The following is a 112,630-nucleotide window of genomic DNA, read 5'->3' as shown; positions in this document are numbered from 1 at the left end:
TCAGTTGAGTCTGCTTGTTTCGCTTTACGTGCTTTGGCACGTGCAATCGCGGCAGCCACGGCGGCTTTTTTCGGATCGTCGGTTTGCTCGGCTGGTGCTTCAGCTTCTTCCGCTTCAGTTGAGTCTGCTTGTTTCGCTTTACGTGCTTTGGCACGTGCAATCGCGGCAGCCACGGCGGCTTTTTTCGGATCTTCGGTTTGCTCGGCAGGTGCTTCGGCTTCTTCCGCTTCAATTGAGTCTGCTTGCTTCGCTTTTCGTGCTTTGGCACGTGCAATCGCAGCAGCCACGGCGGCTTTTTTCGGATCTTCGGTTTGCTCGGCAGGTGCGTCAGCTTCTTCCGCTTCGGTTGAGTCTGCTTGCTTCGCTTTGCGCGCTTTGGCTCGAGCAATTGCAGCGGCAACTGCGGCTTTTTTCGGATCGTCGGTTTGCTCAGCAGGTGCGTCAGCTTCTTCCGCTTCAGTTGAGTCTGCTTGCTTCGCTTTACGTGCTTTGGCACGTGCAATGGCAGCAGCAACCGCGGCTTTTTTCGGATCGCCGTCTTGCTGCGCAGACGTTTCCGATTCTACAGATTCAGTTGAATCTTCTTGTTGTGCTTTTTTCGCTTTAGCTCGGGCGATGGCGGCCGCAACTGCCGATTTTTTATCATCAGCGTTATTGTCTGGCGTTTCGCCTTGTTCTTTTTGCGCTTTACGTTCGCGAGCAAGACGTTTGCGTTCTTCGCGCAGTTTTGCCATTTCTGAGTTATCAGGTTCACTAGAGCCTGCTTTAGCTGCTGCCGCTTGTTTAGCCTTCGCTTTGGCAATGGCTGCCGCTACGGCTGGTTTTACTGCTGGCTCTGCTTTTTCAGTGGTTTCTGTCTTTTGAGCTTTCACTCGTGCGATCGCTGCTGCTATCGCATCATCGCTACCAGAAGACTTCATCTCTTTTCGGCGTTGATCGGCAGCTTTCTTGAAGCGATTTTCACGTTCTGCTTTTTCGCGTTCCATACGCGCTTTTTTCTCTTCAAAACGCAGTTTTGCTCGCTCTGCAGCTTCCGCTTCTTGTGTTCTAGTTCTAATTTCTGCTTTCGCTTGGCGGTAGTACTGTACAAGCGGAATTTCACTTGGACATACAAACGCACAAGCGCCGCACTCGATACAATCCTTTAAGTTTAATTCTTCGAGTTTGTCATACTCTTCAGCTTTCGCATGCCATTGCAGTTGTTGAGGCAGCAGCGAAGCAGGGCATGCTTCGGCACATTGGCTACAGCGAATACATTCCATCTCATACTGGTGCGGAGAGATCTCACGACGAGTCGGAGCAAGGATACAGTTTGCTGTCTTGGTAATCGGCACTTGGGAGTGAGGAAGGGTAAAGCCCATCATTGGCCCACCCATAATTAAACGCTGTAACTTCTTATCTGCTTTATAGCCAAACTCATCCAACAGTGCTTGTACTGGTGTCCCTAATAATGCCCAAACGTTGCGTGGTTGTTTGAAGGTTTTACCAGTGAGAGTCACGATGCGTTTTATCATCGGCTCACCGTCGATGACTGCGCGTTTTATAGCGTAAAGAGAACCAACATTCTGGACCAAAATACCAATATCGGCTGGAATCGCGCCACTTGGCACTTCTTTATTGGTTAAAATTTTGATCAGCTGTTTTTCACCGCCAGAAGGGTATTTAGTTGGGATAACGCGAATAACGATATCTTTGTTTATAGCCGCAGCTTCTAGCGCTTTGATTGCTTCTGGTTTGTTGTCTTCAATGCCAATAATCGTGAGCTTTGGTGTCAGGATATGTTCGACAATTTCGATACCTTGAATAAGCTCTTCGGCATGTTCTTGCATGAGCTTGTCATCAGACGTGATGTATGGCTCGCACTCTGCTGCATTAACGATAAGAATCTCGGTACGAGCAAAACCTGATTGGATTTTTTTTGCAGTAGGGAAGCCTGCGCCACCCATACCAGAAATACCAGCGAGACGAATAACATCAATCAGTGCGTCAGAGGTTTCTTGTTGGTAATCTGCGACGGGGTTTCTTTCACACCATGCATCGTTACCATCAGGCGTGATGACAGCGCACAATTCACTTAACCCAGAAGGGTGCGCGACAGTTCGTGGCTCAATCGCGGTGAGCGTACCTGATGTTGGAGCATGCACTGGAACCGTAAAGCCGGTCTCCGATTGCGTTAATGGCTGACCTTTTAATACGTAGTCACCTTCGGAAACCAGTAGGTTACCCGCTTTACCAATGTGCTGTTTTAGCGGCAATACAATTTCTGACGGGATAGCCGCATGAGCGAGTTCAGTTTTGTTGGACTGCTTTTTATTTTCTGCCGGATGCACACCACCTGGGAAATCCCAAAGCGCGCCTGTACGAATTTGTTCAATCAAAGACAACATGTGAAACCTTACTTAATTGAATCTTTCACGTTCGCTGCATTGTCGGCAGCATCCGTAATGTTAAGTACCGGAATGGAGTGAAGTTGCCACTTCCAGCTTTCTGTGGTCGTTGCCACAGGAATCATTTCAATACAATCAGTCGGACATGGGGCAACACACAAGTCACAGCCCGTACATTCGTCTTTGATTACGGTATGGACCGCCTTTGTTCCGCCTACAATTGCATCCACCGGACACGCCTGAATACACTTAGTGCAGCCAATACACATGTCTTCATGAATAAACGCAACGGTTGGAATTTTGCTGTCGAGATCGTGCGCAGATTCTTCTGGCTCAACACCCATTAAGTCGGCGAGCTTTTCGATTGTTGCCTGACCACCAGGGGGACATTTGTTTATGTGGTCGCCATTTGCAATTGCTTCAGCATAAGGGCGGCAACCAGGGTAGCCACATTGACCGCATTGAGTTTGCGGTAAAATGGCGTCGATTTGATCCACAATAGGGTCCGCTTCAACTTTAAAGCGAATAGAAGCAAAACCAAGTATCGCGCCGAAAATCGCAGCCAGAACCGCTAACGCGATAATCGCAATTAAAATCGTACTCATCGCTTACTTCACCAAACCTGTAAAGCCCATAAAGGCGAGTGACATTAAACCTGCTGTAATCATTGCTATTGATGCACCTTTAAAAGGTACAGGAACGTCGGCGGCGGCTATGCGCTCTCGCATGGATGCAAAAAGTATCAACACCAATGAGAAACCAACAGCGGCGCCGAAGCCGTAGATGATCGATTCAATAAAGTTATGGTTTTCATTAATGTTAAGAAGTGCCACGCCCAATACTGCGCAGTTTGTTGTGATCAGCGGTAAGAAAATGCCAAGCAAGCGATAAAGCGTCGGGCTGGTTTTGTGCACAACCATTTCGGTGAACTGCACCACAACGGCTATCACCAAAATAAAACTCATGGTTCGAAGGTACTCAATACCTAGTGGACGAAGGATGTAGCTTTCCACTAAATACGCACACACTGACGCGAGCGTTAGCACAAAAGTTGTCGCTAAGCCCATACCTATTGCTGTTTCCAGTTTTTTGGACACACCCATGAAAGGACATAGGCCCAAAAACTTCACCAGTACAAAGTTGTTCACCAGCACAGTGCCGACCAACAACAAAACATATTCGGTCATAGTTATTACGTTCTTAAAATCCGATCTTGATATTATCGTGTTTTGTGACACCAATAACAACCAGTGAACGATGTGGTTTTACATACACGATGGAAAAATAGTCGTCTATTTGATCTATTTTGATGAATCAATAAGAAATTGAATCGTTTGCTGAATGTATTGTTAGCGAGAGGATACTACCTATTAATTTTCATCTAATGTGTGATTTTAAAAAAAGCCCGCCTCTCCCAGGTAGAAAAGAGAGGCAGGCAATGCATATTTACAAGCTAATTATTTAAATCTTCTGAGTGCTTGATGGACTATGTTTATATCTTACTTGTGAAAGTACGAGTGATGACGTCTTGCTGTTGCTCTGTCGTTAGAGAGTTAAAACGTACCGCATAACCAGACACTCGAATCGTCAACTGAGGGTATTTCTCTGGATGTTCAACCGCATCCAATAACATCTCTCGGTCTAGAACGTTGACGTTAAGGTGTTGACCACCTTCAATCGCAATGCCCTCGTTGCTTGCTTCGTGATGGAAGTAACCATCCATTAGCGCAGCTAGGTTCTTCTTCTGACTCAAGTCATCTTTACCCAATGCGCTCGGCACAATTGAGAAAGTGTAAGAAATACCATCTTTAGCGTAAGCAAACGGTAATTTAGAAACCGATGCCAGAGACGCAACCGCCCCTTTTTCATCACGACCGTGCATTGGGTTTGCACCCGGTCCAAAAGGCATACCTGCGCGACGGCCATCAGGTGTATTACCCGTTTTTTTACCGTAAACCACGTTAGATGTGATTGTTAAAATCGATTGAGTTGGCACTGCTTCGCGGTAGGTGTGCATCTTCTGAATTTTCTTCATGAAGCGCTCAACTAGATCACAAGCGATGTCATCAACACGGGCATCGTTGTTACCAAATTTTGGATAATCACCTTCGATTTTAAAATCAACGGCGATGCCATCTTCATCACGAACGGGTTTCACGGTTGCGTATTTAATTGCTGCTAAAGAGTCTGCAACAACAGACAGACCTGCAATACCACACGCCATCGTGCGGTGCACGTCGCGATCCATCAATGCCATCAGTGACGCTTCGTAGCTGTAACGGTCATGTGAGTAATGGATGATGTTCAACGCTGTGACGTATTGCGTTGCTAACCATTCCAACATGTTGTCGAAACGAGGCATCAAAGCGTCAAAGTCGAGAATTTCATCTTGAACTTTGTCCACTACCGGACCCACTTGCGCTTTCGATTTTTCATCGATACCACCATTGATGGTGTAAAGCAGCGCTTTTGCAAGGTTGGCACGTGCACCAAAGAATTGCATGTGCTGACCAACAATTTGCGGGCTCACACAACATGCAATCGCGTAGTCGTCATTGTTGAAATCAGGACGCATTAGATCGTCGTTTTCGTATTGAACCGAAGAGGTATCAATCGACACTTTTGCAGCGTATTGCTTGAACGCTTCAGGTAATTGCTCTGACCAAAGAATCGTCATGTTTGGCTCAGGAGCAGGGCCCATAGTATGTAGTGTATGTAAGTACCGGAATGTCGTTTTAGATACTAGCGTACGGCCATCAACGCCCATACCAGCCATGGCTTCGGTTGCCCAGATTGGGTCGCCAGAGAACAATGAATCGTATTCTGGTGTGCGTAGGAAGCGAACCATGCGTAGCTTCATGATGAAGTGGTCAATCATTTCTTGCGCTTGTGACTCATCAATCAAACCGTTTGCGATATCGCGTTCTAGATAGACGTCTAGGAAAGTCGAAGTACGGCCCAGTGACATTGCTGCGCCGTTTTGCGATTTAACCGCCGCTAGGTAGCCAAAGTAGGTAAATTGGATCGCTTCTTGTGCTGTTTTTGCAGGTAGCGACATATCAATGCCGTATTTCAGACCCATTTGACGAATGTCTTCAAGTGCTTGAACTTGATCGGCTATTTCTTCGCGAAGACGAAGTGTTTTCTCAAGATCGTTGCCTTGTTCTAAGAACGTTTGTGTTGAATTGTATTGTTCTTTTTTGTCTGCTTTTAAGAAGTCGATACCGTATAGGGCGAGACGGCGATAGTCACCAATGATACGACCACGGCCATAGGCATCAGGAAGACCCGTAATGATGCCGGATTTACGACACGCTAGGATTTCTTTGGTGTAAAGGTCGAAACACGCTTTGTTGTGAGTTTTACGGTATTCAGTGAAGATTTTTTCAACCGTTGGATCCAGCTCGCGGCCATAAACTTCGCAAGAGTTTTTGACCATGCGAATCCCGCCATTGGCGATGATTGCACGTTTTAGCGGTTGATCAGTTTGTAAGCCAACGATCTTTTCCAGATCTTTGTTGATGTAGCCTGCATCGTGGGAAGTGATTGTTGAGGGCAAGTCTGTGTCAAAATCAATAGGGGCGTGTGTGCGGCTTTCTTGTTTTATGCCTTCAAGCACTTGGTTCCATAATGCTGAAGTGGATTTGCTAACCTCGGCTAAGAAAGACTCGTCTCCCTCATAGGGTGTATAGTTTTTTTGGATGAAGTCACGAGTGTTGACAGAGTTTTGCCATTCACCAGCAGTAAATCCAGCCCATGCATCTAGCATGTCAGTTGTCGGAATAGTCATAAGTAAATCCCTAAGTTATTGATAATTAGAATGGAGGCGACGAGTAGGACGGAACCATTCTTAACCCTTTTAATCGTATGGGTTTATTTGGTATGAGTAAAATGAATGCTTTTCATTTTTTCAATGATTAAATTGCATTAATAATAGATTCAATTGGTTATGATTGTTTTTTGCTAGAAAAGAGACAGAATTAAATGTGTGGTGCTGTGAGAACACTATCTATGACAATGTTATGAGTTCTGTAATTTGAACTTATTTCGGTGTGATTTTATGACGCCTAGATTGGCTTAGATTTCATGGCGATTAAGATACAAAAAAAGCCGTGTCTTGCGACACGGCTTTTCTATAATCTGGCTCCTCCTGCTGGGCTCGAACCAGCGACCTGCGGATTAACAGTCCGTCGCTCTACCAACTGAGCTAAGGAGGAATTGCTTTGCTTGAAAGCGGGAAGAATCTTACCGAGCACTCAAACTACTGTCAACAGTAAAAAAATACATTTTTAGCAAAAAATATTGAGTTAAGGGCTTTACTTTTCTGTATGGCTTGCCAGTAAAGGCTCGAGGTTAGTTATCCACTAAATTTGTGGATAAGTATGTTGATGAGATCTGGGTAAAGAAAATTGATATGCAACTAAGTTTTTATTTAATGAATTTTTAGTCGGAGTTATGCGCAAAATAAGCAAATAAAACAGAGATTTATCGATCTTAATCAAAAGGTATTCAAAGTGGATAAAAATCAATCTTTTGGGGATAAGAAAGTTTTAAGCTAATTTTTGGGGAAAAGTTGTGGAAATTATAATGTGAAGAATGTGTGTAGCTCTTCAACTAGGGCGAAGTACTATATCAGAGTCACTTTTGTATGGCTATAGCATTCTAGACAAACAAGAAAATTTATTAACAATGATGGTTAAATTCTCGATAGACGTAGATTTCATTAGCTAAGGTGTATATATATACAGCCAAAGCGCAGTAAAATTGAGGAAGGGTATGAGTAAAGTCTATGAATTGGTCTCCGATTATCAGCCGTCGGGCGATCAACCAGGAGCGATCAATCAGTTGCTTGAGGGGCTCGATGCTGGGCTAGCACATCAAACATTGTTGGGGGTCACAGGCTCAGGTAAAACCTTCACACTAGCGAATGTGATTGCTCAAGCCCAACGACCTGCAATATTACTTGCGCCAAACAAAACGCTTGCTGCTCAGTTATATGGTGAGATGAAGTCATTCTTTCCTAATAATGCGGTTGAGTATTTTGTTTCTTACTATGATTACTACCAACCTGAAGCATATGTTCCCACAACAGATACTTTCATTGAAAAGGACGCTTCGGTTAACGCCCACATTGAGCAAATGCGACTGTCTGCCACTAAAGCTTTATTGGAACGGAAAGACGCTATTATCGTTGCTTCGGTTTCAGCTATCTATGGTTTGGGTGATCCGGAATCCTACTTACAAATGATGCTTCATTTGCGACGTGGAGATGTGATTGATCAGCGTGATATGCTTCGTCGCCTAGCGGAGCTCCAATACTCACGCAATGATGTTGCTTTTGAGCGAGGACAGTTCCGTGTCCGTGGCGAGGTGATTGATATATTCCCTGCTGAATCAGACCAAGACGCTGTGCGCGTTGAGATGTTTGACGATGAGGTGGATTGCATCAGTGTGTTCGATCCATTGACAGGCGTGGTGAAACAACGAGACTTGCCGCGCTATACCATCTATCCCAAGACGCACTATGTGACGCCAAGAGATCGCATTCTTGAAGCGATTGAAAATATTAAAGTCGAACTAGAAGTGCGCAAAAAGCAGCTTCTAGATAACAACAAGCTACTGGAAGAGCAGCGAATTAGCCAGCGCACTCAATTCGATATCGAAATGATGAATGAGTTGGGCTTTTGCTCCGGTATCGAAAACTATTCTCGTTATCTCAGTGGACGCTCGGAAGGTGAGCCGCCACCAACCCTGTTTGACTACTTACCTCATGATGGCTTGTTGATCATCGATGAATCTCACGTGACAGTACCGCAGATAGGTGCCATGTATAAAGGCGACCGTTCGCGTAAAGAAACGCTGGTGGAGTTTGGTTTCCGGTTACCTTCAGCTTTGGATAATCGTCCACTGAAGTTTGAGGAGTTTGAAGCACTAGCGCCACAAACGATTTTCGTCTCTGCTACTCCTGGAAATTACGAACTAGAAAAATCGGCGGGTGATGTAGCGGATCAAGTCGTTCGTCCTACAGGCTTGCTTGACCCTGAGTTGGAAGTTCGCCCAGTAGCGACCCAAGTCGACGACCTATTGTCTGAGATTCGTATTCGCGCTGCTAAAGATGAGCGAGTTCTGGTTACAACACTGACCAAACGAATGGCTGAAGATCTCACCGAATACCTTCACGAACATGATGTTAAGGTACGTTATTTACACTCAGACATTGATACTGTTGAGCGTGTGGAAATTATCCGTGACCTTCGCCTTGGAGAATTTGACGTGCTGGTGGGAATCAACTTATTGAGAGAGGGCCTGGATATGCCAGAGGTCTCGTTAGTTGCAATTTTGGATGCGGATAAAGAGGGCTTCTTGCGGTCTGAACGCTCACTCATTCAGACCATTGGTCGTGCTGCACGAAACATCGAAGGTAAGGCGATTTTATACGCTGACCGAATCACCAACTCAATGAAAAAGGCGATGGATGAAACTAACCGTCGTCGCGAGAAGCAGGAAGCGTACAACGAAGAAATGGGTATTTCGCCACAAGCGCTCAAACGAAATATCAAAGACATCATGGAACTTGGCGATATCACTAAGTCTAAACGCCAGCGTAACACTAAACAGGTACCATTATCGAAAGTGGCGGAGCCTTCGCAAACTTACGAGGCACTGTCTCCTCAGCAGCTAGAAAAAGAAATCAGTCGACTGGAGGCAGCGATGTATCAGCATGCGCAAGATTTAGAATTTGAGTTAGCGGCACAAAAGCGTGACGAGATTGAAAAACTACGAGCGCAGTTCATCGCAAATAGTTGAACAAACTTACCGATTTAACTATCCAAGCATTTTAGGTCGCTTGTAAAAAAAGAAGCCAATAGGCAGTCGGGTCTATTGGCTTGTTTTGTGAACATATCGTTCACTAACAACGTCAGTTGGCTAGGTGACCCGAGGGGTCACTATCGTTACAGCATGGTTTGTGCCACTTTTTAAATAATTGATATTATTTTTGAATTTTTTCCTTTGCCCATAATTTAGCTAATGTTATTTGCAAAATGCAAAGCGTAATGCGATTATTGTTTAAAACACAACAAAATAATAGCTAGGTTATGCAACAAAAACCCGAAGGCCCAAAGTCTCGTTACCTTTTAATGGTCGAGGACACCGCATCTGTTGCGGCTCTGTACCGCTCATACCTGACACCGCTTGGCATAGATATCAATATTGTCGGCACAGGTAGGGATGCCATTGAGAGCCTAAATCATCGAATTCCAGATCTTATTTTACTCGATCTCCGTCTGCCAGATATGACGGGGATGGACGTTTTACATGCCGTTAAAAAGAGTCATCCCGACGTACCTATAATTTTTATGACCGCTCACGGTTCTATCGATACCGCTGTCGAGGCCATGCGTCATGGCTCACAAGACTTTCTAATTAAACCGTGTGAAGCAGACCGTTTACGTGTCACGGTTAACAATGCCATTCGTAAAGCGACCAAGCTAAAAAATGAAGCCGATAATCCAGGCAATCAGAGCTATCAGGGGTTTATCGGCAGTAGCCAAACCATGCAGCAGGTTTACCGTACGATAGATTCAGCGGCGAGCAGTAAAGCGAGTATTTTTATCACAGGTGAAAGTGGAACTGGTAAAGAGGTATGTGCCGAGGCTATTCACGCAGCAAGTAAACGTGGTGACAAACCTTTTATTGCAATTAACTGTGCTGCAATTCCAAAAGATTTGATTGAGAGTGAACTGTTTGGTCACGTAAAAGGGGCCTTTACTGGCGCTGCGAATGATCGTCAAGGGGCAGCTGAGTTAGCGGATGGCGGCACACTTTTTCTAGATGAGCTTTGTGAGATGGACTTGGATTTACAAACCAAGTTGCTACGATTTATTCAAACGGGCACATTCCAAAAAGTGGGTTCCTCAAAAATGAAGAGCGTGGATGTGCGCTTTGTTTGTGCCACTAACCGTGATCCCTGGAAAGAGGTACAAGAAGGTCGATTCCGTGAAGATTTGTACTATCGTTTGTATGTCATTCCTTTGCATTTACCGCCTTTACGCGAACGAGGCGAAGATGTTATTGAAATTGCATACTCACTGCTAGGTTACATGTCACACGAAGAAGGAAAAAGCTTCATACGTTTTGCGCCTGATGTCATCGAGCGATTCAACAGCTATGAGTGGCCGGGTAACGTTCGTCAGTTACAAAACGTGCTACGCAATATCGTTGTTCTAAACAACGGTAAAGAGATTACGTTGGACATGTTACCGCCACCGTTGAATCAACCGCTTGACCGTCCGTCGTCTGTGGCTAAATTAATTGAGCCGAAAGCGATGACCGCATCTGAGATTATGCCATTATGGATGACGGAAAAAATGGCAATCGAGCAAGCGATTGAAGCATGTGATGGCAATATTCCTCGAGCGGCGGGATACCTTGATGTCAGTCCGTCGACGATTTACCGCAAGTTACAGGCATGGAACGGCAAGGAAGAGCGGCAAAAAGTATGAGTGTAAATGTATTAAATCAGCAAAAAATAGATGAACTGTCGATGGAAATTGGCAGTGACAACGTACCTGTACTGTTCGATATCTTCCTAGGAGAAATGGATACCTATATCGAGAACTTATCCAAACTGCAGGGGGCAGAGCGATTAGCTTACTCAAAAGAAATCAGCCACGCGTTGAAAAGTAGTGCTGCGAGCTTTGGGGCAGATCGCCTTTGTGAACTGGCGATGTCCATAGACAAAAAAGCGAAAGCCGGTGAGTTGACTGCGGAGTCTGAGGAGTTAGAGGCTATGTTCGATCTTTTGCACGAAACTCGAGATGCTTATCGCTCTTGGCGACAGTAGCTATTTTTTCTATTAACCATTTTTTCTTAGTAAACATCTGTTTTTACTGGATGCCTGAACTAAAACCCTTCGATGACAGAAGGGTTTTCATTATCAATAAACACCTTAAAAGAGGGCGCTAGCCAGGTAACGTGCTCTTAAATAGAAAGTTGTAGCTGATTTTCAATCGCTAGTTTGAGCTTGTTTCTATCGTGACGCCAGTCTCGGTTAGAGGAGGCGAGTGACTCCGTCACTACATTCCATTGACTTAAGATGTCTTGCTCGGTTTTCTCTGCTAGAACCACGTCTATTTTTCTTCCTTGACAGGCACGTTCACACCATTCTAATTTTTGAGCCATCGTCATTCGTCCCGCTGGGCCGTATTCTGGACTCAGGTTAGCAACAAAAATGACTTTTGCTTTTGTGTTTGCTGCAATCGCTTTGCCGAGTTCAGGCAGCAATAAAGGAGGCATGATACTAGTTAAAAAACTGCCAGGGCCAAGAATAATCGCGTCCGCTTCCGCCAAAGCTGTGATGGCTTCTTTGGTAGCAGGTACTTCTGGTGAAAGATCCAAACGTCGCAAGTCTGCTTTCATTTCGTCGACATTTGTTTCTCCCGTAACCCACTTCCCATCTACGGATAACGCGGAAAGATCCGAAGGGTGTTCGGACATAGGAAGGATGTTAACGTCGACTTTTAACATATTGCGAATCAGATTAATGGCATCTAAAGGCCTGACCGATAAGTTATCGAGTGCAGTAAGCATCAAATTACCAAGATTATGACCATCAAGTTCGCCAGTGCCTTTGAAGCGATATTCAAACATCATCGAACTGATTGAAGGCTCTGTAATGAGCTGATTAATACAGTTACGTGTGTCTCCCCAAGCGATTCCTCCTTGGCAGTGACGAATTCTTCCTGTTGAACCACCATTGTCAGTCGTGGCAACAATCCCAGTTGCATTGCTGCCAAAATCTCGTAATGCGGCCAGCATTCGACCTAAGCCATGACCACCGCCAACAGCGACCACTTTTTTATCTGTGTAGATATTCATTATGTTCTTCTAATAATCTAATAAAAAACGGCTACAATTTATCTTAAGGAGTGTCTTAAAGGTACTCACTTAGCGGTAAATTGTGTCTCTAGAGAGTTTTTTATCACTCAAGTCTGGATTCCATTACAAATATTAAGTATTTTACACCGCAAAGCTATCAGAGATTTCATATCTCTGGTTGCCATAACTCCGAGCTCACTATTGCTAAGTCCTTGGATAGGCGTTTTGAGCCAGTGGCATACTGTCACAAGGGCATGATTGGAAATGGCCATGCCTCCCGTGTTTGGAAAGGTGTTCCGTGGCGCAACAATTCGAAGACAAATTTCATCGTAAGTTTTATTACTTGCGTCTGTCTGTGACCGACGTATGTAATTTCAAATGTACCTATTGCCTTCCTGATGGCTATAAGCCTTCGGGCAATAAAAACTCGTCTTTTTTATCTCTCCCTGAAATCAAACGGGTCGTAAAAGCATTCGCTGATTGTGGCACGTCAAAAGTGCGCATCACTGGTGGTGAGCCTAGCTTACGCAAAGATTTTACCGACATTATCCATTCAGTAGCGGCGACGCCTGGCATTCAAAAAGTTGCAACGACAACCAATGGCTATCGCATGGCAAAACAAGTCGCAGATTGGCGTGAATCGGGTTTAACCCACATTAATGTCAGTGTGGATAGCCTTGACCCGCGTATGTTTCATCAAATCACAGGTGAAAATAAGTTTACTGAAGTCATGAATGGTATCGAACGTGCGTTCGAGGTCGGTTATGAGCAAGTAAAAGTTAATGTGGTGTTGATGAAAGATCTGAACCATCACGAGCTGCCAGCGTTTCTTAACTGGATAAAAGATCGTCCAATCCAACTGCGTTTCATTGAGTTGATGCAAACGGGTGAGATGGATGAGCTATTTAATAAGCACCATGTATCCGGAGTGGCAATTCGTAACCAGCTAATTGCAAATGGTTGGTTGCTGAAAGTGCGCTCGCATAATGATGGTCCTGCGCAAGTATTTGTTCATCCTGATTACAAGGGTGAAATAGGTCTTATCATGCCTTATGAAAAAGACTTTTGTGAAAGCTGCAACCGACTGCGCGTTTCTGCGATGGGGAAGCTGCACCTATGTCTGTTTGGAGACCACGGTGTAGAATTGCGTGATCTTTTGGAACGTGATGAGCAAGAGAGTGAGCTTATTGAACGTATCCAGGCGCAGTTACAAACCAAGTCGGTAAGCCATTTCTTGCATGATGGCAATACTGGTATGACGCCACACCTCGCGTCTATCGGCGGCTAACTTCATTCAATTTTTAGAGCGAGTTCACTGATAAGCTGGCTCTAACTTTTTCCGAATCGATACCAAGCGTATCAAAGCTAATTAAGAGAATAGGTGAACAAATGGGTCACGCTGAAAGCAAATTCCAACCTGCAAATATTGCCGTTCTAACGGTATCTGACACTCGTACTGAAGAAAACGATACCTCTGGTCGTTACCTTGCTGAACATGCTCAAGAAGCGGGTCACAACGTAGTAGACAAGCAAATTGTTATTGATGATATGTACAAGATCCGCGCGATTGTTTCTCAATGGATTGCTGATGAAAGCGTACAAGCGATCATGATTACTGGCGGTACAGGTTTCACCTCACGTGATAGCACGCCAGAAGCACTTAAGCCTCTATTTGATAAAGAAGTTGAAGGTTTTGGTGAGTTGTTCCGTATGGTGTCGTACGAAGAGATCGGTACGTCTACGATTCAGTCTCGTGCGATTGCAGGTTTTGCTAACCACACCGTGATCTTCGCAATGCCAGGTTCAACTGGTGCGTGCCGCACAGGCTGGACAAAAATTATTAAACAGCAGTTGGATGCAAGTCATCGCCCTTGTAACTTCATGCCACACCTATCTGTATAACCTTTCCTAAAAGCGAAGGAAAAACAATGACCCAATTTACACATATCAATGCTTCTGGCGAAGCAAACATGGTTGACGTGTCAGCAAAAACGGAGACGGTTCGTGAAGCTCGTGCTGAAGCATTTGTTCACATGGCCCCAGAAACACTTCAACTGATTGTCTCTGGCCAGCACCACAAAGGTGATGTATTTGCGACGGCTCGTATTGCTGGTATTCAAGCTGCGAAGAAAACCTGGGATTTGATTCCACTTTGTCATCCGCTACTACTCTCTAAAGTTGAAGTTCAACTGGAAGCTATCGAAGCAGAAAACAAAGTTCGCATCGAATCAGTATGTAAACTTGCGGGTAAAACTGGTGTGGAAATGGAAGCGCTCACGGCAGCTTCCGTTGCTGCTCTAACGATTTACGATATGTGTAAAGCAGTACAAAAAGACATGGTCATTGGTCAAGTTCGTCTACTAGAGAAAACGGGTGGTAAATCTGGTCACTTTAAGGTGGAATCATGATTAAAGTACTTTTCTTTGCTCAAACTCGCGAGCTGATTGGCATCGACAGTGTCGAGTTAGACGGGCCGTTTGAAACGGTTGAATCAATTCGTGCACATCTAGTGGAAGAAGGCACTAAGAAAGATGGCAAGTGGGATTTAGCGCTCGAGCCAGGAAAGCTACTTGCTGCAGTGAACCAATCCATCGTCCCTCTGGATACACAAGTAAAAGCAGGTGACGAAGTTGCGTTTTTCCCGCCGGTAACTGGGGGTTAAGATGGATTCTCGTGTTTCTGTACAAATTGAAGACTTTTCGGTTGAGCAAGAATATCAACGTCTATCTGAAGGGACGGCTGCCGGCGCTGTCGTTACATTCGTTGGTAAAGTTCGAGATATGAACCTTGGGGATAATGTCATTGGTTTACATCTAGAGCACTATCCGGGGATGACAGAGAAGAGCTTGAGCGACATTTGCGATCAAGCTGAGTCTCGCTGGCCACTATTAGGTGTACGCGTGATTCATCGTGTCGGAGACATGGATAGCGGTGATCAAATTGTATTTGTGGGCGTTTCCAGTGCGCACCGCGGCGCGGCATTTGATGCGTGCGAGTTCATCATGGATTATCTGAAAACCCAAGCACCATTTTGGAAAAAAGAGCGTACGACGAATGAAGATCGTTGGATTGAGTCGCGCGACACCGATCATCAAGCTGCACAGCGTTGGGAAAAATAGAACTAACCCGCATTCTAGTGAAAAAAGCTAAGTGCTAATGGTACTTAGCTTTTTTTGTATTTATCTTCATTGTATTGCTCACTTTGTTTCAATATTTCCTATCTTTTGTCTGGTGATATTCTTCACAATAAAAGTTTTTTGCCCAATATATAAACAATTATTTGTTAGACTTGATTTGTCATAAATGTTAAATGATGTGTAAATATCTAGCATAAGATGCTAGTAAATGGTTTAAACTCAGATTAATCGAAAGTTTCGCCTGTTAAATGTCGCTTCTGGTCTTTATTTGGCTGGTGAATGCTTTGGGGTTAGAGTTTACTGCTAGATATGTGTGGTTTAGTCAGCATTATTGGTTTTTTTGCTACATTTTTATGGCAAATTACTTCAATGATTGCTAATGTGTGCCGCAGTCTTTGTAAGGTTTTAGACTTTTGTGCTCAGAAAGTGCACTAAAAAAATCTAAAACTCTGACCGTTCCAGGCCCTTACAAAGAAGTCATGGATGCTAACGAAAAAATTTGGAGTTTTACGCATGTATAAGAATAAAATCACGCGCGCTTTATTTATTGGTGCTGGTCTTTCTCTCGCTCTAGCCGGTTGTGGTGAAAAGCCTGCGGAGAAACAAGCTGCTGAGCCTGCTCCGGCTCCAGCCCCTGAAGCTAAATCTGATTCTAAAGAGCCAAAACTTGCTGCTGTTCAAGAATTGGTGCGTGGTAACGGTACAGAAGTTGCGACAATAGACCCTCATAAATCTCAAGGTGTTCCAGAATCCCACGTGATTCGCGATCTTCTTGAAGGCCTTGTAAACCAAGATGCGGACGGTAACACTATCCCTGGTGTTGCAGAATCTTGGGAAACTGAAGACAACAAAACATACACTTTCCACTTACGTGAAGACGCAAAATGGTCAAACGGTGATCCTGTCACTGCAGGTGATTTCGTTTACAGCTTCCAACGTGCAGTCGATCCAGCAACCGCCTCTCCATATGCTTGGTACATGGAATACACCAAGATGAAGAACGCAAAAGACATTGTTGCGGGTAAAAAAGATAAGAGCGAGTTAGGTGTTAAAGCGGTTGACGATCACACGTTAGTGGTTGAGTTAGATACTGCAGTACCATATTTTGTAATGATGATGGGCCACACGACAGTGAAACCTGTTCATCAAGCAACTGTTGAAAAGTTCGGCGATCAATGGACGAAGCCAGAGAACTTTGTAGGTAACGGTGCTTATGTTGTTGACAACTGGGTTGTAAACGAGCGTTTGGTTCTAAAACGTAACGAACAGTACTGGGACAACGAAAACACGACGCTTGACCAAGTTACTTTCCTACCAATCGAGAACCAAGTAGCGGAAATGAACCGCTTCCTAGCGGGTGAAATCGACTTCACGAACGAGCTGCCTACAGAGCACTTCAAGCGTCTGAAGAAAGAGCACCCACAAGAAGTGTCTGTAACCGGTAACTTATGTACTTACTACTACATCTTCAATACGAAGAAAAAGCCGTTTGATGATGTTCGCGTGCGTAAAGCGATTTCTTATGCGATTGACCGTAACATTGTGACTGATGCGATTTTAGGTCAAGGTCAAAAGCCAGCTTACTTCCTAACACCTGAAATTACGGCAGGTTTCAACCCAGAAATCCCTGCATACGGCAAAATGACGCAAGAAGAGCGTAACGCAGAAGCTGCGCGTCTATTGGAAGAAGCGGGTTACGGCGCAGACAACCCTCTTGAATTTAACCTTCTATACAATACATCAGAGAACCACAAGAAACTTGCGGTTGCACTGGGTTCAATGTGGAAGAAGACGCTTGGTCTAGACGTTACGCTAGAAAACCAAGAGTGGAAAACTTACCTATCTACCAAAGATTCTGGCAACTTTGAGGTTGCTCGTGCAGGTTGGTGTGGCGACTACAACGAAGCTTCATCTTTCCTAACGCTGATGATGAGTAATAACACTACTGGTGGTATTCACTACGACAGCAAAGAGTACGATACGATCATGAACAAAGCATTTGCTTCAACTTCTGACGAAGAGCGCCAAGCACTTTACCTAGAAGCAGAGAAGTTGATGGCAAAAGATATGCCAATCGCACCTATCTACCAGTACGTGAAATCACGTCTACTATCACCGAAAGTTGGTGGCTTCCCAGTAAATAACGCGGAAGACAAGATTTACTCTAAAGATCTCTACATCACAGAGTAATTCGTAACTCGATAGAACTATAAAAATGAGGCCCTACATGTGAGAAATTGCATGTAGCGCCTATCTTTAGTCCAAAAGAATTGGACGACTTCTTTAATTTAACTGTCACAGACTGAAAGAGTGAGTTTATGCTTAAATTCATCGCAAAAAGGATATTTGAGGCGATCCCAACAATGTTGGTTTTGATCACCGTATCTTTCTTTCTTATGCGCTTTGCACCGGGAAACCCTTTCTCGACAGAGCGTCCATTGCCACCCGAAGTAATGGCAAATATCGAAGCTAAATATGGCTTGGATAAACCTGTATTTGAACAATACACCACGTATTTGACCAATGTTATCCAAGGTGATTTCGGACCGTCATTTAAATACCTTGATTACTCAGTAAACGAGCTGATCGCGGTTGCCTTACCTGTTTCGGCTAAAGTGGGCTTCATCGCCTTTATCTTTACTTTGATAATGGGGGTTACCGTCGGTACCATTGCTGCGCTCAAGCAAAATACTTGGATTGATTACACCATTATGTCGACTGCGATGCTTGGTGTCGTAATGCCATCCTTTGTATTAGCGCCTGCGCTTATCTACATATTCTCGCTTCACTGGAATATCTTCCCTGCGGGCGGTTGGCAAGATGGTAGCTGGCAGTATTTAGTGCTTCCTGTTATTGGTATGTCGCTACTGTATGTTGCTACCTTTGCTCGTATCACGCGTGGTTCGATGATCGAAACCCTAAACAGTAACTTTATTCGTACGGCACGTGCTAAAGGTCTAAGTTACCGTTACATCATTATCAAACACGCTCTGAAGCCGGCACTTCTCCCTGTTGTTTCTTACATGGGGCCAGCTTTCGTAGGTATCATCACCGGCTCCGTTGTTATCGAAACCATTTTTGGTCTGCCTGGTATTGGTAAACTATTCGTTAACGCTGCATTTAACCGTGACTACTCGCTAGTAATGGGGGTAACCATTCTGATTGGTTTCCTATTCATTCTATTCAACGCGATTGTAGATATTTTACTTGCAATGATTGACCCGAAAATTCGCTACTAACAGGGACGTTTGGTTATGTTAACGAAAAAAGAAAACCTAGAAGCGATTGAGAAATTCTCCGAAAACTTGGAGATTGAAGGTCGTAGTCTTTGGCAAGATGCTCGTATCCGTTTCATGCGCAATAAAGCGGCGATGGTGAGCTTATTCCTTCTTGTTCTAATGACGTTGGCGGTTATTATCCTGCCAATGATCGCACCGTACACATTTGATGATACTGACTGGTACGCGATGCACGTTGCACCGAATGCTGACCATTGGTTTGGTACTGACAGCTTAGGCCGTGATTTATACGTGCGTACGCTAATTGGAGGTCGTATTTCGTTGATGGTGGGTGTTATGGGTGCATTTGTAGCGGTACTGATTGGTACGCTCTACGGCGCAGCATCTGGTTTCATCGGCGGTAAAGTTGACCGCGTAATGATGCGTATTCTAGAAATTTTATACGCGGTACCGTTTATGTTCCTGGTGATTGTACTGGTAACATTCTTCGGTCGTAACATCATGCTGATCTTCGTTGCGATTGGTGCTATCGCATGGCTAGATATGGCGCGTATCGTACGTGGTCAGACTCTTAGTCTACGTAGCAAGGAGTTTATCGAAGCGGCACATGTGTGTGGTGTAAGCAACTGGAAAATCATTACTCGTCATATCGTACCGAACGTACTGGGTATTGTAGCGGTATACTCTACGCTGCTTATCCCAAGTATGATTCTAACGGAATCATTCCTATCATTCCTTGGTCTTGGTGTTCAGGAACCAATGACAAGTTGGGGCGCTCTTCTACAAGAAGGTGCACAGACAATGGAAGTAGCAATCTGGCAGCTGGCATTCCCAGCAGTGTTCATGGTTGTGACGCTATTCTGCTTCAACTACGTTGGTGACGGCCTGCGCGATGCGCTGGATCCAAAAGACAGATAATTAAAAGATAAGATTAAGGAAGCAATGATGAGCTTATTAGATGTCAAAGATCTGCGCGTCGAATTCACCACGCAAGATGGTATCGTAACCGCAGTAAACGATTTGAACTTTTCTCTCAACCAAGGCGAAACCTTAGGTATCGTTGGAGAGTCGGGATCAGGTAAATCTCAAACCGTATTCGCAATCATGGGCCTTTTGGCTAAGAACGGTATTATTTCTGGTAGCGCAAAGTTTGAAGGCAAAGAAATCCTAAACTTACCAGAAAAAGAACTGAACAAAGTGCGTGCGGAACAGATCGCAATGATCTTCCAAGACCCAATGACATCACTGAACCCTTACATGAAAGTGAGTGATCAGTTGATGGAAGTGCTTATGCTGCACAAAGGCATGGGCAAAGCGGAAGCATTTGAAGAATCAGTACGCATGCTGGAAGCGGTAAAAATCCCTGAAGCGCGTAAGCGTATCACGATGTACCCGCATGAGTTTTCAGGCGGTATGCGTCAGCGTGTAATGATCGCGATGGCGTTGTTATGTCGTCCTAAACTGCTTATTGCCGATGAGCCAACAACAGCACTTGATGTGACGGTACAAGCACAGATCATGGACTTGTTGAATGAGCTGAAATCTGAGTTCAACACAGCGATCATCATGATCACGCACGACCTTGGTGTGGTTGCAGGTTCGTGTGACAAGGTGCTGGTGATGTATGCAGGCCGTACTATGGAGTACGGTAACGTAAACGAAATTTTCTACAATCCAAGCCATCCTTATGCGGAGGGGCTGCTGAAGGCGATTCCTCGCCTCGATACTGAAGGTGAAATTCTGCCGACCATTCCTGGTAATCCACCAAACTTGCTTCGTCTACCGCCGGGCTGCCCTTATCAAGAGCGCTGTCACCGTGTGATGGATCGTTGTAAGCGCGAGGCGCCAATTCTGACACCATTTGGTGATGGTCGTCAGCGTGCATGTTTTTCTGAATGGGAGGCTTGGAACAAATGAACGCAGTAGACAAAAAACTAATTCTGGACATTTCTGAGCTGAAAGTTCACTTCAGCATTGCCTCAAAGTCGGCATGGCCGTGGTCAAAGCCTTCGAGCCTGAAAGCGGTAGATGGCGTGAACGTTCGACTATACGAAGGGGAAACGCTTGGTGTAGTAGGTGAATCAGGTTGTGGTAAATCGACGTTTGCTCGTGCCATCATTGGTCTGGTTGAAGCTACTGACGGCCAAGTAGTGTGGTTGGGTCAAGACCTTACTAAAATGAAAAGCGTTCAGCGCCGTGAGACGCGTAAAGAAATTCAGATGATTTTCCAAGACCCATTGGCATCGCTGAATCCGCGTATGACTGTTGGTGATATCATTGCTGAACCTCTTGAGACATTCTATCCAGAACTGTCTAAGCAGGAAGTGAAAGATCGCGTTAAAGAGATGATGGCGAAAGTTGGCCTATTACCTAACGTGATTAACCGTTACCCACACGAGTTTTCGGGTGGTCAGTGTCAGCGTATCGGGATAGCGCGTGCGCTTATCCTTAAGCCTAAGATGATCATTTGTGACGAGCCAGTATCGGCGCTTGATGTATCTATTCAAGCTCAGGTTGTTAACCTGCTTAAAGAGATTCAAAAAGAGTTAGGGCTTTCTCTGGTATTCATTGCGCATGACTTGTCTGTCGTTAAACACATTTCAGATCGCGTTTTAGTTATGTATTTAGGTAATGCCGTGGAACTTGGCGAGGCCGAGGCTCTGTTTGCTGATCCTAAGCACCCATATACGCGTGCGCTGATGTCTGCGGTTCCGATCCCGGACCCGGATATTGAGCGCAATAAGAAAATCCAAATGCTAGAGGGTGATCTTCCTTCACCTATCAACCCACCGTCGGGTTGTGTATTCCGCACTCGTTGCCCACAAGCAACCGAAGAGTGTGCGAAGACGAAGCCAACCATTTTAGGTAATGACATTCACGCGGTATCTTGTTTACACGTTAGTGTATAAATTCAGCCTGTGACGGGCTTAAGCGCGACACCTTCATCGGGTCGCGCTTTTTTTATGTGTCTGATTTATACATTCGAATTTCTTGAACATGATGTCCTAAGTTCGATGATTCTCTGTTTGATAGGAAACGCTAATATAGACACAAACAGAACGAGAGGAGAGCAATCATGGGTAAGTTGGTTGAAGGTGTTTGGCAAGATGTCTGGTATGACACAAAATCAAATGGTGGCAAATTTGTGCGCGAAGATGCCGGATTCCGTAACTGGGTTAAAAACGACCCTGATGCGGAGTTTACGCCAGAGTCCGGTCGATACCATTTGTATGTCTCTCTTGCTTGTCCTTGGGCACATCGAACCCTCATTTTCCGCAAGCTGAAAGGTTTAGAACCACATATTGATGTCACGGTCGTTTGCCCTGATATGCTCAGCCAAGGTTGGCAAATGGGGCTTCCTGAGCCATTGTTTGGTCACACGCGCATGTATCAAATTTACACGCAGGCCAAACCCGATTACACGGGCCGCGTAACCGTGCCTGTACTTTGGGATAAAAAGACCAATACTATTGTGTCGAACGAGTCGTCAGAGATCATTCGTATGTTTAACTCGGAGTTCAATGCGTTAACAGGGAATCACGACGACTACTATCCAGAACATCTAAAACACGTTATTGATGAGTGGAACGATTTTGTTTATCCGAATGTCAACAACGGAGTGTATCGTTGTGGCTTCGCGACTACGCAAGAGGCGTATGAAGAAGCGTTTGATTCTTTGTTTAATGCGTTAGATAAAATCGATGCTCACCTAGCGACGCATCGTTACTTAGCAGGGAACACAATTACTGAGGCGGATTGGCGTTTGTTTACGACTCTTATTCGTTTTGATGCGGTGTATGTGGGGCATTTCAAGTGTAACAAGCAGCGCATCGCAGACTACGAAAATATACAAGGCTACTTAAAAGAGTTGTATCAAGTTGAAGGCGTCGAAGACACGACGGATTTCTATCACATTAAACGCCACTACTACTTCAGCCACACAGGGATTAATCCGACGCAAGTTGTACCAAAAGGGCCTGATTTAGACCTAAATACTCCTCATGGAAGAGAAAGGATTGGCTAGTTTGCTGCTTCCATCGCAAATGAAAAAGTACTTAACGGTTAGCAATGCCGTTAAGTACTTTTGTGTCATCTAAATACCGGGAGTAGGAAGTTTACTTTTTCATTCATCGTCACCTTACTTAGCGCGTACGATGTCCATCACTAGCTTTCCGTCCACTTTTACAGGACCGTCCTCTTTAGCGCCGAGCGTATACTCAAACACACCAGTCTTCATGCCACCTTTCTCTCCGTGGACCATTAACATCAGCATATCGCCTGATTCTACTGGTTCCATCAAAATTGCATTTACGTTTTCATTCTTTCCCATTTTTAACGGAGCGTAGCCGATAACAGGACCAGGCTTCATTGATTCGTCTGTTCGGTGGACAACCATCCACCCATTGTCATCAGCATGAGCCATTTCAGCGGTCACCGTTCCTCCGGACATATCTTGATCGACGCCTTTAATACTCGAGGCGGAAAAGCTGAATGAAGAAAAACTAATCAGAAACGCAGCTAAACCAAACTTTATCAGTGATGTATTGATGAAATCCTTCATATATATTCCTTAGCAGTCAATGAGTTTGTGCATTGCAGTAGCTTTTACGTATTTCCTAGCAAAAAAGTTTAGCTAAAACGTAAATAATGCCGATAAATTGAACAGGGGCCGTGCTGCCTTGGAGCCAATGTATTTTGGGGAATGGGTCAATCGGTGTAAGAACAAGCGCGAGCATTGTCGATTAGGTGTGGTGGGGCGATAGGGAGAAAAGCTTTGCGCACCAGTAATTATAGGTTGTGCAGTGATTGGTATAAAAAACAAATAAGTGTTCTGGCCAGCAATAGAAAAAGCCCTCGATGAATCGAGGGCTTTGTATCTATATCCAACTAGATGTCAGAAGCGATTATTTAGCTTCTTGGTCTGCTTGGATAGCTGTTAGAGCGATGGTGTACACGATGTCGTCTACTAGCGCGCCACGAGACAAGTCGTTTACAGGCTTACGCATACCTTGCAGCATTGGACCGATAGATACTAGGTCAGCTGAACGTTGTACCGCTTTATAAGTTGTGTTACCCGTGTTTAGGTCTGGGAATACAAATACTGTCGCTTTACCTGCAACTGGAGAGTTTGGTGCTTTAGAAGCAGCAACGTTTTCCATAATAGCAGCGTCGTACTGTAGAGGACCGTCAATGATAAGATCAGGACGTTTCTCTTGAGCCAGTTTTGTTGCTTCACGTACTTTATCAACGTCTGCACCCTTACCAGATTCACCAGTAGAGTAAGAGATCATTGCAACGCGTGGTTCGATACCAAATGCTGCTGCAGAGTCAGCAGATTGGATAGCGATTTCAGCAAGCTGTTCAGCAGTTGGATCTGGGTTGATTGCACAGTCACCGTAAACCAGTACTTGATCAGGCAGAAGCATGAAGAATACTGAAGATACGATAGACGCATTTGGTGCCGTCTTGATGATTTGGAACGGAGGAACGATAGTGTTCGCCGTAGTGTGAACAGCACCAGAAACTAGGCCGTCAACTTCGTCGTTCTCAAGCATCATTGTGCCTAGGAATACTGAATCTTGTAGCTTCTCACGAGCCACAACTTCAGTCATGCCTTTAGCACCGCGCAACTCAACTAGGCGAGCAACGTAGTTTTCACGAACAGCATCTGCATCAATGATGGTTACACCAGTACCTAGCTCAACGCCTTGTTGAGCCGCTACGCGACGGATTTCATCTGGGTTACCTAGAAGTACACAGTCTGCAATGCCGCGTTCAGCACAGATTGCCGCTGCTTTAACTGTGCGTGGTTCGTCACCTTCTGGAAGAACGATACGCTTACCTGCTTTACGAGCAAGTTCAGTTAGCTGGTAACGGAACGCTGGTGGGCTTAGACGACGAGACTTCTGAGTGCCTTCAGTCATAGACTCGATCCAGTTACCGTCGATGTGGCCAGCAACGTGTTCGTTGATGAACTCGATACGCTCTTTATCGTCTGCAGGTACTTCGATGCTGAAGCTCTGTAGGTTTAGAGACGTTTGCCAAGTGTTACCTTGTGCTTTGAAGATAGGTAGACCAGTGTCGAATGCTGGTTTACATAGGCCTTCGATTTCGCTAGGGATATCGTAACCGCCAGTTAGCAGTACTGCACCAATATCCACACCGTTCATTGCAGCAAGAGAAGCAGCAACGATAACATCAGGACGGTCTGCAGAAGTAACAAGTAGAGAGCCCGGTTTGAAGTGCTCAATCATGTTTGGCAGAGAACGTGCACAGAAAGTGATGCTCTTGATGCGACGAGTGTTGATGTCACCTTCGTTGATGATATCTGCTTTCAGGTGCTTAGCCATGTCGATTGCACGAGTCGCAATCAGATCAATGCTCCATGGCACACAACCTAGTACACGAATTGGAGAAGTGTTAAAAATTTCCATCACTTTCAATTCGTTTTGTTTCGCGCTGTCTGCATCGTCAAAGATTTCAGATAGGTCAGGGCGAGTACGGCCAGCTTCGTCAACAGGAGCGTTTAGCTTGTTGATGATAACACCAGAGATGTTTTTGTTTTTAGTGCCGCCGAAGTTAGAACATGCTACTTCGATACGCTCTTTCAGTTGCGCAGGGTTATCAGTACCTGGAGTCGCAACTAGCACGATTTCTGCACCAAGTGTTGCCGCGATTTCCGCGTTTACTTGGTTTGCAAATGGGTGCTTACGAGTAGGTACAAGACCTTCGATTAGCGTAACGTCTGCGTCTTTGTTGATTTGGTTGTAACGTTCAACAACGGTTTCTAGCAGCTCGTCCATGTTGTCGTTACCGATTAGGCTTTCAGCAACAGACATCGCCATTGGTTCACCGATCTTCATATCGCTGTTACGACCAACGATAGTTGAAGTCAGATCTGGCTGATCACCACCTGAACGTGGCTGACAGATTGGCTTGTAGAAAGAAACTTTAACGCCTTTACGCTCCATAGCGCGAAGAACACCCATGCTAACGCTTGTTAGGCCAACGCCTGCGCTAGTAGGGATAAGCATAATAGTACGAGACATTCGTAGAGTACCTTTAGCTATTTGGGGGATAAAAGCTCAACTCTTATTCCATGAAGCTCGAAGAATAGGAGTTGAGCCCCTAAGAAATTCGTTTGAATGAAAATCTGGCTAGCCGAGTGGCTAGCCAGGAATTCAATTAAAGACCTGTCAGGCGAGCAGTGTCTTCAGCGATGACTAGCTCTTCGTTAGTAGAGATAACCATTGCAGGGATACGGCTGTTTTCAGTCGTGATAACGCCTTCGCCGCCGAAGCGAGCTTTAAGGTTAGCTTCGCTATCTACTTCGATACCGAAGATGCCAAGACGGTTTAGAACCATTTCACGGATAGGGCCAGAGTTCTCGCCGATACCGCCAGTGAAAGTGATTGCGTCTAGACGGCCTTCCATTGAAGCAGTGTAGCCAGCAACGTATTTAGCTAGACGGTGGCAGAACACGTCCATTGCGCGTGTTGCTTCTTCTTTTTGACCGTAGTTGTCTTCAACGAAACGACAGTCAGAAGTCACTTCAGTTAGACCTTGAAGACCAGACTCTTTAGTTAGCATCGTGTTGATTTGATCAACAGAGTAACCTAGAGCGTCGTGTAGGTGGAAGACGATAGCAGGGTCGATGTCGCCACAGCGAGTACCCATTACCAGACCTTCAAGTGGAGTAAGACCCATAGAAGTGTCTACAGATTGACCGTTCTTGATCGCACATACAGATGCGCCGTTACCTAGGTGACAGTTGATGATGTTTACTTCTTCAACTGGTTTGTTTAGTAGGCCTGCAACTTCACGAGTGATGAACAAGTGAGAAGTACCGTGCATGCCGTAACGACGGATACCGTGTTCTTTGTATAGGTTGTATGGAAGAGCGTATAGGTAAGACTCTTCAGGCATAGTTTGGTGGAACGCAGTGTCAAATACAGCAACGTTTTTCAGCTCTGGGAAGTTTTTCTTAGCCGCTTCGATACCGATGATGTGAGCAGGGTTATGAAGAGGTGCAAATGTTGCAGCGTCTTGAATACCTTTTAGAACTTCATCAGTAATTAGTGCAGATTGAGTGAACTGCTCGCCGCCGTGAACGATACGGTGACCGATTGCGCCTAGGTTAGCTTTAAGCTCTGGCTTAGAAGCAAGAATAGTTTCTACCATAAACGCTAGTGCTTCTTCGTGAGCTGCACCATTGCCTAGTTGAGCTTCGTGCTTGCCATCAAGTTTCCACTTGATGCGAGCTTCAGGAAGGTGAAGACACTCAGCAAGACCTGACAAGTGCTCGTCGCCGTTCTCGGCATCAACAACGGCAAATTTAAGAGAAGAACTACCGCAGTTTAAAACTAAAACTAGCTTAGACATGTATGACTACCTGTTATTCGTCTGATAAAAAAATCAGTTAAAGAATGAAAAATTAATCACAAGAATAGCCGATACCCAGAAGGCTGCGTACTAATCCTGGTCAAAAATTGTTCTAATTCCATATAAAGAAATAGTGATGAACCCTTCCATCACTATGATGCGATCCGTGCAGATAGATATCTCGGAGTTGCTTAAATTGTAAATAACAGCAACAATGAGATTGAGGGTCTGCAAAGGATAGCGATAATAAGCAATGATAACAAAAAAAATTTGAAAGAATATTAACTTTCATCAATTTTTTGTACCTTCAGTTGAAATGTTCAACTATTTTTTAGTGAGAGAGCGGTATGAGTAATAAAGTCGGATTGATCCATAGCCTGAAAGATGGCCAGAATTACATGGAGATCTGGCCAGTTCGTAAAGAGCTAAGCGCCATATTTCCGGAACAGCGTATCATTAAGGCGACTCGCTTTGGCATTAAAGTCATGCCGGCCGTTGCTGCGATCAGCGTACTCACTCAAATGGCATTCAACAATTACCACGCGTTACCTCAATCCATTGTTGTTGCCTTGTTTGCGATTAGCTTGCCACTTCAAGGCATTTGGTGGCTTGGTGCTCGATCCAACACGAAATTGCCGCCTTCTTTGGCCTCTTGGTATCGGGAGTTGCATCAAAAAATTGTGGAAACAGGTTTTGCATTAGAGCCTGTCAAAGCTCGCCCTCGTTACAAAGAGCTTGCGATAATACTGAACCGAGCGTTTCGCCAGCTCGATAAATCGTCATTAGAGCGTTGGTTCTAATTTAAATTGTTTGAAATGGAGTGTGCACTGGCCGCTCCATTTTTGATCCTGCCTCTATTACCTACTTTGACGGTCGTTGATGAAGCGAGCGAAGCTTTGTTTACCAAAGATTCTTTCCGGATGAAGAAGTCCCCCCGATCACAAATGTTGCTTTAGTGTTAAATCTTTCTTTTCTTTACTAAGACTTAGTAGTAATAATAAAAACAAGATGCGCAAGAAGTGCACAGTTATATGAACACAACAATACCGCCTTCAAACATTTGAATTCACGAGTCGATACACATATTGAAAGCTCGTGAAACAAGGACGAAGTCACATCAAGGAGTTATGATGAAAACGAAACGTTTATTAGCCACTGCCGTTCTATCAGCTACTGCTATTTTCTCTTCTACCAATGTACTAGCCGCCACTGCAACTGTCGCAGTTTCACAGATTGTCGAACACCCGGCGTTAGACGCGACGCGCCAAGGGTTACTTGATGGTTTGAAAGCGAAAGGCTACGAAGAAGGCAAAAATCTAGAATTTGATTATAAGACCGCACAGGGTAATCCAGCGATTGCGGTGCAAATTGCCCGTCAGTACGTCGGCGAAAATCCTGATGTGTTAGTTGGCATCGCGACACCTTCGGCACAAGCTTTGGTGTCGGCTACTCGCTCTATTCCTGTTGTCTTTACTGCGGTAACAGATCCGGTTGGTGCGAAATTGGTTAAGTCGATGGAACAACCAGGTAAAAACGTAACTGGCCTGTCTGATCTTTCCCCCGTTGCTCAGCATGTCGATCTCATCCAAGAAATTCTTCCTCAGGTGAAAAGCATCGGGGTTGTATTTAATCCCGGTGAAGCTAATGCCGTGACTTTAGTTGAATTACTAAAAGAAAGCGCAAAAGCAAAAGGCATACAAGTGGTTGAAGCGACCGCACTAAAAAGTGCTGATGTTCAGTCTGCGACTCAAGCGATTGCAGCGAAATCAGACATTCTTTACGCCCCAACAGACAATACAGTTGCAAGTGCGATTGAAGGGATGATTGTGGCAGCGAATCAAGCGAAGAAACCTGTATTTGGTGGCGCGACGTCGTATGTCGAAAAGGGTGCTATTGCAGGCTTAGGTTTTGACTACTACCAGGTTGGTGTACAAACCGCGGATTACGTGGCGGCGATTCTTGATGGTCAAGAACCAGGCAAGCTGGATGTAAAAGTCGCGACGGGCTCTGACCTTGTAATTAATGAAAGCGCAGCATCTAAGCTCGGTATCAAGCTGCCAAGTTCTGTGGTTGAACGTGCGACAAGCATGCAATAAGTAACGCTTTTTGGGGTTAAGCCTGTCACGTTGGTTGGTAGAGGCTTGCCCCAAAATTGATACTCGCCGGATTTCTCGTGTAGAGCATTCTGCTAGAGAAGAAGGGGGAGTATACGTTAGAAGTCTTACGTTCAGGTTGGTATTAGCCAGCCTGAGCATGCAGAAAGGAGCAGTTATGTCTGCATTTGCTTTTTTTGGCGCACTCGAAATTGGCTTGATTTATGGCCTAGTCGCTCTGGGTGTGTATCTTACGTTCCGTGTTCTCGATTTCCCCGATTTGAGTGTGGATGGCAGCTTTCCAATGGGAGCTGCGGTTGCTGCAACGGCGATTGTCGCAGGTATTAATCCTTGGCTTGCGACAATAATGGCGATGATAGCTGGTAGTATGACGGGGTGGGTAACCGCTTTTCTGGCTGTTCGGTGTGGTATTTTACACCTGTTAGCTTCCATTCTTACCATGATAGCTGCATTTTCAATTAATATTCGTATTATGGGCAAACCTAATATGGCGTTGCTTGGAGAGGATACGATTCTCACTCCGTTTGAAGCATTGGGCGATGCGATGTTTATTCGCCCTCTGGTTGTTGGGGTCTTAGTTCTTCTGTCCGCTTTCTTTGTCATTCGCCTGCTGAACAGCGACTTTGGTCTTGGTTTACGAGCCACGGGTGTGAATGCGCGTATGGTTTCTGCGCAAGGGGCTAGCACTGGCTTTTATACCTACTTTGGCTTGGCTTTATCCAACGGGTTTGTGGGATTCGCAGGCGCGTTGTTTGCACAAACGAACAGCTTTGCGGATGTGACCTCTGGCGTGGGCACCATTGTCGTTGGTTTGGCAGCTGTGATTTTGGGGCAGACCCTTATTCCCGGGCGCAAGATTTGGGTTGCGGTATTTGCGGTCATCATCGGTTCGGTACTTTATCGCCTTGCAGTGGCTTTCGCTTTGAGCTCAGGCATGTTTGGTTTACAAGCTTCAGACCTCAACCTTGTTACCGCAGTATTGGTGGCTGTGGCGCTTATTGCTCCAAAGCTAAAACAGAGCATGAGAGCGAAACAACGCGTTACTGATGCTAAACAAGCGGCATCAAAAAATGGTTCTGGGGAGGCATTATGATCGAACTAAATAATATTCAGGTCACGTTCAACCCTGGGACGATTTTGGAAAATCGTGCATTGAAAGGCGTCTCTTTAGAGGTTCCAGAGCATCAATTTCTTACCGTGATTGGTTCTAATGGCGCAGGAAAATCGACGTTGCTTGGTGCGGTGACAGGTGAGACGCCGATGATAGGTGGTCAGGTTATCATTGACGGCAAAGACGTCACCAAGCAGACGGTAGCCCAACGTGCGACGCAATGTGCCCGAGTGTTTCAAGATCCATTGGCCGGGACTTGTGGTGAACTGACGATAGAAGAGAACATGGCTCTAGCGCACATGCGTGGTAAAAAACGCAGCTGGGGGTTGGCGCTCTCTACTAAACGTCGCAAGCTGTTCCAAGAGCGAATTAGCATCCTCGGTCTTGGTTTAGAAGACCGCTTGGGCGATAGCATTGGGTTGCTGTCTGGTGGACAACGACAAGCCGTTAGCCTTGTGATGGCGACGTTATCGGAGAGTAAGTTGTTATTGCTTGATGAACACACGGCTGCGCTTGATCCTCGTATGGCGGCGTTTGTTATCGACTTAACTAAACGTATTGTCGATGAGTTCGATTTAACAGTGATGATGGTGACGCATTCGATGAAAGACGCATTAGCATGTGGCGATAGGACCGTAATGCTTCACCAAGGTGAAATTGTGCTTGATGTGGCTGGAGAGCAGCGCGCTAACATGCAGGTACCAGACTTGTTGGATATGTTCTCCAAAGTGCGTGGAGAAGAGCTTGCAGATGACAGTCTCTTGTTGAACTAAGCGGTATCCGACAAGTCACTACGCCTACTAAGTGTGATCCTCCTTGGGAAAATTGGCTGATATGTCAACTCGCAGGGAGGATTTCTTGTCTCTAATTCTTCAATAACATAGTGGCATATCCGATGACGAGGAGTGCCCATAATGAACCTGCCATTTATTTTTCATAGTCAAACTATTGATGGTTTAGCTTTTAATGACGAGCAAGTTACAGTCAGACTGAAAACCGAGACATTGGATTTTGATTCCGTCTATGTGCGTATTGAGCCGGACAATGAAGAATATCTGGTCGACATGGCTCAAGTGGGAACGGCTGGTGAATTATTACTATGGGAGGCATCGTTTCGACCAAATCAAGATCGAGATGTCACACATTATGTGTTTAAGATCCTCAAAGACGGACAACAATACTGGCTCGATGCACGGGGTGTGCAAAAGCGTATTCCACCCAAAGAGTTCCACTTTAAGTTGAATGTAAACCATCAACCACCAAGCTGGGTCCAAGAGCAAGTTTTCTATCAAATCTTTCCTGACCGTTTTTCTGCTAGTAAAAGTGAGTCTGATATTCGCCACGCTTATGCTCAGTATGATTCTGCATCGATCGTCAAGCCGTGGGGAGACGCGGTAGGCTCTCACCAAAATACCGGGGCACGTGAATTCTTTGGCGGCGACCTCAAAGGTGTAGAGCAAAAGTTGGACTATCTTGAACAGCTCGGCGTTACTGCGCTTTATTTCAATCCGATCTTTTCTTCACCAAGTAATCATAAATACGACACCACTGATTACTTCAATGTTGACCCTATGTTCGGCACCAACGATCAGTTTGCTGAACTGTGTGAGAAAATCCGTGGTAAGAATATGAAGATTGTCTTAGACGCGGTGTTTAACCACACGTCAGTGCATCATCCTTGGTTTGATATCCAACAAAAAGGAGAAGGAGCATATGGCAATCCGCAGTCAAAGTTCCGTGATTACTACTTTTTCGAAGGCGAAACCAATCACTACATTGGTTGGAAAGGCATTGGTAACTTACCGGTTCTGAACTTCGAAAATGAACAGGTGCGCGACTACATCTACCAAAGTGAAGAGTCTGTCATCAAGTATTGGCTGAAGCCACCGTACTTGGTTGATGGCTGGCGGTTTGATGTAATCCATATGCTTGGCGAAGGAGACGGCGCGAAAAACAATGCTCATTATGTGGCAGCGTTTCGTAATGCGACAAAGTCAGTAAACCCGAATGCTTATGTGTTAGGTGAGCACTTTTTTGAAGCAACGCAGTGGTTGCAAGGTGATCAAGAGGATGGGGCGATGAACTACTACGGTTTTGCTCATCCAGTTCGAGCTTTTATCGCACGACAAGACATTATGTACGATCCAATCAACATTGATGGTTTGGAGTTTAAAGCATGGTTGGACGAAGCCAGAGCAAAAATCCCATTTTCGAATCAGCTATCGCAGCTGAATCAACTCGATAGTCACGATACTGCTCGGTTTATCACACTGGTTGATGGTGATAAGCGTAAAATGAACATCGCGCTAGCAATGCTTATGACTTACGTTGGCACGCCTTGTATTTACTACGGGAGTGAAGTCGGTCTAGAAGGAGGTCTAGACCCAGATAATCGTCACTGTTTTCCTTGGAATGAAATTGAAAGTTCACAATGGCTATCGCTTTACCAACAATGGATCAAGATACGTAAACAATGTAAGCCTTTACAGTCGGGCTGTATTCAATGGCTTCATTGCACTAACAACCTGTTGGCGTACGCACGTGTACTGGGTCGTGAAGCAGTCGTTGTAATGATTAATCTCAGTGGTAATGAATGTTCAATCGATTTACCTATGTGGCAACTGGGCTTGGAGGTTAGCCAAGTTGTATCGTTGTTAGATGACACAGAACAGGTTGATTATAAAGGTCATATCTCTGTCAATATGTCGGCACAGAGCTGCAAATTATGGCGACTAAAGTGACACCACACTCTATATTGATTAAACTCCTTTAATATATAAACGGTCTCAAACAGCGCGCACACATTTGTTTGGTCTCTTGTTATCTGGTGCTGCATTGCATGCGTCACCAGATAACGAGTATCAATTTAATAGCAGTCATAAGAGACTATTGACCTTTCATATGTATGGTACTCAATGGTAAACCAAAGGCGATTTAGCCTCTCATTTGTCATCTTTTTTCCTCTGGCGTTATTTGTAGTGGTTTTACTCGTGACAACGAAAAATTACTATGATGCGGTTAACCGCTATATCGATTCTGAGTATTCGCGTATCGAGCGTGCAATGTCTCGCGGTATTAAAGTACTCACGGCTTTAGATTACAGCTTCACCAACTATACCAATTACGCTAACCCACTGTTTGAAGAACATAATTCTTTAGTCAAAGAAGGGCTTTGTTATCTTTGGCCTATAGATGTGTTATTACTCGAAAGTGTTTATAGTGAAGGGTTACCTGCGGTTGACCTTGATTATATGATCGTAGGGGACGAAAGCTTATGTCAGCAAGGTTCAACGATTAACCAGTTAGCTGAACAAAAGGCGGGTTTTGCGCCGTCATTGTCATTTCTGCACGATATTGAATCGCACATTGTTGGAATCCATTACATTGACAAGCGCGGTTACGTTATCTCCTCCCCCGATATCTACGCAAAAAATTTCACAAGAGAGCTTTTGTCAACGCTAAAAGCCCGACCTTTTTGGCAAAAAACCGCGCAAGATAAAGTGAACATTACCTTGGCTGGACCAGGGCCTGTGTTGGACTCGATGGAAGGTCAAGTCATTAGTATGACGGTCCCCGTCTATGAGAAAGGAGAACACCAAGGTGTTTTGTCTATTGATTTTGACATCAATACGCTTATGGCTTCGTCGCTAGGTCTTGTAGGTCAGTTTCATTTGGTTTCCAATTTACAATCCATTCCTTCAAACAGTACACGAATCAAACCAGTCGAGTTAGATCGATTGAGTGCGAATCACAGCATGTACTACGAGTACAACCTTTGGGATGAAGCTAAGAACCTAGCGGTTTTTGAAAAATACAGCCTTATTGTCGCACTATTTATTTACGTGCTGAGTACCGTCGTCTTGTTCTATGTGAATATGCATAGCGAGCGACGTTACTTTAAAGAACTGGCAGCAAGAGACCCAATGACCAGCTTATTGAATCGTCGAGGTATGCAAACCGTGTGGCGTAATAAGATGACAAAAAAACAGGTTGCTTTGGCAGTGTTCGATATTGATAACTTCAAGAAGATCAACGACACCTATGGTCATGATGTCGGTGATTCTGCAATTCAGCTTGTTGCAAAATGTATACGTGAAAATATTCGCCATACCGATGTTGCCTCAAGGTTTGGTGGCGAAGAATTCGTTTTAGCGATTTATGACGAAGATTCAGAAGGCATTAAACTCATTTTAGACAGAGTAAAAAAAGCCATAGATGAGCGCTCGATACGCGTAACGAAAGAAGGCTTTACGATCTCTGGCGGTGTGGTGTTTAGTAAAGAGAGCCGAGTAGAAAACTTTGATGAATTGTTTAAAGCGGCGGATGAAAAGTTATATCAAGCCAAAAGTACCGGCAAAAATAAGATCTGTTACTAGGATTTAGGTACAAAAAAGGACGAGATATTCGTCCTTTTTGTGTTCGGGAATTATGCAACCTGAGAGTTTAAGTCATCGCGGTAGCGTTGAATATGCTCAACAATTGGTGCGGCTTTGTTGAACGTTCTGATTTCTCTAAATAGGTCTTTTGCTTCAGGATAAGCTTGACGTAAGTAAGAGAACCATTGTTTTACGCGGTTTGGGTAATACAAGCCTTTATCGCCTTTCATCTCAAACTTAGAGTAATAGATGAGCAACTCAACCACCTCGGGCCATGACATTGGCTGGTGGTTATGTTTTACCATATTGCCTAAGTTAGGGATATTGAAAGCGCCTCGGCACACCATCAAAGAGCTAACGCCAGTCGTTTCAATGCAACGTTGACCGTCTTCATAATTCCAAATTTCGCCATTCGCAATCAGTGGGATATCAAAACGTTCACGAATTTGGTTGATGTAATCCCATTTTATCTCAGAAGCTTTATAACCACCTTGTTTAGTACGTGCGTGTACGGTCAGTTCATTTGCGCCAGCAGACTGAATGGCATCGACAATTTCAAAGCAATCTTCAGGGTTCTCCCAGCCAAGACGAATTTTTGCAGTTACGGGAATGGCTTCTGGAACGGCTTCTCGACAAGCTTTAACCACACGGTGAATGAGCTCTGGATGTTGGAGTAGCGCTGCTCCACCTTTACTTTTGTTGACCATTTTGGCTGGGCAACCAAAGTTTATATCAATACCTCTGGCGCCAAGGTTTGCCGCTTTAATTGCGTTCTCAGCCATCCAGTTCGGTTCTTGTCCCAACAATTGCACATGTACTGGCACACCAGATGCAGTCTGAGAACCTTGCAACAGCTCTGGGCATAAACGGTGAAATACATGATCGGGTAATAGCTGGTCGATTACGCGAACAAACTCCGTAACACACAGGTCATAGTCGTTTATCTCGGTCAGGATTTGGCGCATCAAATGATCTAAAACGCCTTCCATTGGGCCTAGTACAACTCGCATAGCTTGCCTAATACAGTTTGGTGGTAAAAAGGAGGGCGATTGTAGCGATGTAAGTTAAGTTTGTCATTAAAAGAGTCGAAGCGCCCAGTGCAGTCAAACACACAACGTTAGGTTACGTGCTTTTGAGCTCTGAGGTATAATGCCGCCAAATTTATGGGAAACCAGATGTCATGCAATACACATTGATTGAAAAAGGTGAAGTTCACGTCGATGAATCTTGCCTATTTATCGAAGGCGCAGTGTTAGCTGCGAATCTGACGACAAAACCACTCGCTCCTGAAAAGTGGTTAGAGCCGCTATTAGGTGAGGGATTCAAAGCGATTCAACCAGCTGTGGAAGAGCAAATTCACAAGCAGCATAACCGAATTCAACGAAACGAATATTCCGTGCTAGAGCTAACAGGCAAAGAACCTGAACAACTTGCTGATTTTGCCGAAGGCTTTATGTCTGTTTGGCCAATGATTGAAGAACAGTGGCAGGACGTTGAGCTCAATGATGGATTACAGCGTATGCTGCAAGCATTACTGACCACTTTGATGCTGGCTATCGATGAGCCAGCAACGCAGCAACAGATGCGCGACGCAGGTATTGAAACGCCACCGGCCCTGACAGATTTAGTCGACCAGCTTGATTTAATGGTCGGTGAAGTCGCGCTGGGCGCGGATGAGTTGATGGTAGGAAATAAAGCTCAAAGCCTAAACCCATTCAAAGGTATCGGGCGCAATGATCCCTGTCCTTGTGAGAGCGGAAAAAAATTCAAGCAGTGCTGTGGTCAATCACGCGGCTAAAGCGAATCGCCGCGCTATCCACTTAACAAAAAGCCGACCAGATGGTCGGCTTTTTGTTAATTTTTACGCGTCAGTAGGATTAACGAATTGGATTAACGCGTTTTGCAGGGAAGAATTGTGCAATTACAATTAATGCCAAAGCGATTAAATTGCCTGCAAAAATTACTACTAACCATTGTGGCATTGATAAATCAAGGAGCTGCCACACAACCTTAGAGCAATCACCATATGCTTCAAACATCCAAGGAACCCACTGATTGAGCGGAGCCCAGCTAGGGAATGTGACGAATAAATCGCAAGTCGCGAATGGTGATGGATTAAACTGGTAGTCAACGTGCTGCATTGCAAGTAACAAACCCTTGTAAGCACTTAATCCCCAGCCTATCAAACCTAGCCAGCGGAAAATTGGGTTCTTGGGTGCCAATATACCAACCATTGCAGCGACGCCCACTCCCATCATCGCGACTCTTTCATAAATACACATGACACATGGTGCAAGCATCATGACGTGCTGAAAATAGAGGGCACATGCTTCAAAGAAAACGACGAATAGCAGAAGCAGTAGCCACGATAAACGTCCCTTTGAAAACTGGTTAAGTGAATTTAAAATAGTCACGTTTTTGTTCCTGTCTGAAATAGAAAAAGCTCTGAATACTCAGAGCTTTTTATCGTGGATAAGTTTCCTAATCAACTCAAATTTTAGTGACCACCGGATACTACGGGAGTCAGATCACCACTATGAGGTAAAATCCAACCAGCTTCGTAGAAAGAAGCTGTTGCAGGCTCTAGGAAGAACATGATTCCCATCAGACCGACAATCGCAAGAACGACGGTGTAAGGCAGCGCCATGATAACCATTCGACCGTAAGACAGACGAATTAATGGAGCGAGAGCCGATGTGAGTAAGAATAGGAATGCCGCTTGACCGTTTGGCGTTGCAACAGAAGGCAGGTTAGTACCAGTATTGATTGCCACCGCCAGTAAGTCGAACTGATCACGAGTAATGAGGCCCTCAATGAGTGCAGTTTTTACTTCATTGATGTAAACCGTACCAACGAACACGTTATCCGACACCATAGATAATAAGCCATTCGCCACATAGAACAGAGCTAGCTGAGTACCTTTATCTTCAACGGCAAGCACCGCATCGATGACTGGTTTAAACAGCTCTTGATCAATGATTACAGCAACGATCGAGAAAAATACAGCAAGCAGTGCAGTGAAGGGCAGGGCCTCTTCAAACGCTTTCCCCATGGAGTGCTCTTCAATGACACCAGTAAATGCGGTCGCTAAAATGATCACAGAAAGGCCAATTAAGCCGACAGCCGCTAAGTGCAAAGCGAGTGCAACGATCAACCAAACCGCAATAAGACCTTGAACCCAGAGTTTTGCGACATCTTGATTTGTTCGCGTTTTACGCTCTTCACGGTCAAAATCGACGAGGATCTGACGAACGTTATTAGGAAGCTTCGCGCCGTAGCCAAACACTTTAAGCTTTTCAACTAAAGCACAAGTGATGAGACCACAGAAAAATACAGGTAGTGTCACTGGAGACATACGGATTAGGAATTCACCAAATAACCAACCCGCTTGGTCTGCAATAATTAAGTTTTGAGGTTCACCAACCATCGTGGTTACGCCACCTAAGGCAGTACCTACACCAGCATGCATCAACAAAGAGCGCAAAAAGGCACGATAGTTTTCTAGGTCATCACGCGTTAGTTCAGTGATCGTGTCATCTTGTGTATGGTCATGGTCACCGATAGGGTTACCAGACGCTACTTTGTGATAGATAGAGTAAAAGCCGATCGCCACGCTGATAACAACGGCGATAACCGTCAAGGCATCCAAAAATGCAGACAAAAATGCCGCAGCAAAGCAGAACGCGAGTGATAGAAGGGTTTTAGAGCGAATGCCAAGTAAAATTTTGGTAAAAATGAACAGCAACAGCTGCTTCATGAAGTAGATGCCCGCAACCATAAATACCAGAAGTAGCAGTACTTCGATATTTGCTACTAATTCGTGCTTAACTTGCGCAGGGCTAGTCATGCCGATAGCAATGGCTTCAATAGCAAGTAAACCGCCAGGTTGTAATGGGTAGCATTTTAATGCCATTGCTAGCGTGAAAATAAATTCAGCGACCAACAACCATCCAGCTACAAATGGGTTTATTAGGAAGAATACAATCGGGTTAATTATTAAGAAGGCTATAATGGCAACTTTGTACCAATCAGGCGCTTTACCAAGGAAGTTCTTGATAAAAGCGTTTCCGAGCGATATCGGCATGATAATTCTCTTTATAACAAAATTATGAATAGACACTACAATAGTGCTTAAGTATCTGTTTGTTAGACTTATTAACTAGTCTTTAAAAACAATAACTTAGTAAAACAACAATCCTTTGTTTATTGTAGTCTTGCCAAGTTACTTCCCCTGAACTCAAGCACCGCTCACTTTCGACCGCAAACTCTACACTCAGGCATTTATTAGTCAATAACAAAACGTGATGCTACCGACTAAAATGACTTTTTAAATGTAATAACGCGATCAAAACGGCGTTACTATACCATGAAAGTATTAAAAAAATCCTCTTGGATTTTAAATGACGGTCAGTGACGAGAAAAGGCAAATTAAGAAAGAATATTAACTGTGATATACAAAGTAATTTTTCATATTTTGAATATAAAAATGTGACACGGTTGTCTTTATTTCTCCGAGATTTGTGAGCTGTTTAATTAAATGAAAATTCATATTTTACTGCTTTCGCTCGCATGTTAGAGCCTCTTAAATTGACACAACATATAGAGTATTAACTCTATGTTATGGAGTCGTTTTCACTATTGATCGTAAATTTTCTCAAACCGCTAAGTAGTGGTATGATGAGTAGTATCGACCCTCAGAAATCAATATTGGATAAAAAGTAGAATGGTCATAAAGGCGAAAAGCCCTGCGGGATTCGCAGAAAAATATATTATCGAGAGCATTTGGAACGGCCGTTTTCCTCCAGGCTCAATTTTACCTGCTGAGCGCGAGCTGTCCGAACTGATTGGTGTTACTCGAACGACTTTAAGAGAGGTTCTTCAACGACTAGCCCGTGATGGATGGCTGACTATCCAGCACGGCAAACCTACGAAAGTTAACCAATTTATGGAGACCTCTGGTCTGCATATTTTGGATACTTTAATGACGCTAGACGTTGATAATGCGACAAACATTGTAGAAGATCTGCTTGCGGCACGTACTAACATCAGTCCTATCTTTATGCGCTATGCATTTAAAGCGAACAAAGAGAGCTCTGAGCGTACAATTAAGAACGTAATCGAATCTTGTGAAGCTTTAATGAATGCGGCTTCCTGGGACGAATTCATCGCTTCCTCGCCGTATGCCGAAAAAGTTCTGCAGAATGTGAAAGAAGATAACGAGAAAGATGAAGCGAAGCGTCAAGAAATCTTGATTGCTAAAACGTTCAACTTTTACGATTATATGCTTTTCCAGCGCCTAGCATTCCATTCAGGAAATCAAATTTACGGTTTGATCTTTAATGGTTTGAAGAAGCTCTACGATCGTGTCGGTAGCTACTACTTCTCAAATCCAGCTTCTCGTGAGCTAGCTCTGAAGTTTTACCATCAATTGCTCGAAACTTGTGAAAGTGGCCAGCGTGAGCAACTACCAGTAGTGATTCGTCATTATGGTATGGAAAGTGCGTTGATCTGGAACGAAATGAAAAAGCAATTACCAACGAACTTCACGGAAGACGACAGCTAAGCGCTGACAAGTTGAATAAACGAAAACCGCAGTGCCTTAGGCCTGCGGTTTTTTTGTTTTATTTTATAAGTCGGCGACGGACCTAGCACCAATAATAAGGCATGGAACGTTTATCCTGCTAGCGAGAGTCTGGGTAACGGTAGATATAATGACTCTACGACATCTGAAAGGACATGGTCGTAAGTATTGAAGATGGTCAATGACAAGTCCGATGTGACGCCATAAAGCTCTGCTTCTGTTAAGTCGACATGACTCCCTGTCACGTATTCATTTAGCGTCTGTATTGAGCGCGTGGAAGCAGGAGAGGTAATGCTAAGTGGAGCGATAACCGCTAGTTGGTTTAGCTTACGCATCATGACCGATGCATAGTTTTTGAAACGCTCATTTCCGCCTTGTTCTCCTAAATCTTGAATGCTGATTCGTAACTGAGTCAGGGTCTCCAAGCTATCCATAATGTTTTGCCAGTTCATGTGATACTCATTATGCAAGTCATCTCTTTGCTCAACCGCTAGCCATGCGATGGTTACTTCATCCATCAAGAACAAGCAATGACGAATCAACTTACCATGCTCCATCTGGTTTCTTGCAACACTATGGTCATCCCATTGTTCAAGTAGTTTCCCTACTTTAATCTGTAATACGCGATACATGGGTTTGTTTTCAAACCGTGAGGTTTCGACTAAAAGATGAAGCTTGTTGGTGAGATCGTTATGAAGGACTTCTAATTCTTGTTCGTTATTTTGTTGAAATTGAAGTGAGTAGTGCGTCGCAGCTCGATGGCGTCTCAGCAGATGAACAACATCTCGCAATAATGTTAACAGCTGATATTTACGCGCGTGTTGCTGCTCTCGTTTAGAAGATAAGTGATATATTCCGGCTAAAATAGCGATAGATAATAATGTGGAAATCAAAACAAACATAACCAACTCCTTGTTAGTGTTTGGACCTAGCAAGGAAGAATGCAGTTTTGATGCCACTAATTAAATTCTATTAAAACAGTAATTTAGGATTGTGATGGGAGAGGTGCTGTACAAGTTTGGTGCACAAATTCCCCAAAAGTGTGAATTCAGTCAAAAAAGTCCCCGCTGAACTGGCGAGGACTTTTTAAATTTGATTGTAAAGCTACAACTTACATTACACGCATCCCTGGTTGAGCGCCTTCGTGTGGCTCAAGGATCCACAGGTCGCTACCACCAGGGCCTGCCGCTAGGATCATACCTTCAGACATACCAAACTTCATCTTACGAGGTTTTAGGTTTGCTACCATTACTGTTAGCTTGCCTTCTAGCTCTTCAGGTTTGTAAGCTGACTTGATGCCAGAGAATACCTGACGAGTTTCACCACCGATGTCCAATTGGAACTTAAGCAGTTTGTTGGCTTTTGGTACTTCTTCACAAGAGATGATGCGAGCGATACGCATATCTACTGCGGCAAAAGCATCGAACTCAATCTCTTCAGCGATTGGTTCTTTGTCTAGCTCGGTTTGGCTAGCCTTGTTCTTTTCCGCTTCAGCTTTCTCTTTCGCCGCCATTTCTGCCGCCGCATCTTCTTTAGACGCTTCGATCATCGCTTCAACATTCTTCGGATCGATACGGTTGAACAGTGCTTTGAACTTAGTGATCTCGTGGCCTGTTAGTGGAGCAGCGATGTTTTCCCAAGTTAGCTCTTGGTTTAGAAACGCTTCAGTACGCGCAGCTAGCGATGGCATTACTGGTTTCAGGTAAGTCATCAGTACGCGGAACAGGTTGATACCGACAGAACAGATGTCTTGTAGTTCCTGATCTTTGCCTTCTTCTTTTGCTACAACCCACGGTGCTTTTTCATCAACGTATTGGTTAGCTTTGTCTGCCAATGCCGTGATTTCACGGATTGCACGACCAAACTCACGCGTTTCGTAAAGCTCAGCGATACGGTCAGCAGCAGCAACAAATTCGTTGTAAAGTTCAGGCTCTGCAAAGTTGTCAGACAGTTTGCCTTCAAAACGTTTCGCGATGAAACCTGCGTTACGAGATGCCAGGTTAACGATCTTGTTAACAACGTCAGCGTTTACGCGCTGAGTGAAGTCTTCAAGGTTAAGATCTAGATCATCGATACGGCTGTTTAGCTTCGCAGCGTAGTAGTAACGTAGACACTCAGGGTCTAGGTGCTCTAGGTAAGTGCTTGCTTTTACGAACGTACCTTTAGACTTCGACATTTTCGCGCCGTTTACGGTTACGTAACCGTGTACGAATACGTTGTTAGGCTTGCGGAAGCCAGAACCTTCTAGCATTGCTGGCCAAAATAGGCTGTGGAAGTAAACGATGTCTTTACCGATGAAGTGGTACAGCTCTGCTGAGCTGTCTTTTTTCCAATACTCGTCGAAATCTAGGTCGTCGCGCTTGTCACATAGATTTTTGAAAGAGCCCATGTAGCCGATAGGCGCGTCTAGCCACACGTAGAAGAATTTGTTTTTCTCACCAGGGATCTCGAAGCCAAAGTATGGTGCGTCACGTGAGATATCCCATTGCTGCAAACCAGATTCGAACCATTCTTGCATTTTGTTCGCTGTTTCAGCTTGTAGCGAGCCAGAGCGAGTCCACTCTTTTAGCATGCTTTCAAACTGAGGCAGGTCGAAGAAGAAGTGCTCTGAATCTTTCATTACTGGCGTCGCACCAGAAACCGCAGATTTAGGATTGATCAGTTCTATTGGGCTGTAAGTCTCACCACAGTTGTCACAGTTGTCACCGTACTGGTCTTCAGACTTACATTTTGGACAGGTACCTTTTACGAAACGGTCCGGTAAGAACATCTCTTTTTCTGGATCGAACAGCTGAGAGATAGTGCGGCTAGAGATAAAGCCATTTTTCTTCAACTCAAGATAAATGTGTGACGCTAGCTCACGGTTCTCATCTGAGTGTGTGCTGTGGTAGTTATCAAAGCTGATATCAAATCCAGCGAAGTCTTTTTGGTGCTCTTCGCTAACTGCGGCAATCATTTCTTCAGGAGTAATACCCATCTGTTGCGCTTTAAGCATGATTGGCGTGCCGTGAGCATCGTCAGCACAGATGAAGTTTACAGTGTTGCCGCGTAGGCGTTGGTAACGAACCCAAATGTCCGCTTGGATATGCTCAAGCATATGACCAAGGTGGATCGAACCGTTAGCGTACGGAAGGGCACAAGTTACCAGCATTTTCCTTGACGGAAAGTTTTTTGGATCGTTTGCCATACTTAATATTCGCTTTTCTTGATAGGTATAAATAAATTTTGATGGATAATACTACCCCATGAACTGACTAACTCCAAGGTGTCAAACTGCGGAATGCCTTAGTTTTTTTGGGGTTCTGGTTGAGCCTGGACGGTGGTAGCATGACATCTAAAAGGAGGGCTTATGCATCAGTTCACTTCAAAACAAGATTTTTGTCACTGGTTTAACCAATTCCAACATCCACAGTTGGTGGAAAACTGGGCAGATATTCATAGCGCAATTTCGATTACGACACAGGGTTCGATTGATATAACGTTGCCATTCGCAAGTAATGAGCTTCAAACCGTACTGCATGACTGGATCAAACAGCAGCAAGCCTCGGGTAAAGTGGCTGAATTCCCATTTAATATTCGCCTTGGAGTTAAAGCTTTAGAAACTCAAGTGGCTAACTCGGTTAAGGGTGTTAAGAACATCGTTGCCGTCAGTTCTGCGAAAGGTGGCGTTGGTAAATCTACTACCGCAGTTAACTTAGCGTTGGCGATTGCTCAATCTGGGGCGAAAGTGGGATTGTTGGATGCAGATATCTATGGTCCGTCTGTACCTATGATGTTGGGGCAAGAAGATGCTAAACCAGAAGTTCGTGATGGCAAGTGGATGGAACCCATTTTTGCTCACGGCATCTATACTCATTCTATCGGTTATTTGGTGGATAAATCAGAAGCGGCGATATGGCGTGGTCCAATGGCTTCAAAAGCATTGTCGCAGTTATTAACTGAAACAGATTGGCCAGATTTGGATTATTTGGTGATTGATATGCCGCCAGGTACGGGGGATATTCAATTGACTCTGTCACAACAAATTCCGGTAACAGGTAGCGTGCTAGTCACAACACCGCAAGATTTAGCCCTTGCCGATGCAAGGAAGGGAGCGGCAATGTTTAACAAAGTCCATGTCCCGGTTATTGGTGTTGTGGAAAACATGAGTTATCACATTTGTAGTCAATGTGGCGCGAAAGAGCATATTTTTGGTATGGGCGGAGCTGAAAAAATGTCGCAAGAATTTGGCTTAGCATTGTTAGGACAAATTCCGCTTCATATCTCTATGCGAGAAGATATTGACGCTGGCGTGCCAACGGTAGCAAGACGCCCAGAAAGTGAGCATGCAGGGTATTATAAGCAACTTGCCGATCGCGTATGTAGCACGATGTTTTGGCAAGGCAAAGCAAAACCAGATGCGATTAGCTTTACAATGGTGAACTAAGTTTACTATGCCTGCTGGTTGATAATTGCACATTTTAACGTTTGCTCGGAGGTTAATCCTCTGAGCAGGCAGAAACTTATGACTAAACCCTAATTCCAACTAGTAACTATGGGGTGAACTCCCTATAATCAGGCAGTTTATCTTTTTATGTGACTAGAAATCATCATCGGGTGCAAACTAATGTCTGATAATAATCAATGCGTCATCGTAGGTATTGCTGGCGCTTCTGCTTCTGGAAAAAGTCTGATCGCGAGCACTATTTATAATGAGCTTCGCGCGAAAGTAGGCGATCATCAAATCGGTGTCATCACGGAAGATTGCTACTACAACGACCAAAGCCACCTAAGCATGGAAGAGCGAGTAAAGACGAACTACGATCACCCGAGTGCGTTGGACCACGACCTACTGTGTGAGCACCTAGAAAAATTGGTACGTGGTGAAGCAGTAGAAGTGCCTGAGTACAGCTACACTGAGCACACAAGAACAATTAACACCACCACAATGACACCTAAAAAGGTGATCATTCTAGAAGGTATCCTTCTTCTTACAGACCCTCGTCTTCGTGATTTGATGCATGCGACAGTATTTATGGACACACCGTTAGATATTTGCTTGCTTCGCCGTGTTAAGCGTGATGTGGAAGAACGAGGCCGAACTATGGAGTCTGTTCTTAAGCAATACCAACAAACAGTACGTCCGATGTTCATGCAGTTTATCGAACCTTCTAAGCAATATGCGGACATTATTGTTCCTCGCGGTGGTAAAAACCGTATCGCAATTGATGTATTAAAAGCTCACATTGCAAGACTTTTGAAAGCTTAAGCCTATAGACGGCTATATCGCTTTATTTTTAAGAGAAGAAGTGGCACCTTAAGTGCCACTTCTTTTTTTGTTTTTAAATTAGTCAGTTGCAGGTTAAAACCAGACACTTTTCACGCTTTTGTGGAACTGTCAGCGGTAAATGGAGTCTGCGCTTATAATTGTAAAAACACTCGAGCAAGGAAAAACAAATGAAGAAACTGCTCTTAATTCTAGCAATACCGATTGTGGTCATTTTGGTCGCAATTTTAGCGTTAACCATCTTCGTCAATCCGAATCAGTTTAAACCCCTTATTGTTGAGCAAGCGCAAAAGCAAACGGGATTAGAGTTGGTGATTGAAGGGGATATCAGTTGGCAATTTTTCCCATCGATTGGCTTTGAGTTGGGACATACAGAATTGCGAAACCCGCAAGGCTTTAGTAAACCCAATTTATTCAAAGTTGATACCGTTGGTGTAGACATCTCTGTTATGCCACTTTTTAGTCAACAGCTTGAAATTGGAAACGTCACGCTTGATGGTGCTGAGTTCTACATTGAAACCAAGAAAGATGGCAGCAAGAATATTGATGCATTGACGAAAGCCCAAACACAACAAGCAGAACAAGAGAGCAATGCTGCGCCTACGCAAAATGGTGAAACGCAAACTTCTGGTTCTGATTGGAGTATTAATCTTGCTGGCGTTACGGTTTCTAACGGTTCATTAGAAATGCAGGATAAGCAAGCCGGTAGTTACACCAAACTTTATGATATTTCATTAAACCTTTCCGAATTCGCTTTTGACAACTGGACAACGGCTGATTTTGGCGTGAAGGGCGAAATGAACGACCAAAAGTTCACCGCGAAAGGTCAGGCAGACTTTAAGCTAGAAAAAGGTTTGGCAAACTACGCGCTAAAGAACATCAACTTTGATGCGACATACTCTGACCCTGCCAATAAAATTGAATCGGCAACGATCGGTTTAGACACGTTTGAATTCGATAAAGTAAATAACCTGACTTATGCCATTAAGGGTGACGCTGGTGGTATGAAGTTAGATATGCAGGGTGCTGGTCAACTTAGCGTGGACAAGGCTATCAGCAAAGTACAGTTGGATAAGTTAACTCTTAAATCGACTTTTGAGGGTGATGCTTTACCTCAGTCCCCGATGAAAGTCGACATGGTGTCTGATCTGTCTTTCGACCTAACGAAAAACCATCTGAGTTTTGTTCTAGAGAAGTTAACAGCGAATGCTATCGCCCTAGATGGTAAGGCAGATGTGACACTCGGTGATATTCCTAAAGTACGCTTTGCTCTCCATAGCCCCAATATCGATCTTGATGAGTTCTTAGGGTTAGATAAGCAAGCTGCCGAAGGTAATAAGCCTGCTTCTGGTGGCGAGAGTGCTCCTGCCGGACCTGAGGTTGAGCCTGATTTGTCTGCGTTGAAAGCGTTAGATGTAAAGGGTGACATTACCATCGACAAATTCAAAGCGGCAAATGCGAAGATGGAAGCGGTAAAAACGAGCTTCACTGTAAATCGTGGCGTGTTTGAGCTTACATCATTTAGTTCGAAGTTGTACCAAGGCTCAATCTCAGCGACAGCGAAGTTAGATGCACGCCAATCACCAGCGACTTACAGTGTTAAAAAGTCAATCAAAGGCGTGAAAGTTCAACCGCTACTTATAGACGTTGCTGAGAACGACAAACTTGAAGGGACAGGTAACATTGATGTGAATGTTACAGGTAAGAGTCTAACGCCTACCGGTATCAAGAAGAATCTATCTGGTACGGTTGTTATCAATTTTGCTGACGGTGCGGTGAATGGCATCAACGTTGCTCAGTTGATTCGTGAAAACTATGCGAAATTTAAAGGGCAAAAAGTTGAAGGCACCAATGAAGCTAAGAAAACAGACTTCAGTGCGATGACGGCGACATTGAAACTCAACAAAGGTGTAGTATCAACGGATAATATGCAAGCTCAGTCTCCATTGTTACGTGTTCGTGGTAAAGGTATCGCAAACTACATCAATGAAACAGTCGACTTTACTATCAGCACGTCAGTTGTAGGCAGCCTAGAAGGCCAGGGCGGTAAAGATATAGATGAGCTGAAAGACATCACGATTCCAATCAATGTGTCTGGTAAGTGGGCAGAACCTAAATTCAAGCTCGTATTCGATGATGTTCTGAAGCAGAAAGCTCAAAAAGAAATCGATCGTGGCGTGGAGAAGCTAACGGACAAAATCAAAGACGAGAAAACCAAAGATGCGGTCGATGGTTTATTGAAGAATCTTTTCAACTAACCGTGTGTGAAAACCAAAAGGGTTGGCATTTTGCCAACCCTTTTTAAATTACTCTGCGAGTGTTACCAATCGACGCCTTTGAGGGCTTTTACGCCAGATTCAAATGCGTGCTTTACATTTTTCACTTCAGAAACGGTATCGGCCATTTCAATCAGGGTTCGATGTGCACCACGCCCAGTAATAATAACCGACTGCATTTTAGGTCGGTTGCTCAGCGCTTCGACCACTTCGTCTAAGTCGATGTAGCCGTAGCTCACCATATAAGTTAGCTCGTCAAACAAGATGACATCGATAGAGTCGTCTTGCAGCATGCGTTTACATTCTTGCCATACGCCTTGCGCTGCTTCGGTATCAGCGGCTTTGTTTTGAGTTTCCCATGTAAAGCCGGTCGCCATTACTTGGAATTCAACGCCGAGTTTCTCAAGTAGGTTGCGCTCACCGTTGTCCCAAGTACCTTTAATAAACTGCGCGACAGCACAATTCAAACCATGACCCACTGCGCGTGCGATCGTACCGAATCCTGATGTCGATTTACCTTTACCATTTCCGGTAATGATCAGTAGCAGACCTTTTTCCTCCTGAGCAGCAGCGATTTTTGCGTCTACCTGTTCTTTGACTTTTTGTTGGCGAGCTTTATGGCGTGCTTCTTTATTTTCTTCGATAGACATAATACTTCCTCAATTCTTTTTCGTGCTGTGCCCAAGCTAATTTGGGTTCATTGATTTATCTCGCTATGATAGATCAACATATCGTGAAGAAAAACCACCGATAATTCAGGGAATAAAATGAAGAAAATACTTGTTGTTTGTATGGGAAACATTTGTCGGTCACCAACTGGAGAGGCAGTGTTAAGAGCGAAAGCTCAAAAGCTAGGCGTTGAAGTAGAGGTTGAGTCGGCAGGTACAATAGGCTACCACGCAGGAAACCGACCGGATTCAAGAGCGATGGCAGCAGGAAAGCAGCGAGGTTATTCTTTTAAAGGAATGCAAGCGCGCCAAGTCACCATTGATGACTTTGAAAAGTTTGACCTTATATTGGCCGCAGATAAAGCAAATTTGGCCGATTTATTGGATATTTGTCCGTTGAAGTATCGACACAAAGTATCGTTATTTTTAAGTCATTCTGAGTCAGGTTACGACGAAGTCCCGGACCCATATTATGGTGGGGAAGATGGCTTTGAACTGGTGCTTGATTTAATCGAAGAGGCATCAGACGTAATTTTGAAGAAGCTATAATCGCCGTGCTTGAAGACAATAGAAAAAGGGATGAGCTCAGCTCATCCCTTTTTATTCGTGTTAACCCGCTAGTATGTCGGTTGCGACTTTGTAGCTTGGGTCTTCCTTCACGTTAATTTCAACCAAGCTGCCAGCTTTGTCCAAAAGTTTACGACAATCTGGGCTTAGGTGACGAAGGTGCAGCGTTTTACCTTGAGCATTGTAACGCTCAGCCAGTGTTTCAATGGCTTCAATTGCAGAGTGATCTGTCACGCGAGAGTCTGCAAAATCGACAATCACATCTTTTGGATCTTCAGGCGCGTTAAACAACTCCAGGAAGTTAGCCGCAGAGCCAAAGAAAATAGGGCCGTGAATATTGTACTCTTTTGAACCTTCCTCGTTTAAGCACGTGTCGGCATAGATGTGCTTAGCGTGTTGCCATGCAAACATTAATGCAGAAACGATAACACCAACCGCTACGGCAACAGCAAGGTCAGTAAGAACAGTAACAACGGTCACAAGAACAATAACGAAGAAGTCTTGCTTCGGTACGCGGCGTGCTAGCTTAAATGTTGCCCATTCGAATGTACCAATGACAACCATGAACATCACACCAACCAGAGCAGCGAGTGGGATCATTTCAATTAGCGAAGAAGCGAATAAGATAAACATCAATAGAGCGATAGCCGCAACGATACCAGATAGACGGCCGCGACCACCTGAGTTTACGTTGATCATCGACTGACCAATCATCGCACAACCACCCATTGCGCCAAACACAGAACACGTCATGTTTGCCATACCTTGACCGATACATTCGCGGTTAGATTGACCACGAGTATTCGTCATCTCATCTAAAACTGTCAGTGTTAGTAGAGATTCAATTAGACCAATGGCCGCGAGAATGATCGCGTATGGAAGAATGATTTGTAGTGTCTCTAGTGTAAATGGTACCGCAGGAATAGAGAAGGTTGGTAGTGAACCTGCGAGTGTTGCAGCTTCATCACCAGACATTGTACGCAGGAAGTCAACAACAGTTCGAGTTTCCAGATCCAAGCCAACCACTAAAGCCGTCACCGTTACGATCGCAACAAGTGAAGAGGGTACAGCTGTTGTGATTTTTGGTAGAAAGTGAATGATTGCCATAGTCAGCGCAACCAAACCAAGCATTAGCAGCATCTGGTCTTGTGGTAGCCAAGTAAGCATGCCGTTGATGTCTGGCGCTTTAAACTGACCCAACTGAGCTAGGAAGATAACAATAGCCAGACCGTTCACAAAACCGATCATCACAGGGTGAGGTACGATACGGATGAACTTACCCAATTTAAACATACCAGCGGCAATTTGAAGAATACCAGCGAGCATGATGGCTGCGAATAGGTACTGGACACCGTGAGTCGCGACAAGCGAAACCATTACGACTGCCATGGCACCTGTTGCACCAGAAATCATGCCAGGACGACCACCGAAAATGGAAGTAATAAGACCAACGATGAATGCAGCGTAAAGACCGACCATCGGATCTACGCCTGCGACGAACGCAAATGCGACAGCTTCAGGAACCAATGCTAGCGCAACGGTTAAGCCTGATAGCACATCATTTTTTACGGAGTGCTTAGAAAATTGGGGAAATTCGAACATGTTTGTTTTTAAGTTCTCTTTGCAATGAGTTAAACCCGACACATATTCGTATTTGCACAAGCCACTGGAAGGTTGATTTTTAATCAAACATTGCAGTGTAAACCGTAGTATTAAAAGAGCAGCATCAGAATGGTGTCGAAAACTTGAGTCGGCGCATGCTACCGAAAAGTGTGATTAAGTTCAAGAATGATGCGAATAATGGCGTACAAATGTGATCACGAATTGGTATTTATATGAACAATTTATTGGGCAAATATGAAGATAAAAAAGGCTACCAGATGGTAGCCTTTAATTTATTTATGCCGTTAAGCAGTTGAACGTAATGATTTAGCCTAGTTAAAGTTAGGCTTTGTCATCTCTGCCGATGCACGGTTTTTAGCCACTTGGCTACCTGCACCTTTAGCTTGGTAACGTTCGGTTTTGAACGGCGCTGCTGCAACCGTGATTTCGCGTAGCTCTTGAGGGCCAGGTGCTTTCGTCATCGGTGCGCTAGCGTTTAGCTTAGCCGCAACTTTAATGGCTTCGACTTTAGGCTCTGGTTTATCTACTGGCGCTTCGGCTGCAATCTCTTTTGCTGCTTCAACGATAGGCTCTTCAGCAGGTGCCGTTTCTACAATGACATCAACCGGTTCAGCATGTTCAGTTACAGGAGTTTCAACGATAGGCTCTACCGATGCTGTTTCTACTACTGCCGATTCAGCTTTTTCTGCGATTACTGTTTCAACAACAGGTGCTTCTACTACTGGAGCTTCCACTTTCGCTTCAACGGTTTCTTGAACCTTGTGTTCAACAACTGGCGCATCTGTTACGACAGGTTGCTCGCGACGAATAATCACTTTACCCATTGCCATTTCTGGACACGCAAAGCCACCTTGGATTGTAGGTACTGCTGCTACAGCTTCTTCCTTAACTCGCTCTTCCTTCTTAGGTGCTGGTTTCGGAATGTAACGTGGCATTACTTTACCCATAGCCATTTCAGGAGAAGCGACACCTCCCTTACGTAGGCGGAACGGGTTAGGGCGGCGATCACGGCCACGGCGACGACGCTGGCCGCTTGCACGCAGGTGACGTGGCGAACGACGATTACGACGTTGCTTAGACTCTGCTTGCTTGTTGTCTTGCTGTGCCTCTACCGCTGCTTCTGTTGGTTTTTCAACTTTAGCTTCAACCGTTTCTTGAGTCTTAACCGCTGTTTCTTCGGCTTTCTTCTCAATAGCTTCTTGGTCCTTAACGCGTACAGACTTGTTCAATTTGCGACGTTGGCGGCGCTCTTTCACTTTTTCTGCTTTCGCATTTTGCTGCTTCGGTTTGCTCTCTTCTGGTTTTGTTTCAGTACGAGCTTCCGCTGCTAGCTGCAGACCTTTTTCCGCTACTTTTGCGTTTGCTTTCTGCTCTTGGGCTTTATCTGCCTGTTGAGCTTTAGGTTTACGCTTTTGGTTACGGTTTTGCGGTTTATTTGTTTGTTGTTGAGCTTCGTTTTGCTCATTAGCCTGCTCATCACGAGGCTTACGACGACGTCGGTTATCGCGATTGTCGCGGTTATCACGATTATCGCGCTGGTTGCTATTGCGACGACGATCGTTACGATCACGTTTGTTACGTCGATTATCGCGATTTGGTTTTTTCTCTTCCTGAGGTTTCTGTTCTTCTTTTGTTTCTTCAGAACCACCGAATAGGAAGCTACCAAGTGCTTTAAACAGACGGCTGAACAATCCAGGTTTCTCTTCTTGTTCAACGTTTTGTTCTTTCTTCTTCGCCTCAGGAGCTGGTTTAGCTGCTGGTGCAGGTGCGGTTTGAGACGGAGCAGCAAAGCCTTTAAGAACTGGCTCTTCAATTCGTTTTGGTTTTACGTCAACTTCCGCTGGCTCTTTACCTTCTGCTTCTTTCATTGCTTCCAGTTTCTTAGGAAGTAAGTAAGAAATCAGATCGAACTCTTCGCCTTCACGAACACGGATAACTTCAAAGTGCGGTGTTTCCATATCAGAGTTAGGAACAACCGTAATTTTCACTTCTTGAATGCGTTCGATATGGTTTACTGAACGACGTTTTTCGTTCAATAAGTAAGAGGCGATTGGCACAGGTACGACTGCAAGTACTTGTGCTGTGTTGTCTTTTAGCGCTTCCTCTTCAATTAAACGAAGTACAGAAAGTGCTAGAGATTCGTTGTCGCGAACGACACCAGTTCCGCTACAGCGAGGACAGATGTGATGGCTTGCTTCTGCAAGAGAAGGGCTCAAGCGCTGGCGTGACATCTCCAACAAACCAAAGCGAGAAATACGACCGATTTGTACACGAGCGCGGTCAAGGCGAACGGCTTCACGTAGACGGTTTTCTACTTCTCGTTGGTGACGAACTGGGGTCATATCGATAAAGTCGATAACCACTAAGCCACCTAAGTCACGTAGACGCAATTGGCGAGCAATTTCGTCGGCTGCTTCTAGGTTCGTGTTTAGAGCTGTTTCTTCAATATCGCCGCCCTTGGTTGCACGAGCAGAGTTGATATCGATAGACGTTAGTGCTTCAGTCGGGTCAATAACAATAGAACCACCAGATGGCAGACGCACTTCACGTTGGAAAGCCGATTCAATTTGGCTTTCGATTTGGTAGTGGCTGAATAGTGGAACTTCGCCTTCATATTTCTTAACGCGGTTAAGGAAATCAGGGCGCACCAATTGAATGTGCTCTTTTGCACGTTCGTAGATGGTGTTGCTATCAATTAAGATTTCGCCAATATCACGACGCAAATAGTCACGGATTGCACGAACGATAACGTTACTTTCTTGGTGGATTAAGAATGGAGCAGGGTTAGAGTCCGCTGCACCTTTGATTGCACCCCAGTGGTTAAGTAGTACATTCAAATCCCACTCAAGCTCTTCAGCACTCTTGCCAACGCCAGCAGTACGTACGATTAGGCCCATGCCCTGAGGCAGTTCCAAAGTACTTAATGCGGCTTTCAGTTGAGTACGCTCGTCACCTTCGATTCGACGAGAAATACCGCCAGCACGAGGGTTGTTAGGCATCAGAACAAGGTAACTACCAGCAAGAGAAATGAAAGTAGTAAGAGCTGCGCCCTTGCTTCCACGTTCTTCTTTTTCCACTTGAACGATAACTTCTTGGCCTTCCGTTAGCACTTCTTTGATGCTTGGACGACCTTGGTAGGTGTAACCTTCAGGGAAATATTCGCGGGCAATTTCTTTGAGAGGGAGGAAACCGTGACGCTCGGCGCCGTAATCAACAAATGCGGCTTCTAAGCTTGGTTCGATACGTGTGATACGTCCTTTGTAGATATTCGCTTTTTTAGATTCATGACCTGGACTCTCGATATCAAGATCGAAAAGTCGCTGGCCATCAACCAGAGCGACACGCAACTCTTCTTTTTGAGTTGCGTTAATTAACATTCTTTTCATTGAAAATTCTCGTTGTCTTTTCTTTTATATCTTTCTTGTCGACTTGCCACTGTTTTTTCGCTCTTTCACGGTGCCTGATCCCATGGCTTGTATTTTGCAGCCTCCCGGCTGGAAGGGGATGCTCTCGGGCACTTCAGTCATCACAAGCCTCTTGTGGTTTCTGTTGGAAACGTAGACTTGTGACCCGCTATTTGGGCGGTAGGTACTCAACGTGAATATGCGAGGAGTAGGGTGGCAAGAGTGTTGAATTCGATGTGTCTCACGCCAATGCTGCACTCGACCTTCAACGATCTACTCACATTGCTTGAGGATAAATGATTGGTAATGAATAAAATGTAACCAAACCTTCCTTAGCAGCTGTGAACTATAGCAGTGCGCGTGGCTATCAGCAATCTGCTTTCACGCAAACGATAGAAAATTTGCCGCTAAACTCAAAATTTCTATTTTATAACTGGCTGTTTCATAAGCAATTGAGATGTGCAAACTGTTCAAGACAGAAAACAAATTGAGAACTTGATTGAGAGTTTTAATAATTTAAACAAAAGCTTGGCGAAATTTAGACCAGTATGTGCCACCGAGTGTTTCTTTTACGACAAGAATAATGTGAAGTCGCACGAAATTGAGTTTACAATACGGCTCATGAACGAAATAAGAACAAAAGTCCAGTTCGTCGACATTGACGAAGATATGGCGGGTCAGCGCATTGATAATTTTTTGCGCAACCAATTAAAAGACATTCCTAAAAGCATGATTTACCGAATTGTGCGTAAGGGCGAAGTGCGCGTAAATAAAAAGCGTATAAAAGCAGAGTACAAGTTAAAAGCAGGCGATCTCGTTCGTATTCCACCGGTGACCGTCGAGAAAAAAGATGACGATGTCGCACCAAGTACGAAACTTAACAAAGTCGCTGAGTTGGAAAGTATGATTATCTTCGAAGATGATCATATGTTGATTCTAAACAAACCATCTGGCACCGCTGTGCATGGTGGCAGTGGTTTAAAGTTTGGTGCGATTGAAGCGCTTAGGGCTCTGCGTCCTCAAGCTCGCTTTCTTGAACTTGTGCATCGTATTGACCGTGATACTTCAGGGATTTTGCTGGTTGCTAAGAAGCGTTCTGCACTTCGTCACTTGCAAGCCCAGTTTCGTGAAAAGACAGTAAAGAAGTTTTACTTAGCTCTTGTCATGGGGCAATGGAAAAGCAGTTGTAAGGTTGTGAACGCGCCACTGCTCAAAAACGAAGTGAACAGTATTGTTCGTGTTAACCCTAATGGTAAACCGTCAGAAACGCGTTTTAAGATTTTGGAAAAGTTTGAACAAGCTACATTGATTCAGGCGAGTCCGATTACTGGTCGAACTCACCAAATCCGAGTTCATACGCAATACACTGGTCACCCAATCGCTTGGGATGATCGCTACGGTGATCGTCGCTTTGATGCTTATACAGGTCAAGTTGGTTTAGATCGTTTGTTCCTACACGCGGCAAACATTAAGTTCCAACACCCATCAAATGATGAGTGGATGGAAATCAACGCACCGATGGAACCGAAACTAGAAAAAGTGTTGGCGGGTTTAAGAAACACGTAACCCTGTTTTCCTCGCGGATGCAAAAGGGAGCCTGTGGCTCCCTTTTATCGTATTTGGGTTAAAGGACATCGAGTCCTTGAACATGCAACATATCAATCAAATCAATCAATGGTAGTCCGACAAGTGTGTTCGGGTCTTTACCAACTAATTTCGTAAACAAACAAATTCCCATGCCTTCGCTTTTAAAGCTGCCTGCGCAGTAAAAAGGTTCTTCCCTGTCGACGTAGCGTTCGATTTGTTCAAGCGTTAAATCTCTAAAGTGCACCTCGAAAGAATCAAAGCCGACTTCTGTATGGTTTGTGACGGTGTTATGTACTGCAAGACCAGTATAGAAAGTGATGACTTTTCCACTTTGAGCCAAAAGTTGATTTATCGCGTTATCTCTATTTAAAGGCTTGCCAACGATTTCACCATTAATGACACAAACTTGGTCACTGCCGATAACTAAACTTGCTGTATCCGTCTGGCAAGATATTGCTTTCTCTTGGGCCAGTCTCTGCACAAGTTCAGTTGGCGTTTCTTGGTCAAAAGGTGTTTCATCGCAATCAGGTGATAAACAAACGAATGGTAGTGAGAGCTTTTCAAGCAGTTGTTTACGAAAAGGGGAAGTTGAGGCTAAAACCAGTTGGTAATTTTTCATTTTGAATTACAATTCGTGGGAGCATTTCCAATAGGATAATCGATCAAAAATGATTCTGGCTAATGCTCTGTATGTTAAGCGTAAAAAAGTACAACTTTTTTGCCTTTTTCTTTGACTAATTTTGATTTGGAAGATAATATTCGCGCCCTATGCAAAAGGTAAAAATACCGCGAACGGTTGACCCAGCTAAAGCTGCACAGAAACGATTGGATTACGATGGCATCATCCAAGCTAGTCTTTTCAAGCGCTTAGTGGAAACAACTGAAGGCGTAAAACGCGACGCAGAAGTCTCATTGTCATTTGGGATGGATGAACAGCGACTCGTTGTTATCTCTGGTAAAGCTAACATCGAAGTCGATTTAGAGTGTCAGCGTTGTAATGAGGTATTCGCACATGAGTGCGAAGTTGAATTCCTTTCTACTCCTTACTACGGTGAGAAAACAGAACAGGAAGCACCAGAAATTTATGATTTGGTAGATCTAAATGAATATGGTGAATTAGACCTCATACAACTTGTTGAAGACGAGTTCATCTTAGCATTACCTCAAATTGCGATGCACGATGAAGCGGATTGTAGCGTTGATTCAAATAACATGGTTTTTGGTGAGATTCCTGAAGAAATTGAGGAAGAAAAACCGAATCCATTCGACGTTTTGAAAAGTCTGAAAAAGTAATAGGTGTGGTAGCCGATTCTTCTTCAGGTTTTTAACCCAATAGTATAGGAGTAGGGTCAATGGCCGTACAGAAAAACCGTAAAACTCGTTCTAAGCGCGGTATGCGTCGTTCACACGATGCGCTAACTACAGCTGCTCTATCTGTAGACGCGACTTCTGGTGAAACTCACCTACGCCACAATGTAACTGCTGAAGGTTACTACCGTGGTCAAAAGGTTATCAACAAGTAAGGTTGAACCTTTGCAAAGTATTACCGTTGCACTTGATGCAATGGGCGGGGATTTCGGTCCACGCGTAACAGTGCCTGCCGCCGTGCAGGCACTGTCTCATTTCCCAGAGCTAAAAGTGATTCTTATTGGTGATCAATCTCTGATCACGTCTCAATTATCTCAACTCGGTACCTCGACCAGTTCCCGCTTGACTATTCTTCACAGCGAGAAAGTTATCTCGAACTCAGAAAAACCTTCATTGGCGTTACGTAATAGCCAAAATAGTTCTATGCGTATGGCTATCGATTTGGTTTCTGAGCAGAAAGCGGATGCTTGTGTTAGTGGTGGCAACACCGGTGCATTAATGGCACTATCGCGTTTCATTCTTAAGTTACTTCCTGGCATTGAACGTCCTGCTTTAGTTTCCGCTTTACCGACGATTACCGGAAAGCGCACTTGGATGCTAGATCTGGGAGCGAATGTATCGTGCGATGCTGATAGCTTGTTCCAATTTGCTGTAATGGGCAGTGCATTAGCTGAAGAACACTTGGGTCGTCCTCCTCGCGTTGCTGTACTCAATATTGGCGCAGAAGAGATTAAAGGTAACGATTTAGTCAAACGTTGCGCAGAAATGCTTTCTCAGACCGATGCGATTAACTTTGTCGGTTATATTGAAGGTAATCAAATTTTGCATGATGTTGCGGACGTCATTGTTTGTGATGGATTTGTCGGCAACGTATGCTTAAAAGCCAGTGAGGGAACAGCTCAACTTTTTATCGAAAAAATTAAAACCAGCATAATGGCATCAACGATAAAGGGTTGGATAGCTAGAAAGTTGTTTTCTAGGCTGTTTAATGAACTAAAAACACTGAACCCCGACCAGTATAACGGCGCAAGTTTGCTAGGATTGCGCGGCATTGTCATAAAAAGCCATGGAAGTGCGGATGTATCTGCGATTGTCAATGCACTTGGCGAGGCAGTACACGAGGTCAAACGACAAGTACCAAGCCGTATTAGCGATCGTTTGGAAGCGGTTTTACTCGAGAGGCATTATTAGTCTTCATGTATAGCAAAATTTTAGGTACTGGCAGCTACCTGCCATCTCAGGTGCGTACAAACGCAGATCTAGAGAAAATGGTAGATACAAGTGATGAGTGGATCGTTGCTCGCACGGGTATTAAAGAGCGTCGAATTGCTGCAGAAAACGAAACTGTAGCAGACATGGCATTCTACGCAGCTGAAAACGCTATCGATATGGCGGGTATTGATAAAAACGATATCGACCTGATTATCGTAGCCACAACGAGCAGTAGCCATACTTTCCCTTCATCTGCGTGTCAGGTGCAGGCAAAGCTTGGCATTAAAGGTTGTCCAGCTTTTGACTTAGCCGCTGCTTGTTCTGGTTTTGTGTACGCATTATCTGTTGCAGACCAACATATCAAATCTGGTATGTGCAAAAACGTACTTGTGATTGGTTCAGATACTTTGTCTAAAACGTGTGATCCGACAGACCGTTCAACCATTATCCTATTTGGTGATGGTGCGGGAGCCGTTGTCGTAGGCGCTAGCCAAGAGCCTGGCATTATCTCTACCCACATATACTCGGATGGTCAATTCGGAGAGCTTCTAAGCCTACCTGTACCTGTGCGGGGGCAAGATGCGGATAAATGGCTTCATATGGCTGGGAACGAAGTATTCAAAGTCGCTGTCACTCAGCTATCGAAACTAGTAAAAGATACGCTTGAAGCCAACAACATGCATAAGTCTGAACTAGACTGGCTAGTGCCGCACCAAGCGAACTACCGCATTATTTCAGCGACAGCGAAGAAACTTTCGATGTCACTAGACCAAGTCGTGATTACACTTGATAAACACGGCAACACATCAGCTGCGACGGTGCCAACAGCACTAGATGAAGCGGTACGTGATGGTCGTATTAAACGCGGTCAAACTCTGCTTCTTGAAGCGTTTGGCGGCGGATTCACTTGGGGCTCGGCCCTTGTGAAGTTCTAAGTTTCACAAGAATTCAAAATTTAAGGTGCACTTGGTGCATCTTATTTCTTTTTACTTTGCTTAAAGGAAAACAACATGAGCAAGTTTGCTATCGTATTTCCAGGTCAAGGTTCTCAAGCTGTAGGTATGCTTGCAGAACTAGGCGAACAATATGACGTAGTAAAACAAACATTTGCAGAAGCATCTGACGCACTAGGTTACGATCTATGGGCGCTTGTTCAAAATGGACCTGCAGAAGATTTAAACGAGACTTTCCGTACTCAACCAGCTTTGCTAGCTTCATCTGTTGCAATCTGGCGTGTATGGCAGGAACTTGGCTTAGAGCAACCAGCAAACCTAGCCGGTCACAGCCTAGGTGAGTACTCAGCACTTGTATGTGCGGGTGTTATTGACTTTAAAGAAGCCATCAAGCTGGTTGAATTACGTGGTCAACTTATGCAAGAAGCAGTACCAGCTGGTACTGGCGCAATGTACGCGATTATCGGTTTGGCTGATGATGCGATTGCAAAAGCGTGTGAAGACGCAGCGCAAGGCGAAGTGGTCTCTCCAGTAAACTTTAACTCGCCTGGTCAAGTCGTTATCGCTGGTAGCAAAGACGCAGTAGAGCGAGCTGGTGCGCTATGTAAAGAAGCTGGTGCGAAGCGTGCGCTTCCTCTTCCTGTTTCAGTACCTTCACACTGTGCACTTATGAAGCCAGCAGCGGAAAAACTTGCTGTAGCTCTTGAGTCTATCGAATTTAACTCACCACAGCTGCCAGTTATCAACAACGTTGATGTGATTGCTGAGACAGATCCTGCAAAAATCAAAGATGCGCTTGTTCGTCAGCTACATAGCCCAGTTCGTTGGACTGAAACAGTTGAACTGATGCACGAACAAGGCGTAGAAAATCTTCTTGAGCTTGGTCCTGGTAAAGTTTTAACAGGTCTAACAAAACGTATCGTGAAAACGCTAACTGCAGCAGCAGTGAATGATATCGCATCGCTAGACGCTGCGAAGTAATCCATCAAGCGATAAATTTGCGATAAGAAAAGGAAACACAACATGATGAATCTAGAAGGTAAGATCGCGCTAGTTACCGGCGCAAGCCGTGGTATTGGCCGCGCGATCGCGGAACTTCTTGTCGAGCGAGGTGCTACGGTTATCGGTACTGCTACTTCTGAAAGTGGTGCGGCTGCTATCAGCGAGTATCTTGGTGATAACGGTAAAGGCTTAGCGCTTAACGTGACTGATGTCGAGTCTATCGAAGCGACATTAAAAACGATCAACGAAGAATTTGGTGTGATCGATATTCTGGTGAATAACGCTGGTATTACTCGTGACAACCTATTGATGCGCATGAAAGATGATGAGTGGAACGACATCATCGATACCAACCTAACGCCTATCTACCGCATGTCTAAAGCGGTTTTACGCGGTATGATGAAAAAACGTGCGGGTCGTATCATCAACGTAGGCTCTGTTGTTGGTACCATGGGTAATGCTGGTCAAACTAACTACGCAGCAGCGAAAGCGGGCGTGATTGGTTTTACTAAATCAATGGCTCGTGAAGTTGCGTCTCGTGGTGTAACAGTGAACACTGTTGCTCCTGGTTTCATCGAAACTGACATGACTAAGGCGCTAAATGATGACCAACGTGCGGCAACTTTGTCGAACGTGCCAGCAGGTCGTTTAGGTGACCCACGTGAAATTGCATCAGCAGTAGTTTTCCTTGCTTCTCCTGAAGCAGCGTACATTACTGGTGAAACTTTGCATGTAAATGGTGGCATGTACATGGTTTAATGCGACAGTTTATGCAAAATAAGCTATTTTACATTGTGAAAAATAGCCTATAGTTGCAGTTAACTGTCATGAACTTGTCATGCTTATGCGCAAGATTTGTGCATGATTTAAGTCAAAAATGTATTGAAATTCGGTTAAATTCGCTAATTTTGTGGTTTGACCAGCAAGGACCCCCTTGCAACTTTCAATAGTTCGAATAAACTACGGAATCATCGCATTAGGCGAAATCTGTAAAGGAAAAGAAAAATGAGCAACATCGAAGAACGCGTAAAGAAAATCATTGTTGAACAGCTAGGTGTAGACGAAGCAGAAGTTAAAAACGAAGCTTCTTTCGTTGACGATCTAGGTGCTGATTCTCTAGACACTGTAGAACTAGTTATGGCTCTAGAAGAGGAATTCGACACTGAGATTCCTGACGAAGAAGCTGAGAAGATCACTACTGTTCAAGCTGCAATCGACTACGTAAACAGCGCTCAGTAATTAGCTCTCCCAGGCGGTCTCCTAGACCGCCTGTGTTCTTTCTAACTTCTTCTATCCTCTCATAGAAATATTCAATTCCCGGAGAATTATATCGTGTCCAAGCGTCGTGTAGTTGTCACTGGCATGGGTATGTTGTCACCGGTAGGCAACACAGTAGAATCATCTTGGAAAGCCCTGCTAGAAGGTCAAAGTGGTATCGTAAATATCGAGCACTTTGATACTACGAACTTCTCAACTCGTTTTGCAGGTCTTGTTAAAGATTTCGATTGCACAGAGTACATGTCTAAAAAAGATGCTCGTAAGATGGACCTTTTCATCCAGTACGGCATTGCAGCGGGTATTCAAGCTCTTGATAACTCTGGCTTACAAATTACCGAAGAAAATGCGGCTCGAGTTGGTGTTGCTATCGGCTCAGGCATTGGCGGTCTTGACCTTATCGAAACTGGCCATACTGCATTAGTAGACAAAGGCCCTCGCAAAGTTAGCCCATTTTTTGTTCCTTCGACCATTGTAAACATGGTTGCAGGTAACCTATCTATCATGCGTGGTCTTCGTGGTCCAAATATCGCGATTTCTACCGCATGTACTACTGGCCTGCATAATATCGGCCATGCAGCACGTATGATTGCCTACGGCGATGCAGATGCGATGGTTGCTGGTGGTGCAGAAAAAGCTTCTACGCCTCTTGGCATGGCTGGCTTCGGTGCAGCTAAAGCGCTATCTACTCGTAATGACGAGCCTCAAAAAGCGTCTCGCCCATGGGATAAAGGACGTGATGGTTTTGTTCTAGGTGATGGTGCTGGCATGATGGTGCTTGAAGAGTACGAACACGCAAAAGCACGTGGCGCGAAGATTTACGCAGAACTGGTTGGTTTTGGTATGTCTGGTGATGCTTACCACATGACATCTCCAAGCGAAGACGGCTCTGGTGGTGCACTTGCGATGGAAGCGGCGATGCGTGACGCTAACATCACAGGTACTCAAGTAGGTTATGTGAATGCTCACGGTACTTCTACTCCTGCTGGTGATGTTGCAGAAATCAAGGGCGTGAAACGTGCTCTTGGTGAAGAAGGTGCGAAGCAAGTTCTTGTGTCTTCAACTAAGTCGATGACGGGTCACCTATTAGGTGCTGCTGGCTCTGTTGAAGCAATTATCACGGTTATGTCTTTGGTTGACCAAATTGTTCCGCCAACCATTAACCTTGATGATCCAGAAGAAGGTCTAGACATCGACCTTGTGCCGCATACAGCGCGCAAAGTTGAAGGTATGGAGTACGCTATCTGTAACTCGTTTGGCTTTGGTGGTACAAACGGTTCTTTGATCTTCAAGAAGTTCGCTGAGTAACACTATCTAACCTAATTTAGATAAGCGAAACTTGTATTCTAACGGCTCGATGCTTAGCATTGAGCCGTTTTGTTTTATTTGTTGTCTGCTAATTTGAAGGTACGTGAATGTTTTGGGTAAATGGAGTTCCGCAAACGCATGTAGAGCTAGGTGATCGCTCATTCCAATACGGTGATGGAGGCTTTACCACCATCCTGACCCAAAATGGAGAGTTGGTTTACTGGCAGGAACATACTGAGCGCATGAGTGCTTGCCTTGACGCTTTGAAGATCTCTTCACCTGACTGGAAAGTTGTGCATGATTGGGCAAGCAAAGCGGTTTTATCTGACGCACGAGCGGGGGTGAAGATTCACGTTAGCCGCGGTATTGGCGGGCGAGGGTATAGCCCTAATGGGATTGAAAGCCCTATCGTGACGATTTCCAATTTTGCGTTTCCTTCTCATTATTCATCTTGGCAAGAACAAGGTGTGGACTTGGGCGTTTGTAATACTCGTCTAGGGATTCAACCTTTACTTGCGGGACATAAGCACAACAACCGTTTAGAGCAGATTCTCGCCAAGGCTGAAATCGACAATACAGAGTTTGCAGATGCAATAACGTTAAATGTGCAAAACCATGTCATTGAAACTACAATGGCCAACCTTTTTTGGGTTAAAGGTAATAAAGTATTTACGCCGGAGCTGACCTTATCAGGCGTTACGGGCGTAATGCGTCGTAAGGTGCTTGAGTTACTAAAAGTAAGTCATATTGAAGTCATCGAGGGGCGTTTTATACTTCCAGATTTGCTGAGTGCTGACGAGGCTTTCATGTGTAACTCAATATTAGGTGTCGCACCTATTCGCAGCATAGTGACATCGAACTCTAAGACTATATTTCCGATAGGAAAATTGACTCAACGACTGCAAGGGAATTTAACTACGTGATTAAAAAACTGTTGGCTTTTGTTGTGCTGATCGCAGTGATAGGCGCAGCAGCTGTTTTTTATATAATTTCACAGGCTAAACAATACGTTGAAAAGCCTATTCTATTGGAACAACCTCAGCTGTTTACTGTAGAAAGTGGTACAAGCTTTCATCATGTCATGCGCGCCTTAGTTGAAGATGAGGTGATTGAAACATCGGAGTACATCCGTTTAATTCCTCACTTATATCCAGAATTGTTGCAAGTGCGAGCGGGTACTTACCAACTTGAGCCTGGTATGTCACTTTCGCAAACATTGGAGCATCTGAATACTGGAAAAGAATACCAGTTTGCGATCACTTTTGTTGAAGGCAGCCGCTTTTCTGAATGGGTAGATCAACTAAAAAGTGCTCCTTATTTAAAGCATGATTTAACCGATCTTTCAGAAAAAGAAATGGCTGCGAAGCTCGGAATTGAGAGAGAAAAGCTAGAAGGGTTGTTTTTAGCAGAAACCTACCATTACACAGCGGGTGCGAGTGAAAGCCAGTTATTAAAACGAGCGCATCGAAAACTCAATAAAATACTGGACGCTAGCTGGGAAGCTCGTCAAGAAAAGCTGCCATTACAGGATAAATATGAAGCCTTGATTCTCGCGTCTATCATCGAGAAAGAGACGGCTATTGATTCTGAGCGTGAGCGCGTCGCTTCTGTGTTTATCAACCGATTGAACAAACGTATGCGGTTACAAACTGATCCGACAGTTATTTATGGTATGGGTGACGCCTACGATGGCAACATTCGTAAGAAAGATTTGCGTACGCCGACACCATATAACACCTATACCATCAATGGTTTGCCACCAACACCGATTGCGATGGCTGGTGAAGCTTCCATTGAAGCGGCTTTGAATCCAGAAAGCAGCAACTATTTATATTTTGTAGCAAGTGGAAAGGGCGGACATGTATTCTCGAAATCCCTTGCTGAGCACAACCGTGCTGTTCGTGCCTATTTAAGAGAACTAAGAAAGAACAAATGATGAAAGCAAACTTTATTGTCGTTGAAGGCCTAGAAGGCGCGGGTAAAAGCACTGCGATTAAAACCGTTTTAGATACGCTAAAAGCGGCCGGTATTGAGGATATCGTAAATACCCGTGAGCCAGGAGGCACACCGCTAGCAGAAAAAATGCGCGCTCTGGTGAAAGAAGAGCACGAAGGCGAAGAACTTAAGGACATGACGGAGTTGCTTCTTCTGTACGCTGCACGTGTTCAGTTGGTTGAGAACGTGATCAAACCAGCTTTGGAAAACGGTCAGTGGGTGGTTGGTGACCGACACGATATGTCGTCGCAAGCTTATCAAGGTGGTGGCCGTCAGATTGACGCATCGTTAATGAAAAATCTCCGGGATACAACGCTTGGTGATTTTAAACCTGCTCTCACTCTCTATATGGATATTGACCCTCGTGTTGGGCTTGAGCGTGCACGTGGGCGTGGTGAGTTAGATCGTATAGAGAAGATGGATATTAGTTTCTTCGAGCGTACACGTGAGCGTTATTTGGAGATTGCTCATGCCGATCCTTCCATCGTTATCATTAACGCAGAACAGACGATTGAAGGCGTGTCGCGTGATATTCGGGACGCTCTAAACGAGTGGCTAGCTCGTCAATAAGTGAAACGTAAATTTAGGTGACTCATGTTAAATGATTATCCATGGCTACAGCCAATATGGGATAACCTCAAAGTAGGGTTAGAGTCGGACAGAATACCAGGTGCGCTTTTATTACAAAGCGATCAGGGCTTAGGCATCGAAAAACTTATCGAGTTTTTTAGCCAAGCACTTCTTTGCCAAAATTACGCGAGTGAAGCATGCGGTTTTTGTCATAGCTGCCAGCTAAATCAATCTCAAAACCACCCTGATTTACACTGGATCAAGCCAGAGAAAGAAGGAAAGGCGATAACGGTGGACCAAATTCGCGCTTGTAACCGTCTTGCTCAGGAATCATCTCAGCTTAATGGTTACCGCCTATTTGTAATAGAACCGGCGGACTCTATGAACGAGTCGGCATCGAATGCGCTGTTAAAGACGCTAGAAGAGCCTGGGGCAAAGTGCTTGTTTTTGCTCGTTACCCACAATCAGGAGCGTCTGCTCCCAACGATTCGTAGCCGTTGCCAACACTGGGTTGTTGCGCCTCCGTCAGCGGAACAAGCGATGCAATGGATGCACGAACAAGGGGCGAAGCAAGTTCCTGCTTATGCCTTAAAACTGAATATGGGCTCTCCAATAAAAACATTGGATGCGTTAAATAATGGTGAGCTCGAAGCTTACTTGGCTTTTGAACGCAGTTTTATTAAGGCAATGTCTTCGCCTGTTTCAGACGTTTCTGAGTGTGCTTCTTTAATCGCTAAACACTCAGAGCAATCACTAGACTGGGCATGGTATTTACTGACAGATGCTCAGAAAGCGCAGTTTGGTGTATCAGAAGCTCAAATGCTTCCGGGCGCGACAAAGTTTCAACCGGACAACTATAACGGTTTGTACTCATCAGCGAAGGCGCTGATGAACCTGAAAGCTCAGGTGCAAGCCTTTCCTGGCCTGAACCTTGAGCTACTATCAATGAATTGGTTAATTGAATCACGAGAGGCATTATGTTCGTAGATTCTCATTGTCATTTAGACAAATTGAATTACGGCGATCTCCACATCAATGTGGAAGACGTTATTAACAAAGCTAAACAAGCAAACGTAACTGAGCTACTTTCTGTTGGAGTAACGCTGGATTCTTTCCCGAAAATGATGGAAATGATCGAGCCTTATGACAATGTTTATGCTTCGTGCGGTGTGCATCCACTTGATGTTGAAAGCGACTTTTCGATGGACGTATTGCGCCACCATGCGTCGAATGCAAAAGTCGTCGCTATTGGCGAAACGGGTTTAGATTATCATTACAAGCCCGAAACGGCCGCGTTACAGAAAGAGCGCTTTGAGCAACACGTTGATCTTGCAGTGGAGCTCAACAAACCTTTAATTATCCATACCAGAAACGCACGTGCGGATACTCTTGATATTTTGCGTAAGGGTGGGGCAGAGAAATGTGGTGGTGTTATCCACTGTTTTACAGAAGATCTTCCATTTGCTGAAGCTGCACTGGAGCTGGGGTTTTATATTTCTATCTCGGGGATTGTTACTTTCCGTCAAGCTACAGAGTTAAAAGAAGTGGTGAAGACTCTACCTTTAGAGAAGCTTCTTATTGAGACAGATTCTCCTTACTTGGCTCCTGTCCCTCATCGTGGCAAAGAGAATCAACCCGCTTATGTTGTCGAAGTCGCTTCTTATATTGCGCAACTCAAATCGTGCTCTCTTTCTGAAGTGGCACAAAAAACCACCGAAAACTTCCGAAATCTTTTTTTGCGATGAAAAAAATAATAAGAGCATAAAAAAGGAGCTTAGGCTCCTTTTTTGTTGATAAAAACAACAGATACGCTCACGAGTTTAATGTTTACTAAAAATGTTGATTTAATAACATTCAAAAATCACAAATGTAATTTTGTTACTAAAAATAACATTGAGGCGTATTTTATTTACGCCTTAAAATTAATTATATAAATAATTAATTCTTTATAAAACAGTAATATAAGTGCAATGCAAACCTTTTCATCGGCTGTTTTTGGGTGTGATCCAAGACTTGTTTTGAAACTAAATTTCGTAACTGTGTGGAAAGTTTGAGGGTCATCAATATATATTTAGAGCCGGAAAATATAATGCAGTTGTGGTTACATTTTCATTGGGTGCTAACCTTTAGGCTACGGGGGTGTGCCGTTAGTGCCCAAATAATACTTATAAATTTATCAGGAGCATAAACATGTTTAAGAACCTTTTTGCTAACCTGCAAAAAGTTGGTAAGGCTCTGATGCTTCCAGTATCAGTTTTACCAGTTGCAGGTATTTTATTAGGTGTGGGTGCTGCCCATCTAAGCTTTATTCCAGAGATCGTTTCTAATCTTATGGAACAAGCTGGTGGTTCAGTATTCGGCCAAATGGCACTTCTATTTGCAGTAGGTGTAGCTCTAGGCTTCACTAACAACGACGGTGTTGCAGGTCTTGCAGCTATCGTTGGTTACGGCATCATGACGGCAACGCTAGGTGTAATGGCGGGCGTTATGGGTGTTGAGAAAATCGATACAGGTGTACTAGGTGGTATCCTTGTCGGTGGTGTGGCTGCTTGGGCATTCAACCGTTTCTTCAAAATCCAACTTCCAGAGTACCTTGGCTTCTTCGCTGGTAAGCGCGCAGTGCCAATCATCACTGGTTTTGCTGCGATCATCCTAGGTGTTATCCTTTCTGTTATCTGGCCACCAATTGGCGGTGCAATTTCTGCATTCTCTGATTGGGCTGCACACCAAAACCCACAGCTAGCATTCGGTATCTACGGTGTTGTTGAGCGTTCTCTAATCCCATTCGGTCTACACCACGTATGGAACGTACCGTTCTTCTTCGAAGCAGGTTCTTGTGTTAACGCTGCCGGTGAAGCTCAAAATGGTGTACTAACTTGTTACCTAGTTGCTGATGAAGCATCTCGTGCTGCTGGTAATGGCTTCGGTCAGCTAGCGGGTGGTTACATGTTCAAGATGTTCGGTCTACCAGCTGCAGCAATCGCAATTGCTCATTGTGCTAAACCAGAAAACCGTGCAAAAGTAATGGGTATCATGGCGTCAGCTGCACTGACTTCATTCCTAACTGGTATTACTGAGCCAATCGAATTCTCATTCCTATTCGTTGCTCCACTACTATACGGTATCCACGCTCTACTAGCTGGTTCTGCATACATCGTTTCGAACACTCTAGGCTTTGTACACGGTACTTCTTTCTCTCACGGTCTGATCGACTTCCTAGTTCTATCTGGTAACGCTCAGAAGATGGTGCTAATGATTGCCGTTGGTCTAGTTTACGCAGTAATTTACTACGTAGTGTTCCGTGGTGTAATCACAGCGCTTGACCTAAAAACACCTGGCCGTGAAGATGAAACGGAAAGTGCAGCTGTAACTTCTGGCTCTGATATGGGCGGTGAACTGGTTGCAGCGTTTGGCGGTAAAGCTAACATTACTGGTCTAGATGCATGTATCACACGTCTACGTGTAGCAGTTGCAGATACAGCAGCTGTTGACCAAGACAAGCTAAAACAACTAGGCGCTGCTGGTGTTGTAGTTGTAGCTGGTGGTGTACAGGCTATCTTCGGTACTAAGTCTGATAACCTAAAAACTGAAATGGATGAGTGGATTCGTAACCACGGTTAATCGCAATCATTCATAGTAATGCATAAAAGGAGGCTTCGGCCTCCTTTTTTAGTTCCTATTTTATTAACTGACAGTTCCTTTTTAGTGTGATCCTAAACTCATCTTTACTTTTGTCAGCTTTTTCATACATCGAGCTTACCCATCGTTGACATATTGATACGCCATTATGTTTGAATAGCGAATAATGTTTTTTTGAATAATTGATAACGTGTATGAAGAACAAATTCATTTTAGTTTTGGGACTAGTTTCTAGTACGGCAATGGCGGCAAGCGAACCAACGGATCTATCAGTTGGTATGGCTGTCGATCAACAATTAAGTGTTGTTGTAGAGTTAGATAACAAATATCGTGGCATTATCGGAAACGATGGTATGGCGTTTGATTACATCGCTAAGCGTGGAACATTCGATCAAAACATGCCTGTGACTTGGTATGTCGGCGTTGGTGGCTGGTATGAATGGGATGACGAGTTTGGTGTGAGAGTACCACTTGGTGTGAACTGGGATTTATCACGCGGCTGGGACCTTTATGGTCAAATACACCCAGAGCTAGATCTTTACAAAGGTGCTGACTTGCAACTTGGCGGCGCCGTTGGCATCAAGTACAGTTTCTAGAATTGAACTAAAGTATGTACAAAAAAACGCCGGTAACTACCGGCGTTTTTTTATATGGAACTTAACGTTTTATTGTTTATCCATGGCTCGCTTGATGCAAACGGCAGCGCCGCCCCAAGTGATACCTAAACCAATAACCATCATAATAATTGCGCTTATTGTCATTTTGCTGTCTCCTTGCGGTTCACTGCGTTGATCACTAGACCAAAGATAAAGAGTGCGGCGATAAGTGCCCACCCTAAAGTTAGATCATAGCCACCGTAGCCTTCAGTAATTAGGGCGTATAGCTTGGTCGCTAAGATAATGGCGAGCATGATTGGTGTAACGAAGCGTAAGCAGATCTCGAACCATTGACCAACAGAGAAATCAGAGCGCTCGTTAACGTAATTACGTACTTCTGGCACGCGCTTCAATAGCCACGCCATCAAGACAATCTCAACCAGACCACCAACCATGATGCCAACGTTGTTTGCAAAGTGGTCTACTAGATCGAGTAGCAGCAGACCGCCATTGGTAGCAAACGCCATAGAGACAACGAAGCCAATACCAATCACAACATTTGCAGCTTTTTTACGGCTCCACTTCAGCTTGTCGATAATGGCTGAAGTTACGGCTTCCATAATTGAAATATGCGAACTTAGACCAGCAACCACCAGTGCAAAGAAGAACAGTGGACCAAGAATATATGGGGCAGGTAGTAGGTTAATTGCCGCAGGTAAAGTAACAAAAGCCAAGCCAACGCCTGCAGATACCACCTCTGTTAACGGCTTACCTTGCTCTTGAGCCATGTAACCCAATACTGAGAAGATCATGATGCCGGCTAGGATCGAGAAGCCACAGTTGATCAACACGGTCATAAACGCGTTATTCGTTATGTCTGACTTTTCTGGTAGGTAGCTAGAGTAAGCTAGCATGATGGCGAAGCCGATACTTAGCGTAAAGAAGATCTGACCATATGCCGCTGCCCATACTTTCACATCCCAAATTTTGCTGAAATCGGGTTCGAACATGTAGTTCACGCCATCTAGAGCTCCTGGCAAGAAAATCATACGTCCGATTAAGAAAATCACCATCAAGAATAGGATTGGCATCATAATTTTAGATGCTCGTTCAATTCCTGATTTCACGCCTTTGGCAATGGCGGTGTAAGTAATTGCCCAAGCAATTACCATGGATAAAGCAATCTTCCATTGAATACTGCCTAAGTCTGTTGGTGAGTTGTCACCTAGCTTTAGGTATTCACTAAAGAAAAATGCGTTGGTATCGGTTCCCCAACCTTGAGTGAACGACAACCCAAAGTAAGAAATCGACCAACCGATAACAGCCACATAGTAAACGGCAATAACTGCAGCCACACCAACTTGGAACCAGCCAAGCCATTCAAATTTAGAATGAATTTTCGCAAGTGTTTTTGGTGCCGAGCCTCGGTATTTTTGTCCCATACTGAACTCAAGGATCATAAATGGAATACCGGCAGTGATCATGGCAAAAATGTAAGGAATAAAAAATGCGCCGCCACCGTTTTCATAGGCCATGTATGGGAAACGCCAAATGTTTCCCAAACCGATAGCAGACCCAACTGCTGCTAAGATGAATCCCGCCCGGGATCCCCATTGTTCTCGCTTCATATTTGACTCCTATAAGACTCCCTGAGGAATGAAGCTCTCTACGTAACACAGTAATAATTGCGCAAATAGTTGGAAGAAAGGACCGCTGTTATCCATCAGCTTTTCTATCCTTAATTCTAACTTCTTATAATTTTATAGAGCTATATTCTGGCTACTGTAAGAGAAAGTAGATTATTAATCTTAAAATTTTGATGTGTGTTTGATAAAACTGAAATATTTATCTGTTTTCACTGATCAGACTAACTTCTAATAATACTTAGCGCAATAGAATCTAAATGTTAATTCAGATGCGTTGTCTGGTTTTAATCTTGTTAAATTTGAGTTTGATTGTGGTTTTATGTGGGTGTGTGGTTGTTTGTCTGGAATAAATGACTGGGATCTAATAATTGCTTTGGTGTTTAAGACTATTTTGATTAATTAGGGCGTACGGCTATCTTTTGTGCACCTATCTAGATGATGCTTCGTTACTTTGCCAAACAATGGTGTTTAGACGATATCCTTTATCGGCTCTGTGCAGGACTCGTTCAGCGTTCTTTGTGACGAGTCCTATAAAGGAACATGCATAAAAATTAGAAGCGGAAACTAAAACCGACATTTGATTGGAATTGGTTCATCCAATCAGTATCGAACTTAATGATACAGTTTGAGCCGTCATTAGGTAGAGTACAGGCGCCAGATGTATCGTTATCAACGACCGTTCCTAACCATCTCAGTTGGGCTGTTAATGCAAAGTTCTTTGAAAATTCATATTCCAGCCCTGCAAAAGCGCTAGCCGAAAATCCGTATTTTTTGTCTACCCAATCCACATCGGCGTAAGAAGCGCCCAAACCTACACCGATATAGGTTTGCCATTTTTCTGCGACAGGATAGTACATGCTGCTTTGGAAGTGCAGATAATGGATATCTGCCGAGTTGGACAGCTTTTCAAGTTCCGTCGATTGATTGGAGTAAAACAATCCGATCCTTCCTTTTTCTAAGGGAGTCTCGACTGAAAGAGCGTAATTCACTGCGGGGTCGAGATCGTATGTATTACCACTTTCATCCTCTACTTGGCCGCCTCCTGTATAGCCTATGTATGGTGTAACGATGATATTCGCTTGTGCATTGATAGCAGTACTCATCATCATGATTCCTACTAGCCAGCTGAGTTTTTGGTTCATGCCCTATCTCCTTATTATGACTAAGCTAATTGTGATGGGTTAGTCAAAATTGCGCGACTAAATTAAGCAAATCTTGAACATATCTCACACCGGTGTTATTAATTTGTTACATATTAAGGAGGTGTTTATGGAACACGATCTAAAATCCGCATTAATCATTGTGGTGACTGTTTTTGCAGTGCTTTTGTCATTTGGCATCATTGCTATTACAACAGCTTAAGATAACCACTTTTACCAAACGTTTTAACAAAATGGCGTGAGCCTATGATACGTAACAGCGGTATAATCACAGAAAGCCATGCAGAGCTTGATGTAAAAGTTTATGAGCACTTTAGGCATGGTAAAACTGCTTTAGTCACGCAAGGTGGAGGGCAGAGAGGGATTTTTACCGCTGGCGTTTTAGACGCCTTTTTACTTTCCAACTTCGATCCTTTCGATGAATTCTATGGCACCTCTGCCGGAGCACTTAACTTATGTTCTTACTTGTGTCGTCAACATGGCATGGGCAAAGCTTTTATTACCGAGCTGACAACGTCTCCTGAATTTTTTAATCTGTTTCGCTATATCCGAAAGCAGCAGTACTTAGGTTTAGAGTGGGCATTAGAACGGATTCAAGATTTCCCATACAAGCTTGACCTTGATTTAGGTCGCAGTGCATTGGGAAAACGAGGAGCGTTTGCTGCGGTAACGAATATAGAGACGCTATCAGATCAATATCTACCAATCTTGGATGACTCGTGGTTTAACACTATGCTAGCGACATGTGCGATTCCCAAGTTGTACCACGGACCTGTCGACGTAAATGGCAATAAGTTTGTTGATGGCGGCGTGTCTGCCTCTATCCCTGTTCAAGAAGCGTGGCGTCAGAATGCTCGCAACATTATTGTCATTCGCACAGAGCCGTTTTCAGAGATTGAAGCGAGAGCCCAAAGTGAAGTGGGGGATGTGCCTGTCGAATGGTATCGAGAGTCTATCAACTCAGTACAGCAATCATGGCAGCAAAAAGTGAATCAGTGGAAGCTGGATTGGGCGTCGTTCTTCCAACAAAAAATTAATGCAGCACATCAATCGAAGCTTGCAGGGAAAATGCTGTTAAATGGAGGTCGTTGGTTGTTCGGTGCCGATAACTTGTATCGTTTAAGTCATCTGATTGGTGAGAATTTTGATTCAGGTTTAGCCGACATGCTGATGATTCATTATCAAACATTTGAGCTCACTCAGGCCTTTATATCTGCTCCACCTGACGACACTTTTATTTTACAAGTTGCGCCTAAAGAGGGACTTCGTTCTTCTTCTTTGTTAAGTGACCAAGAGTCACTAGAGCATGACTATCAACTTGGGCTTCAAGCTGGGTTTAACCTAGTTCAACTCTATGACCAGCTGGATGTTGAAATTGATGGTAGAGAGAGTGCATAAACCTTCTTACGTTCACGATGTGCGCAATATACAAAGCATATAAATAAGGCTCCATTTTCGGAGCCTTATTTGCGGGTTCTTGTGGTTAACTCCGGTTAGGTATAACGACTACGCTTGTAGAATGCGCATGCAGTTGGTTGAGCCAACAACATCCATTACATCGCCTTGAGTAATAATGACTAAATCACCTTTGTGCAAGAACCCTTGCTCTTTAAGGCTAGTAATAGCTGCTTGAGCCGTTGGTAAACCCGCATCACTTTTTGACTCGAAATATACAGGTGTCACGCCTCGGTATAATGCTGCTCGATTTAGTGTCGATTCATTCCGTGATAAGGCAAATATTGGCAAGCCAGAGCTTAAGCGAGACATCATCAACGCAGTCCTGCCGGACTCAGTTAACGAGATCATCGCTTTAATTCCTTCCATGTGATTCGCAGAGTACATGGTTGCCATTGCGATGGTTTCTTCAGCGGTTTCGAAGGTTCTATCTAAGCGATAGGTTGATAGACTTGCCTCCGACATTTTTTCTGCCCCCACACATACTTCGGCCATGGATTTGACCGTTTCTACAGGATATTTACCTGCAGCGGTCTCTCCAGAAAGCATCACCGCGTCAGTGCCGTCTAGAACCGCATTGGCCACATCCATCACTTCAGCACGCGTTGGCATTGGGCTAGTAATCATGGACTCCATCATTTGTGTCGCAGTAATCACGATACGGTTTAAACTGCGTGCGCGGCGAATCAGTTTTTTCTGGACACCTATGAGCTCAGGGTCACCGATTTCTACACCAAGGTCACCACGTGCAACCATCACTACATCGGATGCGAGAATAATGTCGTCAATAGACTCATTGGTCGCGACGGTTTCTGCTCGTTCGACTTTAGCCACTAACATGGCTTCAAGGCCTGCATCTCTGGCTAAGCGTCGAGCGTAATGCATGTCTTCGCCGTTACGCGGGAATGAAATAGCAAGATAGTCTACTTGAATTGCTGCGGCGGTAAGAATGTCGGCTTTATCTTTCTCTGTGAGCGCATCGGCTGACAATCCGCCGCCTTTTTTGTTGATCCCTTTATTGTTGGACAGTGGACCACCGACAATCACACGGGTATGAACTTTATTACCCTCTACTTTGGTAACTTGCAGCTGAACGCGTCCATCATCGAGTAATAAAATGTCATTTGGTGAAACATCTTGCGGTAGTTCTTTATAATCTAACCCTACAGATTCTTGATTGCCTTCACCTTTTGGTAAATCACTATCTAATGTGAATTTATCGCCCACATTCAAAATGACTTGGCCGTCTTTAAACGTTGATACACGGATTTTAGGGCCTTGTAAATCACCAAGAATTGCAACCTGACGCCCAAGTCTTGCTGCAATGGTACGGACTTTGTTCGCACGTTGAATGTGGTCTTCACTGGTTCCATGTGAAAAATTCATACGGACAACGTTTGCACCGGCTTTGATGATCTCCTCAAGTATATTGTCCTTATCCGTTGAAGGACCCAGCGTAGTGACAATTTTTGTTCGTCTTAATTTGGAAGTCATAGATTCTCCGATGAATGTGTGTGTACAGGTAACTTGAACTCTATCCTTACTTTACGCAATCGCTCTCAAGGTTAGCCTCGCTTAGCCCACACCTTAAAGCTACTTGAATATAAGTATATGCACAGAATGTTTACATTAAGAGTAACCCCGGTAAAATAGACAGATATTCGACAGGCAATGGCCTTATTGATAAAAATACGCTGCTTTAAAGGCATTACTTCATAATTTAGTGAATAAAAATAAGTTATTTTTCAAACAATTTAACAGGAGTAGATTCTTCGTTATTTGATTGAATACACAAACAAACAGGTTTATACGTGATGCTTGTCACGGGGATTTATTAATTCACTTCACAATTAGTTCGCAAAGTAAAAAAATTGTCCCGTTATAGAATTTCGGAGTGCAAGATGTACATGGCTCAACCGGGCCATATTGATCATATCAAACAGGTCAATGCTGGTCGTGTATATAAACTAATTGACCTAAAAGGTCCTATTTCTCGAATTGATTTGTCCAAGCAGAGTGAGCTTGCTCCTGCTAGTATCACCAAAATCACTCGAGAATTAATTGAAGCGCACTTGATTCATGAAACGACAGTACAAGAAGCGACGAGTCGTGGTCGACCTGCTGTCGGTTTGCAGGTCAATAATGAAGGCTGGCAATTTTTGTCAATGCGTTTGGGGCGGGGTTATTTAACCATTGCTTTGCATGAGTTAGGCGGTGATGTACTAATCGATACTAAAATCGAGATACACGAGCTTGATCAAGACGATGTGCTTGAGCGCCTGCTTTACGAAATTGATGAATTCTTTCAGACTTACGCGGATCAACTTGATCGTGTTACCAGTATTGCCCTTACGCTGCCTGGTCTCGTGAACTCAGAGCAAGGTGTCGTTTTGCAGATGCCTCATTACAATGTCGAAAATCTTGCTCTTGGACCAGAGATATACAAAGCAACGGGCTTGCCAGTTTTCATTGCCAATGACACGCGAGCTTGGGCATTAGCAGAAAAGCTTTTTGGTCATTCTCAAGATAATGACAACTCCGTTCTTATCTCTATCCACCACGGTTTAGGTGCGGGCATCATTCTGGATGGGCGCGTTTTGCAAGGCCGTCACGGTAACATTGGTGAACTCGGGCATATTCAAATTGACCCAAATGGAAAACGTTGTCATTGCGGCAATATTGGCTGTTTGGAAACCGTTGCCAGTTCTCAGGCAATTCGTGAAGAAGTCGTAAGACGAATCGCTGATGGCGAAGACTCTATTCTTGCTAAACAAGAGGAAATGAGTATTGAGAGCATTTGTGAAGCCGCTGCAAACGGTGATCCTTTGGCCGTCGATGTGATTGAAAAACTTGGACGCTACTTAGGCTCTGCAATTGCTATTGTGATCAACTTATTTAACCCTGAGAAAATCTTGATCGGTGGTGTGATTAACCAAGCAAAAGATGTGCTTTATCCTGCGGTTCGTCGCTGTATCGAAGAGCAGAGTTTACCTGTTTATCACCAAGATCTTGAGCTGGTGGAGTCTCGTTTCTATAAGCAAGCCACAATGCCTGGTGCCGCGTTGATTAAGCAAGCGTTGTACGATGGTCAACTATTGATGAAGGTTGTGGAAGGTTAAGTACTTTTTAACATGATGATGTGCCTGGCTGTTGAGACTGCATTTGTAGGTGATTTAGGGTGAGACTTAACGGCTCACCCTTTTTGATCGCCTATTACTAGAAAGGGAATTTGAGTTATGTTGCATTGCTATATCTGCGCCATTCATGTAATTTCCTAAAAAGCTCAAGTAAATAAACAAAATGGCTTTCAATGTGCTGCGTGACTTTGCGTCTGATGCAAAGAGAAGTAATACGCTAAAACTGTTGTACTTTAAAGCTGTGCTCGAAAAGCCAAATATTTTAAGGTTATTTGGTTATATAACCTTGCTGTGTCTGTACTGATTTCGAGTAAAATAAGAATTATCCATAATTTAGGTAGTAGTATGTCCGGAGTGTTAAATACGGTTGACCAGCGTACAAACTTGGTTGGTGAAAATCGACTAGAGCTTCTGCTGTTCACTTTAAATAGTCGCCAATTATTTGCGATTAATGTGTTCAAAGTGAAAGAGGTCATCAAGCTTCCACCGTTAACCAAGCTCCCTGGATCGCACTACAATATTCGTGGGGTTGCTTCTCTACGAGGTGAAGCGGTACCAGTGATTGATTTACGAGGCGCAATTGGTTTTCCTGCTTTACGTGGTGAAGCGGAAGAAGAAAATTTGATCGTGACAGAGTACAACCGCACGGTGCAGGGCTTCTTAGTCGGTCCGGTTAAAAACATTATTAATACGGCATGGACTGAAATTCAGCCGCCTCCTTCCACGTCTGGTCGCTCGAATTACCTCACGGCTATCACGCAAATCAAAGAAGGGGATGCCTCTCAAATTGTCGAAATTATTGACGTTGAAAAAGTTTTAGCAGAGATCGTACATTACGACGTGACTATCTCGGAGGACATTCTCGATCAAGAATTGGCCCAAGCAATGGTCGGGCGTAATGTTCTGATTGTGGATGATTCCTCTACAGCTCGTAATCAAGTTCGCGATACGCTTTCTCAATTAGGTATGAATATCATCGAGTGTCGTGACGGGCTAGAAGCGTTAACGGTTTTAAAACGTTGGTGTGATGAAGGTAAAGATGTAGAAAAAGAGCTGTTGATGATGATTACGGATGCTGAAATGCCTGAAATGGATGGTTATAAACTGACCCATGAAGTGCGCCAAGATCCACGTATGTCTAAGTTGTTTATCACATTGAACACTTCTCTGAGCGGTAGTTTTAATGAAGCCATGGTACAAAAAGTAGGCTGTGATCGCTTTATATCTAAATTCCAACCGGATCTGCTGGTTGAAGTTGCTCAAGACCGATTACGCCAGATGCTTTCTAAAAGTGCATGATTAGATCTAGTGAAATCAGAGGGAGCGCACCTCTCTCTGATTTTTAACATCTCTCTCCTTAATTCCTCTGTACTAATGGAAATCCCGAGATTTACTTTGTAGATTGTTCAAGTAGTGCGTGCAATCAATCAACTTACCAGCAATAACGTGCGTGACTTCTCCCTCTCTTTCAAGAATGCCTTTCACCATTAATACTTTAGCGCCTAAATACGCTTGCTTTTGGGCTCGTGCTGTCGCTTGCCAAACGACCACATTAATGTTGCCCGTGTCATCTTCTAACGTAAAAAATGTCACGCCAGCGGCGGTGCCTGGAGATTGTCTTCCTGTTACCACACCTACCACTGTGACCAGTGACTTATGCGGTTTCTCTGTCAGTTGCCTCATGCGGGTAAAGTGAGGGAGTTTGCCCGTTTCTTCTAATAATTTAATTGGATGGCGGCTAAGAGATAGTCCCGTGCTTGCGTAATCCTCAACTAAATTTTCATATTCAGAGGGTCGAGTCTGGTAGCTAACATTGGGTTCTTCGACCTTGTGAAACAATGGTAGGTCAGATAAGGAATCCATTGCTGCCCAGCGAGCGTTATAACGATTTCCCGATAAGGCCTGAAATGCATTGGCTGAAGCCAATAATTCAATGTCACTTCGGCTTCTTAATACCTGCTTTACTTCTTGAATCGATCGGTAACCATTAAGTGGTTTGCGCTCAATAAGCCTTTGTGCGCTTTCTGCGTTAAAGCCTTTCACCAAGCGAAAACCAAGTTGCACGCCGAGCCTGCCATTCGGACGTGAGACGAGATGATGTTGATATTTTGAATGATTGACGCACACCGGCAATACTTCGACGCCATGTCGGCGAGCATCTTGTACTAATTGCGATGGGCTATAAAATCCCATTGGTTGGCTGTTCAATAATGCAGTGTAAAATTCGGCTGGGTAATAATATTTTAACCATGCAGAACAATATGCCAGCACTGCGAAAGACGCTGAATGACTTTCAGGGAAGCCGTACTCACCAAAGCCGCAAATCTGATCGAAAATGCGCTCAGCAAACGCTAAGTCATAACCTCTCTCTTGCATACCATTGATCAGTTTTGGTCTGAATTTAGCGAGATCGCCATTCTTTTTCCATGATGCCATCGCTCGACGGAGTTGATCGGCCTCGCCGCCGCTAAACCCTGCGGCTACCATGGCTAGCTTGATGACTTGCTCTTGGAAAATAGGGACGCCCATAGTCCGCTCAAGAACGCTTTTTACTTCTTCCGATGGATAACTGACAGGCTCTTTGTGATCTCGTCGTTTTAAAAAAGGATGCACCATATCACCCTGAATAGGGCCTGGACGAACAATTGCAATTTGAATCACTAAGTCGTAATAACAAGCAGGCTTTAGGCGAGGAAGCATGCTCATTTGTGCACGAGATTCTATTTGGAATACGCCTATCGTGTCAGCTTTTTGGATCATGCGATACACGTGTGGATCATCTTGTCGGCGAGTGATTTCGGAAATAGAGAGGGATCGCTGGTGATGTTTCTCGACCAGCTGAAAGCACTTTTTGATGGCGTTTAACATGCCGAGTGCGAGCACATCGACTTTTAGTAGCTTCAAGCTTTCTAAATCGTCTTTATCCCATTGAATGATAGTGCGATCTTCCATCGAGGCATTTTCAACAGGTACCAACTCATATAAAGGGCCAGATGAAATTACAAAGCCACCTACGTGCTGAGATAAATGGCGTGGGAAGCCAATGATCTCGTTGACCAATTGGATAAATTGCTGCCCTTTGAGAGATTCTGGTTGTAAGCCAAGTTCAATAATTTGAGCTTGCCAGCCTTGGCTGCGATCTCGGCGATTAACGTTCTTAATGAAAAAATCTAATTGGGTCTCTTCAATCCCTAGTGCTTTACCGACTTCACGCACGGCACTTTTAAAGCGATAGCTGATCACTGTTGCAGCAAGTGCTGCACGCTCACGGCCATATTTTTTGTAAATATACTGGATAACTTCTTCACGGCGCTCGTGTTCAAAGTCCACATCAATATCCGGCGGTTCCTTACGTTCTTTACTGATAAATCGTTCGAATAAGACAGCGATTTGTCGAGGATCGACGGCGGTAATTTCCAGGCAATAACACACCACAGAGTTTGCAGCGGAACCTCGCCCTTGGTAAAGAATGCCTTGCTGTTTCGCGAACATTACGATGTCGTGAATAGTAAGGAAGTAGTAGTGATATTTCAGCTCTTGAATAAGCGCCAGTTCATTCTCGATGGTTTGATTGACTTCTGCTGGCACGCCTTCAGGAAAACGCAGCTTTTTACCGCGCTCGACCAACATACGTAAGTAAGAGTCGGGTGTATAACCATCTGGGATCAGCTCGGTAGGATATTCGTATTTTAAATCTGAGAGCTTAAACTCGCATAAATCGGCGATGTAAGTGCTTTCTTCCAGCCATTCTGGTTTGTAAATCCGAATCAACTTTTTAAAAGGACGAAGCGCTCGCTCTGTATTCGAAATACGATCAAAACCGAGTTTATCGACGCTACACCCATGCTTTATAGCAGTAAGTACATGCTGTAATGGCAAGCGTTCAACATCATGCATGAGAACGCCTCCGCAGGCAGTTATAGGTAATTGAAATTCATGTGCTAACTGCTCGCAGTGCGCAATGTACTCAGTATCGTTGTTACTCAAATGGCGCTGAATCGCTACCCACAAACGATTAGCGTGGTGTTGATTGAGCCAGCGCCCCCAATAGTGATCACTCTCTTGATGTGTGGGCAGCCACAATACCAAACAATGTCGAACCGACATCAAATCCCATTCGAACAGTTGATAGTTGCCTTTTTCACTGCGTCTCCTTGCGTTTGTGATGATACGACACAACTCGGCATAAGCCTTGCGACAAGGGCAAAGCAGTACGATTTGGCATTCATCATTTAACCAAAACATACTTCCAACGATTTGTTTGATATCGAGTTTATGTTGTTCGATGGTCGCATGGGCTTTGACAACGCCCGCGACCGAACATTCATCCGTTATAGCTAGAGCTTGATAGCGATAGAAAGCAGCTTGGAGTACCAGCTCTTCTGCATGAGAAGCCCCAGTCAAAAAAGAGAAGTTAGACTGACAAAATAGTTCCGCGTAACTCATAATGACCCAACAAAAATAACTGTCGATTTAACAAAAATAACCATGAAGAAACCAGTGCTTGTGCTGATCACGAAATATCCATAACCAGCGGCCTTGCTTGGTGTGTGCAATGTAGTAATCACGCATGATCTCATCACCATCCCACCACCCAGAAACTATTCGCTCAGGTCCGTGGACCAAAGAAACTTGTTCTTGCAATACAATGGGAGTGGGTAATTGCATTGCGGGGCGTAGTATGGAAGGTATGGCGTGCCCCTTTTCATCCGGAGCATCAGCAGGGCGATACTGACTGGCCTTTTCTGGTCTAGGATCGCAAGCAATATTGGGTTTTAAAACGGCACTTTTCCCCAATTTAGCTTGCAGTAAAGAGAGCAGCTCTAAAGCATTCATGTTTCCTTTCTGCCCAGCAAAGAGATCGCGTGATGCACTAAGAGGCTCACCTTGACGGATGACTTTTAACGTTAGCCCTGTGACTGGGCCATTAAGCGAGAGTGACTCTAAGCTCAAACTCGCTAACTGTTGCCAACGCTGACATAGGTAATCACCTTGCGCAGAAGTGAGTTGAAGGTGTTGCTCTTGTTTCTCACGCTGGTGGAGTGTTAAACACAGTTCAAAAGCGACCTTATCTCTTAATTTAAGAAAGGTTTCGAGTTGACGAAGTAATTTGGCCAACGGCTTTTCAATCCACTGAACGTTTTCGATCTCAAACAACAGCTCTAAATAAACTTGGAAGGATTCGGTAGGGTGATAAAAGTCGACAGGGTGTTTAAACTGCCCAGTCAGTCGACCAACGTAGTTCACCAAATCGATATCAAAGCGTCGTGCGATGTCTTGCAATGGCAGTTCAAGCAGGTTTTGCAATGTGGTGACGCCTACACGTTGTAACTTCTCTACGGTAGCGTTTGATAAATCTGTCAGTTTTAACGGTAGTGGTGATAAAGCTTTTTGTATGGCAGATTTGTCTTCACTGATGACGTTCGCTCCTGATATTGCCATCAATTTGGCAGCAAAAGGAGAAAAACCACACCCGAATTGAAAACTCAGTTTCAGCTCCGATAAGTGAGCTCTGACTTTATTCCAATAGTTTTCAAGCCCTTCATACAGAGCGAGCATTGGAGTAGCACGCAGTAAAATACCTTGGTTTGGCATCAACACAACGTCAGATGTGATCAAATACAACCACTGAGCTACCTCTTGTAATTTATTTAATTCGGTTTGTGGATGATAAGGATGCACTTGTAAATCTCGACACAAGGACGCAGCACTGCCTAAGCCCATACCAGGCTTAATGCCTTGTTGTTCGGCAATCTCGTTGTATTGAATAATCTGGCAACGTTGGCTTTCGACAATCACCACGGGTTGTTCTTGGTTATCACCAAAGAGTGCGTCTAGCTGCAGGCGAGGGAAGTGCAAGTAAATCCACAGAGACATATCACTAACCTTGGTTCGCCAGTGGGAAATTGACCACAGTCGAGTGCACAGTTTCAGATGATGGTTTCACCAGTTGTGGGTAATGGTGTTGGAAGCCGATACTAACGCTACCTCTATTCCAGCCTCCTTTCCTTTTCAGCACTTCAACATGAATCCCTTGTTCGTCGCCTTTCAGTTTTAAACTGAGTGACACAGGCAAAGACAAGCGGTTGATAGTATCTGTTTTAAGCATAAAGAGAGGACAAGTCCCTTGTTCACTCGCTACCTGTAAGCGTTTCACTTGATGTATTTCAAGCTCTTCTTGCCATAACAAAACATTACTGCATACCCTACTTTTCAGACATTGCTCTGCAGCCCAAAGAGCGTCTTTGGGGTGAGTTGGAGTAACGACCCACACTTGGTTTATATCCAACCCGATGTAGTGTAAAAACAGAGAATTCACTAGCGCAGGTGGTTGAATAAATGCGGTCATACCATTGGTATGAGTGGATTTTAAATAGGGAGCGAGCAAACGCAATTCACCAATACTACCAATAGATTCCATCTCCACTACGCCATGAGGTGGAAAGCCTCCGCCGAGCAAATCATCTAATTCAGAAAAACCGGAACTAGTCTGCAACTGCTGAGGATCTGCTTTCGTTAAATTTGCTTGCCAAACAAGGTGTTGGCTTTTTAAGTTCTGAATAATATCTTGCATAATAAATACCTGTATATATGTACAGTATATTTCTGTGGGAGAAAGTCGCAAGATTTTTATGAAGAGAGAAATGAAAAAAGGCAGCGTTTGCTGCCTTTTCAATCGATTATGTGAGGTAACCTGAATGAGTTATTTACGCTTCGGTTGAGCGTCGATGCACTGACCGTTCACATCGGTAACCGCAGGATCCATTAAGTGCAAATATAGCGGCATGATATCCAGTGGCGTTTTGAGAGTATTCGCATCTTCACCCGGATATGCTTTTTCACGCATGCGAGTACGAGTGGCACCAGGGTTAATTGCGTTAACGCGGATCGGTGTATCACTCAGCTCGTCAGCTAAAACTTGCATCATGCCTTCTACGGCAAATTTAGAGATAGCGTATGGCCCCCAGAATGCGCGGCCAGAGTGGCCGACGGTTGAAGAGGTAAAGATAATACGCCCAGCTTCTGATTTACGCATCACAGGCAGTAATGCTTGAGTCATTAGCACTTCGGCTTTCACGTTGATCTGCATGATATCGTCGAAGTCTTCCTCTTTGATTTGATCAAATGGACACAGCGAACTCAAGACACCTGCGTTGTGTAATAGACCATCCAAGCGACCAAACTGTCCTTCGATTGTCTCTGCCATATCAATGTAATTCTGCTGAGTTGCTCCCTTGAGATCCAATGGAATGATAGCTGCTTGTGGATAGCCAGAAGCTTCAATCTCATCATAGATAGATTCAAGGTTTTGCACATTTCTACCCAAGAGAATAACAGTTGCACCGTGCTCGGCATAAGAAAGCGCGGCTTGACGGCCGATGCCATTACCAGCGCCAGTAACAAGAATGACTTTACCTTTTAGAGCATCAGCTGAAACGGAGTAGTTCACGGCGATAAATCCTTATTATTGTAAGAGGGTCCATGATAGTTAATTGACGCTAAAAAACGCCTGTTTCTCAATGGAAAATCTTGGTAATCGTGACAAGATGGTTACAATACACCAATTCATGTGTTATACCAATTCCAGAACTTTCGTTAGGTATGCTATCAATCAGAACAAGTGGTTACAAACCGCGCTGCCTTCTCGCTGATGTTTCTGCGTAACATACTAACGTCATCTGAAATGAGATAAAGGAGCTCTCGTTGGAATTTTTATTAGATTATGGTCTGTTTCTGGCCAAAATTATCACGGTGGTTGCTGCGATAATTGTTCTGCTCATTATTGCAAAATCGGCTGGTGGCAAATCGGGTGCGGCGAAAGGGGAGTTAGAGATTACCAACCTTTCAGAGCAACACAAACAATCTGTTGAGCAGTTAGAGCATCATTTGCATGACGATGCTTTCATCAAGGCTCGAGATAAAGCCGTCAAGAAAGAAGAAAAAGAGAAGAACAAATCTCGCGAGAAAGAAATCAAACAAGCGAGCAAAGACGGTTCATTAGATAGCAAGCGTGAACCACACCTATTTGTTCTTGATTTCAACGGTAGCATAGACGCAAAAGAAGTCGCGTCTCTACGTGAAGAAATCACCGCTATTTTGGCTGTCGCACGTGAAGGTGATGAAGTGTTACTTCGCTTAGAGTCTGGCGGTGGTATGGTTCATGGTTACGGCCTTGCCTCTTCTCAACTGGACCGAATCAAAGCTGCGGGTCTTCCTCTGACCATCTCTGTTGACAAAGTTGCGGCAAGTGGCGGTTACATGATGGCATGTGTAGCAGATAAAATTGTTTCTGCACCATTTGCAATTGTGGGTTCTATTGGCGTTATCGCACAAATTCCTAACTTCAACAAACTGTTGAAGAAACATGACATTGAGTACGAACAACTAACAGCGGGTGAATATAAACGCACGCTAACGATGTTCGGTGAGAATACCGATAAAGCGCGCGATAAGTTTAAGCAAGAACTTGAAGAAACACATGTCTTGTTTAAAGACTTCATTCGTGAGCGTCGCCCTAGTTTGGACCTAGACAAAGTAGCCACTGGTGAGCACTGGTTCGGTACACAAGCGAAAGAGCTTGGTTTGGTGGATGACATTAGTACATCTGATGATATCGTTGTTGCGGCATGCAAAGATAAAACTGTACTTTCTGTGCATTATGTACAAAAGAAAAAACTGGCCGACAAGCTAGCAGGTGTGGCGGGTAAAGTCGCTGATAGTGTGATTTTAAAGTTAGCTGAGCGTGGTCAAAAGCCGATTGTTTAATCGAGCTTAAGTTCATGACATTTAAAACGGCGAGGGCAGAAGCTCTCGCCGTTTTTGTTGAACTTTATGTTTATTGATGAATCCAATTACGCATTAGGTGTAATGCTTTACACGACATTTTTCCTCGCTCCAAAGACTGATTACCCGTATAATGTGCGCCTCGAAAACCGAGCAAATTGCTGAAAAGAAACTATTGGTGGAGAAGAACATGTCCTCTCAAACTCCGGTTGTAACCGTAGATGGACCTAGTGGTGCAGGTAAAGGCACTTTATGTATGTTGCTGGCGAAAAAGTTGGGTTTCCAACTCTTAGATTCTGGCGCAATTTATCGTGTACTTGCACTCGCTGCGATTCACCACGGTGTCGACACCGAGTCAGAAGATGCTCTTGTCCCACTAGCAACACACCTAGACGTTCAATTTATCGCGGAAGGTGACTTAGTTAAGGTCATTCTAGAAGGCGAAGACGTGTCAGGGGAGCTTCGTAAAGAAGAAACGGGTATGGCAGCATCTAAAGTTGCGGCTTTGCCACGTGTTCGTGAAGCATTACTACGTCGTCAGCGTGCATTTGAGACCGCTCCGGGTCTGGTTGCTGATGGTCGTGATATGGGCACAATTGTATTCCCGAGTGCGCAAGCAAAAATCTTCCTTGATGCGAGTGCTGAAGAGCGTGCAAATCGACGCCTTAAACAGTTGCAAGAGAAAGGGTTAGATGTTAGATTTGCTGACCTTTTAAGCGAGATCCAAGAGCGTGACGACCGAGATCGTAACCGCCCAGTGGCGCCATTACGCCCTGCTGAGGATGCGCTTGTGCTAGATTCTACGTCGATGACTATCGACGAAGTAGTAGAAAAGGCACTACAATATATCGAATCGAAGCTAGCTGAGTAATAATACTCGACTAGGCTAAGAGCGTTGGTCGCAAGGATGATGACTGGCGAATTTAATAACCCCATGCGGTAGGATACCCGTGGAAGTTTAATTTATTGAAGATTAATTAAATGACTGAATCTTTTGCTCAACTCTTTGAAGAGTTTCTAAACGAAACAGAATTCCAACAAGGCAGCATCGTTAAAGGTACTGTAGTAGCTATCGAGAACGGTTTCGTTCTTGTTGACGCTGGTCTTAAGTCTGAATCTGCTATCCCTGCTGAACAGTTCAAGAACGCTGCTGGCGAACTTGAAGTTGAAGTTGGCGCTGAAGTAGACGTAGCTCTAGACGCTGTTGAAGATGGTTTCGGTGAAACTCAACTTTCTCGTGAGAAAGCTAAGCGTCACGAAGCTTGGATCGTACTTGAGAAAGCTTACGAAGAAGCTGAAACTGTTGTTGGTATCATCAACGGTAAAGTTAAAGGCGGTTTCACTGTTGAACTAAACGGTATCCGTGCTTTCCTTCCTGGCTCTCTAGTAGACGTACGTCCAATCCGCGACACTGCTCACCTAGAAAACAAAGAGCTAGAGTTCAAAGTTATCAAACTTGACCAAAAACGTAACAACGTAGTTGTTTCACGTCGTGCAGTTATCGAATCAGAGAACAGCGTTGAGCGTGACGAGCTTCTAGAAACTCTACAAGAAGGTTCTGAAGTTAAAGGTATCGTTAAGAACCTTACTGACTACGGTGCGTTCGTTGACCTAGGTGGCGTTGACGGTCTTCTACATATCACTGATATGGCTTGGAAGCGCGTTAAGCACCCATCTGAAATCGTTAACGTTGGTGACGAGATCCAAGTTAAAGTTCTTAAGTTCGACCGTGAGCGTACTCGCGTATCACTAGGTCTTAAGCAACTAGGCGAAGATCCATGGGTAGCAATCGCTAAGCGTTACCCAGAAGGTCACAAACTAACTGGTCGCGTAACTAACCTAACTGACTACGGCTGCTTCGTTGAAATCGAAGAAGGCGTTGAAGGTCTAGTTCACGTTTCAGAAATGGATTGGACTAACAAGAACATCCACCCTTCTAAAGTTGTTAATGTTGGCGACGAAGTTGAGGTTATGGTTCTTGAAATCGACGAAGAACGTCGTCGTATCTCTCTAGGTCTGAAACAGTGTAAAGCTAACCCATGGCAGTCATTCGCTGAAGCACAAGCTAAAGGCGACAAAGTTACTGGTAAGATCAAGTCTATCACTGACTTCGGTATCTTCATCGGTCTAGAAGGCGGCATCGACGGTCTAGTTCACCTATCTGACATTTCTTGGAATGTTGCTGGCGAAGAAGCTGTACGTGAGTACAAGAAAGGCGACGAGATCTCTGCAGTTGTTCTAGCAGTAGACGCTGAGCGTGAGCGCATCTCTCTAGGCATCAAGCAAATGGAAAATGACCCATTCAATGCTTACGTTGCTGACAACAAGAAAGGTGTTCTAGTTAACGCTACTGTAACTGCTGTTGACGCTAAAGGCGCTACTGTTGAAATCGCAGAAGGCGTTGAAGGTTACATCCGTGCTTCTGAAGTATCACGCGATCGCGTAGAAGATGCTTCTCTAATCCTAAGCGCTGGTGATGTTGTTGAAGCGAAGTTCACAGGTGTAGACCGTAAGAACCGCGTAATCAACCTATCTATCAAAGCTAAAGACGAAGCTGACGAGCAAGAAGCAATGGCATCTATCAACAAGCAAGATGACAATGCATTCGGTAACGCAATGGCTGACGCTTTCAAAGCTGCTAAAGGCGAATAATATACTCGCTTAAGCAAAAAAGGAGCCGCAAGGCTCCTTTTTTATATTTGGTCATATTTAAGTAGTAATACTAATGACAGTAAACTATCTTAATAAAAGGCATTTCTTCATTGCGCATTTTGCATAAAATTTGTCTAGAATTGTCAGCAAGTGTTTGTTGGAATTAGTATTACTTACTATAATAAGTGATAAAGATACTCAAAGAGGGCAACTATGACTAAGTCTGAACTGATTGAAAGACTCTGCGCTGAGCAAACACACTTATCAGCGAAAGAGGTAGAGGATGCTGTAAAAGATATTTTAGAGCACATGGCCTCTACACTAGAGAGCGGTGACCGTATCGAGATCCGTGGCTTTGGTAGTTTTTCTCTTCATTACCGCGAGCCTCGCGTAGGTCGTAACCCTAAAACGGGCGATAAAGTGGAATTGGAAGGTAAATACGTTCCACATTTCAAACCTGGTAAAGAACTTCGTGAGCGTGTAAATATTGGTTAATGCACTATTATTAGTTTGAAAAAAGCGGCATACGTTTGTGTATGCCGCTTTTTTGTAATGTATCCAAGTTAGTCATACATCCAAGATCGTTTACTAATCTAATTGTGGATTCAGCTGTTTTCTATACCCAAATAACTTTAACTTCTAAGCATGTCTACAAACTAAGCATCTTGAGGTTACTTGGGTATAGATTATTGCTAATATACGTAGTCTGAAGAAGCATTTTCCTGCATAATCTTACCGACTTACTCCTAGAAGGGTGATGTAACATGAAAATTATAAAAATCGTTGCTGTTTTAGCTCTCTTTTTAATTGCATTGGCGTTAGGTTCCCAAAACCAAGAGCTCGTGACTTTTAACTATCTTCTAGCAAAAGGAGAGTTCCACTTATCTACGCTATTAGGTGTAGTATTTGTGGTTGGCTTTGCTTTAGCGTGGGTTATCTTTGGTAGCATCCAACTGAAAACTCAGCTACAGGTCCGTCGTTTAAAGAAAAAACTGAAAAAGTACGAACCAACTGAATCAAACAACGCTGCTGATAAGCCAGCCATTGAAAAACAGGCATAAGGATAAGGCTTAACTTTAATGCTTGAACTACTCTTCTTGTTGTTGCCTATAGCTGCTGCGTATGGCTGGTATATGGGGCATCGCAGCGCTCAGCAAGACAAGCAGAAGCAATCTCATCAAATCTCTCGTCAGTATATGACGGGTCTTAATCTGCTGCTCTCTGACCAATCAGATAAGGCTGTCGATCACTTTATTGAATTGCTCCAAGTTGATAACGAGACCATCGATACTCACCTTGCGTTGGGTAACCTGTTCCGGTCTCGTGGTGAAGTCGACCGCGCAATCAGAATTCACCAAAATCTTATTTCTCGTTCAGGCTTAACACTGGACCAAAAGAACCTCGCCCTTCAACAGTTAGCGAAAGACTACATGGTCTCAGGTTTTCTTGATCGTGCAGAGAAAATCTTCGAACAGTTAGTCGAAGAGCCAGATTACAAAGAGGCGGCTCTTCAACAATTAGTGACCATTTATCAGCAAACACGAGAATGGGAAAAGGCGATTTATTACGCGAACCAATTGGCTAAGTTAGGTAATAAACGCTCAAGGATGCGTGCAAATATTGCCCATTTTTGGTGTGAAATAGCCATGCTCGACCAAGCTGATGGGAATACTAATAAGGCAATACAGCATTTTAAAAAAGCGTTAGCGGAAGACCCGAAGTGTGTTCGAGCAAGTATTGCTTTGGGACGAATTTACCTAGAGTCTGAAGACTATAAGCACACCATCAAATATCTGACGGGGGTACTTGAGCAAGATAAAGACTTTATCAGTGATGTCTTGCCAACTATTGCAGAATGCTATCATCATCTGGGTCAGGAAGATGAACTTGTCGAGTTTCTGAGAGCTTGTATTGATAAGAAAGCAGGCGTATCAGCCGAGTTGATGTTGGCTCAATTAGTTGCTCATCACGAGAACGTTGGGGCTGCTCAAGAGTTACTGACGAAACAATTGCTGAAAAACCCAACCATGAAGGGCTTCTACCGTTTAATTGACTACCACATTGCAGAAGCAGAAGATGGTCGAGCGAAAGACAGCCTATCAACACTACAAGCGATGGTGGGTGAACAGTTAAAAGTGAAACCGCATTACCGATGCCGGAAGTGTGGATTTTCTACCCATTCCCTTTATTGGCATTGTCCGTCCTGTAAAGGATGGGGGACGATCAAGCCAATCCGCGGATTGGATGGTGAATAATTCTTAATGCAGCTGGCAGAGTTTCTGTCCGCTGCATTTTTTTAACTTTTTATTGAATAAGAACCAAAACAGTTAGGAGATGAAATGATCGACCAAAAAGTTATTGTCGCACTGGATTATGATAACCAAGCAGATGCACTTGCGTTTGTAGATAGAATTGATCCTGCGTCATGCCGACTAAAAGTTGGCAAGGAGATGTTTACGCTATTTGGTCCTGATTTTGTACGTGAACTCCATAAACGTGGTTTCTCTGTATTCCTAGATTTAAAATTTCACGATATTCCAAACACCTGCTCGAAAGCAGTTCGCGCTGCGGCTGAAATGGGTGTATGGATGGTGAACGTACACGCGAGCGGTGGTGAGCGTATGATGACGGCATCACGTGAAATTCTTGAACCATATGGTAAAGATCGTCCACTTCTTATCGGTGTAACGGTACTAACCAGTATGGAACAAAGTGATTTAGCTGGTATTGGTTTGAATGTTGCGCCTCAGGAGCAAGTTATTCGTCTAGCAACCTTGACCAAAAACGCAGGTTTAGATGGCGTGGTATGTTCAGCGCAAGAGTCCTCACTACTGAAGAGCGAACTAGGCCAAGAATTTAAATTAGTGACCCCTGGTATTCGACCTGCTGGTTCAGAACAAGGTGACCAACGCCGTATCATGACGCCAGTAGACGCTATCCAATCAGGTTCAGATTATCTTGTGATTGGTCGCCCTATCACTCAAGCGTCAAATCCTGCAGAAGTGCTGAAGTCGATCAATGAGAGCTTATCTAACATGTAAGCACTGTCTCGATTGTATGGAGAAAAGTGAGGCTAAGATGCCTCACTTTTTATATCGAATGAAAATACTAATCGCGGTAAACAACCATTCCTTTTAACCAGCTATGTCTGATCATTTACTTGCTTTAACTGGTATATCGGGGCCAATTGAGATAAAGGTTCTGCGGTTTATTCTGAGTAAAGTAGGGCTTGGTACTATGCCGATCACACTTTTGTAACATAACTCACTGTGATGCCTCGAAAATGCAATCATGTGTTATTGATGGCTTGCGTTACAAATGTCTAAAGAATACTATGGCGAAGATGCATTCACTGCGTTGTAAGGTCTAGGATGACCTAGTGAAACTCTTTGAAATTAATATAGAAGCTGGCAGGACGTCACTTCATATTACGTTCCTATTATTTCCTATCTGCGTATTTTAAATCGCAGCTTTCTGTGAGCTTTCACACGCTGTCTTCCTTGTTACGACCTTAGTGCGCAAACACAACAAGGAAGAAACATGACTAAAAAACTGCCATTTTCAGTACTAGCAACACTGACCGCTGCCAGTTTTCAACTGAGTGCGGCAGAATTGCCAGCTGATATCGAATGGATTTCAAACAACAACGAACCTCTATTTGCCTCTGAAGAAGCGGTACGAGGTGGCACCTATCGCACTTACATTCAGAGCTTTCCGCAAACATTACGAAGTGTTGGTCCAGATGCGAACTCAGGTTTGCGCCAATACTTAATGGATGGTTCACCAAAACTGGCTCAGCGTCATCCAAATACTGGCAAATGGATCCCTCAACTTGCTAAGTCATGGGCATTTGGAGAGGACAACAAAACCGTATTCTTTAAACTCGACGAAACGGCCGAGTGGTCAGATGGTGAAAAAATTACAGCAGATGATTACGTCTTTATGATGAAGTACTACACGTCAAAAGACATTATCGACCCGTGGTATAACGACTTCTTCACAAACAGTATTGTGAGTGTTGAAAAAATTGATGACTACACGATCAAAGTCAATCTTGCTGTAGCTCAAAGTCATGACTCACTTATGGTTATGATTAACATGCCAAGTAATGGTTTTCAGCCTCGTCCTGAACACTTCTTTGAAGGAGAAAAGGACGCAAATAACGATGGCATGCCTGATAACTTCGTCAGAAAGTTTAACTTTAAATCTGAGCCAACCGCAGCGCCTTACTACATTGATCAAGTGAAGAAAGGTAAGAGCGTGACATTCAAACATGTCGGTGAAGATTGGTGGGGATACAACAACCGCTACTATAAAAACCGTTATAACGTTGAAAAGGTTCGCATTAAGGTGATTCGCGATCCTGATATTGCTATGAAGCACTTTGAGAAAGGCAACTTAGACTACTTTGAGATGGTGCTACCAAGCTTTTGGCATGACAAAACCAATAGTGATGTGTACAAAAAAGGCTATATCCAAAAGTACTGGGGCTTTAACGAAGCACCGCAAGGAGCTGGTGGTCTTTGGATGAACACAGCGATGCCGATGTTGTATAACCTAGAAGTGCGTAAAGGTGTTATGGCAGCCACTGACTATGACGGCATGATTGAAAACATCATGCGTGGAGATTATTCACGTAAACCGCATGGACTCGGCTTTGGTCATGGCGAATACGATGATCCTAACAATACACCGCCAAAGTTTGATGCTGATGCGGCGGTTAAACACTTCGAAAAAGCGGGCTTTGACAAAGTGGGCGCAGATGGTATTCGTGTTAACGACAAGGGCCAACGCTTGAGCTTTGCCATCACCTACGGATACAACTCTTGGACACCGCGTATTGCATACCTGAAAGAGCAAGCGAAACTTGCTGGTCTTGAGTTCACGTTAAACTTGGTGGATGGCTCATCTGCGTTTAAATACATTCTTGAGAAAAAGCATCAGCTAGCGTTTTTGAATATGGGCTCTGGTGAGATCCCTGCGTATTGGGAATACCTACACTCGGATAATGCAAATCGACCACAAACGAATGCTCACACCAACTACAGCAGCCCTGAGCTAGACAAGTTAATTGAAGCGTATGACTCTGAATTTGATCAGGAGAAACGTTACGACTTGTCGCATCAAATCCAAAACTATGTCAGCAAAGCGAATATCATCGTTCCTGGCTACATGGTGCCTTATTCTCGAGTTGCTCATTGGCGCTGGGTTAAAATTCCTAAAAATGGCATGACAAAAGCGACAGAATGGGTGCTTCATCCAATGGATATCGGTAATTTCTGGATTGATAACCAAGTAAAAGAAGAGACAGAGGAAGCGATGGACGAGGGTAAAACCTTCCCAGAATTAACGGTAATTGATGATCGTTACAAATTGTAAGTCATTAGTTTAGATAGAAAATGATAGCCCCGGTAATGAATTTTATCGGGGCTTTCTTTTTTTACTTAATAAGGTAAGACACTTCTAAAAGGTAGGTTTTTGCATCACCAAGCAAAGAGAAAGCTTTATCGATGGTTTTAAATCGATCATCAAGCGAGTCGCTTGATATCAGCTGGCTGAATGTTTGCAACGAGAAAGCTTCGTTTGCTTTGAAGAACTGATGTACGTTTTCAAGCTGAACTTTATGAATATGCTCCACCTTATTTAGGGCGGTGGTTAAATCGGAAATGTTAATCGACATTGCTACTCGGGAACCTTATCAATAAGACCTATATGAGGTCATAGAGTGGGGTTTTATATTTTGCGACAGAGAGTAACACCGAAGAGCAATTTATAGTCTGATGAAGATCAATTTGCCTTATTTAAGCATCTGTAACGCGGCACTAGACGTGTACCTAGAGCTAGTACACGTTACAACGCTTGAATATAGGCTAGGGTTTCACCTGATCAAAAGTAAAAGCCAAGTCCGACTAAAAGCCCTTGAGAAGCTGTATCATATTCAAATACTCCCTCATTTTTGTAATCAACCCAGGTCGACTTGTAAGCTAAGTTGAGATCAGACCATTCGTTAAAACGATAACGAACACCAGTTTGAATGGCATAAGTGAAGTGAGTATCGTTGCCAAGTCCGGCGTCGATGCTGGCATGAAATCGCCAGTTTTCGCTCAATTCATCAATGAGTCGCAAGCCAACTAAAAAATCGACCCAATCTTCTTGTAATGACAGTCTATCTTCTAGTACCCGGTTGTCATTACGATACAGCTTGCCGGTGATGTCATTGTCCCACCAACGTAATCCAAACATATAATCCAGTTTACCAAATGAATATTGTTCGCGTTGGAATGCCTTTGCTTCTAGAACACCTTGCCGTATTTCGATGTCCGCACGATAACGAGCGTTAGGCAGAGCGCCCTTGATATTATTAACATCACCACTTAAGTTCATGAAACTATAATCTATGTAGTAGCCCCACTTACTTTGGTAAATACTCTCGAATCGCAACATCGCCCCAATATCGAGGTGGTCTACGATGAACTTAGGATCGACATCCACCTCTGATGAAAAGCGACCAATACTGGTATCCCCGTGGATATTCAGTCCTAGCATGTACACTTCTATGCTATTTCGCCAACGAGATTCTTGTGTCTCGGCTGAGAGCGCTACTGATGTAGGTAATACAAGAATGAGTGAGGAGAGTGATAGCAGGTTACATGGTTTCATCCAATTTCCTTTTCGGCTTTTCGTCAGCTTTCAGCTTAGTAGAAGTCGCTACACTCTGCATAAAAAAGGGAAGCAACTTGCTTCCCTGTAATTAACATTGACTTAGAGTTGTTTGGCAATGTCTGAGGTTAGGCTTTCTAAGCCTATGGATAAAGCGTTGACGAGCGCTTCATAGCCTTCATCTTGAAGCGGCTTTGAGATTTGTATTGGCGCACTGTTTTCGACCTTACCTTCGGCATTAATGAGTAACCATTCTCCCTCAATTTCGATATTACCTTTGTAGCTGCCATTAAATTTATTTAACGTAAGCTGTAGTTTGGCTTCACTGCTTTGATCCAACAGATTATTCATTTCAGCCGGCCAGTAATGACTTTGCTTGTGACGCAGCTCCGCGACGACTCTCTGAGTGATTTGCTCAGAAATACTGTGCGCCCATTGATTGTGTTTCGCCTGAATAACTTGGGTCTCAGAGGTTCGATAAACAATGCCACTATCATTCAAATAACTCGCCAATGTCACTGGACGAACAACTAAAGTTGGGCGCTGAGCGATATCAGAAGAGCTCAGCGTCACTGGTTCCACCTTAGGTAGAAGGTACATAGCTCCTTTAGTTTGCGGAGCGCTACTGCAACCCGTTAGACCGACAAATAGCGCGATAGACAGAAAGAATACTCGTTTCATTAGTTTTGGCCTTTAACTGGTATTGGGTCACTGATTTCATCTTCTCCAAACACAAGAGAGTTTGGCTTTTCGTTTAGCTGTTTAAGTACGGGTTTAAACTCTGTCATCACGCTTTCTAATTCTTTTAGCGTGGCTTCCATTTCGCTGTACATGGTTGAGTTGGGCCCATAACCATCGAGTGTTTTTTGTAATTGCTGTAAGCTTTGGCGAATATCTGTTGGAATCTCTTGCGTTTCTTTTTGATTCAAAAGTTTATCAATACTGTCCGCCACGCGTTCTGCTGAAGCTAACGTTTTTTCAGACGTTTTTAACGTTGAATTGAGAGAGTCTAGTGTTTCTTCCATTGGTAAGTTATTAATCTTATTTAGGAAGTCGTTCACTTGGCGCTGAACCTGCGCAAAACCACCACGCATGGTTGGGAAAACATCTAAATCAGCAAACTTACTCGGTACGTAAGGCTCGTCATTTGGATAGAAGTCGGCGTCAACATATAGTGCGCCTGTTAATAAGTTACCTGTTTTTAAAGTACCACGTAGGCCTTTAGCAAACTCATTCTTCAATTTATCTTTTAACATTGGTAAAGATTGGGATTGGAAATCGCCATAAACACGGCCGAGCTCGATACGTACCAATACAGGAATTTTTTTCGCAGAAAAGTTCTCTTCTGGGGTTGGAAGTCGCATTGGTACACGCATCACAGTACCAATTCTCAAGCCTCGATATTCGACAGGTGCCTTACGTTTAAGTCCTCGTACCGATTCATCAAAAAGCATAACGAATTCAATATAATCATCGTACATACCTTCTCGAAGTTGTTTAATATCATCGTACAAGCGGAAGTTGACCATATTTTCAGTGAGCTGTTCACCGGATTCAAGACCTGGAACGGTATCGAAGGTAACACCACCCGTTAGCATGCTCTCTAATGAGCCAAACTTGACTTCGAACCCTTCAGCATTGAGCTGTAAATCTACGCCAGAATTCAGCCAGAACTTGGTACGAGTGCGCACTAAGCTGTCATAAGGCTTGAAAATAAAGAGTTGGTATAACGCTTTGCGAGTGTCAACATCAAAGCTGGTTTTCTCTACGCGACCAACCGTAAAGCCTTTATAAATGACGGGGTCACCAACGCCTAGCTTACCAGCCTCGCGGTGTGTTAACACAAGGCGTAACCCCTCTGCATCAGGAGAGGCGACTGGGGGAACATCTAAGACCGTAAAGCGCTCTTTCTCTATTTTAGATTTACCCGGCTGAAGTTGGATATAAGCGCCAGAGAGCAAGGTTTCTAAACCTGAAACGCCATCACGGCCAATACGAGGCTTCACCACCCAAAACATGGTGTCATCTCGCAACATGCGTTCTGCATCCTTGTTCATTTGTGCCTTAGCGATGATGTGATCGTAATTTTCACTGAGAGTGACTTCAGTAATCAGTCCGACTTTTACATTCAATGCTCGGATTTCGGTTTTGCCAACCTCAATCCCATCTGCGGTTGGCAGTTGGAGAGTAATTTGTGGGCCTGTACTGTTGATATATTGGAACAGCATCCACGCTCCCATGGCTAGCGCAAGGATCGGGACAATCCATATCGCAGAAATCTGCTTTTGCGGTTTTATTTGAGCGGTTACGTTGTTCTCATCACTCATATTTGGCTTTCTCGTTTAAGTTGTCAGAAATCGGCTCCTGCACTTCGTTTTGTGGCAATTGCCACAACAAACGTGAGTCAAATATCATTGCAGAAAGCATAGTAAAAATGACCACTGCCGCGAAAGAGAGCGCAGCAGGACCTGGATAAATCGCCATTAAGTTTTGCAGTTGAACCAGTGCAACTAAGATCGCGACGACGAAGATATCGATCATGGACCAACGGCCAATAAACTCAGTTATACGGTAGATCTTTAAGCGTGAAATACTCTCTTCGTGCGGAAGATATCGCGCTTTTTGCGCATTGTAATACAGCCACGCGAGTGCCAGCATTTTCGCCATTGGAATAAATACGCTAGCAAAGAAAATTACCATCGCAATAGGGTAAGAACCTAAATGCCAAAGCAATATTACCCCCTCCATGATAGTTGAACCTTCTGCATGTCCAAGACTTACGGTGTACATCATAGGGTAGAGGTTTGCAGGGATATAGAAAATGACTGAAGCAAACAAAAGCGCCCAAGCTTTTTGTAAGTTGTCTGCGGGGTTGTATTTGTGAATAGGGCTTTTACAACGAATGCAGTGTTGGTGTTTTTTAGCTTCAATAGGGTTGAGCTGGTGACACGTATGACAACCAATATGGTTGTGGTTATGGTGCGTATCACCCTCTTTTACATCAGATAGCTCGATAGCTGGAATAAAGTGCCCCCAGAGCCAGCTTTTGTCGACCATTGATATGCATTTGACTACCAGAACGGTATATACACAAAACGCCCAGAATGAAGTGCCCATTCCTATGTCTGCGAGGGAAGCGATTTTAATTAAGCTGACCAACACGCCAATCAAAAAGACATCCACCATTAACCAGGGTTCGACTCGAAACAGAAGACGGCATAAAACTTTTGCCATTCGTTGCTGCTTTCTAGAGGGGGTATGTTTACGTGCTTTTAATGCTTCAAGGTGAAGAAAGAGAATGAGACCAACATAGATTGCAGGCAAAACGATAACTGTTGCGAGTAGCAGCACACCCAAAAGCACATTTTGAAACTCAGCCAGCATTTTGGCAGCGTGCAACAAGGTGATTTCTTGCGACAACCCTTGCACGCTGAACGACATAAAAGGGAAAGAAATGCTTAGCACTAACATGATCAAACATGCCGATGATATGGCGATCACGCTTTGGTAAGGCTTGGCATTCACTTTAGTCAGCGAATGCGAACATCGAGGACATTGTGCTTTTTGCCCCTGTTCGATATCGGGAATGCGAACAACAAGGCCGCACTCTTCGCATGAAATTAACTGACGGGAATTAGGTTGAATACTCATCGGGTAGGTTTTAGATTCATTTGCTTTAAGAATACTCTTTTTTCACTGGGCACGCTTGTTTTGATTCAGGAGTTTACGAGTTTCTTACTTTTGGCATTAGAGCATATGGGAGATCTAAGACATAAACGAAGTCGCGTTTGGTACAAGATTTTACGGCGAAGATGAGTATGTTGGAAGCCGAAAGTAATATGATGTTGCTTGGTTTATTGGAGGGGGTAATTACTTGTTTTTAAGGGTAAGTAACCCTGCCCAGATAATCTGAGCAGGGAAAAAGAGCATTTTATTTAAGGTGCTTAGTTGTACTTTACTTGACCGTTCCGCTCTTAAAGGCATTGGAGCCGACTTGCGTACCGTTGAGCGTTTTGCCGTAATAGCCTTGGTGCTGGTGATATTTCTCCGCGTTTGCGGTGACATTGCCTTTGAATCGAGGATCTTGTGGACGCTCATGGCTGTTGACGTATGCTGCGACATCCCAAGCTTCTTGCTCTGTCAGCTGCACACTTTTCCCAAGCGGCATGTTTTCGTAAATAAAATAGGCTGCAGTGTTAATCCGGTGCATGCCTGCGCCCCAGTTATACGCATATTCGCCCCAAAGTGGTGGAATGTATGAATGGTCGTTGGTGTCTTTGATGCCTGAACCGTCGGCGCGATGGCAAGTTTCACAGCTCTTTTCGTAGACCAATGCGCCTCGCTCTATTGATGGTTCTTGCTCAGGGGCGGCGATTTTTGGGTAGCCACGCCCAGAGAGATTACCTCGCTTTTCAACTGGTAATGCTTGTGCGATGGCTTCGGGCAACGGAAAGTCTTTTGCTTTTCCACCAATTTGCAACGCTTTTGCGTCTAGCTCTGGAATGGGTTCATCCGCCATACCATGTTTGTCAAGCAAGCCGCCCATCGCTAACCAGTAGGCGTAAGCACTAAGGGCAACAATTTCTGTCGAATCGTAAGCGGGCGCTTTACCGTTCATGGAATACTCGAAACAACCTTGGATACGGTCAGCATAGCTGTTTACGCGATCGTTTTTCTTACGATATGCCGGGTATGCCATGTAAGCTGCCCACAGTGGCGCAGCGTTTGCTTTTCGTCCTGCCTCCATATGGCAGTTCACACAGTTTTGTTCGTTGCCAACGTATTTTCCGCGCATTTGTTGTGAGTTAACAAAGAGCGAGTAACCGCGTTTTACTTGCTCACCAAATGCGGTGTTTGGGATTGTGCTGAGATCACGCGGTTTTAAGTATTCACCGTGCTTTTCTTTTTCTATCGCAGGTAGCTCTTTCTGGCGGTCCGGTAACAGATCGTTAGCTAATACGAGCGTAGAAATGAAAGGCAGTGCGAACAAAGAATAGAAACGTTTCATGACTGCTCCTAGTAACGTAATGAGGCAAAGTAGTAAGCAAGATTTTCGATCTCTTTGTCAGTGAGATTTTTTGCGATGGTCCCCATCATATTGAGCGGGTCACCACTGCGAGTGCCGTTTTTCCATGCCATCAATTGCGTTTTTAAGTAATCAGCATGTTGGCTTGCGAGGCGAGGGAACTTGTCGACGCCCATACCGCTGGCTCCATGACAAGTTGCGCAAGCTGGAATGTTTCTATCCCAATCGCCTTGGAAAATTAACTTACGATACGGGTTACGAATATCAGCTTGGTCGCCGCGTTGTTCTGGATTCGTGAACCCATAGCTCGGGAGGTTAGCAAAGTACTCCATAACTTCCTTACGGTCTGCGGGATCGCTGAGTTCCTTCGCCATGCCTTGCATGACCACATTTTGGCGTTCGCCACTAAGGAATAGTTCGATTTGAGTGTTGAGATAATTCGCGTTTAAACCAGCGATCATCGGCGCGATATTTGGCTGTCCCATGCCATCTTGGCCGTGACAACCGCTACATACGCTGGCTTTTTCCGGAATAGACGAGGCGCTTGCGCCCATAGTGGTTGCTAACAAACAGGCCACCACCACTGGAAGAATTTTTGACATGCTGACTCACTTTAATTTTTATTAATATGTCTAAGTGCTACTTGGTAGTCACTTGGACGATATTGTCGGCCTTGTCAATAATGAAAGGTATTGTGGATTTCCACATATTTAATAAGTGTAAATGGCCGTATTTGTTTTTATTGGTTGTTCTATAAGCGATAAAAACAAAGTGGTGAAGAGCTGCACAAATCGGCAGCTCTAAGTGGTAGAGACGTCTTAACGTGCGGCGTTACGCTTTGCGGATTTTGGCCGGCAGGGACTGACGTGCCGCCGCGCCCACTACCCAATCCAACAATACACCTTTACCTTCTCGGGTAGGATCAATTAAGCCAATGTCGTTAATGTTGACGCCATCTTGGCTGCGCGTTTTTACGGGTTGTTGTTTATCGCCGATCCAGTGCGAGCGTTGTCCTAGCTCGGTATGACCAAACCCATGTTCAAATCCGAGTGTGCTAGGGCGAATCCCGCTGACTATCATCGCAAGTGCTTTGGTGCTTGCAGATGGCGTCTCGATAACAAACTCATCACCCGTTTTAATGCCTGCGCGCTCGGCATCGATTGGATGGATGTACACTGGGTTTACGCCTTTAATCGAGTTCAACCTTGGCGATAGATTGGATACCGCACTGTGAATGTTGGATTTAAAGTTCGTCAGGCTGAAAGGCCATTCTGAGCTTGGGAACTGGTCTTCCATTGGTGTGCCATCGGCCAGTTTTTGTGGATGCCATGTTGGGCAACCCGTGTAGAAATCACCGGTCATGGTGTTTCTTGCGCTGCCGACACGTTCATTCCATATCGCGACAGGTCGTGTCCATTTGTGCTTCATTTGCTCACCTTGATACGCTTCGGTTGCATTTTCAAAACGTCCACCGCGAGCAAAAATAAACGCCACACGTTTCATCTCATCCGCTGTCAGCGTCTTCTGCATGGCTGGCATTAAACGCTCTAGGCCGGACCACGCAATGTCTTCTGCCGAAACTTCAGGCACCCCGCCTTTCACATAAGCCAAGTTTGCCGCGGAACGTAAGTAGAAATCTTCAGCGCTGTGGAGAGCGTGCCAATTCCCTTGCGCATCTTGAATCGCGTTGTCACCAAAGCCGCCTAGTTGCATTTTCTTGGCGACATCAATCAAAAAGTTTTCTAAGCAAATTGAACGACCATCGGCGGTTTTCTCTGTTCGCGCTTCCACAATCGGCCAGCGAGCGGTGATGGTTTTCACCGGAACGTCGTGCCAAGGCGTTGCCATACCCCAGCTTTCGTAGGTGACCGTGTCCGGCACAATATAATCCGACAATGCGGTGGTTTCGTTAATGAACGCATCAACAGACACAATCAAACCGAGCTGCTTTGGATCTTTAAGCTTGTCTTCCAGCAGCGCTTTCAAGCCGGGTACACCATACATTGGGTTCGCCATGTGATTGATCCACGCTTTAACGCGGTATGGATACCCATCAATAGCCGCAGATAGGTGCTCTGTCAGCAGTGGCGCGGCAAACGGATACCAAGGGGCGCGAGTTGGGTAAGGTGATTCACCTGCCTCAACGCGACGTTTGTATTCGCTGGTTTTGTGGTAGGGGAATTTACTGCGCGACAAAAAGACGCCTTTCGGGCCGACTTTGCCAGCAAATTTGGTGAAGTCGTAACGAGGACCCGCAGCGGAAGTTGGGTAGCCACCCGCTTTGGCCATCGCGCCGCCTTTCATATTTATGTTACCAATCAACGCATTGAGCATCATGATGGTAAACGAGTTATAGAACCCATTGGTGTGCATGTTGCCACCGTGGGTATCGACCACCGCTTTTGTTCCGTGACTGGTGAAGCGCTTTGCTAGTTCAACAATTTGTTCGACAGGGATTTCACATTGTTGGCTGTAGAACGCAAGGCTGTATTTGAACGCCTCTTCTTTGAGTCTATGTAGAGACGATTTTACGCGCACTTCGCCCGATGCAAGCGAAACCGTTTTATCGACAAACAGTGCCGCTTCCTCAGCTTGGGTATGAACACCAAATTCGCCGCTTTGCTCATCCACGATGACGTACGGGTCGGAGTCAGACAACGCTTCGCCCTCGAATGGCAGATTCAAGTCCGACGCGCGTAAAAACGTGCCGTTTCTCGGGTGCTGATTATCGCTTATCACGAGATGCGTAGCATTACACCAGTGCGCGGTGCCGGCTCGCTTCATCGCGTTTGCCCCCGGCTGCGCCAAGAAGGTTTTGTTGTATCGTTGGTTTTCGATGATCCACTGGATCATACCAAGCACGAGGGCAGAGTCGGTGCCCGGTTTGATTGGTATCCAGCGGTTGTTGTCACCGGCAGCCAAGCTCGATGAACCCGCAGGCAAACTTGGCGTGATGATGGAGTATTCCAAGCTACCTTCTGTTCGCGCATTGGCGAGTTGGCGCGCCTGACGCTTAAAAGGGTTGCCAGCTTGCGCAGGCGACATACCGATGAAGATGATGTATTCCGCATTATCAAAATCTGGCTTTAAGTGTGCGTTCTTATCTAAGTCGTTCATAAATGCGCCGCTGCCAGCACGAAATGCGTAGCCGCAGTAAGAGCCGTGATGCCCAAAGTTACGTGTACCATAGCTGTTGAACGCGAAGCGTTTGAATATGTCGTCTCGGCCTTCGTTACCGGCGTTGGTCATTAACAATTGGTTGGCTTTCGGTCCATATTCTGGGTTTTCAGGATCTACGGGCGTTGTTAAATCGTGAATGTCGCGTAAGCCATCAACATGGCCTTCACCAAATAAATCACCACCTTCTACGATTTCTTCTATCAATTGCTCGTAGCTGATCGGAATCCATTTTCCTTCGCCGCGTTTTCCAACTCGTTTCAGTGGCTGAGTAATGCGGTACGGGCTGTTGCGAATTTCTAGCATCCCATTGCCACGTGCGCATGCTGTTGAACGACCGTCAAGGCCCGCTTCTCCTGCCAAACTTAAATAAGCATCTTTGACTGGCGTTTCGAACGGAATGTGTTGCTGATGAGAGAGTGGGTGATATGGGTTGCCAGTAATACGCAAAATCTCGTCGTTGCGGTTATCAATGCGTACACGCAATCCGCACAGTGACCAACAACCAAAGCACATCGATGGCGCAACGCGCTGATTTGGATTAGGGATTAGGTTGCCTTTGCTGTTGACCGTGTACTCTGGTTCAAGCGAGTTACCGTGGTGAATATCACGCGTTTTTTCTCCCGCAGTGCCTTCGAGCGCACCCTCGACCATGTGTTTGGTGGTGGTGGCGTAACCCGCAGCGAATGCGCCAAGCCCACCCACTGCAATGCCTGATTTCAAAAACTGACGGCGTTTGTTATCCATGATGAAATCCTCTTTGATTAGCGTTCAGTTAAGGTGAGTGATGAGGCTTTTACTTCGATCTTTTGTTTTGGCTGAACCAGCTCCGAACCGAGCAGTGCCAGTGCAAGCCATAATCCGAGCATGCCGATAATGCCTATCCAGCCATTTCCATCCATAGTGAGTTGGTATGGATACAGCCCTGCATCGAACTTGGCGATGGTTTGCACTTCCATGATGGTAAACCAGCGAATCAGCCATGCACTTGCCAGTGCGGCAGCAGACACAAAACTGAGCCCTATGACGTGACGAAATCTGGCTGATGCGGACTTTTTGGTATCGCGCAAGAAGATGAAAGCGAGCAAAACACAACCTAAAACGACAAAAGTGAGCAGGGCAATGTTGTGCATCCATTGTTCGCTAGAATAGAGCGAAAATGCGGAATTGTTGGATGCCCAAATCGGTAGCAGTATCAGCGTTAATACACCGCTGGTAACCACTGATTTTTTAAGTAAATTAGTATCGCCAGATGTCAGCGTCTTTGACTGACTAGGCAGCAAGAGCCAAATCAACAGAGAAAATCCGACCGCGCTCATAAACGCAGTGACAAACCAAAGAACCGGCGACGCGGGTTGGTGCCATAAAGAGCGCGATTTAACGACTGCAATTTCAGCGCCTGTGTAGACTGCAATGGTGATGCCTGATAGCACCGTGATAACAGATACCATAAGCATGACTCTACGAGAGAGCGCCCAGTCACCCAGTGACAGCTTTGAAATTAGAGGCAGTACTTTCCCTGGCTGATTACGTAAGTTGATCAGATCCTCGCGGAGATACAGCCATGCAGTCACTACCGCTAAACCTGAGAAAACAGGCAAGAAAAGCGACCCTAAAGACATCCATGACCACGGAGTGATGTGTGCGTAAAAATGCCATGCGCGTCCCGGTTGGTGAAGGTCGCCAGTTAACGCTAATGGCCCCACGATGGCGCCGATGGCCAGCGTCAGAACAAGCGCAGCGCGCAGTCTGTGACTGGTGTGTTTTTCAAATAATAGGGCGATTAGGAATAAAACAGCAGCCGCATAAGCCGAACCGATGTAGAAGAAATATTGCACCGCCCACGGGAGCCAAGCCATCGCTTGAGGTTGGACTAACACTTCGGTGATGTTCATGCGCGCTCTCCCTGTGGGTCGTAAATAGCAGGTTGTCCGTCGATGTGGCTGGTGAAGCGTTCATCCATGCCGATGTAAAACACGTGAGGCTTGGTGCCTTCATTGGGTTTTAGCACTTTGATATCGTCTTGGTGCTTCGCAATTAAGTGGCGGACTTCACTTGATGGATCATTCAAATCACCAATTACACGTGCACCGCCAACACAGGTTTCCACGCAGGCAGGCAATAGACCTTGTTCTAGACGGTGAGCACAGAAGGTACATTTATCTGCGGTGAGGGTGTCTTCATTGATAAAGCGAGCATCGTAAGGGCAAGCTTGTACACAATACGCACACGCTACGCAGCGACTGTTATCCACCATGACAATGCCATCTTCGCGCTGAAAGGTTGCTTGAACCGGACACACTGCCACGCAAGGCGGGTTGTCGCAGTGGTTACAAAGGCGCGGTAGCATAAAGGCTTTTGCTTCTCGCGTGGCTGTAGAGCCATCATCTAACGTAACTTCGTATTGCTTTACGGTGGTTCGGAATTGACCGATTGGCGCTTGGTTCTCGATGCTGCAACCCACAGTGCACGCTTGGCATCCGACACATTTACGCAAATCTATCACCATGGCATAACGCTTGCCGACTTGTCCTTTTCGGTCGGCGGACTGGTTATTTCGAATAATGTTTCCCGCAGTTGCCGTGCCAATGCCTGCGACTGGAATTAACGCGGCTCCGGCTGTAACTGCGCTGAGAAAGCGACGTTTGGTGGAATCCATAACTCACCTGCTTTTGTGTTGTATTTGAATTGACTGCTTCCATTGTGAGAAATGCACCGCGAGGCTTATATTGTGGATTTCCACATACCCAGATCAAACTTGATCTAAAACAAATGTGGTTTAGGGAAGGTAGCTGTTATTCTTGTCGTACTCTCTTGACGGAACGATTCGACTCATCATGAAAAAAGCACTGTGGCTTCAGCTTTGGATTCTTTGCTTAGTTGCCTTTGCATCTTTGGCTCAGGGCGCAGTTTCTGAACAAGAATATCTGCAAGAAATGCAAGAGCAAAAGGCAGTGCAGCCAGAGGCCAAGCAGAAAGTCGAAGTGGGCGTGTTAGCGATACGTGGTCACCTTTATGCTGAGCAGAGATGGCAACCGACCATTGATTGGCTCAATCAGCAAATTTCTGATGTGCATTTTGTTCTTCATCCCCTTAACTTGGATGAAATGGGCGAAGCGGTGAAGTTTCAGACGATGGATTTCATCTTAACTAACCCAGGTCAGGCAGTGCGATTGGGTAGGCAATACGCGCTATCGTGGATGGCAACGCTAACCAGCAGAGCCCCACAAAACTCGAATTATGGCATTGGTTCGGCGCTTGTGGTTCGAGCCAATTCAAGTTATCAAACGGTGCAAGATGTCTCAGGACGTCCCGTTGCGGCGGTATCAGAAAAAGCGTTTGGTGGTTATCTAACGATGCGCTATCAAATAGTCAAAATGGGGCTTAATCCAAACGATTTCTTTTCTGATGTCCGCTATCTTGGTTTTCCTATTGATGCCAACCTGTATCAATTACGTGATGGTAATGTGGAAGCGGCCGTCGTCCCTGCTTGTTTATTGGAACAGATGCTAAGTGAAGGGCTTTTACAGCAAGGGGATTTTCGAGTCCTAAATCAACAGCCAAATGAACATTCTTCGTGCGCTGTTTCTACGCCGTTATATCCAAACTGGTCATTTGCCAAAACAGAGCGCGGCTCTGCTCAGCTCGCCAAACAGATTGCGCAAGAATTGTTAGCGATGCCACCTGAACACCCTGCGGTTATTGCGGCAGGCGCATCAGGTTGGACGTCCCCCGTCAGCTTGCTGAGCATCGACAAACTTTATCAGGCGTTGGATCTCCATCCGTTGCAACAACCTTGGTGGAGTGAGGCACTGCGCTGGCTGCGTAGTCATCAAGAATGGGCGTGGGCGCTGTTCATGTTTGTGATTGTGTTGAACGCGTACCACTTTTGGCTTGAGTATCGATTTAGCAAGAGTAAGCAAGCGTTGGAGCAGACATCGTTACGATTAAAAGAGAAAAGTGAACAGTTAGAACATTCACAAAGGGTCGCGATTGTCGGAGAAATCGGCACTAGTCTTGCCCATGAACTCAATCAGCCATTGGCAGCTATTCGCAATTATAGTGAAGGCGGTTTACTTCGCTTGGCCAAAAAGCGCCCTCATGAAGATATTGTCCCTGTACTTGAGAAAATACAGGGTCAAGTTGAAAGAGCCGATGCAATTATTCAGCGATTAAGAACGTTGATTAGCAAGCGAAGTGTCGACAAAACGTCGTGTGATCTTCAAGTACTCATTGATGACACGATTGAGTTGCTCCATTTTAGAATGCAGAAGCAAAACATTTCTATTGTGGCCAGTACAGAAGGGAACATTCGTCCGTTACTTGTCGATGCAGTTGGCGTACAACAGGTTTTAGTTAATGTGATCAGCAACGCGATTGATGCGTGTACTTTGTTCCAAGAGAAATATCACTCATCAGGTTATCAAGGTAAAATTGCCCTGCATTGCGATTACCAAATCAGTCAACTCTCTATTCGAGTGTTAGACAATGGTACAGGGTTGCAGCAAGAGAATCCGACTCAAGCGTTTGTGAGTAGCAAAGAAGAAGGGCTTGGGCTAGGGTTAGCCATTTGTCGCGATGTGATGGAAATGCATGGTGGCGAGTTTGTCATCAGCTCGACAGCACCACATGGTTGTTTGGTTGAGCTTGTGTTTCCATATCAAAACTAATCTGAACTAGGCATAGGAGCATTCAATGAGCAGCGGTGAAAAGCAGCTACCTGTTTTTGTAGTCGATGATGATGAATCGGTGCGTGACTCGCTCGCTTTTATGCTGGAAGAGCATGACTTCAACGTGACGACTTTTGCTGATGGGCAATCTTTTCTCGATAAAGTGGACATTCATCAAGCCGGATGCGTGATCCTTGATAGCCGAATGCCCAACCTTCGTGGTCAGCAAGTGCACCAAATTTTAAATCAAGCCAACAGCCCGCTAGCCGTTATTTATCTGACAGGGCATGGTGATGTTCCGATGGCGGTCGATGCATTGCAAGCTGGGGCGGTCAATTTCTTCCAAAAACCAGTCAAAGGCGATGAACTGGCACGAGCCATTTTGCAGGGACAGGCGCAGTCTGCCACAAACCTCGATATGGCAGCAGCTAAATCGGCTTATGAATCGCTCACACCTAGAGAAAAAGACATTTTACGTTTGATCATTGAAGGAAAGCGCAACATTCGTATTGCTGACGAACTTTGCATAGCAATGCGAACGGTTGAAGTACACCGAGCTAATCTATTGAAGAAGTTCTCGGCAAAAACCGTTGCAGAGTTGGCATATATTTATGGCAAGCTAGATTAAAGCTTACCGAGTGAAGCCTCTTAAGGCTATTTAGAGGATACAACTTGAGCTTTATGACGACTCGCGTATTATCTTCTTCGTTCTTACTTTATCTGAATTCTTATGAGTTTGTTGACTAAACGACATCACACGCCACATAAGCGGGCAAAATGGCTACTAGCGATTATTGGCTGGGTGGTGGTTGTGTGTCTGATGCAAAATTCAGGTTTTGCATCGTCATGCTCTATGAAATATGAGACGGAATCGCCCGCGGTTTCACTTACTGATGAGCGTTCGAGCGTCAAGTCGATTGATACTAAAGAAACCAGCAAGTGCGAATTGTCTGAAAAGTTAATTCAGTTTTCTCAACATCAACTCGATGTATTTATTGTTGTTCTGTTTGTGGGTATTTTTGCTTCGGCAATTTGGTTGTGCAGTGCCTATATTGGTGCGCAACATTGGACGGAACCGATAGGCCGTAAGTATCGAGTCCATCTGACTTTCTGTGTGTTCCGAGAATAAAAGCGTGCTTTCTGACCACTAGCGTCAGTTATTTAGCACCTTTGTCTTTTAACTAGGAATCACTATGAATCAAATTACTAAACTGACTCAGTTTGCGTCCATGTTTTTTATGACGCTTGCTTTGAGTTTGCTCTCTCTGAGTGTTTTAGCTCAAATTACTGATACAGGTTGGCTAACCAACCCACAACATCCTCCAGTGCAAACGCGCTTTGTGCTCACTGGTCAACAAGATCCGCAAGCCAAAACACTTACAGGTTATTTGGATGTCAAGTTAACCGGAGACTGGAAAACTTACTGGCGTTCACCTGGTGAGGGCGGCGTAGCGCCATCTATTGATTGGCAAAATTCACAAAATTTATCCAAAGTGGATTGGCAATGGCCGCATCCACAAAAATTCGAACTATTAGGTATCGAGACTCTTGGGTATAAAGGCGATACTTTGTTCCCCATGACGCTGCACGTCGAAGACATGTCAAAACCTGTCACGATTGATGCGGTACTGACACTTTCTTCTTGTACGACGATTTGTGTGCTGACCGACTATAAAATTCAATTGACGTTCTTGCCTTCTGATCTAAAAGTCGATGAAGACGTGATGTTCAGTTACGCTCAAGCAGTGAGTAACGTGCCGCAGCCATCGCCGTTTATTGATGTTACTCAGGCGAGTTGGGATGCGAACCAATCGAAACTACAAATCAAGCTAAAGAACAGTCAGGGTTGGCAACAACCACAAGTGCTGGTGGATGGTGTCGATGAAGCAACGCGAGACTATAGCTTCAAGCTTGAAGGAATGCATCAAGAAGGAAACATCGTCACCGCGAGCTATATCGTTGATACTTGGCTGGGCGATGTGGAGTTAGATGATCAGTCGCTGTTTGTGACCATCAAAGACACCAATTTACTAGCAGAAGAAACCACTCAAGCAACTGCTGAGGCAATAGTTGAACCGTTGCCGAGCACGTCTCTAACGAGTGTTTTTCTATTCGCGTTGCTCGGCGGTTTAATTCTTAACATTATGCCTTGCGTTCTTCCGGTTTTGGGGATGAAGCTAAGTAGTATTGTTGCCGCTCAAGGTATCGAGCGTCGTCAAATTCGCGCTCAGTTTGTTGCCTCGTCACTTGGTATATTAACGTCGTTCTGGATTCTCGCTGGTTTTATTTTGGTGCTCAAGCTAACAGGTAATGCCATTGGCTGGGGCGTGCAATTTCAAAGCCCTTGGTTCTTAGGTTTTATGGTGTTGGTCACCACTTTGTTTGGGGCCAATATGCTGGGGCTGTTTGAAATCCGTCTATCATCGGGTACCAATACATGGCTGGCCTCGAAAGGTGATAACTCCCTAGTTGGTCACTATGTTCAAGGTATGTTTGCCACATTGCTTGCGACGCCTTGCTCCGCGCCTTTCCTGGGAACAGCCGTGGCGTTTGCCTTGGGTGCCGACGTATTAACGTTATTTGCAACTTTTACAGCATTAGCATTGGGTATGGCACTGCCTTGGATCTTAGTCGCTGTGTTTCCAAGTATCGCGCTGAAACTACCAAAGCCTGGCTCGTGGATGAATGTCGTTAAAATAGTGTTTGGCATAATGATGTTGGCAACCAGCGTTTGGCTACTTTCATTAATGGCAAATCATGTTCCGATGTTATGGATTGCACTTATCGCTGTGGCTGCTTTTGTTGTAATGATGGCAAGAGTTAAGAAAGTGTATGGTGAGAAAGCGCTTGCTGTATCCGGAACTGCGTCATTAGTGTTGATAGCTGGTGGCCTGTTACTTGGTAGTGTCACTGCCGACCAATGGGCGACACCGCTTCCTGAGGACTTAGCGTGGCAGAAGCTTTCTAACTCGGCGATTGAAGATCACGTCAATAATGGGCGAGTGGTGTTTGTGGATGTCACTGCGGATTGGTGTGTCACGTGTAAAGCGAACAAGATCGGTGTGATCTGGCAAGATCCTGTCTACTCATTGCTGCAAAGCCCTAATGTAGCGACGTTAAAAGGGGATTGGACACATCCGGACGGCTCGGTAACTGACTTTTTACGAGCTCATGGGCGTTACGGTGTGCCGTTTAACATCGTCTATGGCCCGGCAGCGCCACAAGGTATCCCGTTACCTGTGATTCTGACTGATGATGTTGTTTTAAGTGCGGTGAAGCAAGCGAGTGGGGGAGCTATTCAATGAGTTCGACAAAGCGGCGTAGAACATTCCGATATTGGCTCATTCAAATCGTACAGATGGTGCTCATTGTCACCGCGATTTCTATCGCGATGGATTGGTATCGCACTAAAGATATTCCTAAACAGGAGGCACCACCATTGAGCTCAGTATTGAGCGATGGTGAACACTTCGATGCAATCGCGCAAAGTTATGAACAACCTGTCGTTGTTTATTTTTGGGCGACTTGGTGTCCCGCTTGTAAATTTGTAAGTCCAAGCGTGAGCTGGCTGAGTGATGACTATGCCGTAGTTGGCGTTTCTGGCTCATCAGGGCCAAATGAGCGTGTGGCGCAGTTTATGCAGGCAAAAGAATATCGTTTTGAAAACATAAACGATCCTTCAAGCGATATTATGCGTGAATGGAAAATTAGCGTGACCCCAACCATTTATGTTTTAAGAAATGGTGAAATTTCCTCTGTCACAACTGGCGTTACCACTCCGATAGGAATACTAGCGAGAATTTGGTTAGCTCGATAACGCTATAAAAATCCGATATTCAAAATATTGAGTATCGGATTTTTTTGTTGTCCTAAACAACCAGTCGGTCACATACCATAAAGAACTAGTTAACCAATAAGTGTCTAGATGCTTATTGCGTGCTACATTCGAGCATCGTTCTGGTTATCAAGGAGGAAACGATGAACGTAGCAAAAATGTATGATGATGTGTCGGATCGCTATCAAAAGTTGGTGGATGACAGTCACTACGTCGGTCCACGTTGGATTTCTGAGAAGTTAAAAACCTTTCCCATCGAGCAAGGCTCGGTTCTCGACCTAGCCTGTGCGACTGGCAGTATCGGACATGTCGTAAAAAGTCACTATCCAGAACTCGCCATCCATGGCTTAGACATCTCGTCCAAAATGGTTGATAAAGCGCGCCAAACTAACCTCTATCAAAGCGTCGCGGTTCATAACCTCGATGAGCCATTTTCCCCTTTGTTTGAGCAAACCTTCGACCTTATCACCGCACTTGGTTTTACTGAGTTTCTAGCAGAGCCTCAACAACTTTTGGAGTGTATTTCGCATAAGCTAACTGCGAATGGACGATGTTTTATCAGCTTTCAATACCACGATCCGGATGGACAAGATTTGCCTCGAAATACTTATAGTGGATCGGTCGTGCATAAGGCATATACCGAAAGTGAAGTTGAGCAACTCTGTCAGCAAGCTGGGTTGGAAGTGGTTTCACTAGAAAACGTGATTGGTTACGTATCTGGTATTGGTTATGTGTGTCGATACTTAATGCTAGAGCTGAAAAAGTCACACCGCTGAAATAAGTAACAAACAAGGATTGTTTTTGAAAACACAAGATTTAACCGAGTTCGGGTCTGGCATTGAATACGATGCTCAATACGACCAGCATTATCATCACGACATTGCTTTCATCACAAGGTTAATCGAAGAAACCA

The 112,630-nt window shown here is 44.6% G+C and carries 96 protein-coding genes, 1 tRNA gene and 1 riboswitch (1 of these 98 running past the window's edge); of the genes, 61 read left to right on the top strand and 36 right to left on the bottom strand.

Annotated features, from left to right (window positions below; genetic code table 11):
* The 5 genes from rsxC to R7Q38_RS06860 all read right to left on the bottom strand — a co-directional run.
* Window positions 1–2,387 (bottom strand): electron transport complex subunit RsxC (rsxC, locus tag R7Q38_RS06880; RefSeq protein WP_318114171.1); only part of this gene is annotated, 2,387 nt, incomplete at its 3' end.
* 8 nt (window positions 2,388–2,395) lie between these two features.
* Window positions 2,396–2,992 carry an electron transport complex subunit RsxB gene (rsxB, locus tag R7Q38_RS06875; protein ID WP_005380760.1) on the bottom strand — a complete coding sequence of 199 codons (597 nt, stop codon included), beginning with the start codon at window positions 2,990–2,992 and terminating at the stop codon, window positions 2,396–2,398.
* A gap of 3 nt (window positions 2,993–2,995) precedes the next feature.
* Entirely contained in the window at window positions 2,996–3,574 is a 579-nt protein-coding gene (gene rsxA, locus R7Q38_RS06870; RefSeq protein ID WP_005380762.1) for an electron transport complex subunit RsxA, read from the bottom strand.
* A gap of 305 nt (window positions 3,575–3,879) precedes the next feature.
* On the bottom strand, window positions 3,880–6,177 hold the full coding sequence (gene pflB / locus R7Q38_RS06865) for a formate C-acetyltransferase (protein ID WP_213866426.1): 2,298 nt from the start codon (window positions 6,175–6,177) through the stop codon (window positions 3,880–3,882).
* Between the two features lie 351 nt (window positions 6,178–6,528).
* A tRNA-Asn gene (locus tag R7Q38_RS06860) sits at window positions 6,529–6,604 on the bottom strand.
* A 559-nt stretch (window positions 6,605–7,163) separates the two neighbouring features.
* Between R7Q38_RS06860 and uvrB the strand changes: the two genes are divergently transcribed.
* From uvrB to luxU, 3 genes are all read left to right on the top strand, one after another.
* On the top strand, window positions 7,164–9,194 hold the full coding sequence (gene uvrB / locus R7Q38_RS06855) for an excinuclease ABC subunit UvrB (protein WP_017636056.1): 2,031 nt from the start codon (window positions 7,164–7,166) through the stop codon (window positions 9,192–9,194).
* A gap of 290 nt (window positions 9,195–9,484) precedes the next feature.
* Window positions 9,485–10,891, top strand: coding sequence for a quorum-sensing sigma-54 dependent transcriptional regulator LuxO (gene luxO, locus R7Q38_RS06850; RefSeq protein WP_005380768.1), 1,407 nt, complete (start codon window positions 9,485–9,487; stop codon window positions 10,889–10,891).
* On the top strand, window positions 10,888–11,232 hold the full coding sequence (gene luxU, locus R7Q38_RS06845) for a quorum-sensing phosphorelay protein LuxU (RefSeq protein ID WP_213866428.1): 345 nt from the start codon (window positions 10,888–10,890) through the stop codon (window positions 11,230–11,232). The genes luxO and luxU overlap by 4 nt, the downstream gene beginning before the upstream one ends.
* Before the next feature lie 137 nt (window positions 11,233–11,369).
* Here luxU and R7Q38_RS06840 read toward each other — a convergent pair whose 3' ends face one another.
* The gene (locus tag R7Q38_RS06840; protein ID WP_171342879.1) at window positions 11,370–12,266 is read right to left on the bottom strand and encodes a YvcK family protein; all 897 of its coding nucleotides are present in this window, start codon (window positions 12,264–12,266) and stop codon (window positions 11,370–11,372) included.
* Between the two features lie 175 nt (window positions 12,267–12,441).
* A riboswitch (molybdenum cofactor riboswitch) is annotated at window positions 12,442–12,576 on the top strand.
* Here R7Q38_RS06840 and moaA point away from each other — a divergent pair.
* From moaA to R7Q38_RS06785, 11 genes are all read left to right on the top strand, one after another.
* Window positions 12,565–13,554 carry a GTP 3',8-cyclase MoaA gene (gene moaA / locus R7Q38_RS06835; RefSeq protein ID WP_213866429.1) on the top strand — a complete coding sequence of 330 codons (990 nt, stop codon included), beginning with the start codon at window positions 12,565–12,567 and terminating at the stop codon, window positions 13,552–13,554. (Overlaps the previous riboswitch by 12 nt.)
* Before the next feature lie 101 nt (window positions 13,555–13,655).
* Window positions 13,656–14,168: a molybdenum cofactor biosynthesis protein B gene (gene moaB, locus R7Q38_RS06830; RefSeq protein WP_005388935.1), complete on the top strand. Its 513-nt coding sequence runs from the start codon at window positions 13,656–13,658 to the stop codon at window positions 14,166–14,168.
* A 26-nt stretch (window positions 14,169–14,194) separates the two neighbouring features.
* Complete coding sequence (gene moaC / locus R7Q38_RS06825) at window positions 14,195–14,674, top strand: cyclic pyranopterin monophosphate synthase MoaC (protein ID WP_005380779.1); 480 nt, start codon at window positions 14,195–14,197, stop codon at window positions 14,672–14,674.
* Window positions 14,671–14,928: a molybdopterin synthase sulfur carrier subunit gene (moaD, locus tag R7Q38_RS06820; protein ID WP_005388938.1), complete on the top strand. Its 258-nt coding sequence runs from the start codon at window positions 14,671–14,673 to the stop codon at window positions 14,926–14,928. The genes moaC and moaD overlap by 4 nt, the downstream gene beginning before the upstream one ends.
* Before the next feature lies 1 nt (window position 14,929).
* Complete coding sequence (moaE, locus tag R7Q38_RS06815) at window positions 14,930–15,385, top strand: molybdopterin synthase catalytic subunit MoaE (protein ID WP_005380781.1); 456 nt, start codon at window positions 14,930–14,932, stop codon at window positions 15,383–15,385.
* A 531-nt stretch (window positions 15,386–15,916) separates the two neighbouring features.
* A complete protein-coding gene (locus R7Q38_RS06810) occupies window positions 15,917–17,593 on the top strand; it encodes an ABC transporter substrate-binding protein (RefSeq protein WP_222712460.1) in 1,677 nt (558 codons plus the stop codon).
* A 128-nt stretch (window positions 17,594–17,721) separates the two neighbouring features.
* Window positions 17,722–18,642 (top strand): oligopeptide ABC transporter permease OppB, encoded by a 921-nt coding sequence (gene oppB, locus R7Q38_RS06805; protein WP_005380786.1) that lies wholly within the window; start codon window positions 17,722–17,724, stop codon window positions 18,640–18,642.
* A gap of 15 nt (window positions 18,643–18,657) precedes the next feature.
* Window positions 18,658–19,560 (top strand): oligopeptide ABC transporter permease OppC, encoded by a 903-nt coding sequence (oppC, locus tag R7Q38_RS06800; RefSeq protein ID WP_017633861.1) that lies wholly within the window; start codon window positions 18,658–18,660, stop codon window positions 19,558–19,560.
* Window positions 19,561–19,587: 27 nt separating this feature from the next.
* The gene (locus R7Q38_RS06795) at window positions 19,588–20,559 is read left to right on the top strand and encodes an ABC transporter ATP-binding protein (RefSeq protein ID WP_005380792.1); all 972 of its coding nucleotides are present in this window, start codon (window positions 19,588–19,590) and stop codon (window positions 20,557–20,559) included.
* Window positions 20,538–21,551, top strand: a complete 1,014-nt coding sequence (gene oppF / locus R7Q38_RS06790) for a murein tripeptide/oligopeptide ABC transporter ATP binding protein OppF (protein ID WP_281419951.1) — start codon at window positions 20,538–20,540, stop codon at window positions 21,549–21,551. Before R7Q38_RS06795 ends, oppF begins: the two co-directional genes overlap by 22 nt.
* A gap of 167 nt (window positions 21,552–21,718) precedes the next feature.
* Window positions 21,719–22,666, top strand: a complete 948-nt coding sequence (locus R7Q38_RS06785; protein WP_042523110.1) for a glutathione S-transferase family protein — start codon at window positions 21,719–21,721, stop codon at window positions 22,664–22,666.
* A gap of 114 nt (window positions 22,667–22,780) precedes the next feature.
* On the opposite strand, the gene R7Q38_RS06780 is transcribed toward R7Q38_RS06785, so the two are convergent.
* From R7Q38_RS06780 to R7Q38_RS06770, 3 genes are all read right to left on the bottom strand, one after another.
* Window positions 22,781–23,203: a hypothetical protein gene (locus R7Q38_RS06780; RefSeq protein ID WP_005387269.1), complete on the bottom strand. Its 423-nt coding sequence runs from the start codon at window positions 23,201–23,203 to the stop codon at window positions 22,781–22,783.
* A 343-nt stretch (window positions 23,204–23,546) separates the two neighbouring features.
* On the bottom strand, window positions 23,547–25,691 hold the full coding sequence (pta, locus tag R7Q38_RS06775) for a phosphate acetyltransferase (protein ID WP_005380805.1): 2,145 nt from the start codon (window positions 25,689–25,691) through the stop codon (window positions 23,547–23,549).
* A 136-nt stretch (window positions 25,692–25,827) separates the two neighbouring features.
* Entirely contained in the window at window positions 25,828–27,024 is a 1,197-nt protein-coding gene (locus tag R7Q38_RS06770; protein ID WP_005380807.1) for an acetate kinase, read from the bottom strand.
* Window positions 27,025–27,371: 347 nt separating this feature from the next.
* Between R7Q38_RS06770 and yfbV the strand changes: the two genes are divergently transcribed.
* The 6 genes from yfbV (at window position 27,372) to R7Q38_RS06740 (ending at window position 34,625) form a co-directional block, all read left to right on the top strand.
* The gene (yfbV, locus tag R7Q38_RS06765) at window positions 27,372–27,824 is read left to right on the top strand and encodes a terminus macrodomain insulation protein YfbV (RefSeq protein ID WP_005380809.1); all 453 of its coding nucleotides are present in this window, start codon (window positions 27,372–27,374) and stop codon (window positions 27,822–27,824) included.
* 330 nt (window positions 27,825–28,154) lie between these two features.
* Entirely contained in the window at window positions 28,155–29,120 is a 966-nt protein-coding gene (locus R7Q38_RS06760) for an ABC transporter substrate-binding protein (protein ID WP_017633858.1), read from the top strand.
* A gap of 175 nt (window positions 29,121–29,295) precedes the next feature.
* Window positions 29,296–30,231 carry an ABC transporter permease gene (locus R7Q38_RS06755; protein WP_012841584.1) on the top strand — a complete coding sequence of 312 codons (936 nt, stop codon included), beginning with the start codon at window positions 29,296–29,298 and terminating at the stop codon, window positions 30,229–30,231.
* Entirely contained in the window at window positions 30,228–31,022 is a 795-nt protein-coding gene (locus R7Q38_RS06750) for an ABC transporter ATP-binding protein (protein ID WP_005387275.1), read from the top strand. Before R7Q38_RS06755 ends, R7Q38_RS06750 begins: the two co-directional genes overlap by 4 nt.
* 141 nt (window positions 31,023–31,163) lie before the next feature.
* Window positions 31,164–32,990, top strand: coding sequence for a maltodextrin glucosidase (gene malZ / locus R7Q38_RS06745; protein WP_318114170.1), 1,827 nt, complete (start codon window positions 31,164–31,166; stop codon window positions 32,988–32,990).
* Window positions 32,991–33,164: 174 nt separating this feature from the next.
* Window positions 33,165–34,625, top strand: coding sequence for a sensor domain-containing diguanylate cyclase (locus R7Q38_RS06740; protein WP_318114169.1), 1,461 nt, complete (start codon window positions 33,165–33,167; stop codon window positions 34,623–34,625).
* Between the two features lie 50 nt (window positions 34,626–34,675).
* On the opposite strand, the gene dusC is transcribed toward R7Q38_RS06740, so the two are convergent.
* A complete protein-coding gene (gene dusC / locus R7Q38_RS06735) occupies window positions 34,676–35,635 on the bottom strand; it encodes a tRNA dihydrouridine(16) synthase DusC (RefSeq protein ID WP_005380816.1) in 960 nt (319 codons plus the stop codon).
* Between the two features lie 170 nt (window positions 35,636–35,805).
* Here dusC and R7Q38_RS06730 point away from each other — a divergent pair, with 170 nt between their 5' ends.
* Window positions 35,806–36,423, top strand: coding sequence for a YecA family protein (locus R7Q38_RS06730; RefSeq protein WP_005380818.1), 618 nt, complete (start codon window positions 35,806–35,808; stop codon window positions 36,421–36,423).
* Between the two features lie 79 nt (window positions 36,424–36,502).
* Here R7Q38_RS06730 and dsbB read toward each other — a convergent pair whose 3' ends face one another.
* Window positions 36,503–37,039: a disulfide bond formation protein DsbB gene (dsbB, locus tag R7Q38_RS06725; protein ID WP_031779052.1), complete on the bottom strand. Its 537-nt coding sequence runs from the start codon at window positions 37,037–37,039 to the stop codon at window positions 36,503–36,505.
* 83 nt (window positions 37,040–37,122) lie between these two features.
* On the bottom strand, window positions 37,123–38,709 hold the full coding sequence (nhaB, locus tag R7Q38_RS06720; protein WP_005380822.1) for a Na(+)/H(+) antiporter NhaB: 1,587 nt from the start codon (window positions 38,707–38,709) through the stop codon (window positions 37,123–37,125).
* 639 nt (window positions 38,710–39,348) lie between these two features.
* Here nhaB and fadR point away from each other — a divergent pair.
* On the top strand, window positions 39,349–40,188 hold the full coding sequence (fadR, locus tag R7Q38_RS06715) for a fatty acid metabolism transcriptional regulator FadR (RefSeq protein WP_005380824.1): 840 nt from the start codon (window positions 39,349–39,351) through the stop codon (window positions 40,186–40,188).
* 110 nt (window positions 40,189–40,298) lie between these two features.
* Here the strand turns inward: fadR and R7Q38_RS06710 are convergent, their stop codons facing one another.
* Both R7Q38_RS06710 and metG read right to left on the bottom strand, forming a co-directional pair.
* Window positions 40,299–41,108 carry a hypothetical protein gene (locus R7Q38_RS06710; protein WP_025767216.1) on the bottom strand — a complete coding sequence of 270 codons (810 nt, stop codon included), beginning with the start codon at window positions 41,106–41,108 and terminating at the stop codon, window positions 40,299–40,301.
* Between the two features lie 209 nt (window positions 41,109–41,317).
* Window positions 41,318–43,393 carry a methionine--tRNA ligase gene (metG, locus tag R7Q38_RS06705; protein ID WP_158156735.1) on the bottom strand — a complete coding sequence of 692 codons (2,076 nt, stop codon included), beginning with the start codon at window positions 43,391–43,393 and terminating at the stop codon, window positions 41,318–41,320.
* Between the two features lie 162 nt (window positions 43,394–43,555).
* Between metG and apbC the strand changes: the two genes are divergently transcribed.
* The 3 genes from apbC to R7Q38_RS06690 all read left to right on the top strand — a co-directional run bounded on the left by apbC (window position 43,556) and on the right by R7Q38_RS06690 (window position 47,730).
* Window positions 43,556–44,632, top strand: a complete 1,077-nt coding sequence (gene apbC / locus R7Q38_RS06700; RefSeq protein ID WP_158156733.1) for an iron-sulfur cluster carrier protein ApbC — start codon at window positions 43,556–43,558, stop codon at window positions 44,630–44,632.
* Between the two features lie 180 nt (window positions 44,633–44,812).
* On the top strand, window positions 44,813–45,454 hold the full coding sequence (gene udk, locus R7Q38_RS06695) for a uridine kinase (protein ID WP_005380833.1): 642 nt from the start codon (window positions 44,813–44,815) through the stop codon (window positions 45,452–45,454).
* A gap of 188 nt (window positions 45,455–45,642) precedes the next feature.
* Entirely contained in the window at window positions 45,643–47,730 is a 2,088-nt protein-coding gene (locus R7Q38_RS06690) for an AsmA family protein (protein ID WP_158156731.1), read from the top strand.
* A gap of 62 nt (window positions 47,731–47,792) precedes the next feature.
* Here the strand turns inward: R7Q38_RS06690 and cobO are convergent, their stop codons facing one another.
* Entirely contained in the window at window positions 47,793–48,398 is a 606-nt protein-coding gene (gene cobO / locus R7Q38_RS06685; RefSeq protein ID WP_005380837.1) for a cob(I)yrinic acid a,c-diamide adenosyltransferase, read from the bottom strand.
* A gap of 117 nt (window positions 48,399–48,515) precedes the next feature.
* On the opposite strand from cobO, the gene R7Q38_RS06680 reads away from it, so the two are divergent.
* Window positions 48,516–48,965, top strand: a complete 450-nt coding sequence (locus tag R7Q38_RS06680; protein ID WP_158156729.1) for a low molecular weight protein-tyrosine-phosphatase — start codon at window positions 48,516–48,518, stop codon at window positions 48,963–48,965.
* A gap of 60 nt (window positions 48,966–49,025) precedes the next feature.
* Here the strand turns inward: R7Q38_RS06680 and R7Q38_RS06675 are convergent, their stop codons facing one another.
* The gene (locus tag R7Q38_RS06675) at window positions 49,026–50,585 is read right to left on the bottom strand and encodes a SulP family inorganic anion transporter (RefSeq protein WP_158156727.1); all 1,560 of its coding nucleotides are present in this window, start codon (window positions 50,583–50,585) and stop codon (window positions 49,026–49,028) included.
* Between the two features lie 332 nt (window positions 50,586–50,917).
* Window positions 50,918–53,992 (bottom strand): ribonuclease E, encoded by a 3,075-nt coding sequence (gene rne, locus R7Q38_RS06670; RefSeq protein WP_137282265.1) that lies wholly within the window; start codon window positions 53,990–53,992, stop codon window positions 50,918–50,920.
* 639 nt (window positions 53,993–54,631) lie between these two features.
* On the opposite strand from rne, the gene rluC reads away from it, so the two are divergent.
* Window positions 54,632–55,576: a 23S rRNA pseudouridine(955/2504/2580) synthase RluC gene (rluC, locus tag R7Q38_RS06665; protein ID WP_239938640.1), complete on the top strand. Its 945-nt coding sequence runs from the start codon at window positions 54,632–54,634 to the stop codon at window positions 55,574–55,576.
* 58 nt (window positions 55,577–55,634) lie between these two features.
* Here the strand turns inward: rluC and R7Q38_RS06660 are convergent, their stop codons facing one another.
* On the bottom strand, window positions 55,635–56,216 hold the full coding sequence (locus tag R7Q38_RS06660) for a Maf family protein (protein WP_213901623.1): 582 nt from the start codon (window positions 56,214–56,216) through the stop codon (window positions 55,635–55,637).
* A gap of 149 nt (window positions 56,217–56,365) precedes the next feature.
* On the opposite strand from R7Q38_RS06660, the gene yceD reads away from it, so the two are divergent.
* The 15 genes from yceD (at window position 56,366) to R7Q38_RS06585 (ending at window position 69,515) form a co-directional block, all read left to right on the top strand.
* Complete coding sequence (gene yceD, locus R7Q38_RS06655) at window positions 56,366–56,890, top strand: 23S rRNA accumulation protein YceD (protein WP_005387307.1); 525 nt, start codon at window positions 56,366–56,368, stop codon at window positions 56,888–56,890.
* 59 nt (window positions 56,891–56,949) lie between these two features.
* Window positions 56,950–57,120, top strand: a complete 171-nt coding sequence (gene rpmF / locus R7Q38_RS06650; protein ID WP_005396978.1) for a 50S ribosomal protein L32 — start codon at window positions 56,950–56,952, stop codon at window positions 57,118–57,120.
* 10 nt (window positions 57,121–57,130) lie between these two features.
* On the top strand, window positions 57,131–58,156 hold the full coding sequence (gene plsX / locus R7Q38_RS06645; RefSeq protein WP_017633846.1) for a phosphate acyltransferase PlsX: 1,026 nt from the start codon (window positions 57,131–57,133) through the stop codon (window positions 58,154–58,156).
* A 5-nt stretch (window positions 58,157–58,161) separates the two neighbouring features.
* A complete protein-coding gene (locus R7Q38_RS06640; protein WP_017633845.1) occupies window positions 58,162–59,112 on the top strand; it encodes a beta-ketoacyl-ACP synthase III in 951 nt (316 codons plus the stop codon).
* Window positions 59,113–59,187: 75 nt separating this feature from the next.
* Window positions 59,188–60,111 carry an ACP S-malonyltransferase gene (fabD, locus tag R7Q38_RS06635; protein ID WP_054574794.1) on the top strand — a complete coding sequence of 308 codons (924 nt, stop codon included), beginning with the start codon at window positions 59,188–59,190 and terminating at the stop codon, window positions 60,109–60,111.
* A 45-nt stretch (window positions 60,112–60,156) separates the two neighbouring features.
* Window positions 60,157–60,891, top strand: coding sequence for a 3-oxoacyl-ACP reductase FabG (gene fabG, locus R7Q38_RS06630; RefSeq protein ID WP_031781117.1), 735 nt, complete (start codon window positions 60,157–60,159; stop codon window positions 60,889–60,891).
* 246 nt (window positions 60,892–61,137) lie between these two features.
* Window positions 61,138–61,371, top strand: a complete 234-nt coding sequence (acpP, locus tag R7Q38_RS06625) for an acyl carrier protein (protein ID WP_004406112.1) — start codon at window positions 61,138–61,140, stop codon at window positions 61,369–61,371.
* Between the two features lie 93 nt (window positions 61,372–61,464).
* Complete coding sequence (fabF, locus tag R7Q38_RS06620) at window positions 61,465–62,715, top strand: beta-ketoacyl-ACP synthase II (RefSeq protein ID WP_033905745.1); 1,251 nt, start codon at window positions 61,465–61,467, stop codon at window positions 62,713–62,715.
* A gap of 107 nt (window positions 62,716–62,822) precedes the next feature.
* Window positions 62,823–63,638, top strand: coding sequence for an aminodeoxychorismate lyase (gene pabC, locus R7Q38_RS06615; RefSeq protein WP_065274708.1), 816 nt, complete (start codon window positions 62,823–62,825; stop codon window positions 63,636–63,638).
* Window positions 63,635–64,651: an endolytic transglycosylase MltG gene (gene mltG / locus R7Q38_RS06610; protein ID WP_005372950.1), complete on the top strand. Its 1,017-nt coding sequence runs from the start codon at window positions 63,635–63,637 to the stop codon at window positions 64,649–64,651. The genes pabC and mltG overlap by 4 nt, the downstream gene beginning before the upstream one ends.
* The gene (gene tmk / locus R7Q38_RS06605) at window positions 64,648–65,280 is read left to right on the top strand and encodes a dTMP kinase (RefSeq protein ID WP_005387350.1); all 633 of its coding nucleotides are present in this window, start codon (window positions 64,648–64,650) and stop codon (window positions 65,278–65,280) included. Before mltG ends, tmk begins: the two co-directional genes overlap by 4 nt.
* Window positions 65,281–65,304: 24 nt before the next feature.
* Window positions 65,305–66,267: a DNA polymerase III subunit delta' gene (locus tag R7Q38_RS06600; protein ID WP_033905742.1), complete on the top strand. Its 963-nt coding sequence runs from the start codon at window positions 65,305–65,307 to the stop codon at window positions 66,265–66,267.
* Window positions 66,258–67,025, top strand: a complete 768-nt coding sequence (locus R7Q38_RS06595; RefSeq protein ID WP_318114168.1) for a YchF/TatD family DNA exonuclease — start codon at window positions 66,258–66,260, stop codon at window positions 67,023–67,025. Before R7Q38_RS06600 ends, R7Q38_RS06595 begins: the two co-directional genes overlap by 10 nt.
* A gap of 445 nt (window positions 67,026–67,470) precedes the next feature.
* Window positions 67,471–68,901 (top strand): PTS glucose transporter subunit IIBC, encoded by a 1,431-nt coding sequence (gene ptsG / locus R7Q38_RS06590; RefSeq protein ID WP_005372959.1) that lies wholly within the window; start codon window positions 67,471–67,473, stop codon window positions 68,899–68,901.
* 212 nt (window positions 68,902–69,113) lie between these two features.
* The gene (locus R7Q38_RS06585; protein ID WP_005372960.1) at window positions 69,114–69,515 is read left to right on the top strand and encodes a hypothetical protein; all 402 of its coding nucleotides are present in this window, start codon (window positions 69,114–69,116) and stop codon (window positions 69,513–69,515) included.
* Between the two features lie 69 nt (window positions 69,516–69,584).
* On the opposite strand, the gene R7Q38_RS06580 is transcribed toward R7Q38_RS06585, so the two are convergent.
* From R7Q38_RS06580 to R7Q38_RS06570, 3 genes are all read right to left on the bottom strand, one after another.
* Window positions 69,585–69,680, bottom strand: coding sequence for a MetS family NSS transporter small subunit (locus tag R7Q38_RS06580; protein WP_005372963.1), 96 nt, complete (start codon window positions 69,678–69,680; stop codon window positions 69,585–69,587).
* Window positions 69,677–71,143 carry a sodium-dependent transporter gene (locus R7Q38_RS06575; protein WP_005372966.1) on the bottom strand — a complete coding sequence of 489 codons (1,467 nt, stop codon included), beginning with the start codon at window positions 71,141–71,143 and terminating at the stop codon, window positions 69,677–69,679. Before R7Q38_RS06575 ends, R7Q38_RS06580 begins: the two co-directional genes overlap by 4 nt.
* A gap of 569 nt (window positions 71,144–71,712) precedes the next feature.
* The gene (locus R7Q38_RS06570; RefSeq protein ID WP_005372968.1) at window positions 71,713–72,303 is read right to left on the bottom strand and encodes an outer membrane protein; all 591 of its coding nucleotides are present in this window, start codon (window positions 72,301–72,303) and stop codon (window positions 71,713–71,715) included.
* Window positions 72,304–72,430: 127 nt separating this feature from the next.
* Between R7Q38_RS06570 and R7Q38_RS06565 the strand changes: the two genes are divergently transcribed.
* Entirely contained in the window at window positions 72,431–72,523 is a 93-nt protein-coding gene (locus tag R7Q38_RS06565) for a YnhF family membrane protein (protein WP_005372970.1), read from the top strand.
* A 44-nt stretch (window positions 72,524–72,567) separates the two neighbouring features.
* The gene (locus R7Q38_RS06560) at window positions 72,568–73,719 is read left to right on the top strand and encodes a patatin family protein (RefSeq protein ID WP_005372971.1); all 1,152 of its coding nucleotides are present in this window, start codon (window positions 72,568–72,570) and stop codon (window positions 73,717–73,719) included.
* Window positions 73,720–73,827: 108 nt separating this feature from the next.
* Here R7Q38_RS06560 and pyk read toward each other — a convergent pair whose 3' ends face one another.
* Window positions 73,828–75,270, bottom strand: coding sequence for a pyruvate kinase (gene pyk / locus R7Q38_RS06555; protein WP_005372972.1), 1,443 nt, complete (start codon window positions 75,268–75,270; stop codon window positions 73,828–73,830).
* 407 nt (window positions 75,271–75,677) lie between these two features.
* Between pyk and R7Q38_RS06550 the strand changes: the two genes are divergently transcribed.
* Both R7Q38_RS06550 and R7Q38_RS06545 read left to right on the top strand, forming a co-directional pair.
* Complete coding sequence (locus tag R7Q38_RS06550; protein ID WP_005385828.1) at window positions 75,678–76,895, top strand: ROK family protein; 1,218 nt, start codon at window positions 75,678–75,680, stop codon at window positions 76,893–76,895.
* Window positions 76,896–77,258: 363 nt separating this feature from the next.
* Entirely contained in the window at window positions 77,259–78,212 is a 954-nt protein-coding gene (locus tag R7Q38_RS06545) for a chemotaxis protein CheV (RefSeq protein ID WP_005372976.1), read from the top strand.
* Between the two features lie 72 nt (window positions 78,213–78,284).
* Here R7Q38_RS06545 and R7Q38_RS06540 read toward each other — a convergent pair whose 3' ends face one another.
* The 4 genes from R7Q38_RS06540 to R7Q38_RS06525 all read right to left on the bottom strand — a co-directional run bounded on the left by R7Q38_RS06540 (window position 78,285) and on the right by R7Q38_RS06525 (window position 84,363).
* Complete coding sequence (locus R7Q38_RS06540) at window positions 78,285–81,359, bottom strand: error-prone DNA polymerase (protein ID WP_213911078.1); 3,075 nt, start codon at window positions 81,357–81,359, stop codon at window positions 78,285–78,287.
* Window positions 81,360–81,386: 27 nt separating this feature from the next.
* Window positions 81,387–82,790, bottom strand: coding sequence for a Y-family DNA polymerase (locus R7Q38_RS06535; RefSeq protein WP_239939167.1), 1,404 nt, complete (start codon window positions 82,788–82,790; stop codon window positions 81,387–81,389).
* Between the two features lie 4 nt (window positions 82,791–82,794).
* On the bottom strand, window positions 82,795–83,487 hold the full coding sequence (gene imuA / locus R7Q38_RS06530) for a translesion DNA synthesis-associated protein ImuA (RefSeq protein WP_318114167.1): 693 nt from the start codon (window positions 83,485–83,487) through the stop codon (window positions 82,795–82,797).
* 129 nt (window positions 83,488–83,616) lie between these two features.
* Window positions 83,617–84,363 (bottom strand): YciK family oxidoreductase, encoded by a 747-nt coding sequence (locus tag R7Q38_RS06525; RefSeq protein ID WP_213905694.1) that lies wholly within the window; start codon window positions 84,361–84,363, stop codon window positions 83,617–83,619.
* 254 nt (window positions 84,364–84,617) lie between these two features.
* Here R7Q38_RS06525 and sohB point away from each other — a divergent pair, with 254 nt between their 5' ends.
* The 8 genes from sohB to R7Q38_RS06485 all read left to right on the top strand — a co-directional run bounded on the left by sohB (window position 84,618) and on the right by R7Q38_RS06485 (window position 93,728).
* Complete coding sequence (gene sohB / locus R7Q38_RS06520) at window positions 84,618–85,679, top strand: protease SohB (protein ID WP_005385819.1); 1,062 nt, start codon at window positions 84,618–84,620, stop codon at window positions 85,677–85,679.
* Between the two features lie 208 nt (window positions 85,680–85,887).
* On the top strand, window positions 85,888–86,568 hold the full coding sequence (gene cmk / locus R7Q38_RS06515; protein ID WP_021033981.1) for a (d)CMP kinase: 681 nt from the start codon (window positions 85,888–85,890) through the stop codon (window positions 86,566–86,568).
* Window positions 86,569–86,678: 110 nt separating this feature from the next.
* On the top strand, window positions 86,679–88,349 hold the full coding sequence (gene rpsA, locus R7Q38_RS06510) for a 30S ribosomal protein S1 (RefSeq protein WP_005385817.1): 1,671 nt from the start codon (window positions 86,679–86,681) through the stop codon (window positions 88,347–88,349).
* Between the two features lie 213 nt (window positions 88,350–88,562).
* Window positions 88,563–88,844: an integration host factor subunit beta gene (gene ihfB, locus R7Q38_RS06505; protein WP_005385816.1), complete on the top strand. Its 282-nt coding sequence runs from the start codon at window positions 88,563–88,565 to the stop codon at window positions 88,842–88,844.
* 269 nt (window positions 88,845–89,113) lie between these two features.
* Window positions 89,114–89,410 (top strand): LapA family protein, encoded by a 297-nt coding sequence (locus R7Q38_RS06500; protein ID WP_005376663.1) that lies wholly within the window; start codon window positions 89,114–89,116, stop codon window positions 89,408–89,410.
* Between the two features lie 18 nt (window positions 89,411–89,428).
* The gene (gene lapB, locus R7Q38_RS06495) at window positions 89,429–90,604 is read left to right on the top strand and encodes a lipopolysaccharide assembly protein LapB (protein WP_005376665.1); all 1,176 of its coding nucleotides are present in this window, start codon (window positions 89,429–89,431) and stop codon (window positions 90,602–90,604) included.
* 84 nt (window positions 90,605–90,688) lie between these two features.
* Window positions 90,689–91,390, top strand: a complete 702-nt coding sequence (pyrF, locus tag R7Q38_RS06490) for an orotidine-5'-phosphate decarboxylase (protein ID WP_005376667.1) — start codon at window positions 90,689–90,691, stop codon at window positions 91,388–91,390.
* A 499-nt stretch (window positions 91,391–91,889) separates the two neighbouring features.
* Window positions 91,890–93,728, top strand: coding sequence for an extracellular solute-binding protein (locus R7Q38_RS06485; protein WP_239939006.1), 1,839 nt, complete (start codon window positions 91,890–91,892; stop codon window positions 93,726–93,728).
* Between the two features lie 61 nt (window positions 93,729–93,789).
* Here the strand turns inward: R7Q38_RS06485 and R7Q38_RS06480 are convergent, their stop codons facing one another.
* The 10 genes from R7Q38_RS06480 to dsrO form a co-directional block, all read right to left on the bottom strand.
* Window positions 93,790–94,029: a hypothetical protein gene (locus tag R7Q38_RS06480; protein ID WP_005385812.1), complete on the bottom strand. Its 240-nt coding sequence runs from the start codon at window positions 94,027–94,029 to the stop codon at window positions 93,790–93,792.
* Window positions 94,030–94,235: 206 nt separating this feature from the next.
* Complete coding sequence (locus R7Q38_RS06475; RefSeq protein WP_005385811.1) at window positions 94,236–95,009, bottom strand: hypothetical protein; 774 nt, start codon at window positions 95,007–95,009, stop codon at window positions 94,236–94,238.
* Window positions 95,010–95,111: 102 nt separating this feature from the next.
* Window positions 95,112–95,690: a membrane integrity-associated transporter subunit PqiC gene (locus R7Q38_RS06470; protein WP_005385809.1), complete on the bottom strand. Its 579-nt coding sequence runs from the start codon at window positions 95,688–95,690 to the stop codon at window positions 95,112–95,114.
* A complete protein-coding gene (gene pqiB / locus R7Q38_RS06465) occupies window positions 95,690–97,336 on the bottom strand; it encodes an intermembrane transport protein PqiB (protein WP_005385808.1) in 1,647 nt (548 codons plus the stop codon). The genes R7Q38_RS06470 and pqiB overlap by 1 nt, the downstream gene beginning before the upstream one ends.
* Window positions 97,329–98,660, bottom strand: a complete 1,332-nt coding sequence (locus R7Q38_RS06460) for a paraquat-inducible protein A (RefSeq protein ID WP_005385807.1) — start codon at window positions 98,658–98,660, stop codon at window positions 97,329–97,331. The genes pqiB and R7Q38_RS06460 overlap by 8 nt, the downstream gene beginning before the upstream one ends.
* 304 nt (window positions 98,661–98,964) lie before the next feature.
* The gene (locus R7Q38_RS06455) at window positions 98,965–100,017 is read right to left on the bottom strand and encodes a c-type cytochrome (RefSeq protein WP_171344328.1); all 1,053 of its coding nucleotides are present in this window, start codon (window positions 100,015–100,017) and stop codon (window positions 98,965–98,967) included.
* A gap of 8 nt (window positions 100,018–100,025) precedes the next feature.
* The gene (locus R7Q38_RS06450) at window positions 100,026–100,589 is read right to left on the bottom strand and encodes a c-type cytochrome (RefSeq protein ID WP_373921227.1); all 564 of its coding nucleotides are present in this window, start codon (window positions 100,587–100,589) and stop codon (window positions 100,026–100,028) included.
* 277 nt (window positions 100,590–100,866) lie between these two features.
* On the bottom strand, window positions 100,867–103,959 hold the full coding sequence (locus R7Q38_RS06445) for a tetrathionate reductase subunit A (RefSeq protein ID WP_239939004.1): 3,093 nt from the start codon (window positions 103,957–103,959) through the stop codon (window positions 100,867–100,869).
* Between the two features lie 17 nt (window positions 103,960–103,976).
* Entirely contained in the window at window positions 103,977–105,107 is a 1,131-nt protein-coding gene (gene nrfD, locus R7Q38_RS06440) for an NrfD/PsrC family molybdoenzyme membrane anchor subunit (protein WP_154205163.1), read from the bottom strand.
* Complete coding sequence (dsrO, locus tag R7Q38_RS06435) at window positions 105,104–105,871, bottom strand: sulfate reduction electron transfer complex DsrMKJOP subunit DsrO (RefSeq protein ID WP_136976677.1); 768 nt, start codon at window positions 105,869–105,871, stop codon at window positions 105,104–105,106. The genes nrfD and dsrO overlap by 4 nt, the downstream gene beginning before the upstream one ends.
* A 178-nt stretch (window positions 105,872–106,049) precedes the next feature.
* Between dsrO and R7Q38_RS06430 the strand changes: the two genes are divergently transcribed.
* The 7 genes from R7Q38_RS06430 to R7Q38_RS06400 all read left to right on the top strand — a co-directional run.
* A complete protein-coding gene (locus R7Q38_RS06430; RefSeq protein ID WP_239939001.1) occupies window positions 106,050–107,882 on the top strand; it encodes a PhnD/SsuA/transferrin family substrate-binding protein in 1,833 nt (610 codons plus the stop codon).
* A gap of 25 nt (window positions 107,883–107,907) precedes the next feature.
* On the top strand, window positions 107,908–108,510 hold the full coding sequence (locus tag R7Q38_RS06425) for a response regulator transcription factor (RefSeq protein WP_171345890.1): 603 nt from the start codon (window positions 107,908–107,910) through the stop codon (window positions 108,508–108,510).
* A 102-nt stretch (window positions 108,511–108,612) separates the two neighbouring features.
* Window positions 108,613–109,011, top strand: a complete 399-nt coding sequence (locus R7Q38_RS06420; protein ID WP_080996681.1) for a hypothetical protein — start codon at window positions 108,613–108,615, stop codon at window positions 109,009–109,011.
* Between the two features lie 64 nt (window positions 109,012–109,075).
* The gene (locus R7Q38_RS06415) at window positions 109,076–111,187 is read left to right on the top strand and encodes a protein-disulfide reductase DsbD family protein (protein ID WP_171345891.1); all 2,112 of its coding nucleotides are present in this window, start codon (window positions 109,076–109,078) and stop codon (window positions 111,185–111,187) included.
* Window positions 111,184–111,699, top strand: coding sequence for a protein disulfide oxidoreductase (locus R7Q38_RS06410; RefSeq protein WP_239939000.1), 516 nt, complete (start codon window positions 111,184–111,186; stop codon window positions 111,697–111,699). Before R7Q38_RS06415 ends, R7Q38_RS06410 begins: the two co-directional genes overlap by 4 nt.
* Window positions 111,700–111,860: 161 nt before the next feature.
* Window positions 111,861–112,493, top strand: coding sequence for a class I SAM-dependent DNA methyltransferase (locus R7Q38_RS06405; RefSeq protein WP_213970707.1), 633 nt, complete (start codon window positions 111,861–111,863; stop codon window positions 112,491–112,493).
* A 25-nt stretch (window positions 112,494–112,518) separates the two neighbouring features.
* A protein-coding gene (locus tag R7Q38_RS06400; protein WP_213970706.1) for a class I SAM-dependent methyltransferase crosses the window boundary here: on the top strand, window positions 112,519–112,630 show its 5' portion. The gene runs 644 nt beyond the window's last position; only the first 112 of its 756 coding nucleotides appear in the window; the start codon lies at window positions 112,519–112,521; its stop codon lies beyond the right edge, outside the window.

It is taken from the genome of Vibrio sp. Vb0598 (assembly GCF_033338935.1).
GTDB classification, from domain to species: Bacteria; Pseudomonadota; Gammaproteobacteria; order Enterobacterales; family Vibrionaceae; genus Vibrio; species Vibrio alginolyticus.
Note: the sequence above shows the minus strand (reverse complement) of the source record. Positions and strands in the feature narration are given on the sequence as shown.

Excerpts from the sequence above, each read along its gene's own strand:
- rsxB (WP_005380760.1), bottom strand. The coding sequence starts at position 2,992 with ATGAGTACGATTTTAATTGCGATTATCGCGTTAGCGGTTCTGGCTGCG.
- rsxA (WP_005380762.1), bottom strand. The coding sequence starts at position 3,574 with ATGACCGAATATGTTTTGTTGTTGGTCGGCACTGTGCTGGTGAACAAC.
- pflB (WP_213866426.1), bottom strand. The coding sequence starts at position 6,177 with ATGACTATTCCGACAACTGACATGCTAGATGCATGGGCTGGATTTACT.
- uvrB (WP_017636056.1), top strand. The coding sequence starts at position 7,164 with ATGAGTAAAGTCTATGAATTGGTCTCCGATTATCAGCCGTCGGGCGAT.
- luxO (WP_005380768.1), top strand. The coding sequence starts at position 9,485 with ATGCAACAAAAACCCGAAGGCCCAAAGTCTCGTTACCTTTTAATGGTC.
- luxU (WP_213866428.1), top strand. The coding sequence starts at position 10,888 with ATGAGTGTAAATGTATTAAATCAGCAAAAAATAGATGAACTGTCGATG.
- R7Q38_RS06840 (WP_171342879.1), bottom strand. The coding sequence starts at position 12,266 with ATGAATATCTACACAGATAAAAAAGTGGTCGCTGTTGGCGGTGGTCAT.
- moaB (WP_005388935.1), top strand. The coding sequence starts at position 13,656 with ATGGGTCACGCTGAAAGCAAATTCCAACCTGCAAATATTGCCGTTCTA.
- moaC (WP_005380779.1), top strand. The coding sequence starts at position 14,195 with ATGACCCAATTTACACATATCAATGCTTCTGGCGAAGCAAACATGGTT.
- moaD (WP_005388938.1), top strand. The coding sequence starts at position 14,671 with ATGATTAAAGTACTTTTCTTTGCTCAAACTCGCGAGCTGATTGGCATC.
- moaE (WP_005380781.1), top strand. The coding sequence starts at position 14,930 with ATGGATTCTCGTGTTTCTGTACAAATTGAAGACTTTTCGGTTGAGCAA.
- R7Q38_RS06810 (WP_222712460.1), top strand. The coding sequence starts at position 15,917 with ATGTATAAGAATAAAATCACGCGCGCTTTATTTATTGGTGCTGGTCTT.
- oppB (WP_005380786.1), top strand. The coding sequence starts at position 17,722 with ATGCTTAAATTCATCGCAAAAAGGATATTTGAGGCGATCCCAACAATG.
- oppC (WP_017633861.1), top strand. The coding sequence starts at position 18,658 with ATGTTAACGAAAAAAGAAAACCTAGAAGCGATTGAGAAATTCTCCGAA.
- R7Q38_RS06795 (WP_005380792.1), top strand. The coding sequence starts at position 19,588 with ATGAGCTTATTAGATGTCAAAGATCTGCGCGTCGAATTCACCACGCAA.
- oppF (WP_281419951.1), top strand. The coding sequence starts at position 20,538 with ATGGGAGGCTTGGAACAAATGAACGCAGTAGACAAAAAACTAATTCTG.
- R7Q38_RS06785 (WP_042523110.1), top strand. The coding sequence starts at position 21,719 with ATGGGTAAGTTGGTTGAAGGTGTTTGGCAAGATGTCTGGTATGACACA.
- R7Q38_RS06780 (WP_005387269.1), bottom strand. The coding sequence starts at position 23,203 with ATGAAGGATTTCATCAATACATCACTGATAAAGTTTGGTTTAGCTGCG.
- pta (WP_005380805.1), bottom strand. The coding sequence starts at position 25,691 with ATGTCTCGTACTATTATGCTTATCCCTACTAGCGCAGGCGTTGGCCTA.
- R7Q38_RS06770 (WP_005380807.1), bottom strand. The coding sequence starts at position 27,024 with ATGTCTAAGCTAGTTTTAGTTTTAAACTGCGGTAGTTCTTCTCTTAAA.
- yfbV (WP_005380809.1), top strand. The coding sequence starts at position 27,372 with ATGAGTAATAAAGTCGGATTGATCCATAGCCTGAAAGATGGCCAGAAT.
- R7Q38_RS06760 (WP_017633858.1), top strand. The coding sequence starts at position 28,155 with ATGAAAACGAAACGTTTATTAGCCACTGCCGTTCTATCAGCTACTGCT.
- R7Q38_RS06755 (WP_012841584.1), top strand. The coding sequence starts at position 29,296 with ATGTCTGCATTTGCTTTTTTTGGCGCACTCGAAATTGGCTTGATTTAT.
- R7Q38_RS06750 (WP_005387275.1), top strand. The coding sequence starts at position 30,228 with ATGATCGAACTAAATAATATTCAGGTCACGTTCAACCCTGGGACGATT.
- malZ (WP_318114170.1), top strand. The coding sequence starts at position 31,164 with ATGAACCTGCCATTTATTTTTCATAGTCAAACTATTGATGGTTTAGCT.
- R7Q38_RS06740 (WP_318114169.1), top strand. The coding sequence starts at position 33,165 with ATGGTAAACCAAAGGCGATTTAGCCTCTCATTTGTCATCTTTTTTCCT.
- dusC (WP_005380816.1), bottom strand. The coding sequence starts at position 35,635 with ATGCGAGTTGTACTAGGCCCAATGGAAGGCGTTTTAGATCATTTGATG.
- R7Q38_RS06730 (WP_005380818.1), top strand. The coding sequence starts at position 35,806 with ATGCAATACACATTGATTGAAAAAGGTGAAGTTCACGTCGATGAATCT.
- nhaB (WP_005380822.1), bottom strand. The coding sequence starts at position 38,709 with ATGCCGATATCGCTCGGAAACGCTTTTATCAAGAACTTCCTTGGTAAA.
- fadR (WP_005380824.1), top strand. The coding sequence starts at position 39,349 with ATGGTCATAAAGGCGAAAAGCCCTGCGGGATTCGCAGAAAAATATATT.
- R7Q38_RS06710 (WP_025767216.1), bottom strand. The coding sequence starts at position 41,108 with ATGTTTGTTTTGATTTCCACATTATTATCTATCGCTATTTTAGCCGGA.
- metG (WP_158156735.1), bottom strand. The coding sequence starts at position 43,393 with ATGGCAAACGATCCAAAAAACTTTCCGTCAAGGAAAATGCTGGTAACT.
- apbC (WP_158156733.1), top strand. The coding sequence starts at position 43,556 with ATGCATCAGTTCACTTCAAAACAAGATTTTTGTCACTGGTTTAACCAA.
- udk (WP_005380833.1), top strand. The coding sequence starts at position 44,813 with ATGTCTGATAATAATCAATGCGTCATCGTAGGTATTGCTGGCGCTTCT.
- R7Q38_RS06690 (WP_158156731.1), top strand. The coding sequence starts at position 45,643 with ATGAAGAAACTGCTCTTAATTCTAGCAATACCGATTGTGGTCATTTTG.
- cobO (WP_005380837.1), bottom strand. The coding sequence starts at position 48,398 with ATGTCTATCGAAGAAAATAAAGAAGCACGCCATAAAGCTCGCCAACAA.
- R7Q38_RS06680 (WP_158156729.1), top strand. The coding sequence starts at position 48,516 with ATGAAGAAAATACTTGTTGTTTGTATGGGAAACATTTGTCGGTCACCA.
- R7Q38_RS06675 (WP_158156727.1), bottom strand. The coding sequence starts at position 50,585 with ATGTTCGAATTTCCCCAATTTTCTAAGCACTCCGTAAAAAATGATGTG.
- rne (WP_137282265.1), bottom strand. The coding sequence starts at position 53,992 with ATGAAAAGAATGTTAATTAACGCAACTCAAAAAGAAGAGTTGCGTGTC.
- rluC (WP_239938640.1), top strand. The coding sequence starts at position 54,632 with ATGAACGAAATAAGAACAAAAGTCCAGTTCGTCGACATTGACGAAGAT.
- R7Q38_RS06660 (WP_213901623.1), bottom strand. The coding sequence starts at position 56,216 with ATGAAAAATTACCAACTGGTTTTAGCCTCAACTTCCCCTTTTCGTAAA.
- yceD (WP_005387307.1), top strand. The coding sequence starts at position 56,366 with ATGCAAAAGGTAAAAATACCGCGAACGGTTGACCCAGCTAAAGCTGCA.
- rpmF (WP_005396978.1), top strand. The coding sequence starts at position 56,950 with ATGGCCGTACAGAAAAACCGTAAAACTCGTTCTAAGCGCGGTATGCGT.
- R7Q38_RS06640 (WP_017633845.1), top strand. The coding sequence starts at position 58,162 with ATGTATAGCAAAATTTTAGGTACTGGCAGCTACCTGCCATCTCAGGTG.
- fabD (WP_054574794.1), top strand. The coding sequence starts at position 59,188 with ATGAGCAAGTTTGCTATCGTATTTCCAGGTCAAGGTTCTCAAGCTGTA.
- fabG (WP_031781117.1), top strand. The coding sequence starts at position 60,157 with ATGAATCTAGAAGGTAAGATCGCGCTAGTTACCGGCGCAAGCCGTGGT.
- acpP (WP_004406112.1), top strand. The coding sequence starts at position 61,138 with ATGAGCAACATCGAAGAACGCGTAAAGAAAATCATTGTTGAACAGCTA.
- pabC (WP_065274708.1), top strand. The coding sequence starts at position 62,823 with ATGTTTTGGGTAAATGGAGTTCCGCAAACGCATGTAGAGCTAGGTGAT.
- tmk (WP_005387350.1), top strand. The coding sequence starts at position 64,648 with ATGATGAAAGCAAACTTTATTGTCGTTGAAGGCCTAGAAGGCGCGGGT.
- R7Q38_RS06600 (WP_033905742.1), top strand. The coding sequence starts at position 65,305 with ATGTTAAATGATTATCCATGGCTACAGCCAATATGGGATAACCTCAAA.
- R7Q38_RS06595 (WP_318114168.1), top strand. The coding sequence starts at position 66,258 with ATGTTCGTAGATTCTCATTGTCATTTAGACAAATTGAATTACGGCGAT.
- ptsG (WP_005372959.1), top strand. The coding sequence starts at position 67,471 with ATGTTTAAGAACCTTTTTGCTAACCTGCAAAAAGTTGGTAAGGCTCTG.
- R7Q38_RS06585 (WP_005372960.1), top strand. The coding sequence starts at position 69,114 with ATGAAGAACAAATTCATTTTAGTTTTGGGACTAGTTTCTAGTACGGCA.
- R7Q38_RS06580 (WP_005372963.1), bottom strand. The coding sequence starts at position 69,680 with ATGACAATAAGCGCAATTATTATGATGGTTATTGGTTTAGGTATCACT.
- R7Q38_RS06575 (WP_005372966.1), bottom strand. The coding sequence starts at position 71,143 with ATGAAGCGAGAACAATGGGGATCCCGGGCGGGATTCATCTTAGCAGCA.
- R7Q38_RS06570 (WP_005372968.1), bottom strand. The coding sequence starts at position 72,303 with ATGAACCAAAAACTCAGCTGGCTAGTAGGAATCATGATGATGAGTACT.
- R7Q38_RS06565 (WP_005372970.1), top strand. The coding sequence starts at position 72,431 with ATGGAACACGATCTAAAATCCGCATTAATCATTGTGGTGACTGTTTTT.
- R7Q38_RS06560 (WP_005372971.1), top strand. The coding sequence starts at position 72,568 with ATGATACGTAACAGCGGTATAATCACAGAAAGCCATGCAGAGCTTGAT.
- pyk (WP_005372972.1), bottom strand. The coding sequence starts at position 75,270 with ATGACTTCCAAATTAAGACGAACAAAAATTGTCACTACGCTGGGTCCT.
- R7Q38_RS06550 (WP_005385828.1), top strand. The coding sequence starts at position 75,678 with ATGTACATGGCTCAACCGGGCCATATTGATCATATCAAACAGGTCAAT.
- R7Q38_RS06545 (WP_005372976.1), top strand. The coding sequence starts at position 77,259 with ATGTCCGGAGTGTTAAATACGGTTGACCAGCGTACAAACTTGGTTGGT.
- R7Q38_RS06540 (WP_213911078.1), bottom strand. The coding sequence starts at position 81,359 with ATGAGTTACGCGGAACTATTTTGTCAGTCTAACTTCTCTTTTTTGACT.
- R7Q38_RS06535 (WP_239939167.1), bottom strand. The coding sequence starts at position 82,790 with ATGTCTCTGTGGATTTACTTGCACTTCCCTCGCCTGCAGCTAGACGCA.
- imuA (WP_318114167.1), bottom strand. The coding sequence starts at position 83,487 with ATGCAAGATATTATTCAGAACTTAAAAAGCCAACACCTTGTTTGGCAA.
- cmk (WP_021033981.1), top strand. The coding sequence starts at position 85,888 with ATGTCCTCTCAAACTCCGGTTGTAACCGTAGATGGACCTAGTGGTGCA.
- rpsA (WP_005385817.1), top strand. The coding sequence starts at position 86,679 with ATGACTGAATCTTTTGCTCAACTCTTTGAAGAGTTTCTAAACGAAACA.
- ihfB (WP_005385816.1), top strand. The coding sequence starts at position 88,563 with ATGACTAAGTCTGAACTGATTGAAAGACTCTGCGCTGAGCAAACACAC.
- R7Q38_RS06500 (WP_005376663.1), top strand. The coding sequence starts at position 89,114 with ATGAAAATTATAAAAATCGTTGCTGTTTTAGCTCTCTTTTTAATTGCA.
- lapB (WP_005376665.1), top strand. The coding sequence starts at position 89,429 with ATGCTTGAACTACTCTTCTTGTTGTTGCCTATAGCTGCTGCGTATGGC.
- pyrF (WP_005376667.1), top strand. The coding sequence starts at position 90,689 with ATGATCGACCAAAAAGTTATTGTCGCACTGGATTATGATAACCAAGCA.
- R7Q38_RS06485 (WP_239939006.1), top strand. The coding sequence starts at position 91,890 with ATGACTAAAAAACTGCCATTTTCAGTACTAGCAACACTGACCGCTGCC.
- R7Q38_RS06480 (WP_005385812.1), bottom strand. The coding sequence starts at position 94,029 with ATGTCGATTAACATTTCCGATTTAACCACCGCCCTAAATAAGGTGGAG.
- R7Q38_RS06475 (WP_005385811.1), bottom strand. The coding sequence starts at position 95,009 with ATGAAACCATGTAACCTGCTATCACTCTCCTCACTCATTCTTGTATTA.
- R7Q38_RS06470 (WP_005385809.1), bottom strand. The coding sequence starts at position 95,690 with ATGAAACGAGTATTCTTTCTGTCTATCGCGCTATTTGTCGGTCTAACG.
- pqiB (WP_005385808.1), bottom strand. The coding sequence starts at position 97,336 with ATGAGTGATGAGAACAACGTAACCGCTCAAATAAAACCGCAAAAGCAG.
- R7Q38_RS06460 (WP_005385807.1), bottom strand. The coding sequence starts at position 98,660 with ATGAGTATTCAACCTAATTCCCGTCAGTTAATTTCATGCGAAGAGTGC.
- R7Q38_RS06455 (WP_171344328.1), bottom strand. The coding sequence starts at position 100,017 with ATGAAACGTTTCTATTCTTTGTTCGCACTGCCTTTCATTTCTACGCTC.
- R7Q38_RS06450 (WP_373921227.1), bottom strand. The coding sequence starts at position 100,589 with ATGGGCGCAAGCGCCTCGTCTATTCCGGAAAAAGCCAGCGTATGTAGC.
- R7Q38_RS06445 (WP_239939004.1), bottom strand. The coding sequence starts at position 103,959 with ATGGATAACAAACGCCGTCAGTTTTTGAAATCAGGCATTGCAGTGGGT.
- nrfD (WP_154205163.1), bottom strand. The coding sequence starts at position 105,107 with ATGAACATCACCGAAGTGTTAGTCCAACCTCAAGCGATGGCTTGGCTC.
- dsrO (WP_136976677.1), bottom strand. The coding sequence starts at position 105,871 with ATGGATTCCACCAAACGTCGCTTTCTCAGCGCAGTTACAGCCGGAGCC.
- R7Q38_RS06430 (WP_239939001.1), top strand. The coding sequence starts at position 106,050 with ATGAAAAAAGCACTGTGGCTTCAGCTTTGGATTCTTTGCTTAGTTGCC.
- R7Q38_RS06425 (WP_171345890.1), top strand. The coding sequence starts at position 107,908 with ATGAGCAGCGGTGAAAAGCAGCTACCTGTTTTTGTAGTCGATGATGAT.
- R7Q38_RS06420 (WP_080996681.1), top strand. The coding sequence starts at position 108,613 with ATGAGTTTGTTGACTAAACGACATCACACGCCACATAAGCGGGCAAAA.
- R7Q38_RS06415 (WP_171345891.1), top strand. The coding sequence starts at position 109,076 with ATGAATCAAATTACTAAACTGACTCAGTTTGCGTCCATGTTTTTTATG.
- R7Q38_RS06410 (WP_239939000.1), top strand. The coding sequence starts at position 111,184 with ATGAGTTCGACAAAGCGGCGTAGAACATTCCGATATTGGCTCATTCAA.
- R7Q38_RS06405 (WP_213970707.1), top strand. The coding sequence starts at position 111,861 with ATGAACGTAGCAAAAATGTATGATGATGTGTCGGATCGCTATCAAAAG.